The sequence below is a fragment of the Pseudomonas sp. B22(2017) genome (genome assembly GCF_002113105.1).
GTDB classification, from domain to species: Bacteria; Pseudomonadota; Gammaproteobacteria; order Pseudomonadales; family Pseudomonadaceae; genus Aquipseudomonas; species Aquipseudomonas asiatica.
The window spans coordinates 1-115,343 of record NZ_NEJN01000004.1; the positions used below are offsets into that span (position 1 = coordinate 1).

Here is a 115,343-nt window from a genome sequence, read left to right on the forward strand (position 1 = left end):
GGCGGGAGGGGTGGATCTTGGCATTAGTGCTCCGGTACCCCGAGCGGCTGCTCGGAGGGCTTGTCAGTGGGGGCAGGCAGCGGTTTCTGTGGCACTTTCGGGCCCACGGTAACCATCACCAGTTTATCCGCTGACAGGTGTTTGTTCATGGCTGCTTTGACCTGCTCGACGGTGAGTGCCTGGGACTGCTGCATGAAGTCCTCCAGCCAGGTCAGCGGCAGATTGTAGAAACCGATGGCGCCCAGTTGGCCGACGATACTCGCATTGCTTGCATTGGACAGTGGGAAACTCCCAGCCAACTCGCGCTTGGCGTCGTCCAGTTCCTGCTGGGTGGGGCCGGTCTTGAGGTAATCAGCGAGAATGCTCTGTACCAGCTTGAGCGTACCTTCGCTGAGCTCGGCACGGGTTTGCAGGTTGATCATGAACGGGCCACGCACCTGCATCGGGCTGAATACCGAGTACACGCCGTAGGTCAGGCCGCGCTTCTCGCGCACCTCGCTCATCAATCGGGTACCGAAGGAACCCCCACCGAGAATCTGGTTGCCCAGCGATAGCGCTGGCCAGTCCGGATCCTGGCGGTCGATACCCAGGGCGGCGAGCATAAGGTGTGTCTGCGTGGACGGAAAATCGATGTGGTTGAGGCTCGGGTAGGTTTCAGCAGGTTGGGCCGGTGCTGCCAGTGCCGGGCCCTTGGGCAGGCCGGCGGATACCTGGGCGGCGATGCTTTCGGCCTCGCTACGGCTGAGGTCGCCGACCAGGGCAATGACTGCGTTGCCGCCGGTGTAGGCCTTGGCATGGAAAGCGCGCAGCTGTGCCAGGCTGATGGCATTGATGCTCTCGGCGGTGCCGTCGCTCGGGTGAGCGTAGGGGTGGTCGCCGTAGAGATTGGCGAACAATGCCTTGCTGGCGACCTTGCCGGGATTTTGCTTCTCGTATTCGAAGCCGGCGAGCATCTGGTTCTTGATGCGCTTGAGGGCGTCTTCAGGGAAGGTCGGCTTGCCAGTCACTTCGGTGAACAGCTTGAGCGCCGGTTCACGCTTGTCCTTGGCGCTGAGGCTGCGCAGCGAAGCCACGGCCATATCGCGGTAGGAGCCGTTGCCAAAGTCGGCGCCCAGGCCCTCGAAGCCTTCGGCGATGGCAGTCACATCCTTGCCGGCCACGCCTTCGTTGAGCATGGCGTTGGTCAGGGCGGCCAGGCCTGGCGTGCCGCCATCCTGGCTGCTGCCGGCGGCGAAGGTGATGCGCAGGTCGAACATCGGCAGTTCGCGGGCCTCGACGAACAGCACGCGGGCGCCTTCTGCAGTGTTCCAGTGCTGTATGTTCAACTGGCGCCGGCTGGGCGCCTTGCCATCCAGTTCGGCCAGTGACTGCAAGGTATTGGCCGGGCGTGCCGCGTTGCTGTCGGCTTTGGCGGCATTGTCAGCCATGGCCGGGGCGGCCAGCACCGCCGCCAGCGCCAGGGCGCGGATGCCCGTGGTCAGCAGGGTTGGGCGTGGTACGCGGCGATTACTCATGAGCGGACTCCTCGGGCAGTACATGGGCAACGCTCAGGCGTTCGCGGGTGAAGTAGGTACGCGCGGCGTTCTGGATATCCTGCGGAGTAACGCGCTTGAGCTCATCCAGCTCGCTGTCGATCAGCTTCCACGACAGGCCGACGGTTTCCAGCTGGCCGATGGTAGTGGCCTGGCTGCTGATGGAGTCGCGGTCGTAGACCAGGCCGGCAATGACCTGGGCGCGTACGCGCTCCAGCTCTTCGGCGCTGGGCGGGGTGGTCTTGAGCTCATCAAGCAGCTGCCAGATGCCTTTCTCGACATCGGCGAGGGTTTTTTGCTTCTGCACGTTCGGCGTGGCCGAGATCAGGAACAGGCTGTCGCCGCGGGTGAAGGCGTTGTAGCTGGACGAAGCGCCGGCCACCAGTTCCTGGCCGCGTTCCAGGCGTGCCGGCATGCGGGCGCTGTAGCCGCCGTCGAGCAATGCCGAGATCAGGCGCAGGGCATGCACCGTACGCGGATCCTTGGCGGTGGGCAGGCCAGGTACGTTGAAACCGTAGATCAGGCTCGGCAACTGGGTGCGCACGTGCAGCGTCAGCTGGCGCTGGCCTGGTTGGACCAGCTCGAGCGGCAACTTGGCCGGTGGCACGGCGCGTTTGGGGATGCTGCCGAAGTACTTCTGCGCCAGGCCCTTGACCTCATCGACGGTGACATCGCCGACCACCACCAGGGTGGCGTTGTTGGGGGCGTACCAGGATTCGTACCAGTGGCGCAGTTCCTCGACCTTCATGCGCTCCAGGTCGGCCATCCAGCCGATGGTCGGGGTATGGTAGCCGCTGGCCGGGTAGGCCATGGCGCGGAACAGCTCGAACGCCTTGGAGTTGGGCTGGTCGTCGGTGCGCAGGCGGCGTTCTTCCTTGATCACCTCGATTTCGCGGCTGAATTCGTCAGCGGGCAGGCGCAGGCTGGCCAGGCGGTCGGCCTCCAGCTCCAGGGCCACCGGCAGGCGGTCGCGGGCCAGCACCTGGTAATAGGCGGTGTAGTCGTCGCTGGTGAAGGCGTTTTCTTCGGCGCCAATGTCACGCAGGATGCGCGAGGCCTCGCCGGGGCCGACCTTGGCGCTGCCCTTGAACATCATGTGTTCCAGCGCGTGTGACAGGCCGGTCTGGCCAGGGGTTTCGTAGCTGGAGCCAACCTTGTACCAGATCTGCGAGACCACCACCGGGGCGCGATGGTCCTCGCGCACGACTACTTTCAGGCCGTTGTCGAGGATGAATTCATGGGTGGGTTGCACATCGGCGGCGAAGGCCGCGAGCGGCAGGCAGAGCGTGCCGAGCAACAGGCCAGCGGCGCGGCGGGCTAGAGCATTCATACGGTGTTTAACCTGTTCGGCGGCCCGCTGGTTTAGCGTCGGCGGGCCAGGAGGTGCTAGGATACTGATCCGGTTGCCTGGCGACCATGCCTGTCGCCGTTCTGGCCCGCAGGACACTAAGACAAAACGTTGCGCATGAACCAGCCGGCTTCAAGATAGTCTGTTCTGCGTAGAGAGAATTCCCGATGCGCCATAGCTGGCCCATCGCTACCCTGAGATAGCCGTCTTCCATGTTTGGTTCCAACGACGACAAAAAAGCGCCAGCCGAGGCTGGTGAGAAGAAAGGCCTGTTCAGCTGGTTTCGCAAGAAGCCGCAGCAACCTGTGGCAACGGGCGTGCCCGCGAATGAACCCCCAGCCGTCGAGCAGCCTGCAGCCGCTCCGGTCGAAGGGGCTACCGCCGAAGCGCCACAGGCCCCTGAACCCGTTCAGGCCCCTGCGGCCCCACAGCTGACAGAACCGCAGCAGGTCGCCGCACCCGTCCAATCCCCAGTGGTCGAGGCCCCTGTCCCCGAACCGGTTGCTTCCCAGCCGTTGCAGGCCCCTGAACCCGAGCCGGTCGCTTCCCAGCCGCTGGTGGCACCTGCACCGCAGCCGGTCGCGTCGATGCCCTTGCAGGCGGCCCCGGTCGTCGAACCGGCCGCGCCGGTCAGCAACCTGGTGCTGCCGGTTGCTGAAGAGCCCGTGGCCCTGGTGCCGGATCTGGAGCCGAAAGCGCCGCCCGCCATCCCGGAACGCCCTGCACCAGAGCCTGCTGCCCCTGTGACTGCAGCCCCGGTCGCCGTGCAGGCCGAACAGGCCAAGCCCGGCTTCTTCGCCCGCCTCAAGCAGGGCCTGTCGAAGACCAGCGCCAGCATCGGCGAGGGCATGGCCAGCCTGTTCCTGGGCAAGAAAGTCATCGATGACGACCTGCTTGACGAAATCGAAACCCGACTGCTGACCGCCGACGTTGGCGTGGAAGCCACTTCCACCATCGTCCAGAACCTGACCCAGAAGGTTGCCCGCAAGCAGCTGGCCGACGCCGATGCTCTGTACAAGTCGCTGCAGGAAGAACTGGCTGCGCTGCTGCGCCCGGTCGAGCAGCCGCTGGTGGTGCAGGCGCAGAACAAGCCCTATGTGATCCTGGTGGTCGGTGTGAACGGCGCCGGCAAGACCACCACCATCGGCAAACTGGCCAAGAAGCTGCAGCTCGAAGGCAAGAAAGTGATGCTGGCTGCTGGCGACACCTTCCGTGCTGCTGCGGTCGAGCAACTGCAGGTGTGGGGCGAGCGTAACCAGATCCCGGTGATCGCCCAGCACACCGGCGCCGACTCCGCTTCGGTGATCTTCGATGCCGTACAGGCCGCCAAGGCCCGTGGCGTCGACGTGCTGATCGCCGACACCGCTGGCCGCCTGCACACCAAAGACAACCTGATGGAAGAGCTGAAGAAGGTCCGCCGGGTCATCGGAAAGCTCGACGCCGAGGCGCCGCACGAGGTGCTGCTGGTACTCGATGCGGGCACCGGCCAGAACGCCATCAGCCAGGCCAAGTACTTCAACCAGAGCGTCGAACTGACCGGCCTGGCCCTGACCAAGCTGGACGGCACTGCCAAGGGCGGGGTGATCTTCGCCCTGGCCAAGCAGTTCAAGCTGCCGATCCGCTTCATCGGTGTCGGTGAAGGCATCGACGACCTGCGTACCTTCGAAGCCGAGCCGTTCGTCAAGGCTCTGTTCGCCGAGCGAGACTGAACATGATCCGATTCGAACAGGTTGCCAAGCGCTATCCCAATGGTCATGTGGGTTTGCATGAGCTGAGTTTCCGGGCGCGCCGGGGCGAATTCCTGTTCGTCACCGGCCACTCGGGCGCGGGCAAGAGCACCTTGCTGCGCCTGCTGCTGGCCATGGAGCGCCCGACCAGCGGCAAGCTGATGCTGGCCGGGCAGGACCTGGGCCAGATCAGCAACTCGCAGATCCCGTTCCTGCGTCGGCAGATCGGCGTGGTGTTCCAGAACCACCAGCTGTTGTTCGACCGCACGGTGTTCAACAACATCGCCTTGCCGCTGCAGATTCTCGGCCTGTCCAAGGCCGAGGTCGCCAAGCGCGTGGACTCGGCGCTGGAGCGAGTGTCGCTGGCCGACAAGGGCGAGCTGTTCCCGGCCGACCTGTCCACCGGGCAGCAGCAACGGGTAGGCATCGCCCGCGCCATTGTTCACCAGCCAGCCCTGCTGCTGGCCGACGAACCCACCGGTAACCTCGACCCGCGCCTGGCCGCGGAGATCATGGGGGTGTTCGAGGACATCAACCGCCTGGGTACCACGGTATTGATCGCCAGCCACGACCTGGCACTGATTGCGCGCATGCGCCACCGCATGCTGACCTTGCAGCGCGGCCGCTTGATCGGCGATGGGGAGGCCGGGCAATGAGCACTACACGTACGCCGAAGGTTTCCGAGCGGGTTGCGCCGAAGCCGGCCGACCCGCAACCGGCGAAGAAAAAGCACGACGACGATGACGGCCCGGATTTCCGCACGCTGCTGCATGCCTGGCTGGAAAGCCACCGTGCCAGCATGGCCGACAGCCTGCGCCGGCTGGGCAAGCAGCCGATCGGCAGCTTCTTCACCTGCCTGGTGATGGCGGTGGCGCTGAGCATGCCCATGGGCCTGTCATTGCTGCTGAAGAACGTCGAGAAGCTTGGCGGCTCGTGGCAGCGCGCCGCACAGATCTCGCTATACCTCAAGCTCGATGCCGGTAGCCGCGAAGGCGAGGCGCTGCGCGACGAGATCAAGGGCATGCCCGGCGTGGCCGACGCTCAGTATGTCAGCCGCGAGCAGGCGCTGGAGGAGTTCCAGCAACAGTCTGGCCTGGGCGAAGCCCTGCGTGAACTGCCTGACAACCCGCTGCCCGGCGTAGTGGTGGTGACCCCGACCGAAGTCGACAAGCCGGCCCTGGAAGCCTTGCGTCAGCGCCTGTCGGAGCTGCCGCGGGTGGAAGTGGCGCAACTCGACCTGGTATGGGTCGAGCGCCTGGCGGCCATCCTCAAGCTGGGTGACCGCTTCGTCTTCGGCCTGGCCGTGATGCTGATTTCTGCCCTGTTGTTAGTAATCGGTAACACAATTCGTCTACATATTGAAAACCGCCGTACCGAGATCGAAGTGATCAAGCTGGTCGGTGGCACGGATGCCTACGTACGCCGGCCTTTCCTGTACATGGGCGCGCTGTATGGCCTGGGTGCAGGGGTGATCGCATGGGGCATCCTGGCGTTTGGCCTGAACTGGCTGAACGAGGCGGTGGTAGGGCTTTCCGGGCTGTACGGCAGCGACTTCGCCCTGGGTGGGGTGCCGGCGTCCGATGGTCTGTCGCTCTTGATCGGAGCGGTGCTGTTGGGGTATATCGGTGCATGGATCGCAGTGGCCCGCCATCTGAACGAGCTGGCGCCGCGATAGTTTTTACGTGCCAGCATTGACAAATTATTCACCATGGAACTTGTACCGTCGTTCCAGGTCAATGTTGGCAGCGCCCACAAGGCGCGAGTTCTGTAAGTCGGAGGTTCTTGAATGACCACATCGTTGCAACCTGCCTATGCCCTGGTACCTGGTGCAAACCTGGAAGCCTACGTGCACACGGTCAACAGCATCCCGCTGCTGACTGTCGAGCAGGAGCGTGATCTGGGCGAGCGTCTCTATTATGAGCAGGATGTCGAGGCCGCTCGTCAAATGGTGATGGCCCACCTGCGTTTCGTCGTACATATCGCCCGTAGCTATGCCGGTTACGGGCTGGCCCAGGCCGACCTGATCCAGGAAGGCAACGTCGGCCTGATGAAAGCCGTCAAGCGCTTCAACCCGGAAATGGGCGTGCGCCTGGTGTCGTTCGCCGTGCACTGGATCAAGGCAGAGATCCACGAGTTCATCCTGCGCAACTGGCGCATCGTCAAGGTGGCCACCACCAAGGCCCAGCGCAAGCTGTTCTTCAACCTGCGCAGCCAGAAGAAGCGTCTGGCCTGGCTGAACAACGACGAAGTGCACCGCGTGGCGGAAAGCCTGGGCGTGGAGCCGCGTGAAGTGCGCGAGATGGAAAGCCGCCTCAGCGGCCAGGACATGGCCTTCGACCCGGCAGCGGAAGCTGACGACGACAGTGCCTTCCAGTCGCCTGCGCATTACCTGGAAGACCACCGTTATGACCCGGCGGTGCAGCTGGAGGATGCCGACTGGAGCGACAACTCCACCAGCAACCTGCACGAAGCATTGCAAGGGCTGGACGAGCGTAGCCGCGACATTCTCTACCAGCGCTGGTTGGCGGAAGAGAAGGCCACGTTGCATGAGCTGGCGGACAAGTACAGCGTTTCGGCTGAGCGGATTCGCCAGTTGGAGAAGAATGCGATGAACAAGGTCAAGGCGCTGATCGCGGCCTGATCGAGCCCTGGCTCCAAGGAAAAGCCGCTGGCCCGCGTAGGGTGAGCGGCTTTTCTATTTGTGCTGGCTTTGCGGGTCTTTTCGCAGCACAAGGCTGCTCCTACAGGTACAGCGCCAGCTCGGAGGGTACTTGTAGGAGCAGCCTTGTGCTGCGAAGAGGCCAGAAGAACCGGCAGCAAATTCAAAGTTTGCGCGAAGTGTCGAGCTGCATCAGGTAGCTGGGCCCACCCAACTGGCTCATCTGCCGGCGAATCCAGCCGGCACGGCTGGCCACATAGGCGCTCGGCCGGCTGGCGCTCCACTTGATCGGGCTCGGCAGCACCGCCGCCAGCTGCGCCGCCTGCTGGCGGCTAAGCCGGCTGGCATCGACGCCAAAGTGGTAGCGCGCTGCCGCCTGGGCGCCAAACACACCTTTGCCCCATTCGGCACTGTTCAGGTAGACCTCGAGAATCCGCTCCTTCGACCAGAACAGCTCGATCAACGCGGTGAACCAGGCCTCCAGGCCTTTGCGGAACCAGCTGCGCCCGGACCACAGGAACAGGTTCTTGGCCACCTGCTGGGTCAGGGTGCTGGCACCGCGAATGCTGCCGCCGCGCTCGTTGTAGGCCAGCGCTGCCTGGATGGCTGGGATGTCGAAGCCCCAGTGGTTGGCGAACTTCTGGTCCTCGCCGGCAATGACCGCAACCTTGAGGTCGTCGGAGATGTTCTCCCACGGCTCCCAGTCGCGCTGCAGGTCGATCGGCTCGCCATTCACCCAGGACTGCACCTTGCGCTCCACCATCAGCGCCGTACCGGGTGGTGGGACCCAGCGGAACACCAGTACCAGCACAATGCTGCCGGCAGCGAACCAGAGCAGGGCGCGAGAGAGGCGGCGGAGAAGGGTTGGCAGCATGGCGATGGCTTGGCCGTACGGGTGGAAGGGGCCATTATACAGACCCGATCCAAGGAGTCGTCCCATGCTTCGCAGCTTCCTGATGCTTGCCGCCTTTTTCGGCTTCACCGGTGTCGCCCTGGGCGCTTTCGCCGCCCACGGCCTGAAAAGCCGGCTGACGGCCGACTACCTGGCTATCTTCCAGACTGGTGTGACCTACCAGTTGATACATACCCTGGCCCTCTTCGCTGTCGCCGTGCTCTCGGTGCACCTGTCAGGGCGCCTGGTCGGCTGGGCTGGCGGCCTGTTTGCCGTGGGGATAGTGCTGTTCTCCGGTAGCCTGTACCTGCTGACCCTCAGCGGCCTGGGCAAGCTCGGCATCATCACCCCGATTGGTGGCCTGTGCTTCCTCGCCGGCTGGCTGTGCCTGGGCCTGGCAGCCTGGCGGCTCGGTTGACCGGGTGGTCCACAATCACGACTAATGGTGTGCAGCGCCCTTGGGTTGCAGGGCGGTTCAGCGCTAGAATGCGGGCCCCCAAAGAACAATGGTGGCCGTGCGCATGCGCATTCAACTGAACGGTGAACCTTACGAATTGCCCGCTGGCGAAAGTGTCGCGGCCCTGCTGGCCCGCCTGGAGCTGACCGGGCGCCGCGTCGCGGTGGAACTGAACCTGGATATCGTGCCGCGTAGCCAGCACGACAGCACGCTGTTGAACGACGGCGATCAGGTCGAAGTGGTCCACGCCATCGGTGGCGGCTGATTCTGGCCGGCGATTCACCTGCAAGCCCAGCAACCTTTTCCCGAGGAACAACCATGAGCAACGTTCGTAGCGACAAGCCCTTCACCCTGGCCGGGCGTACTTTCCAGTCGCGCCTGCTGGTCGGTACCGGCAAGTACCGTGACATGGAAGAAACCCGCCTGGCCATCGAAGCCTCGGGTGCCGAGATCGTCACCGTAGCCGTGCGCCGCACCAACATTGGCCAGAACCCGGGCGAGCCGAACCTGCTCGATGTGCTGCCTCCGGACCGCTATACCATCCTGCCGAACACTGCTGGCTGCTACGACGCGGTCGAAGCCGTGCGCACCTGCCGCCTGGCCCGCGAACTGCTGGATGGCCACAACCTGGTCAAGCTGGAAGTACTGGCCGACCAGAAAACCCTGTTCCCCAATGTGATCGAAACCCTCAAGGCCGCCGAAGTGTTGGTCAAAGACGGTTTCGATGTGATGGTCTACACCAGCGATGATCCGATCATCGCCCGCCAGTTGGCCGAAGTCGGCTGCATTGCGGTCATGCCGCTGGCTGGCCTGATCGGTACCGGCCTGGGTATCTGCAACCCCTACAACCTGCAGATCATCCTGGAAGAGTCCAAGGTGCCGGTGCTGGTGGATGCTGGTGTGGGTACTGCGTCCGACGCCACCATCGCCATGGAAATGGGCTGCGAAGCTGTGCTGATGAACTCGGCCATCGCCCACGCCCAGCAGCCGGTGCTGATGGCCGAGGCCATGAAGCACGCCATCGTCGCCGGTCGCATGGCCTACCTGGCCGGCCGTATGCCGAAGAAACTCTATGCCAGCGCCTCTTCGCCGCTGGATGGTCTGATCAAGTAAGAGCCCCTGATGACTGAATCGCACGATACGCCGATCACCCCCGACGGCGAAGCCCGCCCGCACCGCCGCATCAAGAGTTTCGTGATGCGCGCCGGGCGCATGACCGAAGGCCAGCAACGTGGCCTGGAGCAGGGCGGCCCGCTGTACATCCTGCCGCTGGCCGACAGCCCGGTGGACTACGACCAGGTGTTTGACCGCTCGGCGCCGCGCACTCTGGAGATCGGCTTCGGCATGGGCCATTCCCTGCTGGAAATGGCTGCTGCCGCGCCTGAACAGGACTTCATCGGTGTGGAAGTACACCGCCCGGGTGTTGGTGCGCTGCTCAACGGCGTGCTGACCCAGGGCCTGAAGAACCTGCGGGTATATGACTGCGATGCCATCGAAGTGCTGAACCGCTGCGTGGCGGACAACAGCCTCGACCGCCTGATGCTGTTCTTCCCCGACCCATGGCACAAGGCGCGCCACCACAAGCGCCGCATCGTCCAGCTGGAGTTCGCCGAACTGGTACGGCGCAAGCTCAAGCCAGGTGGCGTGTTCCACATGGCCACCGACTGGGAACCGTATGCGGAGTACATGCTGGAAGTGATGAGCGCTGCCCCGGGCTATCGCAACCGTGCGGCCGACGGTACTTACGTGCCACGCCCGGAAGAACGCCCGATCACCAAGTTCGAACGCCGTGGCGAGCGGCTGGGGCACGGGGTTTGGGATTTGAAGTTCGAGAAGGTGGATTGACCGGCTGATACGGCCTTTCGATATGCCGATGCCTGCAGAAATGCAGGCGAAAAAAAACCGCCTTGAGAAGGGCGGTTTTTTTATGACTGTGCTCAAGACCGTTCGGGACTTTGTGGGAGCGGGCGTGCCCGCGAAACAGGCGACGCGGTGGATGGCACCGGCTTTGCCGGTGTTCGCGGGCATGCCCGCTCCCACAGTGACCGCATGCGCATTTAAATTTTGAGCAAGACAGTTGCTCCTGCAAGGGTTCAGTGCAAGGCCGTGGCTCAGCCCCGTCGATCAGCCACCACCCCGATCAGCACCAGTACCACCAGCAACACCGGCGCCAGCGCGTAGTTGTTGAACTGGCTCAGCCCTTTCACCACCCAAGGCGTGGCATAGATCAGCGCCGCACCGCTGCCGATCATCACCAGCAAGGCCATGAACGGTACGCGCAGGGCGCCCGCCAGGCCGCCCAGGCGTTGTTCCACCCAGCCCTTGATATCGGTGCCGAACAGCACCAGCAGGCAGCCTACCAAGGCCAGTGAAATCTCCGACAGGTTGCTGCGGCTCCAGCGAGAAACCGTCGCGAGCAGATCAAGTACCAGATCCATGGGTCATCCTTAGGTCAAGAAATACTGCAGCAGGTCATTGAGGAACAACTGGCCCCTCGGCGTGGCCACCAGTCGATCCGGTTCGACCTGCAAAAGGCCCTTTTGTTCGGCCGCGCGGCGTGCCTCGCGCAGTTGTGCCAGCGGCAAACCGGTGCGTTGGGTGAACAGTTCGGCTTCCACCCCATCGGTCAGGCGCAGGGCATTCATCAGGAACTCGAACGGCAGCTCGTCGACTGGCAGCAGCTTTTCGCCGGCCTTGAACGGCTTGGCCAGGTTCAGGTAGTCCTTGGGCAGGCGAGTTTTCCAGGTGCGCAGGATGCGCCCGTCGGCGAAGGTCAGCTTGCCGTGGGCACCAGCGCCGATGCCGATGAAGTCGCCAAAGCGCCAGTAGTTGAGGTTGTGCCGGGCAGCGCGCCCCGCTTGGGCATAGGCCGAGACTTCGTACTGGCGGAAGCCGTGTTCGGCCATCAGTGCCTGGCCGGCCTCCTGGATATCCCAGAGGATGTCGTCCTCGGGCAGCTCGGGCGGCTGGTTCCAGAACACCGTGTTCGGCTCCACGGTCAGCTGGTACCACGACAGGTGCGTCGGCCCCAGGTCGATGGCCTGGCGCAGGTCGCCCAGCGCGTCGTCGAGCGACTGGTCGGGCAGGCCGTGCATCAGGTCCATGTTGAAGTTGTCGAAGCCGGCGGCGCGCGCCATGCCGGCGGCGCGGACCGCTTCATCGCCATTGTGGATACGCCCCAGCGCCTGCAGTTTGGCTGGCTGGAAGCTCTGCACACCGATGGACAGACGATTGATACCGGTTTGCCGGTAGGCCTTGAACTTGTCCTGCTCGAACGTGCCCGGGTTGGCCTCCAGGGTGATTTCGATGTCCGGCGCAAACGGGATACGTTGTTCCACGCCACGCAGCAGCCGGCCAAGGGCGTCGGCACTGAACAGGCTGGGGGTACCGCCGCCGAAGAAGATCGAGCTGATCGGCCGGCCTTGCACGGCAGCCAGCTCCTGGTCGAGGTCGGTCAGCAGGGCGGCGACGTAGGCATCTTCCGGCAGTTCAGGCCCGGCAGCGTGGGAGTTGAAGTCGCAGTAAGGGCATTTGCGTACGCACCACGGGATGTGGATGTACAGCGCCAGCGGCGGCAGGCTGGTGAAACCCGCCGCGCCGGGGTTGGACAGCGTTTCGATCATGCCAGGCCCAGACGTTGGCGCAGCAGGGCCATGGCGCGGGCGCGGTGGCTGAGCTGGTTCTTGTCCACAGGGGCCAGGTCGGCGCTGGAGCAGCTGCGCTCCGGTACCCAGAACAGCGGGTCGTAGCCAAAGCCGTGCTCGCCACTGGCCTCGAACATGATGCGCCCGTGCCACAGGCCTTCGCACAGGATCGGCAGCGGGTCGTCAGCATGGCGCACCAGTGCCAGGACGCAGACGAACTGAGCACCGCGCTCGGCTTCAGGCACGTCTTTCAGTGCTTCGAGCAGCTTGGTATTGTTCGCCGCATCACCCTTGCCGTCGGCATAGCGCGCCGAGTAGATGCCCGGCGCGCCGCCGAGGAAGTCCACCGCCAGGCCAGAATCGTCGGCCAGGGCCGGCAGGCCGGAAATGCGTGCGGCGTTGCGCGCCTTGAGGATGGCATTCTCGACGAACGACAGGCCGGTTTCTTCCGGCTCGACCTGGCTGAACTCGCCGATCGAGCGCAGTTGCACGGACGCGCCGAGCATGGCCTGGAGTTCCTTGAGTTTGCCGGCGTTGTGGCTGGCCAATACGAGTTGCTGGAAATTCATCATTCGCCTGGGAACACTTCCTGGTTGAAACTGAGGGAGTTGCTGATACCGCCGGTTTCGATATTCAGGTCGAAGGTGACGGTTTCTGGCTGGTCGATCTTGAACTGGGCGATGTAGTACACCGCGCCCTGTTCGGTGATCTGCTTGAACGACAGCGGGCTGCTGCGCCCGGTCAGGTCCTTGACCGTGCCGCTGACCACCGCCATGGCGGGTTTGTTGGCCTTGAGCACGGCGATGTTGAGTACGCCCTGGTTCTTGCTGCGTACCAGGCCGGTGGCTGCGGCCACCTCCGGTGTCAGCATGCTCGAGGTGAACGCGCTGTAGTGCACCGTCACGTCGCCAAACACTTCCTTGCGCTCGGGACGGGCAGCATCGGCAGCCAGTACCGGCAGGGCCAGGCACAGGCTGATCAGGAACAGGGCTAGGCGACGCATGGGGTGATTCCTCCGGTGGGCGTCAGACCGCGAGCTGATGTTCTTGCAGGCCCGGGCTGCTGACACGGTAGATGCCGATCTCACCTAGAAGATTAGGCCAAAGCCGGCCACCCCACCCGTTGCGGTGCAAGTGGTCGACCGCCAGGCGGTCTAGCACCTTGGCGCGGCGCTCGTGGCACAGCTCTTCGAAGTCGGCAAAGGTGCAGAAGTGGATGTTCGGCGTGTTGTACCAGGTGTACGGCATGAAGTCCGAAACCGGCATGCGGCCTTTGGTCGCCAGGTACCAGCGGCAACGCCAGTGGCCGAAGTTGGGGAAGGTGATGATGCACTGGCGGCCCACGCGCAGCATCTCGTCGAGGATGCGGTCGGGGTACTCCACGGCCTGCAGGGCCTGGGTCATGATCACCACGTCGAAACTGTTGCTGGCGAAGTTGCCCAGGCCCTTGTCCAGGTCCTGCTCGATGACGTTGACGCCCTTGGCCACACAGGCCGCGATGTTGTCGGCGTCGATCTCCAGGCCATAGCCGGTGACCTGCTTGCGGTCGCGCAGCGAGGCCAGCAGTTCGCCGCTGCCGCAACCCAGGTCGAGTACCCGGCTGCCGGCGGGGATCCAGTCGTGGATGATTTCCAGATCGGCTCTCATGCTGTCCTCAGATGGCAATGCGGTTCATGTAGTTCGAGAAACCCTGCATGTAGCGAGGCGTGGGGATCAGGAAGGCATCGTGCCCGTAAGGCGAGTCGATCTCCAGGTAGCAGACATTCTTGCGCGCGGCCATCAGGGCGTCGACGATCTCGCGCGAACGGGCCGGGGAGAAGCGCCAGTCGGTGGTGAACGACATGATGCAGTAATCCGCCTTGACGTGGGCCAGGGTGGCTGCCAGGTCGCCGCCCTGGGCGGCGGCGGGGTCGAAGTAGTCCAGCGCCTTGGTCATCAGCAGGTAGGTGTTGGCGTCGAAGCGCCCGGAAAACTCCTCGCCCTGGTAGCGCAGGTAGCTCTCGACCTGGAATTCGACGCTGTGGAAGTCGTAGTTGAGCTTGTCGCTCTTCAGCTCGCGGCCGAATTTTTCACCCATCGAGTCATCCGACAGGTAGGTGATGTGGCCGACCATGCGCGCCAGCATCAGGCCACGCTTGGGGATCACGCCCTGGTCCTGGAATGAACCGCCGTGGAATTCGGGGTCGGTGAGGATGGCCTGGCGTGCCACTTCATTGAAAGCGATGTTCTGTGCCGACAGCTTGGGAGCCGAGGCGATGTCGACGCAATGGCGCACACGCTCGGGGTAGCTGATGGTCCACTGCAGCGCCTGCATGCCACCCAGGCTGCCACCGACCACGGCGGCCCACTGCTGGATGCCCAGGCGCTCGGCCAGGCGCACCTGGCTGTGTACCCAGTCTTCTACGGTCAGCACCGGGAAGTCGGCGCCGTAGGGCTTGCCGGTGGCCGGGTTGATGCTGCTGGGGCCGGTGCTGCCGTTGCAGCCGCCCAGGTTGTTCAGGCTGACCACGAAGAAGCGGTTGGTGTCGATCGGCTTGCCAGGGCCGATACAGCTGTCCCACCAGCCCGGCTTGCGGTCGGTGGCGGCATGGTAGCCAGCGGCATGGTGGTGGCCGGAGAGGGCATGGCAGATCAGCACGGCGTTGCTTGCGCTGGCGTTCAGGGTGCCATAGGTCTCGTAGACCAGTTCGTAACTGGCCAGGGAGCGACCGCAGGCCAGGGCCAGCGGTTCATCGAACCGGGCGGTTTGCGGTACTACCAGACCGACGGAATCTTCGGGAAAGACAGTGGACATCGACCCTGCTCACGCTTGACGGAGGCGTAAGTCTAAAGAGCGCTACCCCCAGCGGCAAGCAGAGGCTTGTCGCTGGAAGCAACCAGAGTCAGCTGGGGCTCAGATCATCCGCCATAGCTCTTGTGGCATGCCGGCGTAGGCGGCCAGCGGCGGCATGACGAACGACTGGATTACCTGGATCGCGAGGAAGGCGAAGATCGGCGAGATGTCCATGCCGCCCAGGTTGGGCACGATGCGGCGGAACGGTGCCAGCACCGGTTCACTGATCTGGTAGGCCAGCTCAGCCGCCGGGTTGTGGCTGTTGGGAGCAACCCAGGACACGATCACCATGATGATCATCGCGACCCAGAAAATCTTCAGGAACAGCGAGGTGATACCGATGATGGCCCACATCAGCAGGTGCAGGATGTCACCGAAGGTCCCGTAGGTGACCATCAGCACGAAAGCCATCAGCAGCGCCTGGATGACCACCGACAACAGCAGCGACGAGGTATCCAGCCCACCAACGCTGGGGATGACTCGGCGAATCGGCTTGAGCAGCGGCTGTGTGGCGCGCACGGCGAACTGGCACAGCGGGTTGTAGAAGTTGGCCTTGACCAGCTGCAGGACAAAGCGCAGCAGGACGATCACCAGGTACAGGCTGACCAGGGTTTGCACCACGAAGATCGCGGCGCCGGACAGTGCATTCATCTGAAGCTCCTTATTTGCCCAGTTGTTCGGCCAGCTCGGCGGAACGTGTAGCCGCAGCCTGCAGCGCCTGTTCGACGATGGCTTCGAAGCCGCTGGCCTGGAACGACTTGATCGCCGCTTCGGTAGTGCCTGCAGGCGAGGTGACTCGGCGGCGCAGTTCGGCAGCATCGACATCGCTGGCAACCGCCATGCGTGCGGCGCCCAAGGCAGTCTGCAGGGTCAGCTGGGAGGCAGTTTCACGTGGCAGGCCAAGCTTTTCGCCTGCCGCGGTCATGGCTTCGATCAGCAGAAAGAAGTACGCCGGGCCGCTGCCGGAGACTGCCGTCACGGCGTCCAGTTGCTGCTCCTGCTCGAGCCACAGGGCGGTGCCCACGGCCGACAGCAGTTGCTCGGCCTGCTGGCGTTGTTCGCTGGATACTTCCGCGGTGGCGTACAGGCCGCTGACGCCCTGTCGCAGCAGTGCCGGGGTGTTGGGCATGCAGCGAACCACCGGGCGAGCGCCGACCCAGCTTTGCAGGCTGGCGCAGGTGATGCCGGCGGCAATGGAAACGATCAGCTGGCCTTCCTGCAGGTTCGGTTGCAGGGACTGGCATACGGCTTTCATGACCTGCGGCTTGACCGCCAGCACGATGACGTCGGCGCCATCGATGGCCTGGGCGTTGTTCTCGAAGGTTTCGATGCCGTGCTCGGCCTGGATGCGGCTGCGGGTCTCGGCGCCCGGGTCGCTGGCGCGGATCTGCGAGGCGTCCAGGCCCTGGGCACGCAGACCACCGATCAGGCTGGCGGCCATGTTGCCGGCGCCGATAAAGGCAATACGAGTCTTGCTCATGTCAGGTCCTTGTAGGAAAGAGTGAGTAAAGCATGGAATCAGGGCTGCCCGTAATCGCGGGCACCGAACAGGGCGGTACCGATACGCACCCAGGTCGCACCCTGTGCAATGGCCGCCTCCAGATCGTGGCTCATGCCCATGGACAGGGTGTCCAGACCAAGGCCGAGGCCTTCCTGCAACTGGCGCAGGGTGGCGAAGGCGGCTTCCTGGGCGGCGCGGTCATCAGTGGGTTCGGGAATGGCCATCAGTCCGCGCAGGCGAAGGTTGGGCAGTGCGGCTACCGCTTTGGCCAGGGCCGGCAGGTCGGCAGGGGTGCAGCCGGATTTGCTGTCTTCGCCGCTGACGTTCACCTGCAGGCAGATGTTCAGTGGTGGCAGACCGGCCGGGCGCTGCTCCGAGAGGCGTTGGGCGATTTTCAGGCGGTCCACGGAATGTACCCAGTCGAAATGCTCGGCGATGGCTTTGGTCTTGTTCGACTGGATGGGGCCGATGAAGTGCCAGATCAAGGGCAGGTCGCCGAGTGCCTGCTGCTTTGTCAGCGCTTCCTGTAGGTAGTTTTCCCCGAAATCGCATACGCCGGCGGCGTGGATTTCGCGGATGGCGCTGGCTGGCTTGGTCTTGCTCACGGCCAGCAACTGGACGCTGGCCGGATCACGCCCGGCAGCCTGGGCAGCGCTGGCGATACGGGCGGAAATAGCGGAAAGGTTGTCTGCTAGGGTGGACATGGACTGATGCCGGCGGCTGGAGGGTTTGCGGCATTCTACCTACTTGAAGGCCTTTGGGGAGTCTCATGGATGTGACCGACCTGTTGGCCCGGGCCGTGGATGCGGGGGCTTCCGACCTGCACCTGGCGGCGGGCCAGTTACCGATGTTGCGCCTGGATGGCGAGCTGCAGCGCATGGCCCTGCCGACCTTGGGCCCGGCGACCTTGACCAAGGGCATGGCACCCATGCTGGATGAAGACCAGCGCCGACAGTGGGCCCAGGGTGATGAGCTGGACCTGGCGCTGGAATTGCCGGCGCTAGGGCGCTTTCGGCTGAATCTGTTTCGCCAGTTGCACGGCCCTGCGGCCACCTTTCGCCTGATCCCGGGGCATATAGCCACGCTCGATGAACTCGACCTGGTCGATGTGTTTCAAGCTGTTGCGCAGTGCCGAGATGGCTTGATCCTCGTCGGTGGGCCGACCGGCTGTGGCAAGTCCAGCACCTTGGCGGCACTGCTCGACCAGCTGAACCGCGATCGTGCTCTGCATATCATCACCCTTGAGGACCCTGTCGAAGTTATCCACAGCAGCCAGCGCAGCCTGGTCAACCAGCGTGAGGTCGGCCGCCATTGCGGTGGGTTTGCCCAGGGGCTGCGCAGTGCCCTGCGCCAGGACCCGGATGTGATCATGATCGGTGAGCTGCGCGACCTGGAAACCATTCGCCTGGCCTTGCGTGCGGCTGAGACCGGGCACCTGGTACTGGCGACCGTGCATACCCGTTCGGCGGTGAGCAGTGTTGACCGGTTGGTGGAGGTGTTCGCTGCCGAAGAGAAGCCGTTGGTGCGGGCGATGCTGGCCGAGTCGTTGCGCCTGGTGGTAGCGCAGGTGCTGGTCAGGCGCGCGGGCGGAGGGCGGGTTGCTGCGCGGGAAGTGCTGGTGGTGACGCCAGCGGTGCGTAACCTGGTTCGGGAAGGGCGAATGGCGCAGTTGTGTTCGGTGATGCAGGCGGGTGGTGCGGACGGGATGCGGACAATGGAGGGGGCGATGCGAGGACTGAGGGAGCGAGGGCTGATTGAGGACTTGTAGTGGCTGTACCGGCCCCTTCGCGGGCACGCCCGCTCCCACAGGTATGGCGCTGCCCGAGAGAGCGACGCGGTACCTGTGGGAGCGGGCGTGCCCGCGAAGAGGCCGATACAGGAGAGCGCCGATCAGATCAGCGCTTGGCCAGGCTCAGTTGCTGCTGTTCTTTCGGCAGCACTCGCTTGGCCACCACGTAATGCTTCTGCCAGTAAGGCTTGCTCAGGGTGTCGATGCTCACCCGCTTGCCACGGCGTGGAGCATGGATGAAGCGGTCGTTGCCCAGGTAGATGGCAACGTGGTTCACCCGACGGCTCTTGATGTTGAAGAAGATCAGGTCACCTGGCTTCAGGTCACCCTTGGCTACCTTGACGCCGTGGCCCTGGGCCATGGCATTGGAGGTGCGCGGCAGGTCGACGTCGGCGACGTCGTTGAAGGCGTATTTGACCAGCCCGCTGCAGTCGAAGCCTTTCTTCGGGCTGCTGCCGCCCCAGACATAAGGGGTGCCGAGCACATTCACCGCGCGGCTGAGCACATCGCTGCTCTGCTTCGGCGACATGGCGGCGACTGGCGCACCGGGCACGCTGCGGCTGATGGCGGCATTGCTTGGGCGGGTGCGCAGCGCGGTCTGCTTGACTGGTGCGTGTCTTACCGAGGCATTGGTGGTGTAGCCGGTAAAACCATTGGGAAGACGTTGCTCACGATTGGTGGCGTGGGCGGCCAGGGGCAATAATAGGCAGAGGGTCAGCCATGTCTTGAGTAAAGGCGGCATAGATGAAGCTCTTATGAATAGTTATGTGTTGGGCGCGCAACTTTATAACAGCTTTTTGATCAATCTTTGATCCGTTGGTCGATTGTCCAGGTGCCGTACGTCGGCCTGCGACAAGAAAGTCACATTTTTTCTTAGAAAATTTTCGGATAACCCACGGGGGCTATGAATGAACAGTTATCAACAGGGGGCGCCGTTTCACGACACCCACAGCAAGACCATTGGCTACCTGCTATGGATTTTCGGCTTTACCGGGTCGCATCGTTTCTATTACGGCAAGCCGGTAACCGGCACCATCTGGTTCTTCACTCTGGGCCTGCTGGGCATCGGCTGGTTGATCGACCTGTTCCTGATCCCGTCCATGGACCGTGAAGCTGACCTCCGGTTCCAGTCCGGGCGCATTGACTACAACATCGCCTGGATCCTGCTGACCTTCCTCGGGGTGTTTGGGCTGCACCGGCTGTATCAGGGCAAGTGGATCACCGCGATCATCTACTTCTTTACCGGCGGGCTGTTCCTGGTGGGGGTGCTGTATGACTTCTGGACGCTGAACAGCCAGGTTTCCGAGCGGAATGCGGGGCGGGGTTGACGCACAGCCCTTGTGGGAGCGGCCTTGTGTCGCGAAAGGGCTGCAAAGCAGCCCCAGCATGCTCAGCAGCACCGCTGAAATCCTGGGGCCGCTTTGCGGCCCTTTCGCGACACAAGGCCGCTCCCACAGGGCGCAAATGCAGGTTACTGACGGGTCTGCCGCTGTTGCAGCAGCAGGTTGCTGAAACCTGCCCCAGCCAGTTGCTTCTGCGCCCCGGTCAGCTGCTCGCGGTTGCTGAACGGGCCCACCAGTACGCGGTACCAGGTTTCGTCCTTGACCGTGCCCGACTCCACCTTCACCGACTGGCCCAGCAGGATGATCTGCGCACGCACCTTGTCGGCATCGGCCTGCTTGCGGAACGAACCAGCCTGCAGGAAGAACTGGGTGGTTGCCGCCGGCTTGATCACCGGTGGCGCCGGTGGCGGGGTCTGGCCCATCAGCGCCGCCTGGGCTCGCGCCGTGTCGATCTTCGCCGCTTCGGCCGGCGTCACCGGGGTCACCGGCTGGGCCGGGACGGGTGGCGTCTTCTCTGGCACGGCCTCCGGCGGCACGATCACCTCGGACTCCGGCAGCAGCGTGTAGAAGTCGTACTTCGGCTTCACCGGCTGCTGCGGGGTGGCCTGCGCCGGCTTGCCGGCTTCGGCCACTTTCTCCGCCTTCTGCTGCTCGGGCTTGGTGCGCTTGATGTCTTCGCCACCGGGCTCGAGCTTCATCAGGAACACGATGAACGCGCCTACGGTCAGGCCGACCGCCAGCCATACCCAACCGGGAATCGGCTGCTTGGCCGGCGCCGTCTGGCGGCTGGCGCCGCGTTTGGGTGCGGGTTTTTTCTTGGCAGCCAACTTACATGCGCTCCAGGGTTTCCAGGCCGAGCAGTTCCAGACCTTGCTTGAGAGTGCGGCCGGTCAGCGCCGCCAGGCGCAGGCGGCTCTGCTGCTGCTGCGGGGTTTCGGCGGCAAGAATCGGGCAGTTCTCGTAGAAGCTGGAGAACAGGCCGGCCAGGTCGTACAGGTAGCTGCACAGCACGTGCGGCGTGCCCTTGTCGGCGACGTTGTTGAGGATTTCGCCAAACTGCGCCAGGCGCGCGGCCAGGTCCTGTTCGTGGGCAGCCTGCAGCACGATGTTGCCGTCGACTTCATCGAAGCCCTTGCCCAGTTTGCGGAATACGCCGGCCACGCGGGTGTAGGCGTACAGCAGGTAAGGCGCGGTGTTGCCTTCGAAGTTGAGCATCAGCTCGAAGTTGAAGCTGTAGTCGCTGGTGCGGTGCTTGGACAGGTCGGCGTACTTCACAGCGCCGATGCCAACCACTTCACCGATGTGGCGCAGTTCTTCGTCGGCCAGGCTCGGGTTCTTTTCCTTGACCAGCGCGTAGGCGCGTTCCTTGGCCTCGGTGAGCAGGTCGATCAGCTTCACGGTACCGCCGTCACGGGTCTTGAACGGGCGGCCGTCGGCACCGTTCATGGTGCCGAAGCCCATGTGCTCCATCTGCATCGGGTGGCCCACGAAGCCTGCGCGGCGTGCAACTTCGAACACCTGGTTGAAGTGCAGGGCCTGGCGCTGGTCGACGAAGTACAGGGCGCGGTCTGCCTTGAGCACGTTGCTGCGGTAGCGCACGGCAGCCAGGTCGGTGGTGGCGTACAGGTAGCCGCCGTCGGCCTTCTGCACGATCACCGGCAGTGGCTCGCCTTCGCTGTTCTTGAACTCGTCGAGGAACACGCACTGGGCGCCCTGGTCTTCGACCAGCAGCCCCTTGGCCTTGAGGTCGGCGACCACGTTGGCCAGGTCGTCGTTGTAGGCGCTTTCACCCATCACGTCGGCCATGGTCAGCTTGACGTTGAGCAGCTCGTAGGTCTTCTGGCAGTGCGACAGCGAAATGTCCTTGAAACGCGTCCACAGGGCCATGCAGTCCGGGTCGCCGGCCTGCAGCTTGACCACCAGGCCGCGGGCGCGGGTGGCGAATTCTTCGGATTCGTCGAAGCGCTTCTTGGCGGCGCGGTAGAAGTTTTCCAGGTCCGACAGCTCGTCGCTGGTGATCGGGTTTTCTTCCAGGTAGGCCAGCAGCATGCCGAACTGGGTGCCCCAGTCGCCCACATGGTTCTGGCGGATCACGTCATCGCCGAGGAACTCCAGCACGCGCGCCACGCTGTCACCGATGATGGTCGAACGCAGGTGGCCGACGTGCATCTCCTTGGCCAGGTTGGGTGCCGACATGTCGATCACAACCTTTTGCGCAGGGCCGGCCTTGCGCGCGCCCAGGTGGGCGTCGGCCAGTGCGGCATCCAGGCGGTTGGCCAGGGCGTCGGTGTTCTGGAAGAAGTTGAGGAAGCCGGGGCCGGCGATTTCGACCTTGCTGATGTCGGCGCTGGCCGGCAGGGCATTGATCAGTTTCTCGGCCAGGTCGCGCGGCTTCATGCCGGCTGGCTTGGCCAGCATCATGGCGATGTTGCTGGCGAAGTCGCCGTGGGTCTTGTCCCGGGCGTTTTCCACCTGGATCGCCGGCGACAGCCCTTCAGGCAGCACACCGTCGGTGACGAGTTGGGTGAGGGCTTGCTGGATCAGCTGGCGAATGGTGTCTTTCATGGGGATCTCTTTTCGACCGCAAGCGCGGTGGAGCGCTTGGATGCGCAGGTGGAAAAACTGGGCATTATCCGTGGCTGGGGGCGGGTTGCCAACCTTTGGGGTGCAACCATCAAGGGTTCCATGTTGTGTTCGAGGGCCTCATCGTCGGCAAGCCAGTTCCCACAGAAGAGTGCGCGCAACCTGTGGGAGCTGGCTTGCCGGCGATGAGGCCGGTCGATTCAGTACAGGTCTACCGGGTCGACATCCAGCGACCACCGCACCTGGCGCCCGCTCGGCATCTGCTCCAACACTAGCAACCAGGCGCTGATCAGTCGATGCAAAGGCGCCCGCGTATTGGCCTGTATCAACAGTTGTGCGCGGAAGCGCCCGGCGCGGCGCTCCATCGGTGCTGGCACCGGCCCTAGCAGCTCGATGCCGGGCAGGCGCTGTTCGGCCACCAGGCGCTCGGCGGCGGCGCAGGCCTCGTCGAGGAAACCTTCGGCCTGTCCGGGCTTGTGCGCTTCGGCGCGCAGCAGCGCCAGGTGCGAGTAAGGCGGCAGCCCGGCGGCGCGGCGTTCGTCCAGGGCCTGCTCGGCGAAGGCGAAGTAGCCCTGCTCGGTAAGCTGCACCAGCAGTGGATGGTCGGCCAGGTGGGTCTGGATGATGACCTTGCCGGGCTCTTCGGCCCGCCCGGCCCGCCCGGCGACCTGCACGATCAACTGCGCCATGCGTTCGCTGGCACGGAAGTCGCCGGAGAACAGCCCGCCATCGGCATCGAGGATGGCCACCAGGGTCACCCGCGGAAAGTGATGGCCCTTGGCGAGCATCTGGGTGCCGACAAGGATGCTCGGCTGGCCGCGCTGGATGGTGCTGAACAGGTTGTGCATGGCGTCCTTGCGCGCGGTGCTGTCGCGGTCCACACGCAGGATCGGGTAATCCGGGAACAGCACTTTCAGGCGCTCCTCGGCGCGCTCGGTGCCGGCGCCGACCGGGCGCAGGTCAACGTGGTTGCACTGCGGGCACTGCTGCGGCAGGCGCTCGTCATAGCCACAATGGTGGCAACGCAGCACGCCGGAGCGCTGGTGCACGGTCATGCGCGCATCGCAGCGCGGGCATTCGGACAGCCAGCCACAATCGTGGCACAGCAAGGTCGGGGCGAAACCGCGGCGATTGAGAAATACCAGCACTTGCTGGCCTGCCTCCAGGGTTTGGCGGATGGCCTGCTGCAGTGGGCCGCTGATACCGCTGTCCAGCGGCAGGCTCTTCACATCCAGGCGCAGCATGCGTGGCGGGCGGGCACCGCCGGCGCGCTGGTTCATGCGCAGCAGGCGGTAGCGACCGGTCAGGGCGTTGTGCAGGGTTTCCAGCGATGGCGTGGCGGAACCGAGCAGGATCGGGACGTTTTCCTGGTGGGCGCGCACCAGAGCCAGGTCGCGGGCGTGATAGCGCAGGCCTTCCTGCTGTTTATAGGAGCCGTCGTGCTCCTCGTCGATGATGATCAGGCCAGGGTTCTTCATCGGCGTGAACAGTGCCGAGCGGGTGCCGATGATGATGTCGGCCTCGCCGTCCCGGGCTGCCAGCCAGGCATCCAGGCGTTCGCGGTCGTTCACCGCCGAATGCAGCAGGGCGATGCGGGCGTTGAAGCGCTGCTCGAAGCGGGCCAGGGTCTGCGGGCCGAGGTTGATCTCCGGGATCAGCACCAGGGCCTGCTTGCCGGCTTCCAGTGTTTCGCGGATCAGTTGCAGGTACACCTCGGTCTTGCCGCTGCCGGTGACACCGGCCAGCAGGAAGGCGCCAAAGCCGCCAAAGCCTTCGCGCACGGCGTCGAATGCATCGCGTTGCTCTTCGTTGAGCGGCAGTTCCGGCTGTGCCAGCCAGTGTTCGTGGCGCAGTGCCGGCAGATGGCGGCGGACCTCGATCTGCACCAGGTCCTTGGCCAGCAGCAGGTCCAGGCTGTCCTTGTTCAGATTGAGCTTGGCCAGCAGGCTGTGGGCCACGCCATGCGGGTGCTGGGCCAGGGTCTTGAGGGCATCGCGCTGGCGCGGAGCGCGGGCGATGCGCGGGTCTTCCAGGCGGGCGCCGGGGGCGACGTGCCAGAAGCGCTCCTGGCGCATCTCGGCAGGTTCGCCTTGGCGCAGCAGGGTCGGCAAGGCCCAGCTCAGCGTGTCACCCAGGCTGTGCTGGTAATACTGGGCGGTCCACAAGCACAACTTGAACAGCGACGGCGGGATCGGTGATACCGGGTCGAGCAGGGCGCTGGCCGGCTTGAGCTTGTCGGCGGGCACTTCGCTCTGCTCGCACACCTCCACCAGCACGCCGATCATTTCGCGGCGGCCGAATGGCACGCGAATGCGCATGCCCGGAGTCAAGGCCTGGCGTGCCATGCTTGCCGGCGCCTTGTAGTCGAACAGGCGACGCAGCGGGGAGGGCAGGGCAAGGCGCAGGATGACGTCGGACACGCGGAAAGTCTCGGAGGGCGTTTCAAAGACTGGCGAGCCTAGCAGACGACGGTCGGTGCAAGCGACAACTTGCGTTGGCGTGATGCTCTGGTATTATTCGCCGCCTAATTACGTGCGGTATTCAACAATTGGTGTTGGGTGGCGGCACGCAGCTCGAGGAAGTGACCATGAAAGCAGATATTCATCCGAACTACGAAGTAGTTGCAGTCACCTGCAGCTGCGGCAACAAGTTTGAAACCCGTTCGACCCTGGGCAGCACCCTGGCGATCGACGTTTGCAACCTGTGCCACCCGTTCTACACCGGTAAGCAGAAAGTCCTGGACACCGGTGGTCGCGTACAGAAGTTCGCCGATCGCTTCGGTATGTTCGGTACCAAGAAGTAATCATGCGCATGGCGAACCCCTCGGGTTTCGCATTGCTGCAAAAAAAGGCGCCCCTTGTGGGCGCCTTTTTTATGGGCGTCATCTGGCAATTCCCGGCCCTGGCGTTCTGCCCGCTACCAAGCAGCCCTCAGCAGGTGGCGGTGCGCCAGGTGGTCGATGGCGATACCTTGCGCCTGGTCGATGGCCGCAGCGTGCGATTGATCGGCATCAATGCCCCGGAAATCGGCCGTAACGGGCGCACTAGCGAACCCTATGCCGAGGCCGCCAGGCAGCGTTTGCAGGCTTTGGTCAAAGCCAGCGACTGGCGTGTAGGGCTGGAGCCGGGCGTCGAGTCCAAGGACAAATACGGCCGCACGCTGGCGCATATCTACGGGCGCAATGGCGACAATATCGAAGCACAGCTGCTCAGCGAGGGCTTGGGCTATCGCGTCGCGGTTGCCCCCAATGTGCGCCTCAGCGCTTGCCAGCAGCTTGCCGAGCAGGCTGCGCGCAAGGCTGGCTCCGGGCTGTGGCGTCGTTCGCCGGTGGTGCGTGCCGGGGATGTCCGGCAGTCGGGTTTTGCGGTCATTGCGGGCCGCATCGAAGGCGTGGAGCGCAACCGTGGCGGGGTCTGGCTGAACCTGGACGGTGCGGTGGTGCTGCAGGTTCCCGCTCGTCTGCAGCGCAACTTCCCCGCCAGCTTCTTCGATAACCTCAAGGGACGCCAAGTCGAGGCGCGTGGCTGGGTGCTGGATCGTTCCCGCAAGGGCGGCCTCAAGCCCGGGCAGCGACGTTGGCTGTTGCCGTTGACCGATCCGAGCATGTTGGAGCGCATTTCAGGCTAAAAGATGTAGACATTTCGCTATTGGATTGTACACACTGTTAGGCGTATGCCCCGTGGGTTATAGCGTAAAGTCGTAGGCTAAAGGCCTTGACACAAGTGACCGACCAGTCTTGTGGCTCCCCGGCTCTTTGCGTATCCTCGGCGGTCCGTCAGAACAGTAAATAGCGGAATGCCCACCATGTCAGACCTGAAAACCGCCGCTCTCGAATATCACGCTCAACCTCGTCCGGGGAAACTGAGCGTCGAACTCTCCAAGCCCACAGCCACCGCCCGTGACCTCGCCCTGGCCTACAGCCCAGGTGTTGCTGAGCCCGTGCGTGAAATCGGCCGTGATCCAGAGCTGGCTTACAAATACACCGGCAAAGGCAACCTGGTTGCGGTGATTTCCGATGGCACCGCCATCCTCGGTCTGGGTGACCTCGGCCCACTGGCTTCCAAGCCGGTCATGGAAGGCAAGGGTGTTCTGTTCAAGCGTTTCGCCGGTATCGACGTGTTCGACATCGAAGTGGAGTCGGAAAGCCCGCAGGCGTTCATCGACACCGTTCGCCGCATCTCGATCACCTTCGGTGGCATCAACCTCGAAGACATCAAGGCGCCTGAGTGCTTCGAAATCGAGCGCACCCTGATCGAACAGTGCGACATCCCGGTATTCCACGATGACCAGCACGGTACCGCCATCGTGACCGCTGCCGGCATGATCAACGCCCTGGAAATCGCCGGCAAGAAGCTGGAAAACGCCAAGATCGTCTGCCTGGGTGCCGGCGCTGCCGCCATCTCCTGCATGAAGCTGCTGGTAAGCATGGGTGCCAAGGTCGAAAACATTTACATGATCGACCGCAGCGGCGTGATCCACGCTGGCCGTGACGACCTGAACCAGTACAAGGCGCAGTTCGCCCACGCCACCGACAAGCGTACCCTGGCTGACGCCCTCGACGGTGCCGACGTGTTCGTAGGCCTGTCCGGCCCGAACCTGCTGAGCGCCGAAGGCCTGAAGTCGATGGCTGCCAACCCGATCGTGTTCGCCTGCTCGAACCCGGACCCGGAAATCTCGCCAGAGCTGGCGCATGCCACTCGCAGCGACGTGATCATGGCTACCGGTCGTTCCGACTACCCGAACCAGGTCAACAACGTACTGGGCTTCCCATTCATCTTCCGTGGTGCCCTGGACGTTCGCGCCAAGCGCATCAACGAAGAAATGAAAATCGCCGCCGCCATCGCCCTGAAAGATCTGGCAAAGCTGCCAGTGCCGAAGGAAGTGTGCGACGCCTACGGCGTACAGGCTCTGGAATTTGGTCGTGAGTACATCATTCCGAAGCCGTTGGACGCACGCCTGATCACTGTCGTTTCCGACGCTGTGGCCAAGGCCGCCATCGAATCCGGCGTGGCAACCCTGCCGTATCCGAAGCACTACCCGCTGACCAGCGTGGATGACGTGTTCAAAGGCTGATTGCTGCCTGGCGACACAAAAAAGCCCCGGCTCGTATGAGCCGGGGCTTTTTGTTTGCCGTTGTGAAGGATGTGTCAGGGCTGCTGGGTGTTTGCCATGGCAAATTTGTCGCCTATGAGATCGAGCGCCGCCCGCGCGGCGCTCGATTTACGCGCCCACGCAAAAACCTGAGACAAGCACCTGCCGTCAGAACAGGTCCATCGGCGCCGCTTCATCCGCCGGCAGTGGGCTGCCCGGTGCTGCGCCAGTGCCCAGTTCGTCCACCGACGGCGGCGAGTCCTCGGCCTTGAACAGCTCGAAGTAGGCATTCGGCGTGCTCGGCGAAGCGGCACGGCCGCTGACCGGGTCGACGCGCAGGCTGAGGATGCCTTCCGGTTCTGCCGGCGCATGCGCAGGCTTGTCCTTGAGTGCCGCGCCCATGAAGCTCATCCAGATCGGCAGTGCCGCCGTGCCGCCGTACTCGCGGCGTCCAAGGGTTTCGGGCTGATCGAAGCCGACCCACACGGTGGTCACGTAGTCGGCGTTGTAGCCAGAGAACCAGGCGTCCTTGGACTCGTTGGTGGTACCGGTCTTGCCTGCCAGGTCGGTGCGGCCCAGGGCCAGCGCCCGGCGGCCGGTGCCGCGCTTGATCACGTCCTGCAGCATGCTGGTGAGGATGTAGGTGGTGCGACCGTCGATGATCCGCTCGGCCACGGCCGGCGCCTGCGGTGCAGAAGCCACCTGGCTGAAGGCAGCGGGTGCCTCGCCAGGCATGGCGGTTGTGCTGATCGGCTGTTCGGGCGCGGCCACACCCGCCTGGTCCTCGGCACCTTGCGGTACCCGAGCCGGGTTGGCGGTGAACAGCGTCTCGCCGCTGCGGCTTTCGATGCGATCGATCAGGTACGGGGTGATCTTGTACCCGCCGTTGGCAAAAGTACTCCAGCCTGTGGCGATTTCCATAGGGGTCAGGGTGGCGGTGCCCAGTGCCAGCGACAGGTTGCGTGGCAGGTCCTGCTTGTTGAAGCCGAACTTGGCGATGTAGTCGATGGTGCGGTCCACGCCCATGGCCTGCAGCAGGCGGATCGACACCAGGTTGCGCGACTTGTACAGCGCTTCGCGCATGCGGATCGGACCAAGGAAGGTATTGGTGTCGTTCTTCGGTCGCCAGACTTTGTCCAGGTACTCGTCGACGAACACGATTGGTGCATCGTTGACCAGGCTGGATGCGGTGTAGCCACTGTCCAGTGCGGCGCTGTAGATGAACGGCTTGAAGCTCGAGCCCGGCTGACGCTTGGCCTGCATGGCGCGGTTGTAGTTGCTTTGCTCGAACGAGAAACCGCCGACCAGGGCGCGGATGGCGCCGTTGTAAGGGTCGAGGGTGACCAGCGCACTCTGCGCGCCAGGTACCTGGCTGAACTTGAACTTGCCATCCTCAAGGCGCTGCACGCGCACCAGGTCGCCAACCTGGGCCACATCTGCCGGTGACTGCGGCGCACGGCCCTGGGAGTTGCTGTTGATGAACGGGCGCGCCCATTTCATGGTGTCCCAGGCCACCTGCTCTTCCTGGCCGCTGCGGGTCAGCACCTTGAGGCCGGTTTTTTCGACCTGGGTGACGATGACCGGCTCCAGGCCGCCGAGGCTGCGCTGCTTGCCCAGTTCCTGCAGCCAGGCTGCCTGGGTGCGGCCCGGGAAGCGTGCTTCGGGCCCGCGGTAGCCGTGGCGCTCATCGTAGTCGGAGAGACCGTTGAGGATGGCCTTGTTGGCCATTTCCTGCATGTCGCTGGGCACCGTGGTAGTGACGCGGAAGCCTTCGGTGTAGGCGTCGCTGCCGTAGCGACCGACCATTTCGGCGCGGGCCATTTCGGCGATGTAAGGCGCATTCACTTCAGGCGTGGGCACGTGGTAGCTGGCGTTGAGCGGCTCGGCCAGGGCCGCCTGGTAACTGGCTTCGTCGATCTTGCCCAGCTTGTACATGCGGCCGAGGATCCAGTCGCGGCGCTCTTTGGCGCGTACGGGGTTGGCCAGCGGGTTGAAGCGCGAGGGTGCCTTGGGCAGGCCGGCGATCATCGCCATCTGCGCCAGGCTCACGTCGCGGATCGACTTGCCGTAGTACACCTGCGCGGCGGCATCGATACCGTAGGCGCGGTTGCCCAGGTAGATCTTGTTCACGTACAGCTCGAGGATCTCGTCCTTGGTCAGCTCACGCTCGATCTGCAGGGCCAGCAGGATTTCATTGGTCTTGCGCGAGAAGCTGCGCTCGCTGGTGAGGAAGAAGTTCTTCGCCACCTGCATGGTGATGGTACTGCCGCCGGTCTGGATATGGCCGGTTTTCACCAACTGGGTCGCGGCGCGCATCAGGCTGCTGGGGTCGACACCGTAGTGATTGAGGAAGTTGTCGTCCTCGGCCGACAGAAGCGCCTGGATGAATTGTGGGGGAATTTCCTCGAAGCGGATCGGTGAGCGACGCATTTCGCCGAACTCGGCAATCAGCTTGCCGTCGCTGCTGTACACCCTGAGGGGGATCTGCAACTGGATGCTTCTGAGCGACTCGACCGAGGGCAGGTTGGGGCTAAGATACAGAAACGCACCGCTCACACCGAGTACGAGCGCGCAGATGACTGCGACGGAAGACCACCAGAAGAACTTCAGCAGACGTATCAAGGCTTTTCGGTGTCCAGGTTGGGAGTGGATTGCACGCAGGTCCGGCGGACCAAAAAACGCTGGGCATTATAAGCATTTTTTCGCCTCTCCGGGTTACCGGCCAGGCTGCCCGTCGCCTCGATGGGCAGGCGCGGCCTAGTGCTGACGCGGGGTTGGGGCAGGTAGCCGCGAAAGATGGCGGCGACAGACAACAAGGATGCCACGATGCTAGGACGCTTCGGCAAGGATGCCGGTTCACTCGTGGGGGTGGAAATTGCCCCTGACTCCGTTCGGATTGTGCAACTGCAGCGGCGTAACCGGCGCTGCCGGGTGCTTGCCTCGGTACAAGAGCCGTTCGAATCATTGGCTGGCAGTGATTGGGCGGCAGAGCCTGGCGCCGTGGCGGCTGCCTTGAGGCGCGCCTACAGGCGCAGCGGCCTCAGACAGCGCCGGGTCGCGCTGGCACTGCCGGGTAACCAGGTGATCTGCAAGCTATGCCACCTGCCAGTGGAACAGGGCGGTGCAGAAGTGGAGGCGCAGCTGCTGGCTGACGCCGAACGGCTGTTTCCATTTCCGCTGGAAGACCTGGCCCTGGATTTTCAGGTCCTGGGCGGTTCTCGCGTCCAGCCAGGCTGCGCCGAGGTGATGGTGGCGGCATGTCGGCAGAGCGCACTGGCGCCACTTGAAGGCATCGTCGAGGAGGCAGGGCTGCAACTGGAGGCCGTGGAGGTCGACAGCATTGCCTTGGGGCGCATGCTGCCGCAGGGCCGGCACCAAAGCTCGGCGTTGCTGCGTATCGAGGCGCACAGCACCATTCTTTATGGCTGGCATTCGGGGCAGCCTCAGCAACGGCGTGAGCTGAGCCTGGGGCTGTCGACGATAACCGGGGCGCTGCCAGAGCGCCTGCTGGCCTTGCTCGCCGGTGAGCCTTTGCCGGAATGCCTGTTGATTGCCAGCTGTTCTCCGGTCGAAGCGGGCCAGTTGCAAAGCCTCGGCTCCCAGCTGAACCTTCCGTGCCGCCTAGTGCCTGACCTGGCGCGTCTGGAACACGTCGATGGTGCGATGATTCTGGCTTGCGCCCTGGCTCTCGGAGGATTGCGTCGATGATGCGGCTGAACCTTCTGCCCTGGCGCGAACGGCAGCGGCAAGCCGCGTTGCGGTCTTTCCGCAGGCAACTGGTCGCCGGCGCTCTACTGGCCCTGTGTGGCGTGATGTTGGTCGACCAGCTGGCGCGCCAGCGCGGGGAGCAGCAGGCGCTGGCCAATACCCGGCGCCAGGCAGCCCTTGAGGCGTTGGGCGAGCAGTTGCAGCCGCTGGCCGATGTGCATGCGCAGCATGAGGCGCTGCTGGCACGCGTGGTGGCGCTGGAAGCACTGCGCGCCCATCAGGATGTGCTGGTCGGGGTCTTCGCTGACCTCGAGCGGGCGTTGCCGGTGGGTGTGCAACTGCTCGACCTCAGCCTGGAAGATGGCAATCTGCAGATGACCGGGCTGGCCAAGTCAGGTGCCGTGGTCGCACAGTTCATGCGTGACCTGAGTCGCTCGAGTGCGCTGGTCGGTCTGGAACTCAAACGCGTCAGGAGCCTGCCAGGCGGCGATGAATTCCTGCTGGGGGCGCGCGTTTCGGCGTTCTGGTCGTGAATGTTGCGCAGGTGCTCGGCTGGCTGGCCATGGCCGAGAGCTCCAGCCGCTTCAGGCAGCTGGCGCCAGTGCTGGTGGCCTTGGCGTTGTTCGGCCTGGGCTGCGCCATACGTCTGCCTGCAGCGCTGCAACAGCAGGCGCAGGAGGAGGCTCGGCACGCCGAGTTGAACGAACAGCATTCAGCCGGCGCGGTGCAACTGGCCGAGTTGGAGCAACTCCACGCGTCGGTAACCATCGCCGAGCAACGCTTGCGCGAGGCGCACTGGCACCTGGCGGCCGGTGAGGGCATGAGTGACCTTCTTGAGCGTCTGGCGGCTTCGGGGCACGCGCATGGCTTGCTGATCGAGCGCTTCGACGTTCATGAAGACGAACAGCAGGCCGGTTTCCGCCAGGTGCCGCTGGAGCTACAGGTGGTGGGGCGATACGCGGCATTGCGCCAGTGGCTGGGTGACTGGTTGGGCCAGGCGCGTGTTTTGCGTAGTGGTGACCTGCAACTGGCTCCAGCAGATGGCAAGCCTGGGCTGCTGCGCCTGCAGTTGCGGGTTGATGCCTATCAGGCGCTGGCGCCAGTGCCGCAGCCTGCGATGCTAGCGCGCATGCCAGCCAGGGGCGGGACGGCAGCGCCCGCAGTCGACCCGTTTGCGCCTGGAGCGACGCGATTGTCGGCCAGCGGGTTGGCCGGCGTGCCTTTGGCGCAACTGGAGATGGTCGGCAGCCTGTCACGTGGAGCGGAACACGAAGCACTGCTGATGGCGGCGGGCAGGCTCTATCGCGTACGCCCTGGGGACCGGGTCGGGCGTGACCAGGGGGTGGTGGCGAGAGTTGATCAATCCCAGGTCGAAGTACGCGAACGGCTGTTCATGGCAGGGGGGTGGCATGAACGCACGGCGTTCATCACGCTGGCAAAGCACCTGGGCAAGGAGGCCCCGGACGACGATGAAAAGATTGATGAAATGGATGCTGGCAGCCCTGCTGCCGTTCCCGCTGGCGTCGGCAATGCCTTATCAGGGTGAACCACTGTCGCTGAACTTCCAGGATGTGGAAGTGCGCTCGGTGCTGCAGGTGCTGGCTGACTATGCCGGTGTCAACCTGTTTGCCAGCGATGCCGTGCAGGGTAGCGTCACCTTGCGCCTTGAGGATGTTCCATGGGACCAGGCGCTGGATCTGGTGCTGCGCAGCAAGGGCTTGGCCCGGCGACAGGAGGGCAATGTGCTGTTGGTGGCGCCCGCGGCGGAGTTTGCCGCGCAGTCTGTCGATGCCCATGTGGGCCAGGCGCTGGATGTACAGTTGCAGCCGTTGCGTCGGGAGCTGTTGCCCATTCATCACGCCAAGGCCGCCGAGCTGGCAGAGCTGCTGCTGGCGAGCCTGGCGGATGACGGCATCCTCAACGGTCGGGGCAGCCTGAGTGTCGATGAGCGCACCAATACGCTGGTGGTGTACCAGCCGGCGGACCGCCTTGCCGAACTGAGGCAGCTGGTGGCGCAGCTGGATGTGCCGGTGCGTCAGGTGGCGATCGAGGCACGTATCGTCGAGGCCAACGTCGATTACGAGAAAAGCCTGGGGGTGCGCTGGGGTGGGCCGCTGTATGTCGAGAACCCGCGCCCGGGCAAGGATCTGTTCGTCGATCTCGGGGTGGAGCGGGTGGGCGGTAGCATCGGTCTGGGCTTGTTGCGTGGCGATGTGCTGCTCGACCTGGAACTCAGTGCCATGGAAAAGAGCGGCAACGGCGAAATCATCTCGCAGCCCAAGGTGGTCACGGCCGACAAGGAAACGGCCAGGATCCTCAAAGGCACCGAGGTGCCGTACCAGGAAACCAGCAAGAGCGGCGCCACCTCGGTAGCGTTCCGCGAAGCCTCGTTGTCGCTGGAAGTGACCCCGCAGATCACTCCGGACAACAAGGTGATCATGACCGTCAGGGTGACCAAGGACGAGCCGGATTACGTCAATGCCTTGAACAACGTACCGCCGATCCGCAAGAACGAGGTCAATGCGAAGGTTCGCGTGACGGACGGAGAAACGATCGTGATCGGTGGCGTGTACTCGACTTCGCAAAACAATGTGGTCGACAAGGTGCCATTTTTCGGCGATCTGCCGTATGTTGGGCGGCTGTTTCGACGCGATGCATTACAAGAGAAAAAATCCGAGCTGCTGGTCTTCCTGACTCCGCGTATCATGAGTGACCAGGCGATTGCTGTGAGTCGTTGATTCTGTGCGAAATTTGATACTTGTGGGGCCCATGGGTGCTGGTAAAAGCACCATCGGACGCCTATTGGCCAAAGAGCTGCGCCTGCTGTTCAAGGATTCCGACAAGGAAATCGAACTGCGATGCGGCGCCAACATCCCGTGGATTTTCGACAAGGAAGGCGAGCCGGGTTTCCGTGACCGCGAGCAGGCGATGATCGCCGAGCTGTGCGCACTCGATGGCGTGGTCTTGGCGACCGGCGGTGGTGCGGTAATGCGCGAAGCCAACCGCAAGGCCCTGCACCAGGGTGGCCGGGTGATCTATCTGCATGCTTCGGTCGAACAGCAGGTTGGTCGCACCGCGCGTGATCGCAATCGCCCCCTGTTGCGCACCGCCAATCCCGAGGCGACCTTGCGCGCCCTGCTGGAAGCCCGCGACCCGCTCTACCGCGAGATCGCCGACCTGGTGGTAGAAACCGACGAGCGGCCGCCACGCATGGTGGTGATCGATATTCTCGAGCGCTTGCAGCAGTTGCCGCCCCGTTAGCCCGGGACTATTCTCGGCCACCAGCGCCGAGGCGAGGTTCAACGTAACCGCGTAGGTGCCCGAGCGGCGCCGCGCCCAAGTACATTGTGGGGATACATGCAGACACTAAAGGTCGACCTGGGCGAGCGTAGCTACCCGATCTACATTGGCGAAGGCCTGCTGGACCAGCCTGAGCTGCTGGCACCGCACATTGCCGGGCGGCAGGTTGCCATTGTTTCCAACGAGACCGTCGCGCCCCTGTATCTCGAACGCCTGAGCAAGACCCTGGGGGCCTATTCGGTGCTGCCGGTGGTATTGCCCGATGGCGAAGCCCACAAGAACTGGGAAACCCTGCAGCTGATCTTCGATGGCCTGCTGACTGCACGGCACGACCGCCGCACCACCGTGGTTGCCCTGGGCGGCGGCGTGATCGGTGACATGGCCGGCTTCGCTGCCGCCTGCTACCAGCGCGGCGTCGACTTCATCCAGGTGCCGACCACTTTGCTGTCCCAGGTCGACTCCTCGGTCGGCGGCAAGACCGGTATCAACCACCCGCTCGGCAAGAACATGGTCGGTGCCTTCTACCAGCCCAATGCGGTGCTGATAGACACCACCAGCCTCAAGACCCTGCCGGCACGCGAGCTGTCAGCAGGCCTGGCCGAAGTGATCAAGTACGGCCTGATCTGCGACAAACCGTTCCTCGCCTGGCTCGAGGACAATATGCAGGCACTGCGTGCCCTCGACCCGGTGGCGCTGACCGAAGCCATCCGCCGCTCCTGCGCGGCCAAGGCCGCGGTGGTGGGTGCCGACGAGCGCGAGTCTGGCGTGCGCGCCACGCTGAACCTGGGGCATACCTTCGGGCATGCCATCGAGACCCACATGGGTTACGGCGTGTGGCTCCACGGCGAAGCCGTGGCGGCGGGCACGGTGATGGCCCTGGAGATGTCCATGCGCCTTGGCTGGATCGACCAGGCCGAGCGCGATCGCGGAATCCGCCTGTTGCAGGACGCAGGTTTGCCGGTGGTGCCACCACAGGAAATGACCCCGGCGCATTTCATGGAGCACATGGCGGTCGACAAGAAAGTGCTCGACGGCCGCCTGCGTCTGGTGCTGCTGCGCCAGATGGGCGAGGCCGTGGTGACCGACGACTATCCGAAAGAGATTCTACAGGCCACGTTGTCGGCGGATTACCGCGCGATCGTGGCCCAGCTTTGAGGTTGTGACAGCGCAATGACCAGTTTGCATGCCGATGAGGCCTTTCTCGACCATTACCAGTTGAGCCATGATCCGTTCGCGCCCCGCGTGCCCGGCTTCAAGTTCTTCCCGGCCCAGCGCAAGCCCGTGCTCGGCCAGCTGCATCACCTGGCGCGCTACAGCCAGCTGATGCTGGTTGTCACCGGCCCGCTGGGCAGTGGCAAGACCCTGCTGCGCCAGGCCCTGGTGGCCAGTACCAACAAGCAGGCGGTGCAGAGCGTGGTGGTGTCCGCCCGTGGCGCCAGCGATGCCGCCAGCGTACTCGGCCAGGTTGCACAGAACCTGGATGTGGCCGAGGCCGAAATGCAGGCGATCCTGGCCAAGGTGGTGCAACTGGCACTGACCGGCCAGGAAGTGTATTTGCTGGTGGACGATGCGGAACAACTCGACGAGTCGGCACTCCAAGCGTTGCTGGAATTGGCGGCGGGTGTACCGGAAGGGCGCCCGCACGTGTTCCTGTTCGGTGAGCCGTCGCTGATTGCCGGGCTGGACGAGATCAATATCGAGGAAGAACGCTTCCACATCATCGAACTCGCCCCCTACAGTGAAGAAGAAACCCGCGAGTACCTGGAGCAGCGCCTGGAAGGTGCTGGCCGGGGCATCGAGGTGTTCAGCCGTGAACAGATCGTCGATATCCATGAAAACTCCGACGGCTGGCCTGGCAACATCAACCAGGTCGCCCGTGACACTTTGATCGAAGCCATGATCGCCAGCCGCTCGACGGCCAAGCGACCATCCATGGGGTTCAAGATGCCTAAAAAACATGTGCTCGCGCTGTCCGCTGTGGTTGTGGTCGCCGTTGCGGCCGCGGTGTTGATGCCGAAGAAAGGTGACAAGGCACCTGCCGAAGCGCCGGCCGCCCAGGCCCAGCTGCCGCTTGGCGAGGGCCAGGCCAATGGTGGCAATCCCGCCATCGAGTTCTCGGGTTCGTCCCAGCCGATGCCGCTGCCGCTGGTTGGCCAGTCGCAGCCGGTGATGCGCGAGCCACTGGCCCAGGCCGCGGGCATGGGCGAGGGTGAAGAGGGCAGCCCGGCCGGTGATACCGCCCTGCAGCCAGGCAACCCGCCGCCAACCGTGACCACCATCGCGCCGCCGCAAGGTGTGCCAGCGGGCCCGGCACCGGCACCTGCCCAGCCAGTAGCCGCGGCGCCAGCCCAGCCAGTACAGACGCCACCGCAGCCGGTTGCGCCTGCGCCAAAACCTGTCGCAACCCAACCTGCCAAGCCGGTTGCGCCTGCCAAGCCTGCACCAGCACCAACCCAGGTCGCCGTGGCCAAGCCGGCCGCCAAGCCTGTCGAGAAGCCGGCAGCCGGTGGCAGCGGCAACAGCGGTTGGTACGCCGGGCAGAAACCGGGCAATTATGTGGTGCAGATCCTGGGTACCAGCTCCGAGGCTTCGGCTCAGGCGTTCGTGAAGGCTCAAGGTGGCGACTATCGCTACTTCAAGAAAAACCTGCAGGGCAAGCCGCTGTACGTAGTCACTTACGGCAACTTCGCCAACCGCGACGCAGCGGTTGCGGCAATCAAGAACTTGCCAGCGAAGGTCCAGGCTGGTAAACCTTGGCCACGTACCGTCGCCAGCGTCCAACAAGAGCTGGCCTCGGCCCGCTGATACCTTCCGGGCGGCACCACCCCGCCGCCCAGTTGCTGAGCGATTACTGACTTTCGACTAGCCTGCTGCGTTGTCACGCGGCAGGCTTTTCTGTCCCAGGCTGCCGGCCACAAGCCTTACTTGCAGTCATGGCTGAAACGCTTCAGACTCGAGCCAAGCCGCTATCACGGCGCATGGCGCAAAAACATTCAAAATTGCGACATAAATTTTCAATGGTGAGACATGAAAATTTGTGGGCATCGCTGTCGCTGTGCAACAATGGTTTTCCATGGCCACCGCAAAAAAGCTGGCGTTTGATCGGCGTGGATGGTAAGTGGTTGTTAAAAAAGAGATTTACCTCCGTTGAGAGGTGAACCTGGTGAGAATGTGTCTATGAAAACAGGTCTGTACCATCCCGAAGAATTCAAGGACAACTGTGGTTTTGGCCTGATCGCCCATATGACGGGCGAACCGAGCCACCACCTTCTGCAAACCGCCATGCAGGCACTGACCTGCATGACCCACCGCGGCGGTATCAACGCCGACGGCAAGACCGGTGACGGTTGCGGTCTGCTCATGCAGAAGCCCGATCAATTCCTGCGTGCCGTGGCCCAGGAGCACTTCGCCGTCGAGCTGCCCAAGCAGTACGCCGTCGGCATGGTGTTCTTCAACCAGGACCCGGTCAAAGCAGAAGCCGCCCGCGCCAACATGGACCGCGAAATCCTCGCTGCTGGCCTGAAACTGGTCGGCTGGCGCAAGGTGCCGATCGATACCAGCGTGCTCGGCCGCCTGGCCCTTGAGCGCCTGCCACAGATCGAGCAGGTGTTCATCGGCGGTGAAGGCCTGAGCGACCAGGAATTCGCCATCAAGCTGTTCAGTGCCCGTCGCCGTTCGTCCGTGGCCAACGCCCACGACGCCGACCACTACATCTGCAGCTTCTCGCACAAGACCATCATCTACAAAGGCCTGATGATGCCGCGCGATCTCGCGGCCTTCTACCCGGACCTGGGTGACGAGCGCCTGCAAACCGCGATCTGCGTGTTCCACCAGCGCTTCTCCACCAACACCCTGCCGAAATGGCCACTGGCGCAGCCGTTCCGCTTCCTCGCCCACAACGGCGAGATCAACACCATCACCGGCAACCGCAACTGGGCCATGGCCCGTCGCACCAAATTCGCCAACGACCTGATCCCCGACCTCGAAGAGCTCGGCCCGCTGGTCAACCGCGTCGGCTCCGACTCCTCTAGCATGGACAACATGCTGGAGCTGATGGTCACTGGCGGCATCGACCTGTTCCGTGGCGTGCGCATGCTGGTACCGCCAGCTTGGCAAAACGTCGAGACCATGGACGCCGACCTGCGTGCCTTCTACGAATACAACTCCATGCACATGGAGCCGTGGGATGGCCCGGCCGGTATCGTCATGACCGAAGGCCGCCATGCGGTGTGCCTGCTCGACCGTAACGGCCTGCGCCCGGCGCGCTGGGTGACCACCAAGAACGGCTACATCACCCTGGCGTCGGAAATCGGCGTATGGGACTACAAGCCCGAGGACGTCATCGCCAAGGGCCGCGTTGGCCCAGGCCAGATCTTCGCCGTGGACACCGAAACCGGCCAGATCCTCGACACCGACGCCATCGACAACCGCCTGAAGTCGCGCCACCCGTACAAGCGCTGGCTGCGTCAGCACGCCACGCGCATCCAGGCGACGCTGACCGATGACCAGGGCGTGGCCAGCTACGACGCCGACCAGCTCAAGCAGTACATGAAGATGTTCCAGGTCACCTTCGAAGAGCGTGACCAGGTGCTGCGCCCGCTCGGCGAGCAGGGCCAGGAAGCGGTCGGCTCGATGGGTGACGACACGCCGATGGCCGTTCTGTCGCAGCGCGTACGTTCGCCGTACGACTTCTTCCGCCAGCAGTTTGCCCAGGTGACCAACCCGCCGATCGACCCGCTGCGCGAAGCGATCGTCATGTCCCTGGAAATCTGCCTGGGCGCCGAACGCAACATCTTCCAGGAATCCCCCGAGCACGCTTCGCGGGTAATCCTAAGCTCGCCGGTCATCTCGCCCGCCAAGTGGCGTTCGCTGATGAATCTGGAGCGCGAAGGTTTCGACCGCCAGCTGATCGACCTCAACTATGAAGAGAGCGTCGGCCTGGAAGCGGCCATCCGCAACATCGCCGACCAGGCTGAAGAAGCCGTGCGCGCTGGCAAGACCCAGCTGGTGCTGAGCGACCGCTACATTGCCCCTGGCAAACTGCCGGTGCACGCCTCGCTGGCCGTGGGTGCGGTACACCACCGCCTGACCGAACAGGGCCTGCGTTGCGACAGCAACATCCTGGTGGAAACCGCCACCGCCCGCGACCCGCACCACTTCGCCGTGCTGCTGGGCTTCGGTGCCTCGGCCGTTTACCCGTACCTGGCCTATGAAGTGCTGGCTGACCTGATTCGTACCGGCGAAGTGCTGGGCGACCTGGACGAAGTCTTCAAGTACTACCGCAAGGGCATCTCCAAGGGCCTGCTGAAGATCCTGTCGAAGATGGGTATCTCCACCATTGCCTCGTACCGTGGTGCGCAGTTGTTCGAAGCCATCGGCCTGTCCGAGGAAGTGGTCGGCCTGAGCTTCAAGGGCGTTTCCAGCCGCATCAAGGGTGCGCGTTTCGCAGACCTGGAAAGCGACCAGAAGCTGCTGGCAGCCGAAGCCTGGAGCGCGCGCAAGCCGATCCAGCAAGGCGGCCTGTTGAAGTTCGTTCACGGTGGCGAGTACCACGCCTACAACCCGGATGTGGTCAACACCCTGCAGGCTGCCGTGCAGCAGGGCGACTATGCCAAGTTCAAGGAATACACCACGCTGGTCGACCAGCGCCCGGTGTCGATGATCCGCGACCTGCTGAAGGTGAAAGTGGCTGACCAGCCGCTGCCGCTGGAGCAGATCGAGCCGCTGGAGGCGATCCTCAAACGCTTCGACTCCGCCGGTATTTCGCTGGGTGCACTGTCGCCGGAGGCTCACGAAGCGCTGGCCGAGGCGATGAACCGCCTGGGCGCGCGTTCCAACTCTGGCGAGGGCGGTGAAGACCCTGCGCGCTACGGCACCATCAAGAGCTCGAAGATCAAACAGGTGGCCACCGGCCGCTTTGGCGTGACCCCGGAGTACCTGGTCAACGCCGAAGTGCTGCAGATCAAGGTTGCCCAGGGCGCCAAGCCCGGTGAAGGCGGCCAGCTGCCAGGCGGTAAGGTCAACGGCCTGATCGCCAAGCTGCGTTACGCGGTACCGGGCGTAACCCTGATCTCGCCACCGCCGCACCACGACATCTACTCGATCGAAGACCTGGCCCAGCTGATCTACGACCTCAAGCAGGTCAACCCGCAGGCCCTGGTTTCGGTCAAGCTGGTGGCAGAAGCCGGCGTCGGCACCATCGCCGCCGGTGTGGCCAAGGCCTATGCCGACCTGATCACCATCTCCGGCTACGACGGTGGTACCGGTGCTTCGCCGCTGACCTCGATCAAGTACGCCGGCGCCCCATGGGAGCTGGGCCTGGCCGAGACCCACCAGACCCTGCGCGGCAACGACCTGCGCGGCAAGGTACGGGTACAGACCGACGGCGGCCTGAAGACTGGCCTGGACGTGATCAAGGCAGCCATCCTCGGCGCCGAAAGCTTCGGCTTCGGTACCGCGCCGATGATCGCCCTGGGCTGCAAGTACCTGCGCATCTGCCACCTGAACAACTGCGCTACCGGCGTGGCCACCCAGAACGATAAGCTGCGCAAGGACCATTACATCGGCACCGTCGACATGGTGATCAACTTCTTCACCTTCGTCGCCGAAGAAACCCGTGAGTGGCTGGCCAAGCTGGGCGTACGCAGCCTCGGCGAGCTGATCGGCCGTACCGACCTGCTCGACGTGCTGCCAGGCGACACCGAGCGCCAGCAGTACCTGGACCTGACGCCGCTGCTGGGCAGCTCGCACATCCCGGCTGACAAGCCGCAGTTCTGCGAAGTCGACAAGAACCCACCATTCGACCAGGGCGAGCTGGCCGAGAAGATGGTGGAAATGGCCATGCCGGCCATCCGCGACCAGGCCGGTGGCGAGTTCAGCCTCGACATCTGCAACTGCGACCGCTCGATCGGTGCGCGGGTCTCGGGTGAAATCGCCCGCCTGCACGGCAACCAGGGCATGGCCGCGGCACCGATCACCTTCCGCTTCAAGGGCACTGCGGGCCAGAGCTTCGGCGTGTGGAACGCTGGTGGCCTGAACCTGCACCTGGAAGGCGATGCCAACGACTACGTCGGCAAGGGCATGACCGGTGGCAAGGTCACCATCGTGCCGCCAGCCGGCAGCCCGTTCGAAACCCAGCACAGCGCCATCGTCGGCAACACCTGCCTGTACGGCGCCACTGGCGGCAAGCTGTTCGCCGCCGGTACTGCTGGCGAGCGCTTCGCTGTACGTAACTCCGGCGCCCACGCTGTTGTCGAGGGCACTGGCGATCACTGCTGTGAGTACATGACCGGCGGCTTTGTCTGTGTGCTGGGCAAGACCGGTTACAACTTCGGTTCTGGCATGACTGGCGGCTTCGCCTACGTGCTCGACATGGACAATACCTTCGTTGACAAGCTCAACCATGAGCTGGTGGAAATCCAGCGTATCAGTGGTGAAGCGATGGAGGCCTACCGCAGCCACCTGGCGCGGGTCCTTGCCGAGTACGTGGAAGAGACCGGCAGCGAGTGGGGGCGTGAGCTCTCGGAGAACCTGGACGACTACGTGCGGCGCTTCTGGCTGGTCAAGCCGAAGGCAGCCAACCTGAAGCAACTGCTGTCCAGCACCCGTGCCAACCCGCAGTAACAACAGCTGCAAGTGACGGCCCCGTGCGCGGGGCCCGTCGTGCTCAAGTGATCGTCTTGCAGCTTGCAGCCTGAGGCTGGCAACTGCGGTAAAGAGGTTTTGAAAAATGGCTGAACGTCTGAACAACGACTTCCAGTTCATCGAAGTGGGCCGCAAGGACCCGAAGAAAAAGCTGCTGCGCCAGCGCAAGAAGGAGTTCGTGGAAATCTACGAGCCGTTCAAGCCGCAGCAGTCCGTGGAGCAGGCGCACCGCTGCCTGGGCTGCGGTAACCCGTATTGCGAATGGAAGTGCCCGGTACACAACTTCATCCCCAACTGGCTGAAGCTGGTTTCCGAAGGCAACATCCTGGCTGCGGCGGAACTGTCGCATCAGACCAATACCCTGCCGGAAGTGTGCGGCCGCGTATGCCCGCAGGACCGCCTGTGCGAGGGTGCCTGCACCCTGAACGACGGCTTCGGTGCGGTGACCATCGGCTCGGTGGAGAAGTACATCACCGACACCGCCTTCGCCATGGGCTGGCGCCCGGACATGTCCAAGGTCAAGCCAACCGGCAAGCGCGTTGCCATCATCGGTGCCGGCCCGGCCGGCCTGGGCTGTGCCGACGTATTGGTACGTGCCGGCGTGACCCCGGTAGTGTTCGACCGCAACCCGGAAATCGGCGGCCTGCTGACCTTCGGTATTCCCGAGTTCAAACTGGAAAAGACCGTGCTCAGCAACCGCCGTGAAGTGTTCACCGGCATGGGCATCGAGTTCCGCCTGAACACCGAGGTGGGCAAGGACGTGACCATGGAGCAGCTGCTCGCCGAGTACGACGCGGTGTTCATGGGCATGGGTACCTACACCTACATGAAGGGCGGCTTCCCGGGCGAGGACTTGCCGGGCGTGCATGACGCGCTGGACTTCCTGATCGCCAACGTCAACCGCAACCTGGGCTTCGAGAAGTCGCCGGAAGACTTCGTCGACATGCAGGGCAAGAAGGTGGTGGTATTGGGCGGTGGTGACACCGCGATGGATTGCAACCGCACCTCGATCCGCCATGGCGCCAAGTCGGTGACCTGCGCCTATCGCCGTGACGAGGCCAACATGCCGGGTTCGCGTCGTGAGGTGAAGAACGCCAAGGAAGAGGGCGTGAAGTTCCTCTACAACCGCCAGCCTATCGCCATTGTCGGCGAGGACAAGGTCGAAGGCGTGAAGGTGGTCGAGACCCGTCTCGGCGAGCCGGATGCCCGTGGCCGCCGCAGCCCGGAGCCGATCCCGGGGTCTGAAGAGATTCTGCCGGCCGATGCCGTGGTCATCGCCTTCGGCTTCCGCCCAAGCCCGGCGCCTTGGTTTGAGCAGCATGGCATCCAACTGGACAGCCAGGGCCGCGTGGTTGCGCCGGAGAAAGGCAAGTTCAAGCACCAGACCAGCAACCCGAAAGTGTTTGCCGGCGGCGACATGGTGCGTGGGTCGGACCTGGTGGTGACGGCTATCTTCGAAGGGCGTACTGCTGCTGAAGGCATTCTGGACTACCTGGAAGTCTGATTGATTGTCGGGGCTGCAAAGCAGCCCCAAAGGCATTTTTGTATACAAAAATCCTTGATCCATGGCATCCAATAGACAAAACGCATGGCCTTGACCGTGCCTTTTGCGCTGGCGTCTGAGAAAATGCCCGCACTATTTTTCCGGATGCCGACATGACTGCCCTGAAGAACGATCGTTTCCTGCGTGCACTGCTCAAGCAACCCGTAGACGTCACCCCGGTGTGGATGATGCGCCAGGCCGGCCGCTACCTGCCGGAGTACCGCGCCAGCCGCGCCAAGGCCGGTGACTTCATGAGCCTGTGCATGAACCCGCAGTTCGCCTGCGAGGTCACCCTGCAGCCGCTGGACCGCTACCCGCTGGACGCGGCGATCCTGTTCTCGGACATCCTCACCATCCCCGATGCCATGGGCCTGGGCCTGTACTTCGAAAGCGGCGAAGGCCCGCGCTTCAAGAAGGTCATCAGCACCCCGGCCGACATCGAAGCGCTGCCAATCCCCGACCCGCAGAAAGACCTCGGCTACGTGATGGACGCGGTCAGCACCATCCGCCGCGAGCTCAACGGCCGCGTGCCGCTTATCGGCTTCTCCGGCAGCCCGTGGACCCTGGCCACCTACATGGTCGAAGGCGGTTCGTCGAAGGATTTCCGCAAGACCAAGGCCATGGCCTACGACAACCCGCAGGCCCTGCACCTGCTGCTGGACAAGCTGGCCCAGTCGGTCACCAGCTACCTCAACGGCCAGATCCTCGCTGGTGCCCAGGCCGTGCAGATTTTCGACACCTGGGGCGGCAACCTGTCGGCGGCGGCTTACCAGGAGTTCTCCCTGGCCTACATGCGCAAAATCGTCAGCGGCCTGATCCGCGAGCACGAGGGGCGCAAGGTGCCGGTGATCCTGTTCACCAAGAACGGCGGCCTGTGGCTGGAAAGCATCGCCGAAGCCGGTGCCGACGCGCTGGGCCTGGACTGGACCTGCGAGATCGGCGATGCTCGCCGCCGCGTGGGTGACAAGGTGGCGCTGCAGGGCAACATGGACCCGACCGTGCTGTACGCCAAGCCCGAGGCCATCCGCAAGGAAGTGGCGCGTATCCTGGCCAGCTATGGCCACGGCACGGGCCATGTGTTCAACCTGGGCCACGGCATCACACCGGAAGTCGACCCGGAGCACGCTGGCGTGTTCATCAACGCCGTTCATGAGCTGTCGGCGCAATACCATCAGTGAGTCGATCGCTGAACACGAAGCCCGGCCATGTGTCGGGCTTTTTGTTCATTAAGTTTTAATTCAGCGATCGTCGTTAATCTGGTCCCATCGAAACCGAAACAGGACCTGATCCTCATGAAAGCACGTTACCTTGCGATGATTCTTGCCCCCTTGTTCAGCACTGCCGCCCTGGCTGCCGGCTACACCGGCCCCGGCGCCCAGTCGGTCACCACCGTAGCTGCGGCCAATGATGCTGCCGACGACACCCCAGTGGTGCTGCAAGGCTTCGTGACCAAGAAGATCAACAACGACGACAAGTACGAGTTCAAGGACAACACCGGCACCATCACCGTGGAAATCGATGATGAAGACCTGCCGCCGACGCCGTTCAACGACAAGACAAAGGTAAAGCTGACCGGTGAGGTGGAGAAGCACCTGATGAGCCGGGAGGTGGATGTGGATATGGTCGAGATCATCAACTGATCCGAGATTTTGGGGCTGCTTTGCAGCCCATCGCGACACAAGGCCGCTCCTACAGGGAATCGCGTTCCGCTGTAGGAGCGGCCTTTTGTCGCGATGGGGTTCAGCCCGATTTCGGTGGCAACTTGCTCAGGTGCAGCGCCACCAGCAACGCCACCGCCAGCAGGCTGCCAATGAACAGCCCGATGCCATTCCACCCCCACTGGTGCCAGAACACCCCGCCCGCCGTACCGGCCACGCTCGACCCGGCGTAATAGCTGAACAGGTACAACGACGACGCCTGTCCCTTGGCCTTCAAAGCCCTGCGGCCGATCCAGCTGCTGGCCACCGAGTGCGCGCCAAAAAAGCCGAAGGTGAACACCAGCATACCGAGGATCACCATCACCAGCGGGCTGGCCAGGGTCATCAGCAAACCGCCCGCCATCACTACGATACTGGCCCAGAACACCTTGCGCCGGCCCAGTTTGTCAGCCAGTGCGCCGACCTGCGCCGAGCTGTAGATGCCCGACAGATAAACCACCGACAGCAAGCCGACCAGCGCCTGGTTCATGTGATAGGGCTCGGCCAGCAGGCGGTAGCCGATGTAGTTGAACAGGGTGACGAAGGCGCCCATCAGCAGGAAGGCCTCGAGGAACAACCAGGGTAGTCCGGCATCCTTGAAGTGCATGACGAAGCCATCCAGCAGGCTGCGTGGGTTCATCGCCTGCGGGTGGAAATTGCGCGATTCGGGCAGCACCCTCCAGAACACCAGCGCCGCAACCAAGGCCAGGCCGCCGATGGTCAGCATCGCCGTGTGCCAGCTGACGAAGTCGATCAGCACGCCGGTGATCAGGCGCCCGCTCATGCCGCCAATGGCGTTGCCGCCGATGTACAGGCCCATGGCCAGGCCGATGTGCTGCGGGTGGATCTCTTCGCTCAGGTAGGTCATCGCCACCGCCGCGAGGCCGCTCAGCGACAGGCCGACCAGAGCGCGGGTGGCCAGTACCAGCTCCCAGCTCGGCATCGCCGCGCTGGCCAGGGTGGAAAGGGCGGCGCAGGCCAGGGCAAACACCATCACCGGCTTGCGCCCGATGCGGTCGGAGATAGGGCCGGTGATCAGCAGGCCGAACGCTAGCATGGCTGTGGAGACCGACAGCACCAGGCTGCTCTGCGCCGCATTGATGGCAAATTCCTTCGACAGCAACGGCATCATCGGCTGCACGCAGTACAGCAGGGCGAAGGTGGCGAAGCCGCCGCTGAATAGCGCCAGCACGGTCTTCATGAAGGCGGGGGTGCCTTTTTCGATCCACATTTCGTTCAGCGGTGCAGTTTCTGGCTCGGCGGGAAGGGCAGCTGCAGCAGTTTTCACGGGCGGGTACCTCTGGCGCAATGAAAAAAAGCATATAGCTGGCTAATGATTAGATCCAATATATTGTTCGACCTATTTGAGATGTTTTGCGACCTGTTCGGAGCTGATCATGGAACTGCGCCATTTGCGTTACTTCATCGCCGTGGCCGAAGAGCTGCATTTTGGCCGCGCTGCCCAGCAACTGGGTATTTCGCAGCCGCCCTTGAGCCAGCAGATCCAGGCGCTGGAGCAGGAACTGGGTGCCCGGCTGTTCGAGCGCACCAACCGTCGGGTGGAGCTGAGCGAGGCGGGTCGATTGTTCCTCGAGGAGGCCCGTCAGGTGTTGGCGCAGGTGGAAAAGGCTGCCGATGTCGCCCGGCGTGCGCAGTTGGGGGAGCTGGGGGAGATGAAGATCGGCTTTACCTCCTCGGCACCGTTCACCTCGAAGATCCCCAAGGCCATCCACGCGTTTCGCCAGCGCTTCCCGGCGGTGCACCTGAACCTCAGGGAAATGAGCAGCCGCGATGTGGCGGAAGGGGTGTTCGACGAGTCCATCGAGGTCGGGCTGATGCGGCCGATGCCGCTGCCGGAAGGGCTGATGGCCACCGAACTGTTTCGCGAGCCGCTGGTGGCAGTGATCAACGCCTCGCATCCACTTGCCGAAGGTACGGAGCATGGCGTGCACATGGCCGCCCTGGCCAATGAGCCGTTCGTGTTCTTCCCGCGCAGCTATGGCAGCGGGTTGCATGCACAGTTGCTGAGCCTGGCGCGCCAGGCGGGTTTCAGCCCGCATTTTGCCCAGGAGGCGGGGGAAGCGATGACCATCATCGGGTTGGTTTCGGCAGGGCTTGGGGTGTCGGTTCTGCCGGCGTCGTTCCAGCGCATGCGCATCGAGGGGGTGGTTTATCGCACGCTGCTGGATGAAGGGGCGATGTCGGCGGTGTGGCTGGTGCAGCGCGAGCATGGTGGGTCGGCGATGGCACGGGCATTTGCCGAGTTGCTCACGGGGCAGGTGGTTGGCCGGGGCAGTGTAGTTGCCTGATCGGGCCCCATCGCCGGCAAGCTAGCTCCCACAAGGGACGCCGGCTTGGCGGCGATAGGGCCAGGGCAGGCAGCACAAGGCTGTTGTTCCGGGCAAATGGCACTGGTCATTGCCGCAGCGGCGCCACATACTCGGGCATTCGTTGATACACGGAGGTCAATCATGCGGCGCGTGGTGTTCAATCAGAAAGGTGGTGTGGGCAAGTCGAGCATCGCTTGCAACCTGGCGGCTGTGAGCGCCAGCGAAGGTTATCGGACCCTGCTGATCGACCTGGATGCCCAGGCCAACTCGACCCAGTACCTGACTGGCCTGACCGGCGACGATATCCCCATGGGCATCGCCGACTTCTTCAAGCAAAGCCTGTCCAGCGGGCCGTTCAGCAAGAAGAACCAGGTCGATATCTACGAAACCCCGTTCGACAACCTGCATGTGGTCACCGCCACGGCCGAGCTGGCCGATCTGCAGCCGAAGCTTGAGGCGAAGCACAAGATCAACAAGCTGCGTAAGTTGCTCGACGAACTGGACGAGGACTACGAGCGCATTTACATCGATACCCCGCCAGCGCTGAACTTCTATGCGGTTTCCGCACTGATCGCCGCCGATCGCGTGCTGATTCCTTTCGACTGCGACAGCTTCTCGCGCCAGGCACTGTATGGCCTGCTGGCTGAGATCGAAGAGCTCAAGGACGACCACAACGAAGACCTGGTGGTCGAAGGCATCGTGGTCAACCAGTTCCAGTCCCGTGCCAGCCTGCCACAGCAGATGCTCGACGAGCTGCTGGCCGAAGGGCTCCCGGTGCTACCGGTGTACCTGGGCAGCTCGGTGAAGATGCGTGAGTCGCACCATGCCAGCCTTCCGCTGATTCACCTGGAGCCCAGGCACAAGCTGACCCAGCAGTTTGTCGAGTTGCATTCGCTACTAGAAGAGAACGCTTAAACCCCCTGGCTACGCAACCACTCCAGCAACGACTGGAGTGGAAACGCCCCGGCCTGACGGCTAACTTCACGGCCATTCTTGAACAGCAGCAGGCTGGGGATAGAGCGGATGCCCAGTTGCCCGGCCAGGTTGCGGTTGGCTTCGCTGTCGAGCTTGGCCAGGCGGCAGCGGCCGGCCAGTTGGCGGGCGGCCTGTTCGAAGGTGGGGGCGAAGGATTTGCACGGGCCGCACCAGTCGGCCCAGATGTCGACCAGCAGTGGCAGGTCGCCTTTGATCTGGTTGGCGTAGCTGGCTTCGGTGAGTTCGAAGGGAGTGCTCAGCAGCACGTCCTGTTTGCAGCGGCCGCATTTCGGCGCGTCGCCCAGGCGCTCGGCGGGCAGGCGGTTGAGGCCGTTGCAGTGGGGGCAGGGGATTACCAGTGGTTCGGACATATCAATTCCTTGTGTTGTTTGTTCGGGCCCTATCGCCGGCAAGCCAGCTCCCACAGGGTTCGGAGTTGGTCAGGAGGAGCAGCTGATTTCCAGGTGCTTGCCCCATTCCGGCGGGCGTTCGGCATAGCCCTGCATCCCGGCCTGCTCCTCGAACGGTTTGCTCAACACCTGATGCAGCCGTCGCACTTCACTGTAATCCCCCGCTTCGGCCGCTTCGATGGCTTTCTGTGCCAGGTAGTTGCGCAGCACATACAGCGGGTTCACCGCATGCATGCGCTCACGCCGCCCTTCGGCATTATCCGCTTCGCGCTCGCAGCGGGCCAGGTAGTCCGCCCCCCAGGCATCGAAACCGGCCAGGTCGATGAAATCGTCACGCACCATCTTCAGCGCCTCGGCCACGGGCTGATCGCCCAACTTGCGGAAGAAAAGGCTGTAGTCCACACCACCGCTCTGCATGCGCTGCAGCAGGCGCTCGACCAACGCCATGTCGTCTTCTTCAGCGGTGGTCAGGCCCAGGCGGCGGCGCATCAGGTCCAGGTAGTGTGCCTGGTACAGCGGCAGGAACAGGCCCAGCGCCTCCTTGAGCGGTTCGACTTCGATCACCGTGGTCAGCGCCTGGGCCAGCGCACTGAGGTTCCAGTGAGCGATCGGTACCTGGTTGGCGTAGCTGTAGCGGCCACGGTCGTCGGAGTGGTTGCAGATGAAGTTGGCGTCGAAGTCGTCGAGGAAGGCGTACGGGCCGAAGTCGAAGGTGATGCCGAGGATCGACATGTTGTCGGTGTTCATCACCCCGTGACAGAAACCATAGGCCTGCCAACGGGCGATCAGCTCGGCATTGCGCTCGACGATGGTGCGGAACATGGCCAGGTAGGGCTGTTCGGCGTCGCGGCATTCCGGATAGTGCTGCTCCAGCACATGGTCGATCAGCACCCGCTGCTGTTCTGGTTGCCTGGTGTAGTAGAAGTATTCGAAATGCCCGAAGCGCACATGGCTTTGCGCCAGGCGGGTGAGCATGGCCGCGCTTTCGCGAGTTTCGCGCCAAACCGGGGTGCTCGAGCCGATCACGCACAGTGCCCGGCTGCTGGGAATGCCCAGGGCGTGCAGAGCCTCGGAGGCGAGGAACTCGCGGATCGAGGAACGCAGCACGGCGCGGCCGTCGCCCATGCGCGAGTAGGGCGTCTGGCCGGCGCCCTTGAGGTGCAGGTCCCAGTGCTCGCCCTGGTCATTCAGCACTTCGGCCAGCAGCAGGCCGCGGCCATCACCCAGGCGTGGGTTGTAGGAGCCGAACTGATGGCCGGAATAGACCATCGCCCGCGGGTCGGCCTCTTCCCATAGCTTGTGGCCGCTGAACAGCTCGGCGAAAACCGGCAGCTCTGCCTGGGCTGGGTCGAGGTCGAGCAGCGCCATGGCCGACTCGCTCGCTACCACCAGGCGTGGGTCTGCGATGGGTTCGGGCAGGACCTGGGTGGAGAACGCGTCGCCCAGGCGGGCGAAGCGATTGTCGAAGGTGAGTTGGTCGAGGGCTTTCACGGGCTGCTCCTGGAAGTCGGTACCTAGGGGGCCGCTTTGCGGCCCATCGCCGGCAAGCCAGCTCCCACAGGGGATGTGCAGGGCTTGGGTGCGGCACGGTCACTGTGGGAGCTGGCTTGCCGGCGATCGAGGGCGAAGCCCTCGCAGGCATTCTGGGCGTTCATGCTCTATGGAGTCCACTCACACAGGGTGAGTGCCATCCGGTTTCGGCTGCTCCACCGGAATCAGCTGCTGTTTGCCGCCCTTCGGATCCATCAGAAACACCTCGACCTGGCGCACCGAGATCTTGATGTTGTGCGCCTTGAACTCGCGGTTGATGTAGCGGTTGATCTCGTCCAGCGTTGGGTTGCGGTCGCCCAGGTCGCGTACGTGCATGCGCAGCTCGTGGTCCAGTGAGCTCTCGCCGAAGTTGAGGAAGTACACGATCGGCTCCGGGTCCTTGAGCACGCGTGGGTTTTCGTGAGCACCCTTGAGCAGCAGGTCGCGCACCAGGTCCAGGTCGGAGCCATAGTCGATGCCAAGCTTCAGCGTTACCCGGGTGACCGTGTCGGTCAGCGACCAGTTGATCAGCTGGCCGGTGATGAAGGTCTTGTTGGGGACGATGATGTCCTTGCGGTCGAAGTCGGTGATGGTGGTGGCGCGGATGCGGATCTTGCTCACCGTGCCCGACAGGTTGCCGATGGTGATGGTGTCGCCAATCCGCACCGGGCGCTCGAACAGGATCATGATGCCGGAGATGAAGTTGGCGAAGATTTCCTGCATGCCGAAGCCCAGGCCCACCGACAGCGCGGCCACCAGCCATTGCAGCTTGTCCCAGCTGACACCCAGGGTCGACAGGGTGCTGACGATACCGATACCGACGATGGTGTACGACAACAGCGTGGTGGTGGCGTAGGCACTGCCCTGGGCCAGGTTCAGGCGTGACAGCACCAGCACTTCCAGCAGGCCCGGCAAGTTGCCGGCCAGGGCAAAGGTGATGCCGACGATTACCAGTGCGCCCAGCAGGTCGCCGAGGCTGATCGGCACCATGCTGGCGGCGGCGCCGGTGCCGCTGGTGTATTCGTAGAGGACGAAGTTGTTGAGGTAGGCGAACACCGAGATCAGGTCCGACCACACCCAGTACAGGCCCGCGATGAAGCCGCCAAGCAGGGCCAGGCGGATCAGGCGCAGCGACTGCTGGTTGACCTGTTCGATGTCCAGCGCTGGTTCTTCGGTGATGACTTCGCCATCCAGCCCTTCCTTGGCCGCCGCCCGCTTGCTCAGCGCGCGCTGGTAGGCCAGGCGCCGTGCCGCCACCGACAGGCCACGTACGAACGCGGCTTCGATCACCAGCCAGAACAGCAGCAGGTACAGGGTATAGATCAGCCGGTCGGTAAGTTTCAGCGCGGTGTAGTAGTAGCCGAAGCACACGGCCACGAACAGAGCGATGGGCAGGGCGGTGAAGGCCACACCCACGGCCTTGCGGAACAGCGAGGTATCGCGGTGCGCCGGGCTGCTGAGCAGCAGGCGGCTGAGCAGCCAGGCCATCAGTGCGTAGCAGGTCAGTACCACGCCGATACCCAACACATCATCGGCCAGCGCCGAAGGCTGATGCTCGGCCACCGCCACCACACCGACCAGTGCCAGCACCACGGTGCCCAGGCGGCGCACCCAGCCGCGCAGGAACTCGACCTGCGGCTTGTGCCAGCGGAAGTGGATTTCCGCCACTCCGCCCGGGGCGAGGATGCGGTAGGCGGTGTAGAACACCAGCCAGGCCTGGGCCAGTTGCCAGAGGGCTGCACCAAGGTTGGCGTTCTGCCCGCGGGCGTCGATCTGCAGGGCGTAGCTGCACAGGGCCAGGCCCAGGCTGACAGGCATCGCCAGCAGGATGTTGATGAGGATCGCCTGGGGCGTGTGCCACTGGCTGTCACGGCGGAAGTGGCCGATGTCCTGGTGCACCTTGCCCAGCCGTTGGTACAGGTATTTGCGCCGCCACAGCAGGGCGCCGATCACCAGCAGCAGCGGCAGGAACAGCAACGGGCGCTGGCTCAGGCCGTCGCCCAGCTCCTTCAGGCCCGAGCCCCACGGCAGGTTGGCCACCTGGTCGGCCAGGCGTTCCGGCACATAGCGCAGCCAGTCCCAGTCCAGCGGCTTGTTGCTGGGGATCCAGAACATTTGCTCGTCGAGGGTGGTGCGCAGGCTCTGGGCGGTGCCCAGCAGCTGCTTCTGGTTGAGCTGCAGGGTGATCGATTCGTTGAGCAGTGCCGACAACTCGCGGTTCAGCCGCTCCAGCAGGTCGCTGCGGGTAATCGCCACTTCCAGCAGGGCCTTGCGCAGCTGTGGTGTCACATCTTCCTGTGGTTGGGCAGCCAGCAGCTTGTCGACGTAGGTGACCGGGCTGCTCATCTGCTCGCGTTGCTGGTTGACCTCGAACTGGTACAGGCGGGTGTCAGCGATCTGGTCGGCCAGGTCGCGATCGACCTTCAGGTGCGGCAGGGTCTGCTTCTGCTTGTAGAGGATCTTCGACAGCAGCAGGCTGCCCTTGAGCACGTTGATCTGCTCGTCCAGCGCCTGGTCGGCCTGGGTCAGGCTGTCCAGTTGCTGCTTGGTGCGCAGGTTCTGCTGGGTCAGTTCGTTGAGGCGGTCGGTACTTTTCAGCAGGTAGTCGGAAAGCTTGAGGTTGACCGCACTTTCGGTGGCCAGCAGGCTGCTGCCGCCGGCTTTCTGGGCCTCGATCGATTGCTGGGTGACCGCTTCCTGGGACTGGGCCAGGCGCTTGTCGTTGATCAGGGTCTGCAGGTCCTGAATTTCCTGCTCCAGGCGCGCGGCCCGTTCGATCAGCAGGTCGTGGCGGGCGTTGCCCAGATCTTGCAGCAGGCTGTTGCCGGCCAGCTCCTGGCGGCGCAGCAGGGTCAGCGCGTTGAGCGAGGCCAGTTCGGCATTCAACTGGTTGCGCTGGTCGGTGTTGATCGGTTTGCCGGCGTCCTTGCCGGTCTTGAGGATGCTGTTGATCTGCTGGGTGCGCGCCTGGCTGTTGCTGATTTCGGCCTGGGCGCGTTCCGGGCGGGTCTGTGAGTTGATGATCAGGCTGTTGGCTTCGGACAACGCCTTCTGCAGCTCGCCCTGCAGGGTGCTGCGCTCGCTGAGCATCTGCTCCAGTTGCGGCACGGAAAGGGCGGCATAACGCTGGGCTACCGGCTGTGGCTTGGTTTCCTTGAGCCTGGCCAGTTCGCGCTGGCTGTCGCTGGTTTCTTTCGGCGCGCCGGCCAGCTCCTGCTTCAGCGCGGCGAGTTTCTTCTCATTGTCTTCCTTGCTGGCGAGCAGGCTGAGGGTTTGCTCCAGCACCTGCTGCAGGGCTTTCTGCTCGGCCTCGGGCAGCTTGCGCTCGGCGATCTTGTCGAGGCTGTTCTGGATGCTGGCGGTGGTCGGGGCTTCTGCTGCCGTGGCTGCAAAAGAGAGAGACAGGCACAGCCCGAACAGGGCTGTGCGGAGGTACACGCGCAGGGACATAGGCAGACTACTTGTGGATCCGGCAGAAACGAAGTTTAGAGGAACAATCCTGGTCCGGGTCGCGTTCCTTCGGGGAATCTGACGCCTACTTTCTGAATCTTGTTCCCGTCCATGGTGGCCACGGTCCAGATCGTGCCATGCCATTCGACCTGGTCACCTACTACTGGAGCGCCTCCGACCTTCTGTCGGATGAACTGGGCCAGTGGCATTTTCGCGTCCAGGCCGTCGAGTTTCAGACCGTACAACGCTGCCACCGCACCCAGTTCGGCATCGCCTTCGAGCACGAAGTCGCCGAAGAAACGCAGGTCGAGGCCACGTTGTGGCGCCTGGCTGAACAGCTTGCCCAGGGCCGGCAGGTTGTGCTCGTGGCCGATCACACAGAGCATGTCGCCTACTTCCAGTACCGTACTGCCGGACGGGTGCAGCAGTTGCTCGCCCCGGAACAGCGCGGCGATTCGCGTGCCTTCGGGCATCTTCAGCTCGCGCAGGGCGGCGCCGATGCACCATTTTTCGGCACCCAGGCGGTAGACGAACATTTCCCACTCGCTGGTGATGTGCACTTCCAGCGCCGAACGGGAGATCGGCGCCGGGTCTGGCGGTACCGTCACTTTCAGCAGCTTGGCCATCCACGGCAGGCTGGTGCCTTGCACCAGCAGTGACACCAGCACGATGAAGAAGGCCAGGTTGAAGAACAGCTGGGCGTCCGGCAGGCCGGCCATCAGCGGGAACACCGCGAGGATGATCGGTACCGCACCGCGCAGGCCGACCCAGGAAATGAAAGCCTTTTCACGGCCGTGGAAGGCCTTGAACGGCAATAGGCTGGTGACCACCGACAGTGGGCGCGCTACCAGGATCATCCACAGCGCCAGTCCCAGCGCCGGCAGGGCGATGGGCAGCAGGTCGTGGGGCGTGACCAGCAGCCCCAGCACAAGGAACATGCCGATCTGCGCCAGCCACGCCATGCCGTCGAGCATGTGCAGGATGCCGTGGCGGCTGCGGATGGGCTTGTTGCCCAGCACCAGGCCGCACAGGTACACGGCAAGGAAGCCGCTGCCGTGCAGGGCGTTGGTCAGCGAGAACACCACCAGGCCGCCGGCGATCACCAGGATGGGGTACAGGCCGCCAGCCAGTTTGATGCGGTTGACCAGTTGCAGCATCAGCCAGCCGCCGCCCAGACCCACCAGCCCGCCGATGCCGAATTCGCGCAGCAGGTGGGTGAGCAGGCTCCAGTGCAGGCCGGTCTGGCCGCTGGCGATCATGTCGATCAGGGTGACGGTGAGGAAAACCGCCATCGGGTCGTTGCTACCCGACTCGATCTCCAGGGTGGCGGTGACCCGTTCGTTCAGGCCTTTGCCGCCGAGCAGCGAGAACACCGCCGCAGCGTCGGTGGAACCGACGATGGCGCCGATCAGCAGGCCCTGGATCAGGCTCAGGTCGAACAGCCAGGCGGTGACCAGGCCCGTGAGGGCGGTGGTGATCATTACGCCGATGGTGGCCAGCGACAGCGCCGGCCACAGTGCCACGCGGAAGCTCGCCACCCGTGTGCGCAGGCCACCGTCGAGCAGGATCACGGCCAGAGCCAGGTTGCCCACCAGGTAGGCGGTCGGATAGTTGTTGAAGATGATGCCGCCACCATCGACGCCGGCGATCATGCCGACCGCAAGGATGATGACCAGGATAGGGATGCCCAGGCGCGACGACAGCGAACTGACCAGGATACTTGCGCCCACCAGCAATGCGCCGATCAGGAACAGGCTGTTGATGGTGCTTGCATCCAAAGGCAGGTACTCCGGGGACCGCGGGGGAGGGGACTTGATAGCATGACGCTAGCAGGTCGCGTGCCAAATGATTCTAACCTGATGAATTGGCAGGCTGTAAAGCGTTTCTGCAGATGAAAAAAAGGCACCGTGGTGGGTGCCTTTTCGGGGGTTGCTGGGCGGGCCCTTTCGCGGGTGAACCCGCTCCCACAGGTACTGCACAGTTTTCAAAACCTGTGTGAGCCCTGTGGGAGCGGCTTTAGCCGCGAAGAGGCCGGTGCAGGCTTACGCCTGCTTGACCTCGCGCATCGGCTTACCCTTCACCGGTGCATCGCCCGCCACGTAGTACTTGGCAGTGCTGCGCGGCAGCGGCTTGCGGCCACGGATCTTGTCCGAGATTTTCTCGGCGATCATGATCGTGGTGGCGTTGAGGTTACCGGTGATGATCAGAGGCATGATCGACGCATCGACCACACGCAGGCCCTTCATTCCATGCACGCGGCCTTCGCCGTCGACCACCGCCATGTCGTCGGTGCCCATCTTGCACGAGCAGGACGGGTGGAAGGCGGTTTCGGCGTGCTCGCGGATGAACTTGTCCAGCTCTTCATCGGTTTGCACGTGCGCGCCGGGGCTGATCTCACGGCCACGGTACGGGTCCAGTGCCGGCTGGGCCATGATTTCACGGGTCAGGCGGATGCCGTCACGGAATTCCTGCCAGTCCTGCTCGGTGGACATGTAGTTGAACAGAATGCTCGGGTGTTGGCGCGGGTCCTTCGACTTGGCCTGGATGCGGCCGCGGGCAGGCGAGCGCATGGAACCCATGTGTGCCTGGAAGCCGTGTTCCTTCACGCCGTTGGAGCCGTTGTAGTTGATGGCCACCGGCAGGAAGTGGTACTGGATGTTCGGCCACTTGAATTCAGGGCGGGTACGAATGAAACCACCGGCCTCGAACTGGTTGCTGGCGCCGATGCCGGTGCCGTTGAACATCCACTCCGCACCGATCGCCGGCTGGTTCCACCACAGCAACGACGGGTACAGCGACACCGGTTGGGTGCAGGCGTACTGCAGGTACAGCTCCAGGTGGTCCTGCAGGTTTTCGCCAACGCCTGGCAGATCATGCACCACCGGGATGTCGAGGCTTTCCAGCAGGGCGCGCGGGCCAACGCCGGAGCGCTGCAGCAGCTGCGGCGAAGCGATGGCGCCGGAGCTGACGATGACTTCCTTGCGGGCACGGGCTTCAACGCGCTCTTCGCTGTCACCGACCAGGTAGGTCACGCCGATGGCGCGCTTGCCGTCGAACAGCACGCGGTCAGTCAGGGCGTGGGTGACGATGGTCAGGTTCGGGCGCTTCTTGGCCTGGTCCAGATAGCCGCGGGCGGTGCTGGAGCGGCGGCCGTTCTTGGTCACCGTACGGTCCATCGGGCCGAAGCCTTCCTGCTGGTAGCCATTCAGGTCTTCGGTGCGCGGGTAACCGGCCTGCACGCCGGCTTCGACCATGGCGTGGAACAGCGGGTTGTTGCCGGCTTTCGGCGTGGTCACGCTGACCGGGCCTTCGCCACCGTGGTAGTCGTTCGGGCCGATGTCGCGGGTTTCGGCCTTGCGGAAGTACGGCAGGCAGTCCAGATAGGTCCAGTCTTCCAGGCCTGGCAGTTCTGCCCAGCCATCGAAGTCCAGGGCATTACCGCGGATGTAGCACATGCCGTTGATCAGCGACGAGCCACCCAGGCCTTTGCCGCGACCGCATTCCATGCGGCGGCCGTCCATGTACGGCTCCGGATCGGTCTCGTAGGCCCAGTTGTAGCGGCGACCCTGCAGCGGGAAGGCCAGGGCCGCTGGCATCTGGGTGCGGAAGTCGAAGCGGTAGTCGGGGCCACCGGCTTCCAGCAGCAATACGGTGACGCCTGCGTCTTCGGTCAGGCGGGTCGCCAGGGTGTTACCGGCCGAACCGGCACCGACGATGATGTAATCGAATTCTTGGGACATGAAAGTACCCTCGTGTTGGCGGTGTTCAGGGAGCAGGAACGCCCGTGCGCTGAGGCACGGGCGTGGCTGGACAGGGCCTTAGAAGACCGAGTTGTAGCCGCCCAGCTCGACCTGGACCGACTTGATGCGAGTGTATTGAGCCAGCGAGCTGACGCCGTTCTCACGGCCGACGCCCGACTGCTTGTAGCCACCGACCGGCATTTCGGCCGGCGATTCGCCCCAGGCGTTGATCCAGCAGATACCGGCTTCCAGCTTGTGGATGATGCGGTGAGCGCGGGTGATGTCGTTGGTGCAGACACCGGCGGCCAGGCCGTACTCGGTGTCGTTGGCGCGACGGATGACTTCTTCTTCGGTTTCGTAGGTGAGGATGCTCATCACCGGGCCGAAGATCTCTTCCTTGACGATGGTCATGTCGTCGGTGCAGTCGGTGAACACGGTCGGGGCCACGAATGCACCCTTGGCGAAATCACCGGCGGTCAGACGCTCGCCACCGCACAGCACGCGTGCGCCTTCTTCCTTGCCCTTGGCGATGTAGCCAAGCACGCTTTCCATGTGCTGGAAGCTGACCAGCGGGCCGAAGTTGGTGTTTTCGTCTTCCGGGTTGCCAGCGCGGATGCGGGCAACGCGCTCGACGATCTTGGCCTCGAAGGCAGCTTTCATATCAGCCGGGATGAACACGCGGGTGCCGTTGGTGCAAACCTGGCCCGAGCTGTAGAAGTTGGCCATCATGGCGATGTCGGCGGCCTTGTCCAGGTCGGCGTCGGCGCAGATGATCAGTGGCGACTTGCCGCCCAGCTCCATGGTGACTTCCTTGAGCGACGAGCTCGAGGCGCTGGCCATAACCTTCTTGCCGGTGGTGGTGCCGCCGGTGAAGGAGACTTTTTCGATGCGTGGGTGTTCGGTCAGCCAGGTGCCGACTTCACGGCCGCTGCCGGTCAGGACGTTGAACACGCCGTTCGGCAAGCCGGCTTCGGTGTAGATCTCGGCCAGTTTCAGGGTGGTCAGCGAGGTGACTTCCGACGGCTTGAAGATCATCGCGTTGCCGGCGGCCAGGGCCGGGGCGGATTTCCACAGGGCGATCTGGATCGGGTAGTTCCAGGCACCGATACCGGCGGTCACGCCCAGCGGCTCGCGGCGGGTGTAGACGAAGGACGATTCACGCAGCGGGATCTGCTCGCCTTCGATGGCCGGAACCAGGCCAGCGTAATACTCCAGCACGTCGGCGCCGGTGACGATGTCGACGTAGCGGGTTTCCGAGTACGACTTGCCGGTGTCCAGAGTTTCCAGCATGGCCAGCTCGTCGTTGCGCTCGCGCAGGATCTCGACGGCGCGGCGCAGGATGCGCGAACGCTGCATGGCGGTCATCGCGGCCCAGACCTTCTGGCCTCGCTCGGCGCTTTCGACGGCCTTCTCGACGTCAGCCTCGGTGGCACGTTGCACGTGGGCGAGGACTTCGCCGGTAGCCGGGTTGATGGCTTCGAAGGTGGCATCGCTGCCAGCGTCGACGTAAGCGCCATCAATGTAGAGTTTTTGCGTTCCGAAACGGGCCATAGTGTCCTCGCAAGTGCAGTGTGTGGTTTGGCTTGCGCGTCACGCTCCTGCTGGGTTGGCAAGGGCCGTGCGCGGTTGTTCAGCGGCCTGGTCGTTTGTACCCAGGGTGTGCTGCTTAGCCAGTTGTAGATCCATGTATTCGTAAGCAATCCGTATCGCCTGGTCGGTGTCGAATGCATCACCCGACAGGGCGCCACGCAGCCACAAGCCGTCGATCAAAGCTGCCAGGCCGCGGGCTGCCTTGCGCGCATGGTAGAGCGGCAGGGCGCGGCGGAACTGGCAGCACAGGTTGGAATACAAGCGGTGGTCGTTGATCCGCTGCAACCTGTGCAAATCGGGCTGGTGCATGCTGGAAGCCCAGAAGGCCAACCAGGTTTTCATCGCCGGGCCGTTTACCTGGCTGGCATCGAAGTTGCCCTCGATGATCACTTTCAGGTGGGCGCGCGGGCTGTCGTCCGTCAGGGCCTGGCGACGTGCTCTGACACCTTCGTTGAGCATGTTCATGATGTAACCCATCGTCGCTGCTATCAGGCCGTTCTTGTCCCGAAAGTAGTGACTGATGATGCCGTTCGACACACCGGCCAAACGGGCAATCAGCGCAATGCTGGCGTCACCCAGTCCGACCTGATCGACCGCCTGTAACGTGGCTTCGATCAACTGCTGGCGGCGGATGGGTTGCATACCGACCTTGGGCATCTTGCGTTCTCCTCAGGCCTGCGAGCAGACGACGGGCGGCTGACTCGGCGAAGGCCAGTCTATTTTGTTTTGATTGAACGTTCAATCAATAAAGAATAAGCTCTGCGACAATTTGTGCCATTGACAGTTTTTAAGGCGGTCGAGAAGGCACGGATTGACACCCCAGGAAATCGCGTAACCCCCTGAATACAAGGCGTTGACGGGCATGAGCGATGCGAAATGCAGATTCTGCCGTGCGGTCATGGACCCTGCGGCGGGCCCTTGGAGCGGGCGGGGTGATCTGTGACGAATGCGCGCACCTCAGCTGAGGCGTGGCATTTGCAGCGGGCCACCTGTCTGTTTTTTGCAACGTATCGATTCGGGATCACGGTTTCCAAGGGTGCTTTTATAACACCTGATGCAGTGGGGATATTCCACCAATTGCTCGGGAAAGACTGATTAGCCTCCACAGCCGCACTGCCCGGAGCATTCGTGCAATGAGTTCTGCCTCACTTACCAACCCTCCGGCCGAGAGGGTACGGGTCAACCGCGTGGTGTTCTTCACCTCCGCGCTGATGATTCTCGTTTTGACTGCCTTGCTTATCGCTGTACCCGAAACCGCCGGCCAAGTGCTGGGCGTAGCCCAGAAATGGCTGACGCGCACCTTCGGCTGGTATTACATGCTGGTAATCGGCGGTTACCTGCTGTTCGTCATCTACCTGGCCTTCTCCGACTACGGCAAGCTCAAGCTTGGCGGCAAGGATGACCAGCCCGACTTCAGCTATGGCGCCTGGGCCGGCATGCTGTTCTCCTCCGGTATCGGCATTTCGCTGTTGTACTTCGGCGCCTCCGAGCCGCTGGACCACTACTTCAACCCACCGGAAGGCACTTCTGCCAGCCTCGACGCAGCGCGTCAGGGCCTGCAGCTGACCTTCCTGCACTGGGGTTTGCACGGCTGGGCGATCTACGCCCTGGTCGGCCTGGCCGTGGGTTACTTCGCCTACCGCCACAATCAGCCACTGGCCCTGCGCTCGGCGCTGTACCCGCTGGTCGGTGAGCGTTGGGTCAAGGGTGCTGCGGGCAATGCCGTGGACATCTTCGGCATGTTCGTAACCCTGCTGGGCCTGGTGACCAACCTGGGCATCGGCTCGATGCAGGTGGCCTCCGGGCTGGAATACCTGTTCGGCATGGACCACAGCAAGACCAACCTGCTGGTGGTTATCCTGGTCATGGCCGGCGTCGCCACCGTGGCGGCGGTCTCGGGTGTGGAAAACGGCATTCGCCGCCTGTCCAACCTCAACATCGTGCTGTTCAGCGGCCTGCTGATCTTCGTCCTGCTGGGCGGCGAAACCCTGCACTTGCTTAACGGCTTCGTGCAGAACATCGGTGACTACCTCAACGGCATCGTGCTGAAAACCTTCGACCTCTACGTATATGAAGGCGAAGCTGGCAAGTCCGAACGCTGGCTGGGCCTGTGGACCGTGTTCTACTGGGCCTGGTGGATTTCCTGGGGCCCGTTCGTCGGCATGTTCATTGCCCGTATCTCCAAGGGTCGCACCGTGCGCCAGCTGGTCAGCGGCGTGTTGCTGATCCCGCTGGGCTTCACCCTGGCCTGGCTGTCGATCTTCGGCAACACCGCGCTGGACCTGGTGATCAACCAAGGCGCCGTGGAACTGGGCAAGACCGCCCTTGAACAGCCGTCGATGTCGATCTACCAGCTGCTGGAATACTTCCCGGCGGCCAAGATCGTGATCGGTGTAGCGGTGTTCGTCGGCTTCGTGCTGTTCCTCACCCCGGCCGACTCCGGCGCGGTGATGATGGCCAACCTGTCGTGCAAAGGTGGCAAGGTCGACGAAGACGCCCCGCACTGGATGGTGGTGTTCTGGTCGGTGGTCATCACCCTGGTCACCATCGGCCTACTGTTCGCCGGTAACTTCGAAGCCATGCAGACCATGGTGGTGCTGGCGGGTCTGCCGTTCTCGGTGGTGCTGGTGCTGTTCATGTTCGGCCTGTACAAGGCCATGAAGCAGGACGTGGCGGTGGAGCAGGAGCGTGCCGAGCTGGCCGCACGTGGCCGTCGTGGCTTCAGCGAGCGCCTGACCCAGCTGGAGCTGCAGCCGACCCAGGCCGTTGTACAGCGCTTCATGGACAAGCAGGTCAGCCCGGCGCTGAAAGAGGCTGCCGCGCAGTTGCAGACCCTGGGCTTCGAGGTGGAAACCCGGGTTGGCCAGTCGCGCAACATGATGGGCCTGCGGGTGATGATGGAAGAGGGCAACCCGTTCGTCTATGAAGTGAGCCTGGATGGCTACCTGGCCGCGCCGAGCGAAGCGCCGGTGGAAGGTGAGCCGGAGGTGCGCCAGCGCTTCTACCGCGCCGAGGTATACCTGCACGATGGCAGCCAGGAGTACGACCTGATGGGCTTTGCGCCGGAGCAGATCGTGCGTGATGTGCTGGACCAGTTCGAAAGCCACCGCCAGTTGCTGGGGCGTGTGTACAGCTGATTCTTGAGCGGTGAGGAGGCCCTGCAGGACGCAGGGCCTTTTTCATGGGCAAGCAATAATTAGCCCGGGTAACGGACAAGTTTGCTTCAGCCTGCCGGTTTTCTTCCGGAGGCATGCTTCATGAAACGTTCCGTTATTCCCACATTCGATTTTCAGTACGCTGCAGCCAGTCAGTTCAGTGATCGGCCAACATTGCGGCAGGTGACCAGCGAGCAGCTGTGGACCGTGCTGCAGGAAAAGCTGTCCTGGCTTGCCTTTGTGAAGCCGGCGTTGTCCAACGCCGACCCTCTCATGCTGGATAGTCCCGACCCCAGCACGCCTTACTGGACCACGCAACCGCTGGTCGACCGTGTGCTCCAGGCATTGCTCGAAGCACAGCCGCTGGACATCGAGCCTGTCGGTGAGCGGCATCACAATCTTGCATTGACCTCCTCATACCGTTTTCCTGGCTCGGACAGCGCGTTCGACACCCGTCAACTGAGCGGCCTGTCCGATGCACTCGACGAACTGGTGCAACGGTTGCCACGGCTGTTCTGCGAGGCACAGCTCAAGTACTGGAGTGACAAGGGCAGTGCGGGAGTGAGCCGTGACCAGTGGCTGCAATTACTGCTCAAGACTACGCTTTTGCGCGGCCTGCCACTGCAAGGGCTGGATGTTCAGGAGCAGGCCTGCATCCGCGGGTTGATCCGCGGTGGCGCTGCCCAGCCCTCGGTCTATTTCGTCAAAGCCAGCCTGACTTGTGGGTCGATTCAATACGACCAGATGCTCAGTCACCTGCTGGTCACTGGCGATTACGATGAGCGGCAAGTGGTGCTCTGGTGCGCCCCGTCCGGTATCACGCGCAGCTTCGCCTCGTTGATCGATTTCGGTAACGCGCTGCGCAACGAACTGGCGCGGCACTACAGCTTCCAAAGCCTGTCGTGGACGCGTCAGCCGGTCGAGGGCAACGTCTTTGCCCAACAGGTTTCGCTGTTGCTTGAGTCCATGTTCCTGGCTTTCTACCAGATGCGCTTCAGTGGCTTGGCGGATGTGGCTTCGCTGGAGCAACGTTTTGCCGAGCTGAGCGACCCGGCGGCCTGGTTCGTGCGCTACGAAGACGACACGCCAGCCACCGTAGCCCCGCCGGGGCTCAGGGCCAGCGCCCCGCAGGACAGCTTTGCCTGTCGCGCCGCGTTGTTGCAACTCACCCTCGACCAACTGGATGCCGGAGGTGTTTCGGTGCTGGACGGCATCCAGTCATTGACGGCGTATACCGCGCAGCAACTGACCGAGCAGATAAAAAGCGAGCACGGGGACGAAATTTCTCCAGATCAGGTGCTTCTTGACCTGTACATCGCCCGGGGTGTGCCTGGTGGCGCTGCGACTGGAGCCGGCGGTGGCGAGCCACTGGCGTTCGTGGGCACCAAGTCGCTTACCGAATTCGCCATTGGTAACCTTGCTTCGCTCAAGGGCGCGTACATCAAGCAGGTCCGCCATCAGAAGAGCATCAAGCTTCCGAAGTGGCTGAATGCCGATGCAGCGAAGCGATTGGTCACCCAGGTAGACATTGGTGGCCGCTACCCGGCCTATGTTGCCGGACAGTTGGATGATCAGGCCATGCGTGCCGAGCGCGTCGAGCTTTTGGGCAGGGAGTGGCGAAGCGCGTTTCTTTCCAGCGCCATTTCGGCCAGGCTCGACGCTAAAGTCTCCGAGGTGGGTTTACAGTGCGTGGTCGATTTTTGCGCAGGTCATCAGGACCCCTTGGTTCCGCGCATGTCACTGATCCCCTTGGCTTTCAGGCGCAGCCGCCATTCGCGCAAGAAAGACACTGTGCGCGGCATGTACTTGCTGTTCTGCGCCGAGCCGGCAAAGGTTCTGGTGTACCGCCCGCTATATCGACAGGACACGGTTCGCGAGTACGCAAGCCTTGAGGCCTTGCTTGCACATATTCGTGAGTCGGCTCTCTTCCAAGAGAGCATTCTTGACTGGATCGACCCGACCGCGCGCGACGTATATGCAGAGGGTGGTTTCAGCGAGCCGCACATTGTGAGTATTGGTATCGACCCTTATACGCTCCCGGCCAAGCCGGAGCCGGCGATGCTCGACCTGAAGCTGTGGCGCAACAAGGTTGACGAGAAAATCTACCAGGCCAATCGAGATCTGCTGGTCGAGCTGGCAGGGCTGGAATCGGTATCTGACGCCGAGAGCCGCTGGCAGCTCCTGTGCGAAGGCGCCTGGCTGTTGTTCGATGTGGTGACTCAGGCGATACGCGGTCCGGTCGCGTCTGTGGCCTGGTTGGTACAGTTTCTGGCTTCGCTGCAAAACGACTTGACCGCGTTGGAGCAGGGTGGTGAGTTCGATCGGTCTGCTGCAGTGGCCGACTTGTTGCTCAACCTCGGGATGACGCTGCTGCATGCCCATCAACCGAAGCAGGAGACAGTTCCCACAAGGCGGCTGCCTGATGTTTCACTGTTCGAAGGACCTGACCGGCAAAATGGCGCGTTTGCCGAACTAGCTATCGAGGCGCGTGAAGAACCGGAAGGCACGCTGGGCGAACTGGGCAGCCAGGTGCTGGACTTTTCCTGGCGCGGCCAGCATGGGTTCAACTGGCTGCCCGCGCAACAGCGGCAAAGGTTGCAAGCCATGCGCTCCAGCGTCTCTGTCAATGGGTTGAAGCCTTTGACAGCGGGCGATGGTGAAGGCCTGTACCAGATCGATAAGAACTACTACGCGGCCATGGCTGGTGACCTCTATAGCGTGGAGTTGCTGGCTGAGGGAGTTCGGGTAGTCGATGCGACTGGCGGTTACGGGCCCTGGCTGGCATTTGTCGACGGGGCTTGGCGGGTGGATACGAAATTGCGCCTTGCAGGAGGGGCTCCCAGCCCCAGAACTTCGGTATCGGTCCGATTCAAGAAACTTTACGACCGCGTCGTCCAGTTGGATGCGGAAATCCCGAAGTTGAAGTCGACGGTTCAGGCAGCGAGTCAGCAGATGATGGCTTTGCACCAGAGCCTCGTCAAAATGGACGCGTTGAAGGCAAAGGCGCAGGAGGATGTGAATTCGGCCTCGGCAGGTACCGATACGACAGCTCTCCGGTCACTGACCGCGCAGTATGAACAACGAGCGATGGATGCGCGGGAAAGTATCGCCCAGCAGCGTGAGCAAATCGTTTCGCTGCTTGAAGAGGCCATTGGCAAGGAAGACGAACAGCTAAAGCTGTTGATCACGATGGCGGAACCCAAATATGCCGGGCAACGCCAAAAAGATGGGTTGGATAAGCCTGTTGCCAAGCATGAAGAGAATGCTCGCACAGAGCTGATTCGCGATTGTGTCTTCGTTTACAACGAGCTCTGGAGCCTGACGGACTATCCGCAACTTGCCGCGCTGCAACGGGCTATTGATGGTAAGCCATTGGCTGAAGTCGGCGAACAATATGCTGCGTTTCGTATCAAGCTGGAGCATGTGGCTGAGTATCAGGACCGCATGCTCGCCATACGAGTGCACCTGGACAATTTGCTGGCCGAGTCGCCGGTTGAGCTTGTCATACCTTCCAACCCTCCTGGTGACCATCGCACAGTGGGGCATCTGATCGACGAAAGACCGTTTTCGACCGTGCAGATGCGCTTCCATCAGGTGCAGAACCTGGCAGACCTGGCCTTGCACCTCAATGCTCCCGGCGGCCTCCAGACAGTCGCCCGCTACCGGGACGAACTGGTCAGCATGGCCTTGCGCAATGCCGCAGAGACTCATGGGGAGCTTGACTTCGCCAATCTGTCGGCAGACGACCGCATCGTGATCCTGCAAGAGGCATGGGATGAGTACTCTGCCGCATTACTCAACAGTGCCCGCATTCTCCGTGAAGGTGGCGAACTGATCGAACCCGTGATGCTCGAGCGGTATCGCAACCATGTAAAGCAACTGAAGGAAGATGCAGGACAGCGGCTGGTTGCCGCGATCTCGGAGCAGGAGGGTGGAACGGTCGCGCAAAAGCGCAGACCCTACAAGGTGTCTACCGAAGAGCAGCGAGTGGTGCGCAACCTTGCTGGGCAGTTGATGATCGGGGTGGAAAGGACGATAGACGAAAGCCAGATCGTTGAAGTGCGGGAGACGTTCAGTGAAGAAGTACTGGCAACCTTCGACCTGGTGGATGGGGAATGGCGACAGCGTGAAAGCAAGCGCCCTTCATTGGCGGACGAAGCTGCTCCAACTGACCTGCCCATGTGGGTACAGGCGCTTCTGGACGAGAGCGATGCAGTCAGGGAGCAGGCCAAGGACTATGTCAAGCACGACATCAAAGGGGCGTTGCTCAAGCAGTTGTTCGATCAGCATCTGGAAAAGCTGAATCAGGCACTCAGTGTGGTGCGTGATGCCGGAGGAAACGACAAGCTGATCAGGACGCTGGAAGTGGATCTGGACAAGTTGGAGGCGGATAAAACATTTCAGATGACCAGGCTCTATACCGACACCAAGTATCCGTCGGCCGAAGGTTTGCAGTATCTCCACGGAAAGCACCTGATACAGGTCGAATATGTGGAACGGCGCACCATGCAGGATGGCAGCGCTTTTGACGAATACCGGATCGTTCGTCTACCGAGCAAGCGGAACCTCTGGGCTGCGCACTTTCATTTCAGCTCGCCAGATGCGTTTGCAGAGGATTTCACGGTGGGTCACCTCAAGACCTGGAGCCAGCGTCGTTTGAGTAGCAAGGCCGCTGCAGACTCGAAACAGCGATTGCACAGGGGAGCCCTTACTCTGGCACAGGCCCGAGGAATCATTCCTTTCCATTGAGTCGGCCAACGGGGGCGGTGGGATGGTGCTTGGCATGCGCTGGCATCGTCTGATTGCCCCGCTCGGCAATCATCTGTTCCAGGCCGATCAGCTCTACGCCCTGGCGCTTCAGCCGGGGCAGTTCGCGTTCGAGCACTTCGAGGGTTTGCGGATAAGGGTGGCCGATCAGCACGGCTGAGCCTTGTTTGCGAGCCAGTTCGACCCCGAGCTGCAATTCGCTGCCGATGGCCTCGACCGTACGTACGTTGTCCAGAAAGACATCGCGGGATACCTGTGCCAGGCCCTGGGCCTGAGCCTGGAATGCAGCCACCGTGGCAGCGCTAGTGCGGCTGTCGACAAAAAACAGGTGTCGGCGTTGCAGGTCGGCCATCAGCATGGCCATCGCTTCGGGTTGGGCGGTCATGCGGCTGCCCATGTGGTTGTTGATACCGACTGCGTAAGGCACCTGCGCCAGGGCGGTGTCCAGGCGGTGGGCAAGCTCCGGCAGGGGCGTGCCCGGGTGCCAGGCGTAAGGGCCGGTGGCCGGGTCCATGGGCATGTGCAGGATAACTGTCTTGCCGGCCTTGTGCGCCTGCCGGGCAAGCGTGGTGGCATGCGGAGTGTCCGGCATGATCGCCAGGGTTACCGGGCCGGGCAGGGCCAAGGTGCGGCTGTCGCGTTCGCTGCTCTGGCCGAGGTCGTCGATGATGATGCTCATGTAGGCCTTGCCGGCCGGCGCCGCTTGCGCGACCCCTGCCATCAGGCAGAACAGCAGACACAGCAGATAACGCATGGAGTGGATCAGTCGCCCTTGGTGATGTTCAGGCCTTTGAGCAGGCTCAGAGCCTGGCTCAGCTGGAAGTCGTCATCCTGCGGGCGCTCCTTGCGCTTGCCGCTGCCGGTCGGGCGGTCGGCACCGCCGTTGCCGTTGCCCAGGTGGCCCTGCAGGTCGGCTTCCTTGAAGTTGTCGGTGTCGGCTTCGGCGGTGAGCTTGGCCGGGCGCACTTCGATGTCGGGGACGATGCCCTGGGCCTGGATCGAGCGGCCGTTGGGGGTGAAGTACAGCGCGGTGGTGAGCTTCAGGGCACGGTCGTTGGCCAGTGGCAGCACGGTCTGCACCGAGCCTTTGCCGAAGCTGTCGGTGCCCATCAGCACGGCGCGTTTCTGGTCTTGCAGGGCGCCGGCGACAATTTCCGAGGCCGAGGCACTGCCGCCGTTGATCAGCACCACCAGTGGCACGCCGTCGCTGGCGTCGGCCGGGTCGGCCGAGAAGCGCAGCTCGGAGTTGGCGATGCGGCCCTTGGTGTAGACGATCAGGCCCTTGGTCAGGAAGTGGTCGGCCACTTCCACCGCCGACTGCAGCACGCCGCCCGGGTTGTTGCGCAGGTCCAGCACCACGCCGCGCAGCTTTTTGCCGTTGTCCTTGCGCAGTTTGGCCAGGGCCTTGCCTACTTCGTCGCCGGTCTTGACCTGGAACTGGGTGATGCGGATGTAGCCGTAATCGTTCTCCAGCAGCTGGCTCTTCACGCTCTTGACCTGGATGACCGCGCGGGCCAGGGTCACGTCGAAGGGGGTGCCGCCGTCACGCACCAAGGTCAGGGTGATTTTCTCGCCCACCTTGCCACGCATCTTGTCGACCGCTTCGGTCATGGTCTGGCCACGGGTCGGGGCGCCGTTGATCTTGACGATCAGGTCGCCGGCCTGCACGCCGGCACGCGAGGCCGGGGTGTCGTCGATCGGCGAGACGACCTTGATGAAGCCGTCTTCCTGGCCTACTTCGATGCCCAGCCCACCGAACTCGCCGCTGGTGCTTTCCTGCAGTTCCTGGAAGTCCTCGGGGCCGAGGTAAGCCGAGTGCGGGTCGAGGTTGCTGAGCATGCCCTTGATGGCATTTTCCAGCAGGGTCTTGTCGTCCACCGGTTCCACATAGGCCGCCTTGATGCGGTCCATGACCTCGGCGAAGGTGCGCAGCTCTTCAAGCGGCAGTGGCGCCTTGGCGGTCACCTCGGTGGCCGGTACTGCAGCCGGCTTGGCCGGTTCCGCGGCAGTGGCCAGGGGCGCGCCGACCGCCAGGGCGATGGACAGGGCCAGCTGGGTGAGACGAGGCGAGTGCAGCATGTCGAACGAACTCCTGATCCTGTAAGCGCTCCCTGGGGAGCATCGGCGCAGCCCGTGGGCTACCCCGTAGAAATTTGACTAGCCCCGGCACCACTGCGAAGGGTCGGTAGGCCGGCCCTGCTGGCGGATGGCGAAGTACAAGCCGGCAGCGTCCTGGCCGCCGCTGTCGCCAACGGTGGAAATGGCCTCGCCGGCCTTGACGATATCACCGGCGCTCTTGAGCAGGCTCTGGTTATGGCCGTACAGGCTCAGGTAACCGTTGCCATGGTCGAGAATGACCAGAAGCCCGGCACCGCGCAACCAGTCGGCGAACACCACGCGCCCGCCGTGCACGGCACGTACCTGAGTGCCCGGGTTGGCGCTGATCATCACCCCGTCCCACTTGGCACGGGCATCGCTGCCGCGGGCATCACCGAAACGTGCCAGCAATCGACCATTGACTGGCCAGGGAAGTTTTCCCCGTGCGGCAGAAAATGCGCCGCCGTAGTTCGCGCCGTCGCTGGAAACCAGCGGGCCCAGGGTGGTGCGGGCCTTTTTCGGTGGCTCCACCGGTTCGCGGGCCTGTTCGCGAGCGGCAGCGGCAGCGAGGGCTTCCTGCTGGCGGCGCTTTTCCGCTTCCTGCTGGGCCAGCAAGGCCTTCTTGCGCGCTTCTTCGGCCTCGCGGGCCTGGCGGGCGAGGGTTTCCTCGATGGTCTTGAGTACCTTGGACAGGTCGGCCTGATCCTGCTCGCGCGATTGCAGCTTCTGGTCGCGGTCCTTCATGTCGCTGTTGAGCTTGGCCAGCACCTGCTGGCGCTTGCCACGCTCGGTTTCCAGGGCCTGGCGGCGGCTGTCGAGGTCGGCGCGCTGGGCCAGCAGCTGTTGCTGCTGGGTAGCGATTTCCTGTTCGACGTTGGCCAGCTGGCGCAGGGTCTCGTTGAAGGTGCGCAGTTGCTCCAGGCGCGCCTTGCTCAGGTAGTCGTAGTAGGTGAGGGTGCGGGCAAACTTCTCGGGGTTCTGCTGGTTGAGCAGCAGCTTGAGGTATTCCTCGCGGCCGTTCTGGTAGGCCGAACGGGCCTGGATGGCGATCAGTCGCTGTTGTTCAACGCGGGCGCTCTGGAGTTTTTTTTTCTCGGTATCAAGGCGCTCCAGCTCGCCCTCGGTCTTTTTTAGTTCTTGCTGCAGGGCCTCCACCTGCTTTTCGAGGTTGCCGATATCGGTCTCGGTGGCTTTGAGGTCCTTTTGCACACCGGCCTTTTCTTCCTGGAGCTTGCCCAGCGTCTTCTTGAGCTCGGCAATGTCCTGGCGGGTGGCGTCCAGTTGCTGCTGGGTCTGCGCACGCTCATCGGCAAAGGCCGGGCTGAGCAGGCAAGACAGGGCTAGGAGGATCAGGGCGCGAAGCATGGGGTTTGGCGTACCAAGGATGGAGACTGGCCTAGTATGCCCGCGCGGGCGGGCAAAAAAAACGCCTCGCTGCGGGTGCAGAGGGGCGTTTGTCTGGAATTCATGTGTTATTGGGGCTGCTGTGCAGCCCATTCGCAGCACAAGGCTGCTCCTACAGGCATTGCATGAGCCCTTTGTAGGAGCAGCCTTGTGCTGCGAATGGGCCGCAAAGCGGCCCCCTTTGGCACCGAATCAGGCGTCGACCAGAATCGAGGTGCCGGTCATTTCCACCGGCTTTTCCAGCCCCAGCAGCTTCAGCATGGTCGGCGCCACATCGGCCAGCACACCGCCGTCACGCACCTTGACGTTGCGCTTGCCCACATAGATGAACGGCACCGGCTCGGTGGTGTGCGCGGTGTGCGCCTGGCCGGTGCACTCGTCTTCCATTTGCTCGACGTTGCCATGGTCGGCGGTGATCAGCGCTTCGCCGCCGACCTTGTCCAGTGCTTCGACGATACGCCCGACGCAGCCATCCAAGGCCTCGACGGCCTTCACCGCAGCCTCGAACACGCCGGTATGGCCGACCATGTCGCCGTTGGCGTAGTTGACCACGATCACGTCATAACGCTGTTGCTCGATAGCCTCGACGATGCGGTCGGTAACTTCCGGTGCGCTCATTTCCGGCTGCAGGTCGTAGGTGGCGACCTTCGGCGACGGGATCAGAATGCGCTCTTCGCCTTCGAAAGGCTCTTCACGGCCGCCGGAGAAGAAGAAGGTGACATGGGCATACTTCTCGGTCTCGGCGATGCGCAGCTGGGTCTTGCCGTTTTTCGCCAGGTACTCGCCCAGCACGTTGTTCAGGCTGGCCGGGGCGAAGGCGGCGGGGGCCGGGATTTTTGCCGAGTACTGGGTCAGGCCGATGTAGGCGGCCAGTTTTGGCAGGCGGGCACGCGGAAATTCGTTGAAGTCGGCTTCGACGAACACGCGCGACAGTTCGCGGGCGCGGTCGGCGCGGAAGTTCATGAAGATCACCGCGTCGCCGTCTTCGACCTTGACTGCTTCACCAATGCGCGTGGCCTTGACGAACTCGTCGCTCTCGTCGCGGGCGTAGGCCGCTTCCAGGCCGGCCAAGGCGGTGTCGGCGGTGTATTCGGCAGCGCTGTCGACGATCAGGTTGTAGGCGGCGCTGACACGGTCCCAGCGGTTGTCACGGTCCATGGCGTAATAGCGGCCGATCAGGCTGGCGATGCGGCCCTTGCCCAGCTTGGCGAAGGTGGCGTCGAGCAATTCGATGGACGACTGCGCGCTGCGTGGCGGCGTGTCGCGGCCATCGAGGAAGGCGTGCAGGTAGATCTTCTGCGCGCCGCGCTGCGCGGCCAGTTCGGCCATGGCTACCAGGTGGTCCTGGTGGCTGTGTACGCCGCCATCGGACAGCAGGCCGAGAATGTGCACAGCCTTGCCGGCACTGGCTGCCTTGTCCACGGCGCCGGTCAGTACCGGGTTCTCGAAGAACTCGCCGTCGCGGATGGCTTTGGTCACCCGGGTGAAATCCTGATACACCACGCGGCCGGCACCGAGGTTCATGTGACCGACTTCAGAGTTGCCCATCTGCCCGTCCGGCAGGCCGACATCCATGCCTGAGCCGGAAATGAGGCCATGCGGCTGGCTGGCGCGCAGGCGGTCATAGACCGGTGTGTTGGCGGCATAGATGGCGTTGTATTCGGGGCTTTCGCTGTGGCCGAAGCCATCCAGGATGATCAGGACCAGGGGTTTGGGCGTACTCGTCATCAATCAAACTCACGGTTGTTCAAAGATGATAAAGACACGCATTTTAGGGCAAATGCGCCACCGGCGGCGAATATTCGTCCTGTTCCCTGACCAGCGTGGCCAATGTGGCAACATGAAGGTACCTTTCCGGCCGGCCCGTCGGGCTTTGGTGGCAATAAGGGCCTGTGTATACTGGCCGGCATTTTCAATCGCGTGGAACACCCCAGATGGTTGCTAACCTGATTCAATTTGCGACAAACCACTACATCCTGGTGGCGATCTTCGTTGTTTTGCTGGTCGCGCTGCTGGTCAACGAAATCCGTCGCGGCGGCCAGAGCCTGAGCAACGGCCAGCTGACTGCCCTGGTCAATGCCGAGAAAGCCCTGGTCATCGACATTCGCCCGACCAAGGAATACTCCGCCGGTCACATCGTCGGTGCGGTGAACATCCCGCAGGACAAGCTGGTCAACCGCATGAGCGAGCTGGACAAGCACAAAGAGAAGACCCTGATCGTCGTCGACTCGATGGGCCAGCAGTCCGGCACCATCTGCCGCGAGCTGCTCAAGGCTGGTTACAACGCCGCCAAACTGAGCGGTGGCGTTTCCAGCTGGAAAGCCGATAACCTGCCCCTGGTGAAGTGATATGAAGCCCGTCATCGTCTATTCCAGCGACTACTGCCCCTACTGCATGCGCGCCAAGTACCTGCTCGAGAGCAAGGGCGTGGCCTTCGAGGAAATCAAGGTCGACGGTAAGCCACAGGTTCGTGCCGAGATGAGCCAGAAGGCCGGCCGTACATCTGTGCCGCAGATCTGGATCGGCAGCACCCACGTCGGTGGATGCGATGACCTTTATGCCCTGGAGCGCGCTGGCAAGCTCGACGCGCTGCTGGCGGCCTGATTTGCACTGCATTCAAAAACATTAGGATAAGGATCTGCCATGACTGACCAACAGACCAACGGCGCTGCTGCAGAAGACAACAGCCCTCAGTTCTCCATGCAGCGCATCTATGTGCGCGACCTGTCGTTCGAAGCCCCGAAAAGCCCGCAGATCTTCCGCCAGACCTGGGAGCCGAGCGTTGCCCTGGACCTGAACACCAAGCAGAAAGCCCTGGAAGGCGACTTCCACGAGGTGGTGCTGACCCTGTCGGTTACCGTCAAGAACGGTGACGAAGTGGCCTTCATCGCTGAAGTGCAGCAGGCCGGTATCTTCCTGATCAAGAATCTGGACGCGGCTTCGATGAGCCACACCCTGGGTGCGTTCTGCCCGAACATCCTGTTCCCGTACGCCCGCGAGACCCTGGACAGCCTGGTGACCCGCGGTTCGTTCCCGGCCCTGATGCTGTCGCCGGTCAACTTCGACGCCCTGTACGCGCAAGAAATGCAGCGCATGCAGGAAGCCGGCGAAGCGACGACTGTGCAGTAATAGCTGCGTTTGAAAAAGGGCGACTTCGGTCGCCTTTTTTGTTGGCCTGTTCCGGCCCTATCGCCGGCAAGCCAGCTCCCACAGGTACTGCACAGGTTTCAAGGGTGGTGCGGTCCCTGCGGGAGCTGCCTTGCCGGCGATAGAGTCAGTGCAGGCAGCGCATCAACTGCCGGCAAACCCATTCTGCCGCCACGCCTCATACACCGTCACAGCCACGGTATTGGACAGATTCAGGCTGCGGCACCCGGGCCGCATGGGCAGGCGCAGGCGTTGTTCGGCCGGCAGGCTGTCCAGTACTTCGGCCGGCAGGCCGCGGCTTTCTGGCCCGAACAGGAAGGCATCACCCGGCTGGTAAGCCACTTCGTGGAACGGGTGCGAGCCCTTGGTGGTGAAGGCGAACAGCCGTGGGTTGCCCAGGCTTTCCAGGCATCCGGCCAGGCTTTCGTGGCGCTTGAGCGTGGCATACTCGTGGTAATCCAGCCCCGCGCGCCGCAGGCGCTTGTCGTCCAGCTCGAAGCTGATGGGCTCGATCAGGTGCAGGTCGCAGCCGCTGTTGGCGCAGAGGCGAATGATGTTGCCGGTATTCGGCGGAATTTCTGGTTGAAAAAGGATGACGTGAAACATGCACGGCTCCAAGCGTGAAGATGACGGGCATTCTACCCCCGAACCGGACGTGCGTTCGAAGGCGTTCCCGCGGGTGATGCTGTCGCTGGCGATCGTCGGCTTGATGGTAGGGCTGATGATCGGCCGCCTGACTACACCCGACGAGCGCGAGTTGCAGCAGGTGGAGGTGGTGCAGGATGGCCTGGAGCTGTGGTTCAACGAAGAGCCTCAGCTGCATGGCGAGAATGTGGACGGTACGGTAGCACTGTTGTTCCAGGCCCAAGGCAAGGCCCGGCAAGGGCAACTGAGCCTGCAGGGCAAGCCTGTGAGTTGGCGGGTGCAGAATAGCAAGGAAGGGCTGTTGCTGACGGTGGTGGCTGCGCGCCCCCTGCACGGCGAGTGGGCCGGTGCAGAGGACGCTGGGCGCTGGCGGTTGCAGGTGAAACTGCACGAATAAAAGAGGGGATATCCCGGCCTGCCTGTACCAGGGTCCCCGAAAGGGGTACTGCGTATAAAGGGGGGGATGGCCCGGCCTGCCTGTACCGAGGTCCCCAAAACTGGCGATGTTGCGAATAAAAGAGGGGTTCACCCGGCCTGCCTGTACCAGGGCCCCCGAAACTGGATATGTATTGTTTATTGCAGGGGGCGTGCCAGTTTTGAAAAGCCCGTGAATCTGGGCTTTCAGGGTGAATTGGCCGTTTTTTGAGGGGATTTGTGCCTTAGTGAGGTGCATCGGGCACAGGATCGGTGCATCGAAGGGCTGAAATGTTTGGGGCCGCTTTGCGGCCCATCGCGACACAAGGCCGCTCCTACAGGGGATCGCATTCTCCTGTAGGAGCGGCCTTGTGTCGCGATGGGCTGCGCAGCAGCCCCAGAGAACTATGGGTTTACCTGGAACTCAGTGCTCGTCACCTTCCTCATCATCGCCCCCCGCCACATTCATCCCCAGTTCCTTGATCTTGCGCGTCAGGGTGTTGCGTCCCCAACCCAGCAACAGTGCCGCATCGCGCCGACGGCCAGCCGTGTGCTTGAGGGCTGTCTCGATCATGATCCGCTCGAAGCTCGGCACTGCGCTGTCCAGCAGGCTGGTCTGCCCACGCGCCAACGCCTGGTCGGCCCACTGGCGCAGGGCCTGCTCCCAGTTGGTTACCGGTGCGGCGTCCTGTGGCAGGTTCAGCAGCTCCGGCGGCAGGTCGCCGATCAGCACTTCGCGGCTGGAGGCCATCACGGTGATCCAGCGGCAGGTGTTCTCCATCTGCCGTACGTTGCCCGGCCACGGCAGATTGCGAATGAATTCCTCGGTTTCCGGCTTGAGGATCTTCGGCTCGACCGCCAGTTCCTGGGCGGCGCGGGCGAGGAAGTGGCGGGCGAGGGCAGGGATATCTTCGCGGCGGTCGGCCAGCCGCGGAATGTGGATGCGGATCACGTTCAGGCGGTGGAACAAGTCCTCGCGGAACTTGCCGGCCTGCACCAGCGACTCCAGGTTCTGGTGAGTGGCGGCGATGATGCGCACATCGACCTTGACCGGTACGTGGCCGCCCACGCGATAGAACTCGCCATCGGCCAGCACTCGCAGCAGGCGGGTCTGTGTGTCGGCGGGCATGTCGCCGATCTCGTCGAGGAACAGGGTGCCGCCGTCGGCCTGCTCGAAGCGCCCTCGGCGCAGGTTGGCGGCGCCGGTGAAGGCGCCCTTTTCATGGCCGAACAGCTCGGACTCCATCAGGTCCTTGGGGATGGCTGCCATGTTCAGGGCGATGAACGGTGAGGCCGCACGCGGGCTGTGGCGGTGCAGGGCGTGGGCCACCAGCTCCTTGCCGGTACCGGACTCACCGTTGATCAGCACGGTGATGTTGGAGTGGCTGAGGCGGCCGATGGCGCGGAACACCTCCTGCATTGCCGGTGCTTCACCGATGATTTCCGGGGTGCGCGCCAGACTCTGCGGCACATCCAGCCCTTGTTGCTCCTGGGCGTGCTGGTTGGCGCGCTTGACCAGCGAGACCGCCTCGTCCACATCGAATGGCTTGGGCAGGTACTCGAATGCACCGCCCTGGTACGACGCAACGGCGCTGTCCAGGTCGGAGTGGGCGGTCATGATGATGACCGGCAGGCGCGGGTGCTGCTCACGGATCTGTGCCAGCAGGTCGAGGCCGCTGGTGCCCGGCATGCGGATGTCGGAAATGATCACGTCCGGTTGCTGGCGTGCCAGGCGGCCCATGACGCCATCGGCGCTATCGAAGCTCTGGGTGGTCATGCCTTCCTGTTGCAGGGCTTTTTCCAGGACCCAGCGGATGGAGCGATCATCGTCGACGATCCATACGGTTTCACTTCGGCTCATGAGGCGGTGGCTCCTTGTTCCAGGGGCAGGTAGATCGAGAATGCGGTGTGGCCTGCATGGCTTTCACACTCGATCAGGCCCTGGTGCTGGCTGATGATGTTCTGGGTAATGGCCAGGCCCAGCCCGGTACCGTCCGGGCGACCGCTGACCATGGGATAGAAAAGGGTGTCCTGCAGTTCCGGCGGGATGCCCGGGCCGTTGTCGATGATCTCCACCCTCGCCACAAGGCGATGGCGCACATGGCCGATGGTGAACTGGCGCAGGGCACGGCTGCGCAGGGTGATGCGGCCCAGGCGCAGTTCGTTCTGCGAACTGATCGCCTGCATGGCATTGCGCACGATGTTGAGCACGGCCTGGATCATCTGCTCGCGGTCGACCAATACGTCAGGCAGGCTGGGGTCATAATCGCGCACCAAAGTGATGCAACCCTGGCTTTCGGCCTCGACCAGGCTGCAGACCCGCTCAAGCACTTCGTGGATGTTGGTCATGGCCAGCGACGGCAGCTTGTTCGAGCCGAGCATGCGGTCGACCAGGTTACGCAGGCGATCGGCTTCCTCGATGATCACGTTGGTGTAGTCGCGCAGGCCTTCTTCAGGCAGCTCGCGAGCCAGCAGCTGAGCTGCGCCGCGAATGCCGCCGAGGGGGTTCTTGATTTCATGGGCCAGGCCGCGTACCAGCATCTTTGTGGTTTCCTGCTTGCTCAGCTGGGCCTCTTCCTTGGTGATGCGCAGCAGCCGGTCGCGCGGGTGCACCTCGAGCAGCAGCAGGGTCTGGCCCTGGTGCAGGATCGGCGTAACCGCGTAGTCGACGGTGATGGTCTGCCCGGTCAGCGAGGTGAGCTGCGCTTCGCGCTTGGTGAACGGATGCGCCTGCTCGACCGCCTGGCGCAGCGAGCTGAGCGCTTCGGTCGACTCGGTGAACAGCTCGCTGATGAACTGCCCATGGCTGCGCTGGCCACTCACTGCCAGAAGCATTTCCGCGGCCGGGTTCATGTACTCCAGGCGCAGCTCGGCGTTGAGCAGCAGCGTGGCGGTGGTCAGGTTGTCCAGAAGTAGACGGTGCTGGGCATCGCTGATGGTCATAGGGCGTCGTCGACCTCTTTTGGCGCGTGTCGGGCATGGGCGCGGCCATGGTCGGGCGCGCGGTGGATCCGCTGATTCCAGTCTTTGGGCAAAAAATGCAAGAACCAAACCAAGGCTCCGAAAAGAAGCGGAATTTGCCGATAAAGCCCTGGAAACGGGAAAATTCGCACCAGAATGAACTGATTAAACGGTTCATGTGATCGCTTTTGGGGTGCATTCGGGGGCGTTAGTCCACAGCGCGCACCAATATGGAGCATAGGTGGTTTCAGGGTTTATCGCACAGTTGGCGGGCATTCGGCTTCTGGCGTTGAAAACGCAAGGTCTTCATTGCTTGCGTGGAACACCATGACAGTGGCGGGCTGCCCAGTGGTGTGCCCGCGGTGCACTTCCCCTTGAAGTTCGGCCAGCGTCTGGCCTGCAACCAGGCTTGTCCGCTTGCCGTCGCGGGTTTCCACCTCGAGTCGTCCCTCGGTCAGATAGCCTAGATTGAGCGCCTGGTGACAGTGCCAGCCAAGGGTGGTGTGGGCGGGAATGCTGACTTTCACAAGCGACAGCACTGGTCGTCCTTCGGGGTAATCGAGATAGGGAGTACCGTCCCAACTGCCGGTGGCGCGGTGAAGCACCTGTGACGTTGCCTGGCCTGGCGCGGTGCCATTGCTGGCGCAGCCGGTGAGGAGGGCGGATACGGTAATCATTGCAGGTAGAAGTTTGCGCATGGCGTGATGTCCTTTGACTGAAGGGACGCCTACCCTGCGTGCTGAGGGGGGCGGCGAAATGTCAGCGGCATCTGCCGGTTCTGTATGAAATCGAGGACGCAGCCACGGAAACGAAAACGGCCTCCCGAAGGAGGCCGTTCGTGATCATGTCATCGGCGCGAGGCGCCGATCAGATCAGCAGCTGTAGTACAGCTCGTATTCCAGCGGGTGAACGAAGGTGCGGACCTTGATTTCTTCTTCGCTCTTCAGCTCGATGAAGGCATCGATGAAGTCGTCGGAGAACACGCCGCCCTTGGTCAGGAACGCACGGCCCTTGTCCAGCTCTTCCAGAGCTTCCTTCAGGCTGCCGCAAACCTGCGGAATGTCCTTGGCCTCTTCAGGCGGCAGGTCGTACAGGTTCTTGTCGGCAGCATCGCCTGGGTGGATCTTGTTCTGGATACCGTCCAGGCCGGCCATCAGCAGGGCCGCGAAGGCCAGGTATGGGTTGGCCGATGGGTCCGGGAAGCGAGCTTCGATACGGCGGGCTTTCGGGCTGCCGACGTAAGGAATACGGATCGAGGCGGAACGGTTGCGAGCCGAGTAGGCCAGCATTACCGGGGCTTCGAAGCCTGGGACCAGACGCTTGTAGGAGTTGGTCGACGGGTTGGTGAAGCCGTTCAGGGCCTTACCGTGCTTGATGATACCGCCGATGAAGTACAGGGCGGTGTCGGACAGGCCGGCATAGCCTTCACCCGAGAAGGTGTTCTTGCCGTCTTTCCAGATCGACATGTGCACGTGCATGCCCGAGCCGTTGTCGCCGTACAGTGGCTTCGGCATGAAGGTAGCGGTGCGGCCGTAGGCGTCGGCAACGTTGTGCACGACGTACTTCAGCGCCTGTACTTCGTCAGCCTTCTTCACCAGGGTGTTGAACTTGACGCCGATTTCGTTCTGGCCGGCAGTCGCCACTTCGTGGTGGTGAACTTCGACGGTCTGGCCCATTTCTTCCAGTGCGTTGCACATGGCAGTACGAATTTCGTGGTCGTGGTCGAACGGCGGAACCGGGAAGTAGCCGCCCTTCACGCCTGGACGGTGGCCTTTGTTGCCGCCTTCCACGTCAGCGCCGGTCATCCACGAGCCTTGCTCGGAGAAGATCTTGAACATCGAGCCGGAGATGTCCGACTGGAACTTCACTTCGTCGAAGATGAAGAACTCTGGCTCCGGGCCTGCGAATACGGTGTCACCGATGCCGGTGCTCTTCAGGTACTCTTCGGCGCGCTTGGCAATGGCGCGAGGGTCACGATCGTAGCCCTGCATGCTCGACGGGTCGACGATGTCGCAGGTGATGATCAGGGTCGGCTCTTCGGTGAACGGGTCCAGTACGGCAGTTTCGTCGACCGGCATCAGGATCATGTCGGAGGCTTCGATGCCTTTCCAGCCAGCGATGGAGGAACCGTCGAACATCTTGCCGACTTCGAAGAAGTCGTCTTCCAGTGCATCACGCGCCGGCATGGTCACGTGGTGCTGAGTGCCTTTGGTGTCCGTGAAACGCAGATCAATCCACTTGACGTCATGATCTTTGATGAGTTGAACCGACTTCGACATGTTGTCCTCCGGATGGTCTAGAGCGCGGTGGGCCGCTGCCCTGGAAAAAGGGTGTTGCCGGGCGCGGATAGTCGGCCAAGCTTACCTGCCTCACAAGGGAGCAAATTGCATGCCAGTGCCCGAAAATGGCGAGGGCGGGATAAAAGGGGGCGTTTGCGGGCATCTGGGGGTGGGTTGCCGGGGAAAAGTGCACTCTTAAGATGCGAATTTTGGTAGCAGTGCACCAATAGTGTGCATTGCTTGAGTTGTGTGCTTTCTTTGAGGGCCTCATCGCCGGCAACCAGCTCCCACAGGTAGGGCGCAGGTCTTGAGAACTGTGGATAGCCTGTGGGAGCTGGCTTGCCGGCGATGAGGCCGGTGCAGGCAATATAAATCCGACCTTCTGTACAAAAGTTGGTCAAATCCTGAGCAATTTCCGCTATAATTCGCGCCCCTCATTTTCGGCAGGCCCTGCGCGCGCTGTTAACCAATGAAACTTATCGTCAAAGTCTTCCCAGAAATCACCATCAAGAGCCGGCCGGTGCGCAAGCGCTTCATCCGCCAGCTCGGCAAGAACATCCGCAACGTGCTCAAGGACCTCGATCCTGAGCTCGTGGTCGATGGTGTCTGGGACAATCTCGAAGTGGTCACCCGCGTCGAAGACGAAAAGGTCCAGCGCGAGATGATCGAGCGCCTCACCTGCACCCCGGGTATCACCCACTTCCTGCAGGTAGAGGAATACCCGCTCGGCGACTTCGATGACATCGTCGCCAAGTGCAAGCAGCACTTCGGCCACCTGCTGGCCGGCAAGCACTTCGCCGTGCGCTGCAAGCGCGGTGGTCACCACGACTTCACCTCGATGGACGTCGACCGTTACGTCGGCAGCCAGCTGCGCCAGCAGTGCGGCGCCGCCGGCATCGAGCTGAAGAACCCGGAAGTGCTGGTGCGCATCGAAATCCGCGACCAGCGCCTGTACGTGATCCATAACCAGCACCAGGGCATCGGCGGCTACCCGCTGGGCGCCCTGGAGCAGACACTGGTACTGATGTCCGGTGGCTTCGACTCCACCGTGGCGGCTTATCAGATGATGCGCCGCGGCCTGATGACCCACTTCTGCTTCTTCAACCTCGGTGGCCGTGCCCACGAGCTGGGCGTGATGGAAGTGGCTCACTACCTGTGGAAGAAGTTCGGCAGCAGCCAGCGCGTGCTGTTCATCAGCGTGCCGTTCGAGGAAGTGGTCGGCGAGATTCTGAACAAGGTCGACAACAGCTACATGGGCGTGACCCTCAAACGCATGATGCTGCGTGGTGCCGCGCACATGGCCGACCGCCTGGAGATCGATGCCCTGGTCACCGGCGAAGCGATTTCCCAGGTGTCCAGCCAGACCTTGCCGAACCTGTCGATCATCGACTCGGCCACCGACAAGCTGGTGCTGCGCCCCCTGCTGGCCAGCCACAAGCAGGACATCATCGACCAGGCCTACGCGATCGGCACTGCCGACTTCGCCAAGCACATGCCAGAATACTGCGGCGTGATCTCGGTAAACCCGACCACCCACGCCAAGCGCCACCGCATGGAGCATGAAGAGAAGCAGTTCGACATGGCCGTGCTGGAGCGCGCCCTGGAACGCGCCCGGTTGATCTCCATCGACCATGTGATCGACGAACTGGGCAAGGACATCGAAATCGAGGAAGTGACCGAGGCGCTGCCCGGCCAGATCGTCATCGACATTCGTCACCCCGATGCCCAGGAAGACGAACCTCTGGTGCTGGACGGTATCGAAGTCCAGGCCATGCCGTTCTATGCCTTCAACAGCAAGTTCAAGCAGCTGGATGCCAACCGCCAGTACTTGCTGTATTGCGACAAAGGTGTGATGAGCCGTCTGCACGCACACCACCTGCTCAGTGAGGGACATGCCAATGTGCGTGTTTATCGTCCGGCATAAGACGCCAGGGCTGTATGGCGGCAGCATCCGCCATCGCCCTCCCGACCACCGGGCCCGCTGAGCCTCAAACCGTACATATTCGCCGCCTACACTGGCGGCAACCGAATCCTCTGATCGAGATACAGTTGTGATCGAAAATCTGCGTAACATCGCCATCATCGCCCACGTTGACCATGGTAAAACCACCCTGGTCGACAAACTCCTGCGCCAGTCCGGCACCCTGGAGCGTAACGAGCTCAACGACGAGCGCGTGATGGACTCCAACGACCAGGAAAAAGAGCGCGGCATTACCATCCTGGCGAAAAACACCGCCATCAACTGGAACGGCTACCACATCAACATCGTCGACACCCCTGGCCACGCCGACTTCGGTGGCGAGGTTGAGCGTGTAATGTCGATGGTCGACTCCGTGCTGCTGCTGGTCGATGCCCAGGACGGCCCGATGCCGCAAACCCGCTTCGTGACCAAGAAGGCTTTCGAAGCTGGCCTGAAGCCGATCGTCGTGATCAACAAGGTTGACCGCCCGGGTGCGCGTCCTGACTGGGTTCTGGACCAGATCTTCGACCTGTTCGACAACCTCGGTGCCACCGATGATCAGCTGGACTTCCAGGTTGTCTACGCCTCGGCCCTGAACGGCATCGCCGGTCTGGACCACACCGACATGGCCGAAGACATGACCCCGCTGTACCAGTCGATCGTCGACAACGTACCGGCGCCGAACGTTGACGTCGATGGCCCGTTCCAGATGCAGATCTCCGCTCTGGACTACAACAGCTTCCTCGGTGTTATCGGCGTTGGCCGTATCGCCCGTGGTCGTATCAAGCCGAACACCCCGGTTGTTGCCATCGACACCGAAGGCAAGAAGCGTAACGGCCGTATCCTCAAGCTGATGGGCCACCACGGCCTGCACCGCGTCGACGTTGAAGAAGCCCAGGCTGGCGACATCGTCTGCATCAGCGGTTTCGACGAGCTGTTCATCTCCGACACTCTGTGCGACATGAACAACGTCGAGGCGATGAAGCCACTGACCGTTGACGAGCCGACCGTTTCGATGACCTTCCAGGTCAACGACTCGCCGTTCTGCGGCAAGGAAGGCAAGTTCGTCACCAGCCGTAACATCAAGGAACGTCTGGACAAAGAGCTGCTGTACAACGTTGCACTGCGCGTTGAAGAAGGCGACTCGGCTGACAAGTTCAAGGTTTCCGGCCGTGGTGAGCTGCACCTGTCGGTTCTGATCGAAACCATGCGTCGTGAAGGCTTCGAGATGGCTGTGGGCCGCCCTGAAGTGATCATCCGCGAAGTCAACGGCGTGAAGCAGGAGCCGTTCGAGAACGTCACCATCGATATCCCTGAAGAATCCCAGGGCAAGGTCATGGAAGAAATGGGCCTGCGTAAGGGCGACCTGACCAACATGGCGCCGGATGGCAAAGGCCGTGTACGTCTGGAGTACAACGTACCTGCTCGTGGTCTGATCGGTTTCCGTAACCAGTTCCTGACCCTGACCAACGGTGCCGGCATCCTGACCTCGATCTTCGATCGCTACGACACCATGAAAGCCGGCCAGATGTCCGGTCGTCTGAACGGTGTACTGGTTTCGATCGAGACCGGCAAGGCGCTGACCTACTCGCTGGAAACCCTGCAGGCTCGCGGCAAGCTGTTCATCGAGCACGGCCAGGACATCTACAACGGTCAGATCATCGGCCTGAACAGCCGTGACAACGACCTGGGCGTGAACCCGACCAAAGGCAAGAAGCTCGACAACATGCGTGCTTCGGGCAAAGACGAAGTCATCGCCCTGGTACCGCCGGTTCGCCACACCCTGGAACAGGCCCTGGAATTCATCCAGGACGATGAGCTGTGCGAAGTGACTCCGAAGTCGATCCGCCTGCGCAAGAAGATCCTGGACGAAGGCGAGCGTACCCGCGCGGCCAAGAAAGCCAAGGCTTGATCGTCTAGCTTGAGCTGAAACGAAAACGCCCCCGGTCGAAATGCCGGGGGCGTTTTTTTATGTCCAATTCTGAGTGAAGCCAAGGGCAGTGGCTGCCTGCGGTCTCTCACGCACACGTGCTTTTATCATGGTAAATGCTTGGGGGCTGGTAAAGCTTCAGGTTGGTGTCAGTCTGAAAAAAGTTTTTTTGAGGTAAAGAAAATTGGAACTCGTTATGGCGACTAAATCTGTTATCACGTCAAGGCTATGGTAAAGGTCACCGGCTGAGCGGCTGTTTCCCTGTGTGAGAATATCTAAAGGTGTTTTAACTTTCAGTCTCCAATCGCTATGTTGAGATCAGGAGATTGAAGTAATGGTAGGTTTGACTGCTTGTAAAAATATCTGTGTGATTGATGATGGAATAACGGACGAAGAGCACACGAAAATATTGAGGCTCCTAACTGGCTCGCTCTGGCGTTATGGCTGGCCCTATCCTTATGCTCCCCTTGATCGTCCATGTTGGCACAGTTTTATCGCCGGTACTCGCAGAAATGAATTGGAAGACTGTGAGCAAGAACTACGAGAGCGACCGGACTGGGCTTTTCTGGCGAATATCTGGGCACGTATCAAGGCTGCGCATATGCCTTCGGCGACCCTGTTAGGGGTATACGCCAATGGTCAAACAAGCAGCCAGGATGGTCCTATTCATCGTGACAATACAGCCGAGGCGCCAGGGAAAACTGTAATGCTGTTTTGCAGCGAGTACTGGGCCACCTGCTGGGGTGGTGAGCTTGTATTCTACGACGCTGACAAAGAAAGTATTGTGCTGTCGGTACAGCCTAAGCCGAGGCGGGTTGTAATCTTCAATGGGGAAGTGCCGCATGGTGCTCGGGCGCCTGGTGTGAGTTGTAATCGGCTGCGTATGAGCATCGCCTTCAAGACATTGATCAGGGAGTAGCGAAAGATGATCAAAACACTTGAGATTATCTTGGGCTACGTTGAAAAACCGGTAGCGGTGGGTGCGGCAGCTACTTCCCTGACGGATCAGTACAATAGCGACAAGTCAGGGTTCGTTCTAGTGAATCAGAGTGCCCAAACCGGAGCTGCAGTCGCCGGGATCACGTCAATAGTAAAGCTGACTGCGGGTTTTACACCCTTCCTCAATATCAAGGTGAATACGCTTGCTGCGACTACAGTATTTCTAAAAATTACTGCTCAGTACAAGACCGACCAGAAATTTGAAAAAGGTGACGTCCTGAGCCTGGTTGGAAATGTTGCGGGGATTGTCGGCAGTATAAGCTTGCTTGCTGGGGCTGGCACTCCCGCAGTTATTTTCACTGCTGTGGGCGTTGGGGCTAATGCCTTGGGGATACTCAATTCCGATGCGGCAACAAATTTGTATCATTCTTTTATCGCACCTGTAGTGCAAAAACATTTCGTTGCAAATACAAATGCCACCTACCCTGATTACTGGGTAGCGCCGGACTTGGCCCTTGCATCGCTCGCCCAAATCAGCGCAATCTATGCGGGCCGAGTTGCGGTAACCCAGTGGAACCCGGATACGCAAGGCGTGCTGCTTGGAAGCGACCTTTCTCACCTGTACGGAATATCTGGCGGCGGCGGGGGTGGCTATATTGAGCCGGACTTCGGTGGCGGGCCTATGGTATTCCCATTGCCGGAACTCCCCAGGTGGAATATTGATATAGGTCCTATAGAGATCATCCCGCCTGGCGGGGGCGTAGGTGGAGTTGATAGGTATCATTAAAGATTTTTAGGTGATTTTCCTATTTAAAATAGCAGGAGGGGCGTGTGCAGTCATTTTCTGGATTCATAAAGTTGCTCAGAGTGTCCCCTCCTTTAAAGCGAGCTCAATTGCTTGCGATTGTCGTGATTACGATGCTTGCAGGTGTTGCGCTTTATTTCAGTCAGCTGGAAGTATATAAGGCCCCTGATTTGTCTAGGCTACTAGTTATCGAGGGGCGAGTATCCGGTTATCCAGACGTTTGGGAGCATAACCGTTCGCTAGTACATTTTGGCGTAGCATATAAGCTTGATGGAAGGCGGGAGGGTAAACGTGTTTATACTTACCGGAAGTTGTATGAGGCATCGGGGCTTCGTATCAATGCGAAGGTTATTCTTACAGTGGAACGTGGGGATGATGGTAGCACCGTGCGTGAACTCGCCACGTTGGACGGGCAAATACTCTACGACGATCGTCTCAATCAACAGGTCGTGGTTTGGAACAATGAATCGATAATGTCCACGGTCGTGTTGGGTACCTTGGCATCAATAGTGACCGCCATAGCCGCGATCGTTATGGTTGTACTTCATCTGCGCGACCTTGCTCGGCAGGGTTGATATAGAAATAGAGCTATTCCCATTTTGCTCGTTCGAGTCAAAACGCCCTCGCACGCATCGCCGGGGGCGTTTTTGTTTGTATGACGCAGGTTTTTTGTAGGTGATATCTCAAGCTGATGTAGGTTGCATCCTTCACGGCCTTTTGCGACTTGTGCGCGCTTGTTGTGATGCCTAGCGTGAAGTGCTTTCTCGAAGCCGGAAGCATGCACATGAATTACCGTTTAGCGCTGGCCATCCCCTGCCTGATGGCAGGCTTGCAGGCTTGCACCATGCAGGATTGTGCCAGCCTGCGTCCGCAGGATGTTGTCCAGTGCCATATTGGCAAGGTGCGTCAGGCACCCTTGGAAGCCGTATTGCTCGAGCAAGCCTCCGAGCCTGGGTATGCGTTCCGTCGCTTGCAGATGGTTTCGCAGGTTTGGGAACCAGCGCCGGTGGTTGAGCCGCGCCGCTGGGAGCATGATGTCGAGCTGCATATCCCGCACAATGCCGTGCCCGGCAAAGCCTTGCTGGTGGTGAACAACGGTGTACGGTTCGGACCGGCGCAAACCCCGGACTATACCCGCGAGGCATTGCGCGAGGTCGCCCTCAAGGCACGGATGGCCGTGGTCATGATCAGCGATGTGCCCAATCAGTACGTGACCTTCAACGATAACGAGAAGCCCTTGCGCGAGGATGACGCCGTGGCCCATACCTGGGCTCATGCGCTTCGCGGCGCCGCGCCGGAATTGCCACTGCACGTGCCGATGGCCGCGGCGGCAAGCCGGGCGATGGATCTGGCCGAGCAAGAGCTGGCAGGGCAAGGGCTCACGGTGGACCGCTTCATTATCACGGGTGCCTCCAAGCGCGGCTGGAGCGCATGGCTCACGGCATTGGCCGATGAGCGGGTGGTGGCCATCGTGCCCAGTGTGATCGACGTCGCGGATACTTCGGACATGCTGGCCGGATTGCGCAAGCGTTATGGTGGTCACTGGCCCTTGGCGCTGGGTTCCTACCAGCAGGCTGGTGTCCTGCAGCAGCTGGGCACCCCGGCATTCGAGCGGCTGATGGCGATGATGGACCCGATGCAGTACCTGAACGAGAAAAGGCAGCGTCTGGCCATTCCCAAGTACCTGGTGTCCGCCAGTGGTGACGATTTCTTCGTCCCTGACCCGGTCACCGATTATCAGCAGCGCCTGCCGGGCCAGACCAGCCTCAGGGTATTGCCGAACTCCGACCATGGCGGGGTGCGTCAAGCGGTAGTCAGTACCTTGGTACCTGCGGTGTCGCGCTTGCGCGATGGGGCCCCTCTGCCAAGCGTGCAGGTGTCGCCGAACGGGCAAGGCGGGCAGATGACCGTCGAATTCTCCGAGCCGCCAGTGGCGGTTAAGGTCTGGACGGCGAGCAACAGCCAGGACCGTGACTTCCGCTATGCCTGTGGGGTGCGCTACCAGGCCGAGACACTCGCGCCTGTGCAGCAGTTTACCCTGCAACGCACGGCACCGGCGGCAGGCTGGCAGGCGCAGTTCGTCGAGGCGAAATTTGCTGACGGCTTCATCGCAACCAGCTCGGTCAGTGTGCTGCCGCGCACCTATCCTGAACATCCGCCGATGGACCAGGGTGGTTCGTGCAGAAGCTTCCCTGCAGGTGGGAGATGAAAGGTTGACCTAGCGCGAGGCCACCTTTGGCTTGTAAGCACAATAACCTGGCCGCGGCCCGACCTTGGGGTGGTTGCGGCAGGTATCCGGCCGCTTGTCATAAATGGTGCACAGCCGGCTTTTACGATCCAGATACAGGCAGTCATCATTGCTCATCCGGGTCAGGGTGAAGATCCCCGACTTCTGGTTGAAGCGTTCGATGATGCCGTCCTTCTGCAGGCGCTTGGCGATGTTCTTCGGCGGTTCGTCTTTCTCGAACTCGTCGACCACGCCGATACGGATCAGATCCTTGATCTTCACCTCCACCGGCAGGGTGCAGCAGGTCGAATGGCAGCCATGGCACATGTTGCTGGTGTAGCGCTGCCAGGTCTCCAGGCGGTCGACTTCGGCTGCGGCGATCAGGGTCGTTTTCATCTTTATGGGGTGTATCACGGTCTTGGGGCGCGCGATCATACCGGAATTGTTCAATTTATGAACAACCTTTTGCCGGAATCGCAAAGTGGGCATGAAAACTGCGAACGCTAACTGTCACTCCCTGTCGAAGGGTCTAGGCTCAACAGTCTCCCTCCGTTTTCGTCAACTTGCCCGAGGATGCCGCATGTCCCAGGAACCCAAAGCTCGTGACGCCGAGGTGGCCGAATTTCGCGCCGCTGTACTGGACAAGCTGACCTACGCGGTTGGCAAGGACCCAGAGCACGCCTTCGACCACGACTGGTTCGAGGCCATCGCCCTGGCCGCGCGCGATCACATGGTCGATCACTGGATGGACCACACCCGCCAAGCGTATCGCCGCAGCCAGAAGCGGGTCTATTACCTTTCTCTCGAATTCCTCATCGGCCGGCTGCTGTACGACAGCCTGAGCAACCTGGGCCTGCTCGACATTGCCCGCGACGCATTGGAAGGGCTGAACGTGGACCTGGAGCGCATTCGCCTGCTCGAGCCCGATGCTGCGCTAGGCAACGGTGGCCTGGGCCGCCTGGCGGCATGCTTCATGGAAAGCATGTCGACCCTGGGCATTGCCGCCCACGGCTATGGCATCCGCTATGAGCACGGGCTGTTCCGTCAGGCCATGGTCGATGGCTGGCAGCAGGAGCAGACCGAGAACTGGCTCGACTTCGGCAACCCTTGGGAGTTCGAGCGCGCCGAGGTGATCTACCCCATCAGCTTTGGCGGCAGCGTCGAAACGGTGCACGACACCCACGGCCAGCAGCGTCAGGTGTGGTGGCCGGGCGAGACCGTGCGGGCGGTGGCCTACGATACCCCGGTGGTCGGTTGGCGCGGGGCCAGCGTCAATACCCTGCGCCTGTGGCGTGCGCGGGCGCTGGAAGAGCTGCACCTGGAACGCTTCAATGCCGGCGACCACCTGGGCGCGGTGGCCGAGGTGGCGCGGGCCGAAAGCATTTCGCGGGTGCTGTACCCGGCCGACAGCACCGAGGCGGGCCAGGAACTGCGCCTGCGGCAGGAATACTTCTTCGTCTCGGCTTCGTTGCAGGACCTGCTGCGCCGCCATCTGAACATGCACGACAACCTGCTCAACCTGCCGGATGCGGCGGCCATCCAGCTCAACGACACCCACCCGTCGATCGCCGTGGCCGAGCTGATGCGCCTGCTGGTCGACCAGCATGAGATCCCTTGGGATACCGCCTGGGAGCTGACCGTCGGCACCCTGGCCTACACCAACCACACCTTGCTGCCCGAAGCCCTGGAAACCTGGCCCGTTGCGCTGATGGAACGCATGCTGCCGCGGCACATGCAGATCATCTACCTGATCAACGCCTACCACATCGACGCGCTGCGGGCGAAAGGCCTGCACGACTTCGACGTGTTGCGGGCTGTGTCGTTGATCGAGGAAGACAATGGCCGCCGGGTGCGCATGGGCAACCTGGCGTTCCTCGGCTCGCACAGCGTCAACGGTGTGTCGGCGCTGCACAGCAAGCTGATGAAAAGCACGGTGTTCGCCGAGCTGCACAAGCTCTACCCGCAACGGATCAACAACAAGACCAACGGCATTACCTTCCGCCGCTGGCTGTACCAGTCCAACCCGCAGCTGACCGCGATGTTGATCGAGGCGCTGGGCCCTGAGCTGCTGGACGACCCCGAAGGACGCCTGGCCAATCTGGTACCGTTCGCCGACAAGAGCGGTTTCCGCAAGCAGTTCGCCGCGCAGCGCCTGCACAGCAAGCGTGCCCTGGCCAGCATCATCCAGGACCGCCTGGGCGTTACGGTGAACCCCGAGGCGTTGTTCGACGTGCAGGTCAAGCGCATCCACGAATACAAGCGCCAGTTGCTCAACCTGCTGCACACCGTGGCGTTGTACCAGGCCATGCGCAACGACCCCGGTACCGACTGGGTGCCGCGGGTGAAGATCTTCGCCGGCAAGGCCGCGGCCAGCTATCACCAGGCCAAGCTGATCATCAAGCTGGCCAACGACATCGCCCGGGTGGTGAACAACGACCCCACCGTGCGCGGCCTGCTGAAGGTGGTGTTCCTGCCCAACTACAACGTCAGTCTGGCTGAAAGCATCATCCCGGCGGCGGACCTTTCCGAGCAGATCTCCACCGCCGGTTACGAAGCGTCCGGCACCAGCAACATGAAGTTCGGCCTGAACGGTGCCCTGACCATCGGCACCCTGGATGGTGCCAACGTCGAGATGAGCGAGCAGGTGGGTACCGAAAACATGTTCATATTCGGCCTTACTGCGCAGCAGGTGGAGGCCAGGCGGCGCGACGGTGACTTTGGCGCCAGTGCGGCGATTGCCACGTCCAGCCGCCTGAACGATGTGTTGCAGGCTGTTCGCAGCGGGGTGTTCTCACCGGACGACCCGTCGCGCTACAGCGCGCTGATCGACGGGCTGGTAGCTCATGACCGTTTCCTGGTGTGTGCCGATTTCGATGCCTACTGGGATGCCCAGCGACGGGTCGAGGAGCTGTGGCACACGCCGCAGGAATGGTGGCGCATGGCGGTGCTGAATACCGCGCGGATGGGCTGGTTCTCCTCGGACCGGACCATTCGGGAATATGCCAGCGAGATCTGGAAGGCTCTGGATTAAGGTAAGCCTGTGCCGGCCTCTTCGCGGGCGTACCCGCGAATGGGCCCACAACCAGACCACCGGCCTGGCGCGCGCTGAACTACCAACCTATTGTGCCGTCTGAGAGCCGTGGCGAGTCTCATCACTCGCTAGCCCGCAACTCTCCCTGTAAACTGCGGGGGTTTTTATCCCCAATCCTTTCGGAGCCATACATGTCCCGCGTTACCCTTAGTCGCTATCTGATTGAGCAGACCCGCAGCAACAATACCCCTGCCGATCTGCGCTTCCTGATCGAAGTGGTGGCGCGTGCGTGCAAGGAAATCAGCCATCACGTTTCCAAAGGCGCCCTCGGTGGCGTGCTGGGCAGCATGGGCACTGAAAACGTGCAGGGCGAAGTCCAGAAGAAACTGGACGTGATTTCCAACGATATCCTGCTGGAAGCCAACGAGTGGGGCGGCCACCTGGCCGGCATGGCTTCCGAAGAAATGGACAACGCCTACCAGATCCCGGGCAAGTACCCGAAAGGCGCCTACCTGCTGGTATTCGACCCGCTGGACGGCTCGTCCAACATCGACGTCAACGTTTCGGTCGGCACTATCTTCTCGGTACTGCGTTGCCCTAACGAATACCTGAGCCAGAACGAAACCCTGAACGAAAAAGCCTTCCTGCAACCAGGCACCCAGCAGGTTGCCGCCGGTTACGCCATCTACGGCCCGCAGACCATGCTGATCCTGACCCTGGGCAACGGCGTCAAGGGCTTCACCCTGGACCGCGAACTGGGCAGCTTCGTCCTCACCCACGAAAACATCCGCGTGCCGGAAACTACCGCAGAATTCGCCATCAACATGTCCAACCAGCGCCACTGGGAAGCCCCGGTTCAGCGTTACGTGGGGGAACTGCTGGCAGGCGAGACCGGCCCGCTGAAGAAAAACTACAACATGCGCTGGATCGCCTCGATGGTGGCCGACGTACACCGCATCCTGACCCGTGGCGGCCTGTTCATGTACCCACGTGACGCCCGCGAACCGAGCAAGCCGGGCAAGCTGCGCCTGATGTACGAAGCCAACCCGATGTCCTTCATCATCGAACAGGCCGGCGGCGCCTCCACCAACGGTTACGATCGCATCCTCGATATCCAGCCAGAAAGCCTGCACCAGCGTGTGTCGGTAATCCTCGGCTCGAAGGAAGAGGTCGAGCGCGTCACCGCCTACCACAAGGAGTAAGTCATGCTCGCACCTTGGCAGCCGTTGCTGGAGTGGTGGTTCGGTTGGGGCACCAGTCCCCAGGCCGTGGCTGACGAGAAGAGCACGCTGTGGTTCGGCAAGCATCATGACGCCGACGCCCATGCGCTGTTTGGTGATCTGGTCGAGCATGCCCTGGCGGGTGGGCTCGACGAGTGGCAGCAAAGCCCGCAGGGCTGGCTGGGCCTGCTGATCCTGCTGGACCAGCTGCCGCGCATGATCTACCGCGACACGCCGCGTGCCTTCGAGGGCGACCGGCGTGCTCAGGTGGTGGCGATGCAGGGTTTGCAGAAGAACTGGGATTACCAGCTGCTGCCGATACAGCGGGTGTTCGTGCTGCTGGTACTGGAACATGCCGAAGTGCTGGACTGGCAGAACCTGTGCGTCGAGCGCTACCAGGTGCTGCTGGACGAGCAGCCCGAAGCCAACCGCCGGTTGTTCGAAGGCTTCCTCGACTATGCCGAGCAGCACCAGCGGGTAATTGCCCGTTTCGGGCGCTTCCCGCACCGCAACCTGGTGCTGGAGCGGCCGAGTACCAGCGAAGAGATGGACTTTTTGCTGGAGCCTGGGTCCAGGTTCTGATTCCAGGGTTGGCGGGATCCTTGTAGGAGCAGCCTTGTGCTGCGAAGTGTCCCTCGCTGCCCATGCATCCCTGTTGGCCTCACCGGCCCTTTCGCAGCACAAGGCTGCTCCTACAGTACGTAGGGGCGGCCTTTTTGTTTGTGCGGGGTAATTCTTTGTGATTAATCGCACAGTAGTGGCCATCCGACCAATGGTGTAGGGGTAGAGGAGGGGGAGCAGGGAACCTGGGAGGGTTTTTACCGTCGAAGGTCACTGCAGGCCACTCGCCTGTATCCCCTCTCCAGGAGTGTCCTTCATGTCGTTGCGTTCCCTCGCCCTGTTGTCGCTGTGCGTCGTTCTGACTGCCTGCAGCAAGATCAATCAGGAAAACTATTCCAAGATCAAGGCCGGTATGAACAAGGCCGAGGTCGAGCAGCTGCTCGGCACGCCGACCGAGTGCTCTGGCGCGCTGGGCATGAGCAGCTGCACCTGGGGGGACGAGAAGAGCTTCATCAGTGTGCAGTACGCGGCTGACAAGGTGCTCATGTATTCAGGGCAGGGTCTCAAATGAGGCGCGTTTATCTGCTGATGGGGGTATGCCTGGCGTTGCTGCTGGGCGGTTGTGCCGGCTCCGTGCACGACCCGCTGGCGCCGAAAACCGCGGGCAACATCGACCTCAAGCGCTACCAGGGCAAGTGGTACGAACTGGCGCGCCTGCCAATGCGCTACCAGACCGGCTGTGAGCAGTCCGAAGCGCACTACAACCTCAGGCTCGATGGTAGCCTCGGCGTGCTCAACCGCTGCCGCACCATGGGTGACGAATGGCTGCGCGCCGAGGGGCATGCGAACATCCAGGAGCCAGGGCACACCGACAAGTTGTGGGTCGAGTTCGACAACTGGTTCACCAAGCTGGTGCCAGGGGTGGCGAGGGGCGAGTACTGGATCCTGTATGTGGATGATCGCTATCGCACGGCGGTGGTCGGCAGCCCGGACCGCAAGCACTTGTGGCTACTGTCGCGTACGCCGACGCTACCAGCCTGGGAGCGCGAGAACCTGATGTCCAAGGCCCGGCAGCAGGGTTATGACACCAGTCGGCTGATCTGGCGCGCGTCGGACCAGCAGATCGTCAAGATGCACTGAATTTCTGGGGGCTGCTTTGCAGCCCATCGCGACACAAGGCCGCTCCTACAGGGGAACGCACATTCCTGTAGGAGCGGCCTTGTGTCGCGATGGGCCGCAAAGCGGCCCCAATAAACTCACCCCAACAGCTGTCGCAACACCTCGGCAAACGCCAGCGCGCTTTGCTCTTCCTGCGCATGCCGCCCCTGGCGCACCACCCACAGCCCATTCACCATCACATCCCGCACCTGGCGATCGCCGCCTGCAAACAGCCAGCGGTTGAGAATCGCATCCCCATCGGCCATGGCGATGTAAGGGTCCTGCCCATCGAGCACCAGCCAGTCGGCGCGCTTGCCCACTGCCAGTTCCCCGACCGCCTGCCCCAGCGCCTGCGCACCGCCCGCCAGGGCAGCGTCATACAACGTCCGCCCGACCATCGGCTGGTCGCCGCGATACAGGCGGTTACGCCGCTGGTCGCGCAGTCGCTGGCCATATTCCAGCCAGCGCAGTTCCTCCACCACGCTCAGCGACACATGGCTGTCCGAACCAATGCCCATGCGCCCACCCTGCGCCAGGTAGTCCACTGCCGGGAAAATCCCGTCGCCCAGGTTGGCCTCGGTGGTCAGGCAAAGCCCGGCTACCGCGCCGCTGCGGGCCATGGCGGTGACTTCACCCGGCTCTGCGTGGGTGGCGTGCACCAGGCACCAGCGTGGGTTCACGTCCACGTGCTCGTACAGCCACTGCAGCGGGCGCAGGCCGCTCCAGGCCAGGCAGTCGTCGACTTCCTTCTGCTGCTCGGCGATATGGATATGCACCGGGCACTGTTTGTCGCTGGCTGCCAGCACTTCGGCGATCTGCCCAGGCGTCACCGCGCGCAGCGAATGGAAGCACAGACCCAGTTGCTGCGCGGGTTGCGCGGCCAGCAGCGGGGCCAGCTGCGCTTGCAGTTGCAGGTACTGTTCAGTGGAATTTATGAAGCGCCGTTGCCCGTCATTCGGGGCTTGGCCGCCGAAGCCTGCATGGCTGTACAGCACCGGCAGCAAGGTCAGGCCAATGCCGCTGTCGGCTGCCGCCGCGCTGATGCGGTGGGACAGTTCGGCCGGGTCGGCGTAGGCCCTGCCGGCCTGGTCATGGTGCACGTAGTGGAACTCGGCGACCGAGGTATAGCCGGCCTTGAGCATTTCGATATACAGCTGGCGGGCGATGACCTGCAGCTGCTCCGGACTGATCTGGCCGACCAGGCGGTACATCAGGTCGCGCCAGGTCCAGAAACTGTCGTTGGGGTTGCCGGCGACTTCCGCCAGCCCTGCCATGGCGCGCTGGAAGGCATGCGAGTGCAGGTTGGGCATGCCGGGCAGCAGCGGGCCGGCCAGCCGCTCGGCGCCTTCGGCCGAGGCACCCGGTTCGATGCGGGCCACATGGCCATCACTGGTGACCTCGATGCGGACATGGCTGGCCCAACCCGTGGGTAGCAGGGCGCGTTCGGCGAAGTAGGCGGACATCGGTGAAAATCCTGTTATTGTTAACTTGTATATACATATACAGGCGTTTGCCTGCCGGGTAAACTGCGGCAAGCTACCGCTCATTCCATTTGCACAAGGATCCAACGCCGTGCCGACACCTCCTGTCTCCGCGCTGGTTGCCCAGATGGGCGAGGGCCCGGCTCCGCTTTACGCCCGGGTCAAACAGATGATCATCCAGCAGATCGACAACGGCAGCTGGCCACCGCATCACCGGGTACCCTCGGAGAGCGAACTGGTCAGTGAGCTGGGCTTCAGCCGCATGACCATCAACCGCGCCCTGCGCGAGCTCACTGCCGAAGGCCTGCTGGTGCGCATGCAAGGGGTCGGTACCTTCGTGGCCGAGCCCAAGGGGCGTTCGGCGCTGTTCGAGGTCAACAACATTGCCGACGAAATTGCCGCGCGTGGCCACCAGCATAGCTGCCAGGTGATCACCCTCACCGAGGAAACGGCCGGTTCCGAGCGGGCCCTGGCCCTGGATATGCGCGAAGGCCAGCGAGTGTTCCACTCGCTGATCGTGCATTTCGAGAACGGCGTGCCGGTGCAGATCGAGGACCGCTACGTCAATGCGGCGATTGCCCCCGACTACCTCAAGCAGGACTTCACCCGGCAGACGCCATACGCCTACCTGTCGCAGGTGGCGCCGCTGACCGAGGGTGAGCACGTGGTAGAGGCAATCCTGGCCGAGCCGGAAGAATGCCGCCTGTTGCAGATCGAGCGGGGCGAGCCCTGCCTGCTGATCCGCCGTCGCACCTGGTCCGGCCGCCAGCCGGTGACTGCCGCGCGGCTGATCCACCCCGGTTCCCGTCATCGCCTGGAAGGACGTTTCAGTAAATGAGTCAGCTGCAGTTGTTGCGTGCGCAGGGCTACCCGCGCATGCCGTGGAAGAACGGTGGCGGTTTCACCGAAGAGATTACCCGCGACAGTGGCGAAGGCCTGGACGGCTTTGGCTGGCGCTTGTCGATTGCCGATATCGAGGAGTCCGGTGGCTTTTCCACCTTCGCCGGCTACCAGCGGATCATCACCGTGCTGCAGGGTGACGGCATGCGCTTGCTGGTGGACGGCCAGGCCAGCCGGCCGTTGCTGCCGTTCGATGCCTTTGCCTTCAGCGGCGAGAGCCAGGTCAGCTGCAAGCTGCTGGGCGGGGCGATCCGTGATTTCAACCTGATATATGCACCGCAGCGCTACCGGGCGCGGTTGCAGTGGTTCGATGGCACCAGCCGTTTGTACAGTTCGGCGTCGACGGTGTTGCTGTTCGCCGCCAGCAGCCAGGTCGAGGTTGGCATTGCCGGGCGCGAGACTCAGCGGTTGGGGTTGTATGACTGCCTGCGGCTGGAGGGCAATGACCAGTTGTTGGGGTTGAATGTGCAGGGGCGGTTCTGCCTGATCGAGTTGGTGGGGCGCTGAGGGGTTCGCCTGTAGTTTTTTGTCGCCTGTAAGATCGAGCGCCGCCCGCGCGGCGCTTCGCGGGGCAAGCCCGCTCCCACATTTGTTGCAACGTGGCCATGTCTGTCAGGCCATAGTTGTCAGCCTTGTTGGTCTGACTCAATTTCTCGGCTGGCGCTGCGGCCGCCTCACCCGTCTCAAGACATGCACCAAGGCAGGCAACCATGGCCTGACAGGTTCGGCACGTTGCAACAAATGTGGGAGCGGGCTTGTCCCGCGAAGCGCCGCGCGGGCGGCGCTCGATCTCACTGGCGCAGAAAGAATCAACGCATGCACCAAGCCATTCAGCGGAAAAGTCCAATTATTTTGGTTGTCCGTGCTTGTACATACAAGTAAAGGTGTGTTTGTATATCTACCACGACATACCCGCCCGCGGACGACCGCAGAGGACCTTTCCCGTGACCGACAACAACAAATACCGTGACGTTGAAATCCGTGCCCCACGTGGCAACAAGCTGACTGCCAAAAGCTGGCTGACCGAAGCGCCACTGCGCATGCTGATGAACAACCTCGATCCACAGGTCGCGGAAAACCCGAAGGAACTGGTGGTGTACGGCGGTATCGGCCGCGCTGCCCGTAACTGGGCGTGCTACGACAAGATCGTCGAGACCCTGACCCGCCTGGAAGACGACGAAACCCTGCTGGTGCAGTCGGGCAAGCCGGTCGGCGTGTTCAAGACCCACAGCAACGCCCCGCGCGTACTGATTGCCAACTCCAACCTGGTGCCGCACTGGGCCAACTGGGAACACTTCAACGAACTGGACGCCAAGGGCCTGGCCATGTACGGCCAGATGACCGCCGGCAGCTGGATCTACATCGGCAGCCAGGGCATCGTCCAGGGCACCTACGAAACCTTCGTCGAAGCCGGTCGCCAGCATTACGGCGGCAGCCTGAAAGGCAAGTGGGTACTGACCGCTGGCCTGGGCGGCATGGGCGGCGCCCAGCCACTGGCCGCCACCCTGGCCGGTGCATGCTCGCTGAACATCGAGTGCCAGCAGAGCCGTATCGACTTCCGCCTGGAAACCCGTTACGTCGACGAGCAGGCCACTGACCTCGACGACGCCCTGGCACGCATTGCCAAGTACACCGCCGAAGGCAAGGCCATCTCCATCGCCCTGCACGGCAACGCTGCCGAAATCCTGCCAGAGCTGGTCAAGCGTGGCGTGCGCCCGGACATGGTCACCGACCAGACCAGCGCCCACGACCCGCTGAACGGTTACCTGCCAGCCGGCTGGACCTGGGAACAGTACCGCGACCGCGCACAGACCGAACCGGCTGCAGTGGTCAAGGCCGCCAAGCAGTCGATGGCCGTGCACGTACAAGCCATGCTCGATTTCCAGAAGCAGGGTGTTCCGACCTTCGACTATGGCAACAACATCCGCCAGATGGCCAAGGAAGAAGGCGTGGCCAATGCCTTCGACTTCCCTGGCTTCGTGCCGGCCTACATCCGCCCGCTGTTCTGCCGTGGCATCGGCCCGTTCCGCTGGGCGGCGCTGTCCGGTGATGCCGAAGACATCTACAAGACCGACGCCAAGGTCAAGGAACTGATCCCCGACGACGCCCACCTGCACCGCTGGCTGGACATGGCTCGCGAGCGCATCAGCTTCCAGGGCCTGCCGGCACGTATCTGCTGGGTTGGCCTGGGCCTGCGCGCCAAGCTGGGCCTGGCGTTCAACGAAATGGTACGCAGCGGCGAGCTGTCGGCACCGATCGTGATCGGCCGTGACCACCTGGACTCCGGTTCGGTGTCCAGCCCCAACCGTGAAACCGAAGCCATGCGCGACGGTTCCGACGCTGTCTCCGACTGGCCGCTGCTCAACGCCTTGCTGAACACCGCCGGCGGTGCTACCTGGGTTTCGCTGCACCACGGTGGTGGCGTGGGCATGGGCTTCTCCCAGCACTCTGGCATGGTCATCGTCTGCGACGGTACCGATGAAGCCGCCGAGCGTATCGCTCGCGTGCTGACCAACGACCCAGGGACCGGTGTGATGCGTCATGCCGATGCCGGTTACGACATCGCCATCGACTGCGCCAAGGAGCAGGGCCTGGACCTGCCGATGATCACTGGCTGATCGCCACGCTTTGGATCGCACCCCACGAGGGGTGATACTGAACAACAAGAAGGAGCACGCAGGCACTCACAAACGGGCCTGCGGCTCCACGCGATTGGAGTAGTGAAGTGACCGAATTGACCCTCAAGCCCGGCACCCTGACCCTGGCCCAGCTGCGCGCCATCCATGCCGCGCCCGTGCGCTTGCAACTGGACGCCAGCGCCGCGCCGGCCATCGACGCCAGCGTTGCCTGCGTCGAGCAGATCATTGCCGAAGACCGTACCGCCTACGGCATCAACACCGGTTTCGGCCTGCTGGCCTCGACCCGCATCGCCAGCCACGACCTGGAAAACCTGCAGCGCTCGCTGGTGCTGTCCCACGCCGCCGGTGTCGGCGCGCCGCTGGATGACGACCTGGTGCGGCTGATCATGGTGCTGAAGATCAACAGCCTCAGCCGTGGCTTCTCCGGCATCCGTCGCAAAGTCATCGACGCGCTGATCGCCCTGGTCAACGCCGAAGTCTATCCGCACATCCCGCTGAAGGGTTCGGTGGGCGCTTCCGGCGACCTCGCCCCGCTGGCGCACATGTCGCTGGTGCTGCTGGGTGAAGGCAAGGCCCGCTACAAGGGCCAGTGGCTGCCAGCAACCGAAGCCCTGGCCGTGGCCGGCCTCGAGCCGCTGACCCTGGCCGCCAAGGAGGGTTTGGCCCTGCTCAACGGCACCCAGGCGTCCACCGCCTATGCCCTGCGTGGCCTGTTCCAGGGCGAAGACCTGTACGCCGCTGCCATCGCCTGCGGCGGCCTGAGCGTCGAAGCCGCACTGGGCTCGCGCTCGCCGTTCGATGCGCGCATTCACGAAGTGCGTGGCCAGCGCGGCCAGATCGACACTGCTGCCTGCTTCCGTGACCTGCTGGGCGACTCCAGCGAAGTGTCGCTGTCGCACAAGAACTGCGACAAAGTCCAGGACCCGTACTCGCTGCGCTGCCAGCCTCAGGTCATGGGCGCCTGCCTGACCCAGCTGCGCCAGGCCGCCGAGGTACTGGGCATCGAAGCCAACGCCGTGTCGGACAACCCGCTGGTGTTCGCTGCCGAAGGTGACGTGATTTCCGGCGGTAACTTCCACGCCGAGCCGGTGGCCATGGCCGCCGACAACATCGCCCTGGCCATCGCTGAAATCGGTTCGCTCAGCGAGCGCCGTATCTCGCTGATGATGGACAAGCACATGTCCCAGCTGCCGCCGTTCCTGGTGGAAAACGGTGGGGTCAACTCGGGCTTCATGATCGCCCAGGTCACCGCTGCTGCCCTGGCCAGCGAAAACAAGGCCCTGTCGCACCCGCACAGCGTCGACAGCCTGCCGACCTCGGCCAACCAGGAAGACCACGTGTCGATGGCCCCGGCTGCCGGCAAGCGCCTGTGGGAAATGGCTGAAAACACCCGCGGCGTGCTGGCCATCGAATGGCTGGGCGCCTGCCAGGGCCTGGACCTGCGCAAGGGCCTGAAGACCTCGGCCAAGCTGGAGCAGGCGCGCCAGGCGCTGCGCAGCGAAGTGCCGCACTACGACCGTGACCGCTTCTTCGCGCCCGACATCGAGAAGGCCGTGGAACTGTTGGCCAAGGGTCGCCTGACCGGCCTGCTGCCGGCTGGTGTGCTGCCAAGCCTGTAATGCCCCCAGGGGCCGCTGTGCGGCCCATTCACAGCGCAAGGCTGCTCCTGCAATGGCGACGCGCTCCCCTTGTAGGAGCAGCCTTGTGCTGCGAAAGGGCTGCAAGGCAGCCCCCCTCGATCTCACGACCACAAAAACAATTTAAGGACGTGACATGCAACAAGCTCAAGGTCTAAAACGCGGGCTAAGTGCCCGCCACATCCGCTTCATGGCCCTCGGTTCCGCCATCGGCACCGGCCTGTTCTACGGCTCCGCCTCGGCCATCCAGATGGCCGGCCCGGCTGTGCTGCTGGCCTACCTGATCGGCGGCGCCGCCGTGTTCATGGTCATGCGCGCCCTCGGCGAAATGGCTGTGCACAACCCGGTCGCCGGCTCGTTCGGCCACTACGCCAGCACCTACCTCGGCCCCATGGCCGGCTTCATCCTCGGCTGGACCTACGCCTTCGAGATGGTCATCGTCGCCATCGCCGACGTCACCGCCTTCGGTATCTACATGGGCTTCTGGTTCCCGGAAGTGGCCCGCTGGATCTGGGTGCTGGGCATCGTCTTCCTGATCGGCGGCCTCAACCTGTGCAACGTCAAGGTCTTCGGCGAAATGGAATTCTGGCTGTCGCTGCTCAAGGTCGGCGCCATCGTGGCGATGATCCTGGCCGGCCTCGGCATCATGGCCTTCGGCTTCAGCCAGGTAGGCACCGGGCAGGCCGTGGGTGTCAGCAACCTGTTCGACCACGGCGGCTTCATGCCCAATGGCGTGGGTGGCCTGATCGCTTCCTTTGCCGTGGTGATGTTCGCGTTCGGCGGCATCGAGATCATCGGCGTGACCGCCGGTGAGGCCAAGGACCCGCAGCGGGTCATCCCCAAGGCGATCAACGCCGTGCCGCTGCGCATCCTGCTGTTCTACGTGCTCACCCTGTTCGTGCTGATGTGCCTGTTCCCATGGCCGCAGATTGGCAGCCAGGGCAGCCCGTTCGTGCAAATCTTCAGTAACCTGGGCATCGGCTCTGCCGCCGCGGTGCTGAACATCGTGGTGATTTCTGCAGCGATCTCGGCCATCAACAGCGACATCTTCGGCGCCGGCCGCATGATGTACGGCCTGGCCCAGCAAGGCCACGCGCCGCGCGGCTTCAGCAAGCTGTCGAAGCACGGCGTGCCGTGGATGACCGTTGTAGTGATGGGTGCTGCGCTGCTGATCGGCGTGCTGCTCAACTACCTGATCCCGGAGAACGTGTTCCTGCTGATCGCCTCGATCGCCACCTTCGCTACCGTCTGGGTGTGGCTGATGATCCTGCTCACCCAGGTGGCCATGCGCCGCAGCATGAGCCGTGAACAAGTGGCCCAGCTGCAGTTCCCGGTACCATTCTGGCCATACGGCCCAGCCATGGCCATTGCGTTCATGGTGTTCATCTTTGGCGTGCTCGGTTACTTCCCGGATACCCAGGCGGCACTGCTCGTCGGCGTGGTCTGGGTGGTGTTCCTGGTGGCGTCCTACCTGCTGTGGTGCAAGCCGCGCGCAGGGCAGGGCAAGCCAGTAGCGGAACCGGCCGAGCTGCACCGCTAAGTAAAGGAGTCGATGTATGAGAACCGTCTGGCAGCACTGCCATGTGGCAACCATGGCCGAGGGCCGTTACTCGGCCATCGAGGACGCGGCCATTGTCACCAACGCCGGGCTGATCGAGTGGATCGGCCCGCGCGTCGAGCTGGCGTCGGTCGGGGCCGAACGTACGGTGGACCTGGGCGGCGCCTGGGTTACCCCCGGGCTGATCGACTGCCACACCCACGCGGTGTTCGGTGGCAACCGCAGCGGCGAGTTCGAGCAGCGCCTGCAGGGCGTGAGCTATGCCGAAATCGCCGCACAGGGCGGTGGCATCGCCAGCACCGTGCGGGCCACCCGCGCGGCCAGCGAGGACGAGCTGTTCACAAGTGCCCGCCAACGGGTCCAGGCGCTGATGCGCGATGGCGTGACCACCATCGAGATCAAGTCCGGCTACGGCCTGGACCTGGCCAACGAGCGCAAGATGCTGCGTGTGGCCCGGCGCCTGGCCGACGAGTTGCCTCTGGCGGTGCGCGCCACCTGTCTGGCAGCCCATGCCTTGCCGCCGGAATACGTCGGCCGGGCTGATGACTACATCGCGCACATCTGCGATGAAATGCTGCCGGCCCTGGCCGCCGAAGGCCTGGTGGACGCAGTGGATGCCTTCTGCGAACACCTGGCGTTCTCCCCGGCCCAGGTCGAGCGGCTGTTCATCAAGGCGCGCGAACTGGGCCTGCCGGTCAAGCTGCACGCCGAACAGTTGTCGTCGCTGCACGGTTCCAGCCTGGCGGCGCGCTACCAGGCGCTGTCGGCCGACCACCTGGAGTTCATGACCGAGGAAGACGCCATTGCCATGGCAAAAGCCGGCACGGTCGCCGTGCTGCTGCCGGGCGCGTTCTACTTCCTGCGCGAAACCCAGCTGCCGCCGATGGACGCCCTGCGCCGCCACGGTGTGAAGATCGCCCTGGCCAGCGACCTCAATCCCGGCACCTCGCCAGGGTTGTCGCTTCGGCTGATGCTGAACATGGGCTGCACATGTTTCCGTATGACGCCGGAAGAGGCCCTGGCCGGTGTCACCGTGCACGCTGCAACGGCGCTGGGCCTGGGCGACAGCCATGGCTCGCTGGAAGTGGGCAAGGTTGCCGACTTCGTCGCCTGGCAGATCGAACGCCCCGCCGACCTGGCCTACTGGCTGGGCGGCGACCTGCCCAAGCGCGTAGTGCGCAAGGGCCACGAAATTTCCAATTGAGTGAGGCACGATGGACAAGGTACTGAGTTTTCACCAGGGGCGCCTGCCGCTGCTGATCAGCATGCCCCACGCCGGCCTGAAACTGTCGCCGGCTGTTCGAGACGGCCTGGTCGAGCAGGCGCGCAGCCTGCCGGACACCGACTGGCATATTCCGCGGCTGTATGACTTTGCCCGCGAGATGGGAGCCAGTGTCGTAGCCGCGGAGTATTCGCGTTTCGTCATCGACCTGAACCGGCCGGATGACGACAAACCACTTTACGTCGGCGCCACTACTGGCCTGTACCCGGCCACACTCTTCGATGGCGAGCCATTGTTCAAGGACGGGCTGGTGCCGACAGGCGAGGAGCGCAAGCAGTATCTGGAGCAGATCTGGCGCCCCTACCACGACACGATTCGTCGTGAGCTGGCACGGCTGCGCGAGGAATTCGGCTACGCCCTGCTGTGGGACGCCCATTCGATCCGTTCGCTGATCCCGCACCTGTTCGACGGCAAGCTGCCGGATTTCAACCTGGGTACCTTCAACGGCGCCAGTTGCGACCCGGCTCTGGCCGAACAGCTGAAAGAGGTCTGTGCCCAGGCCCAAGGCTACAGCCACGTGCTCAATGGCCGCTTCAAGGGCGGGCATATCACCCGGTATTACGGTGATCCGGCCAACCACATCCATGCGGTGCAGCTGGAACTGGCGCAGAGCACCTATATGGAAGAAGCCGAGCCGTTCGATTACCGCGAAAACCTGGCACGACCGACACAGGAGGTGTTGAAGCAGCTTCTGCAGGCGCTGCTGGACTGGGGCCAGGCGCGTTACGGGCGGTGAAGTTCACCGGTGAGAATGGCGACGCGATGCAGGTTGTTCGCGTCGCCAGTCACTACTGCTCAGTTGTTGTTGATTTGCTTGATGGTGAGTTCGCGCAGTAGCTCCCTCTCTTCCTGATCCTTGTCATCTTGCAGGCCTTGCTGCAAGTTCAACTCGTCCTGAAGCGAGTGGTCCTTGCTTGCCAGCTCAAGCACCCGCAGGCGGAAACGTGCTTCTATTTCGGCGAATCGGTCGGCAAATTCGGCTCGCAGACGCGTGGTCCAATCCGTATTCGCCAGCATGTAATCGACCAGTGCATCGCTCAGTTCACTTTTCCGGACCTTCTCCAGCACGCTGGATAGCTCATCGCGCGCCAGGTTTGCAGCACCTCGAAAACGCATGCTGTCGGCGATCGGCAGGTCCAGTTCCTTGGCCAGTTCCCGTCGGTAGGCCAGGCGTACCGATACCCGGTCACCCGTGCCAGTCCGTTGGTTGGCCATCAGCTCCAGCTGTTCGACCCGGAAAAGTTGCAACAGGCGACGACGCAGTGCTTGGAGGGAGTCGCCGGCGTCGATCAACAGGCGTTGGCTCATCAGATACAGTTCAATATTGTTGAACTCCTGCAGCGCTCCATCGTGGCAGGTCTGCGAGCCGGTTGCCGGGTCGGGCAATGCCGCAGCGGCGATGCTCTCCATGATCGGGCGTTCGGTTTCGTTGCTTGCAGCCACCACCAGCATGATGCGTACCCGTTCGCAGAAGGTGGTTCGCGTATTCGGGTCAACGTACGGAGCGGCATTGTGCAGACGGCCTGTCAGACGCAACAGATCGCTGCCTTCAAGCTGCTCCCAACACTCCCGCAATGCTGCATTCTGTGCCTCGTTACCCAGCATCCAGTCCTCCAGCCTGGGCGTATCATCGCCGAGCAGTGGGAAGTGAGGGTGGTCGAGAGATCCTTCGCTGGAAGTATCGAAGAACATCAGGTCGTCGGGGATATCCAGGGCAAAGGAATAGCTGTGCTGGCTGTCCGAGAACGTGCGTACCCGCAGGATGGTTTCAAGAGGCAACGGGTTGTCGAACAAGGCGATCGACGAGATCGGCATGGGATTGTTCAGGTTCGACAGGATGTGCTCGGGCAACTGGGTGATGTTGTTCGAGCTCAGGTCGAGAAGTTCCAGTGGCAGCAAACTGTCACACCAGCTGGGCCAGGCTTGCAGGTTCATGTTGGTCAATGCGAGTGACTGCAGGTTGCTGGCCAGCGATGCGGGCACCCGGTCGATGCTGCCCATGCGGTTGCCCGACAGGTCCAGCGACGTCAGGTTTCGCAGCCCTGCGAAAATGTCGAGCATGGCCTGATCGACCTCAAGGCCCATGTTGCGAAACTCCAGGAAGGTGAGCTGGGGAAGGCGAGCCAGAGCGGATGCCAGCGAGGGCATGGCGGCCTGGTGCTCATCGATGGTCAACCGGCTGATGTTAGGGAACCGGCTGAGTAGTTCATCGAGCTGTGAGGCGCTGCCTCGCAACCGCGTCAGGCTGAGTGCGCGTACACGGGCGCCGAAGAACGCTGGAAGCCGCCTGGGGAAATGTTCGATGGCCACGTCCTCGAGTTGCAGGCGCAGGTAGGACTGGCCCTGCTCTTGTTGTTCCCAGAATTGACCGATCGCTGACGCGATACGTTGCCTGTCTGCTAGCGCGGCTTGGGTCAATGGGTTGCTCGAACTGGATGCCTGGGCCCAGCCATCGATCGCATCGCGCATCTGTCGTCGCTCATCGCGAATGCGTGCGAGTTGTTCGGATAGTGCTTCTGGCTGGTCCGTGGTGATGCCCGAGGTGTCGACGCGCTCGTTCAGCAACAATCGCTGCAGGTGAGATTCATTGATGCTGTTGCCTTCCAGCGAGATCACCGGTGGGGTGGTCAGCATGTCCGCTTCATGAAGCAGGAACGAGGGCAACGACCTGAGATTGTTGTGGCGCAACGACAGATGGGAAATGCGCGCCAGGGCGTCGCTGCCAATCCCGATCGGCCATTGGGCCAGCTGCATCTGGTCCAGGCCCAGGTAGTCCAGGGTCAACTCATGGAAACTTGGCCTGTTGCTCTGCGCCAGCCGGTTACCACTCAGGTCCAGATATCTCAATTGGCGAAGCCCTGACAGCAGGTTCAGGTCGCTTTCGGAGAGCGTCATGTTCTGGTTGGTGAGCACCAGTCGTTGCAACGCTGGCAGGCACTCGGTGATGGTGGGCACGCTGAACAGGAAGGGCGAGGGCGTTGCCCTGGGGTCAAACGCACGGCTGATTTCCAGCGACTCGATCTGCGGCATCTGCCTGAGCAGGCGCTGCAGCAGGCGCTCGTTTTGCGCCCAGCCCGCCAGCGATCCTGACGGTAGGTCGATCAGGCTCAGGCTGCGCACGCGTGTGTTGAAAAAAGCGGGCAAGGTGAGGGGTACGTCGGCAAGTGGGACGCGGGCGATACGCAGTTCGGTCGTGGGCTCTGCACTCTCCTCCAGCGCAGTCTCGTACCAATGTTGCATGATCGAGTCACGCAGGCTGTCGTAGTCGTGGGCTGCCTGGTCGCTTGCCGGCGAAATGGCTTCGCTCCAATCGTCCAGGCTGCTTTGCAGCTCGTTGCGTTGCTCCACCAGCGTCTGCAAATGCTCGAATATCTGCAGCTGTGTACGGCCGCGGCTGGCAAGTGCCAGCAGAATCTGATCTGCCGAGCGGCCGGTGCGTGTGGCGAGCCCTGTGGCTTCGATAGCTTCGAGCAGGCGCTGACGGGTGATGCCGTGGGTGGCCGGGCCTCCGCCACTGAGTGGGTAGCCCAGGCGGCCATCGGCCAGACGCATGGGAGAACGGTAGCCGGGGCGTACGGGCTGCATGCCCAGCAGCGCCCTCAGGGCTGGGCGGGGTAGTAACGGGCTTTCCTGTACAAGGCGCTGCAGCGCTTGCTGATCGGTGACGTCCATGCTCGCCATCGCCGCGGGCAGTGCCTCGTACAATGCAGCGTAAAGGCTTGGGTACACCTTGACCGCCGCACTGGGCAGGCTTTCGTCGTGGACGATGTACCCTGCCGGGGCATGGGTGATGGTCGTGTATGGGCGGGTGCCCGGAGTGCCAATGGCATGATGTTGGGTTGGCCAGGACATGCGCTGGAGCAGCCGGAGCCTGGTCTGTGCAGGCCAGCCTGGCAAGCGTTCGAGCGTATGCATGATCAACAGGTCGCTATCCCAGCTCGGCACGCTGGACAGGTACAGCCCTTCGCAGGTGCGGGCAAGGCGAATTTGTTGCTGGTAGACGCGGGCCTCCTCGCCAAGGCGCAGTGGTACCTTGCCACTGTCGAGCATCTGCAGTTCGAGGGCACTGGCCTCGCGTGCCAGCTCATTGGCGACTGCTGATGGCAATTTCGGATACGCCCTCTGGATGGCCTCGGCACCCGGCGCCAGGTCGTGCGAAAGGCCGGCGTAGGACCTGGCAAACTCAGCGGGCCGAGTGCTCTCGTCCGCCAGCTGGCGGACCGTTTCGTCCAGCTTGAAGCGTTGCAGGGTGTCTTCCAGCAAGGCCGGCAGCCGCTGGCTTTCGGCCAGGGCCCGGCGCAGCTCGTCTTCGTGTACGCCGCTGACGGCGATAATCCGTTGCAGCGTCGGCTCGTCGAAGTGCCCACTCAAGTGGCCGATGCGGCGCAGGAGTGTCATGCCCGACCAACTCAGTGGCTTATCCGTAACGTGCAACCATGCTCCGGCACCGTTGTGCCGCACTGGCGGCTGGTAACGGCGAGGACTTGCAGGGTGTTGCAAACGATATTCGCCAGTCGTTGGCGTTTGGCTGACGATGTACTGATTGCCCTGCAGTACCAGCCAGCGTTTGCCTTGGTGATGCCGTAGGCCCAGTTCGTCCGGTACCAGGTCATGGGGCAGTGTCTCGTGACTCTGGTAGGGTGTGAGGTCGGGTTTCCACAACCGCATCTGACCATCGGATGTTTCCACGACTTCCAGTTCTTCGATAAAAGAAGGCGTTTCTACAGGAATGCGGGGTATCCCTGGCTCCTCATCCTCTGGATCTTCTATTTCCGGCCCTTCCGGCGCCGTGCCAGTTTCGCTGCCCTGCGAGCCTCTCAATGCTTTGGCTACTGCGCTGAGGGCGGCCATGACGGCCACGTTTTCGATCACATCGACCAGATAGCCATAGGCAGTATCACGCTCGTCGTTTTCCCAGGCGTCGATCCCTTCATACACCTCTTGGGCCAGCTGGGCCAGGCAAACGGCAAGCATTGCCTCGCCAAGCCCCGGCACGAAGAAGCCGGCGATGTTCAAGGCCGTAAGCACACGGCCGGCGATTAGTTCCCGGTGAGCTTGCGTGGTGCGCCGGTCGACGATTTCGGTTGGCGTGGCGTGGAACAGCACATCCTTTTCATGACGCTGGACCTTCTGGAAAGCCATCACGCCTTGGAAGGCGTGGCTGAAAGGCTTCATGACCGGATACAGGGTGGCGTGCGGGTCCGGAACACGTTCATGCAAGCCGCGGACACTCCAGGCGAGGGGCATGAGCCGGTCCTTCAGGCGGGTGGTTATCGGCGCCTTGTCGCGGTCGGCGAGGTGCTTGTCCAGGTAGCCGATATCGGCCTGGAGCCTGTCGCGCAACTCTTCGTTCATGGCTTCCTGGCTGGCGAATTCCTTGAGGGGCGTTGTGCTGTCTTCGGGGATGTACAGCGCCACTGCCTGATGCTCTTCAGCTTGCAGGGTGATGAGCACAACGCCGGTCAGCTCGGCTTCCCACAAGTTGAGCAGGCTGAACGTCACCGGCGAAGAGGGCGATGGCGCCTGGTCAAGTGGCGTGGCAAGAGCGGCGGAATATAGCGCCTCGCTGATATCCCCCTTGAGGCGGGCGAAATGCAGGGATTGCCGGAATGCCGAGACCTCCGCACGCCCCAGTGTTTCATAAACGGCCAGTGCGGCTTCATCCGCGCCGAGTGGCGGCGTGGCCGCTGGATAGTAGATGGCATGTACCTGTTGATGGTATTTGCCGCCGATATCCAGCGTACGACACAAATCGGCGAAATCTTCGGCGGCGATATCCAGTGCATTGTTGATCGGCACGGTGCCCATGAAGCGCCGGTGATCGACTATGACCGACCTCTTGAGCAGGGAGGCGGGCGCGTCCATGCCATGCTCGGCAGCGGCATCCTGGTCGAAGTTGTGCAAGGCGCAGTGCAGCAGCGAGCGTGTAGCCCGGTCGACGGCCTGGCGGCTGTCGATGGCATTGGTCGTTTCGATCTGGCGGGCATCGACGAGGTAGGTGTTGCGCACGTCCAGGTCAAGCCTGAATCGCTGCTTGATGGCTTCGGTGAGTGTCTTGGTGGCATACGCTTCCAGGGTTGGAAGCTTTTCGAACAGCTTGTGCACCTGCACCTGGTGCTCGCGGTGACGTGCGTGCTCTTCCTGCCATGCCTTGGCGACTTCCGGTTGTTGCTGGATTGCCGTCGCCAGCCAGGCAGGGGCTTGATGCCAGTTGCGCATCGCGCTCTGGGTTTCTGGCGGAGCCTGCTTGAGCCAGGTGGGGATTCTGCGCTCGATGGTGGCGTAATGAACACTAGGTACGGCAGTGACTGCAGTTGGCATGGCGAAGCCCTTGCTTGATTTGGGGCGAGGGACTATCGCGGGCCTGTCTGAGCTGCTGGAGGTAGATATATGTGCCCTCGAGGTGCGGCGGCATCAGCGCGGGCAGTGCTCAAAGCGCAATTCAGGTTTATGATGGCCCACGGCCGAATAATCCTCACACGGAGTGCGCAATGCAGACCCTGTACCCGCAGATCAAACCCTACGCCCGGCACGATCTGGCCGTGGAAGCGCCGCATGTGCTGTATGTCGACGAAAGCGGCTCGCCAGAAGGTCTGCCGGTGGTATTCATCCACGGCGGCCCGGGCGCCGGTTGCGACGCCCAGAGCCGCTGCTACTTCGACCCGACCCTGTACCGCATCATCACCTTCGACCAGCGCGGCTGTGGCCGCTCCACGCCGCACGCAAGCCTGGAGAACAACACCACCTGGCACCTGGTCGAGGACCTTGAGCGCATCCGCGAGCACCTTGGCATCGACAAGTGGGTGCTGTTCGGCGGCTCGTGGGGCTCCACCCTGGCCCTGGCCTACGCCCAGACCCACCCCGAGCGGGTGCATGGCCTGATCCTGCGCGGCATATTCCTGTGCAGGCCCCAGGAGATCCAGTGGTTCTACCAGGAAGGCGCCAGCCGCCTGTTCCCCGATTACTGGCAGGACTACATCGCGCCAATCCCGCCGGAGGAGCGCGGTGACCTGGTCACGGCCTTCCACAAGCGCCTGACCGGCAACGACCAGATCGCCCAGATGCACGCAGCCAAGGCGTGGTCCACCTGGGAAGGCCGTACCGCCACCTTGCGTCCCAACCCGCTGGTGGTCGACCGCTTCTCCGAGCCGCAGCGTGCACTGTCGATCGCCCGTATCGAATGCCACTACTTCATGAACAACGCCTTCCTCGAGCCGGACCAGCTGATCCGCGATCTGCCGAAGATCGCCCACCTGCCGGCCGTGATCGTGCATGGCCGCTATGATGTGATCTGCCCGCTGGACAACGCCTGGGCGCTGCACCAGGCCTGGCCCAACAGCGAGCTCAAGGTGATCCGTGACGCTGGCCACGCGGCTTCCGAGCCGGGTATCACCGATGCCCTGGTGCGTGCCGCCGACCAGATGGCCCGGCGCCTGCTCGACCTGCCCCTGGAAGAAGCATGAGGGGCCTGCTGCAGCGCGTGCGCGGTGCACGGGTGGAGGTAGCAGGGGAGGTGGTCGGTGCCATCGACCAGGGTTTGCTGGTGCTGGTGGCCGTCGAGCCTGAAGATTCCCGTGAGCAGGCCGACAAGCTGTTGCACAAGCTGTTGAACTACCGGGTGTTCAGCGACGAGCAGGGCAAGATGAACCTGTCGCTCAAGGATGTCGGGGGAGGTTTGTTGCTGGTGTCGCAGTTCACCCTGGCGGCAGACACCCGCAACGGCATGCGCCCGAGCTTCTCGACGGCAGCGCCACCGGCCCTCGGCGCCGAGTTGTTCGACTATCTTTTGCAGCAGGCGAAGGCCCGGCACGCCGATGTGGCAAGCGGGCAATTCGGCGCAGACATGCAGGTGCACCTGGTCAATGATGGCCCCGTAACATTTATGTTACAAATATGAGGTTAAAAAACCCCTTGTTCACAGGAAAACAAGGGGTTTTGTACGATAAATAGTTGTTCCAGCCTGATGCGTTGTCACGCGACCTGCTGGATAATCGCGCGCTGCATGGACCTGCGTTCGCAGGTTCGTTTCACTCTGACTCGAGTATTGTCTGGATCCGTTTGGGGAATCATTACGCCCTCACGGGGTCCGAACAGTGCTCGCCAACCCGGCATTTGTCGCTGGCCGTTGGTTTCATGATCTGTTTTCGGCGAGGGTTGCTCGTGATTGTTAGTCCCCAAAAAGCATCAAGAATCCCCGGTACCGGGCTGCGCAAGGCCCTGATGGCCAGTGTTGCACTGGTCGGCCTGATGAGCGCGGGCCAGCTGTGGGCATTCAATCTTGACGATGTTGCAGCCAAGGCAAAGGATCTGGCCGGCCAGAAGTACGAAGCACCGAAAAGCAACCTGCCTGCCGTATTCCGCGACATGAAGTTCGCGGACTACCAGAAGATTCATTTCCTGCAGGAAAAGGCCGAGTGGGCCAAGGACAAGACCCCGTTCAAGCTGTCGTTCTATCACCAGGGCATGCACTTCGACACCCCGGTGAAGATCAACCAGGTCACCGCCACCAAGGTCGAGGAAATCAAGTACGACCCGAGCCGTTTCGAGTTCGGTGACGTGCCGCACGACCCGGAAACCACCAAGAACCTGGGTTACGCCGGCTTCCGCGTGTTGTACCCGATCAACAAGGCCGACAAGCAGGACGAGATCATGACCCTGCTTGGCGCCAGCTACTTCCGCGTGGTCGGCAAGGGCCACGTGTACGGCCTGTCGGCCCGTGGCCTGGCCATCGACACCGCACTGCCGTCGGGCGAGGAGTTCCCGCGCTTCACCGAGTTCTGGGTCGAGAAGCCCAAGCCGGCCGACAAGCACCTGGTGATCTACGCCCTGCTGGACTCGCCACGCTCCACCGGTGCCTACAAGCTGATCCTGCGCCCAGGCAACGACACCGTGGTCGACGTGCAGTCCCGCGTGTTCCTGCGTGACCATGTCAGCCGCCTGGGCATTGCCCCGCTGACCAGCATGTATTTGTTCGGCCCCAACCAGCCGTCCAAGGTCCTCAACTACCGTCCGGCCCTGCACGACTCCGAAGGCCTGTCGATCCATGCCGGCAACGGCGAATGGCTGTGGCGCCCGCTGAACAACCCGAAACACCTGGCCGTGAGCAACTTCAGCGTCGAGAACCCGCGTGGTTTCGGCCTGATGCAGCGCCAGCGCGCCTTCAGCGACTACGAAGACCTCGACGACAACTACCAGAAGCGCCCGAGCGCCTGGATCGAGCCGAAGGGGGACTGGGGCAAGGGCACCGTCGACCTGGTCGAAATCCCGACTGCCGACGAGACCAATGACAACATCGTGGCCTTCTGGAGCCCGGAAAAGCTGCCTGAGCCGGGCAAGCCATTCGAGTACGCGTACCGCCTGCACTGGACCATCGACGAGCCGAAGTTCCAGGCTCCCGAGCTGGGCTGGGTCAAGCAGACCCTGCGTTCCACCGGCGACGTCAAGCAGTCCAACCTGATCCGCCAGCCAGACGGCAGCGTGGCCTTCCTGGTCGACTTCGCCGGCCCGGCGCTGGCCGCCCTGCCGGAAGACACCGCCGTGCGCAGCCAGATCAGCGTGGGCGACAACGCCGAGGTGGTCGAGAACAACCTGCGCTATAACCCTGAGACCAAGGGCTGGCGCCTGACCCTGCGTCTGAAGGTCAAGGAAGCCAACAAATCGACCGAAATGCGTGCCGCGCTTGTGCGTGATGTGCCGGTCGAAGCCGCCAAGCCTGCCAAGGACGCCAAGCAGGACAAGGCTGCAGCCAAGCAAGCCAAGGCCGAGAAAGCCGCCAAGGCCGAACAACCTGCCGCCGATGCGGCGCCCACCAACGGGACCCCGGCCACCACCGAGAAGGTGCTGACCGAGACCTGGAGCTATCAGTTGCCTGCCGATGAGTAACTCAAGCGCAAGGCCGGAATCGCTTCGCGAGTACCTGGCCCACCTACCACTGAGCGACGAGCAACGGGCGGAACTCGCCAGCTGCACGTCATTCAGTGAGCTGCACCAACGCCTGGCGGCCAACCCGGCCGCCAGCTCTACCGAGGCCGTGCAGGCCTCGGTGGGCCCGCGCCTGACCGTAGGCAGCGCCGCCGAGCTGGAAGACGCCGAAATGCTTGGTGTCGACGGCAGCGGCCGCCTGTGCCTGAAGATCGCCCCGCCGATCAAGCGCACCAAGGTCGTGCCCGAGCCATGGCGTACCAACGTGCTGATCCGCATGTGGCGGCGCATGACCGGCCGCACCAACGCCCCGCAGCCGCCCAAGCGCGAGTTGCCGCCAGCCCGCTGGCGTACGGTCGGCTCGATCCGCCGTTACATCCTGCTGGCGCTGATGATCGGCCAGACCATCGTTGCCGGCTGGTACATGAAGGGCATCCTGCCGTACCAGGGCTGGTCGTTCGTGGACTTTGACGAAGTCGTCAACCAACCGCTGTGGGACACCGTGGTGCAGGTTTGGCCGTATGCCTTGCAGACGTCCATCCTGGTTCTCTTCGGCATCCTGTTCTGCTGGGTATCGGCGGGTTTCTGGACTGCGCTGATGGGCTTCCTCGAGCTGCTCACCGGACGTGACAAGTACAAGATTTCGGGTAGCAGTGCAGGCAACGAGCCGATCGCGCCCGAGGCGCGTACAGCGCTGGTGATGCCGATCTGCAACGAAGACGTGCCGCGCGTGTTCGCCGGCCTGCGCGCAACGTTCGAGTCGGTGGCCGCCAGCGGCAACCTCGATCGCTTCGACTTCTTCGTGCTCAGCGACACCAACGACACCGACATCGCCGTGGCCGAGCAACAGGCCTGGCTGGACGTGTGCCGCGAAACCAAAGGCTTCGGCCGCATCTTCTACCGCCGCCGTCGGCGCCGGGTGAAGCGCAAGAGTGGCAACCTCGACGACTTCTGCCGTCGTTGGGGCGGCGAATACAAGTACATGGTCGTACTCGACGCCGACAGCGTCATGAGCGGCGAGTGCCTGAGCAGCCTGGTGCGCCTGATGGAGGCCAACCCGGACGCCGGTATCATCCAGACCGGGCCGAAGGCCTCGGGCATGGACACCCTGTATGCGCGCCTGCAGCAGTTCGCCACCCGCGTGTACGGCCCGCTGTTCACCGCCGGCCTGCACTTCTGGCAGCTGGGCGAGTCGCACTACTGGGGCCACAACGCGATCATCCGCATGAAGCCGTTCATCGAGCACTGCGCCCTGGCGCCGTTGCCGGGCAAGGGTGCTTTCGCCGGTGCAATCCTCTCCCACGACTTCGTCGAAGCCGCGCTGATGCGCCGTGCCGGCTGGGGCGTGTGGATTGCCTACGACCTGCCGGGCAGCTACGAAGAACTGCCGCCGAACCTGCTCGATGAGCTCAAGCGCGACCGCCGCTGGTGCCACGGCAACCTGATGAACTTCCGCCTGTTCCTGGTCAAGGGCATGCACCCGGTGCACCGTGCGGTGTTCCTCACCGGTGTGATGTCGTACCTGTCGGCACCGCTGTGGTTCCTGTTCCTGGTGCTGTCGACCGCGCTGCTGGCGACCAACACGCTGATGGAGCCGCAGTACTTCATCGAGCCGTACCAGCTCTACCCGCTGTGGCCGCAGTGGCACCCGGAGAAGGCCGTGGCGCTGTTCTCCACTACCATCGTGCTGCTGTTCCTGCCCAAGCTGCTCAGCGTCATTCTAATCTGGGCCAAGGGCGCGACCGAGTTTGGCGGGCGCATCAAGGTCACCCTGTCGATGCTGATGGAGATGCTGTTCTCCATGCTGCTGGCACCGGTGCGCATGATCTTCCACACCCGCTTCGTGCTGGCCGCGTTCCTCGGCTGGGCCGCGACCTGGAACTCGCCGCAGCGTGACGACGACTCCACGC

At 62.8% G+C, this 115,343-nt stretch carries 91 protein-coding genes (1 of these 91 running past the window's edge); 54 read left to right on the forward strand and 37 right to left on the reverse strand.

The annotated features are described in order from the left end of the window. Positions 1 to 23 precede the first annotated feature (23 nt). Positions 24 to 1,514: a pitrilysin family protein gene (locus tag CAG18_RS10430; protein ID WP_085720858.1), complete on the reverse strand. Its 1,491-nt coding sequence runs from the start codon at positions 1,512 to 1,514 to the stop codon at positions 24 to 26. Continuing rightward, positions 1,507 to 2,862 carry a pitrilysin family protein gene (locus CAG18_RS10435; RefSeq protein ID WP_015272157.1) on the reverse strand — a complete coding sequence of 452 codons (1,356 nt, stop codon included), beginning with the start codon at positions 2,860 to 2,862 and terminating at the stop codon, positions 1,507 to 1,509. The genes CAG18_RS10430 and CAG18_RS10435 overlap by 8 nt, the downstream gene beginning before the upstream one ends. A 230-nt stretch (positions 2,863 to 3,092) precedes the next feature. On the opposite strand from CAG18_RS10435, the gene ftsY reads away from it, so the two are divergent. The 4 genes from ftsY to rpoH all read left to right on the forward strand — a co-directional run bounded on the left by ftsY (position 3,093) and on the right by rpoH (position 7,248). Beyond that, complete coding sequence (gene ftsY / locus CAG18_RS10445; RefSeq protein ID WP_085720859.1) at positions 3,093 to 4,589, forward strand: signal recognition particle-docking protein FtsY; 1,497 nt, start codon at positions 3,093 to 3,095, stop codon at positions 4,587 to 4,589. Between the two features lie 2 nt (positions 4,590 to 4,591). After that, complete coding sequence (gene ftsE, locus CAG18_RS10450; protein ID WP_013974630.1) at positions 4,592 to 5,263, forward strand: cell division ATP-binding protein FtsE; 672 nt, start codon at positions 4,592 to 4,594, stop codon at positions 5,261 to 5,263. Further along, complete coding sequence (gene ftsX / locus CAG18_RS10455; RefSeq protein WP_013974629.1) at positions 5,260 to 6,282, forward strand: permease-like cell division protein FtsX; 1,023 nt, start codon at positions 5,260 to 5,262, stop codon at positions 6,280 to 6,282. Before ftsE ends, ftsX begins: the two co-directional genes overlap by 4 nt. Positions 6,283 to 6,393: 111 nt before the next feature. Then, on the forward strand, positions 6,394 to 7,248 hold the full coding sequence (rpoH, locus tag CAG18_RS10460; RefSeq protein WP_003249083.1) for an RNA polymerase sigma factor RpoH: 855 nt from the start codon (positions 6,394 to 6,396) through the stop codon (positions 7,246 to 7,248). Positions 7,249 to 7,429: 181 nt separating this feature from the next. Here the strand turns inward: rpoH and mtgA are convergent, their stop codons facing one another. Beyond that, positions 7,430 to 8,140 (reverse strand): monofunctional biosynthetic peptidoglycan transglycosylase, encoded by a 711-nt coding sequence (gene mtgA, locus CAG18_RS10465; RefSeq protein ID WP_015272154.1) that lies wholly within the window; start codon positions 8,138 to 8,140, stop codon positions 7,430 to 7,432. Between the two features lie 64 nt (positions 8,141 to 8,204). On the opposite strand from mtgA, the gene CAG18_RS10470 reads away from it, so the two are divergent. From CAG18_RS10470 to trmB, 4 genes are all read left to right on the forward strand, one after another. Then, positions 8,205 to 8,576 carry a DUF423 domain-containing protein gene (locus CAG18_RS10470; RefSeq protein ID WP_085720860.1) on the forward strand — a complete coding sequence of 124 codons (372 nt, stop codon included), beginning with the start codon at positions 8,205 to 8,207 and terminating at the stop codon, positions 8,574 to 8,576. A gap of 103 nt (positions 8,577 to 8,679) precedes the next feature. Further along, complete coding sequence (thiS, locus tag CAG18_RS10475; protein WP_003257817.1) at positions 8,680 to 8,880, forward strand: sulfur carrier protein ThiS; 201 nt, start codon at positions 8,680 to 8,682, stop codon at positions 8,878 to 8,880. Between the two features lie 53 nt (positions 8,881 to 8,933). Beyond that, entirely contained in the window at positions 8,934 to 9,728 is a 795-nt protein-coding gene (locus CAG18_RS10480) for a thiazole synthase (RefSeq protein WP_015272152.1), read from the forward strand. Positions 9,729 to 9,737: 9 nt separating this feature from the next. Continuing rightward, entirely contained in the window at positions 9,738 to 10,460 is a 723-nt protein-coding gene (trmB, locus tag CAG18_RS10485; RefSeq protein ID WP_085720861.1) for a tRNA (guanosine(46)-N7)-methyltransferase TrmB, read from the forward strand. 266 nt (positions 10,461 to 10,726) lie between these two features. Here trmB and CAG18_RS10495 read toward each other — a convergent pair whose 3' ends face one another. The 9 genes from CAG18_RS10495 to CAG18_RS10535 form a co-directional block, all read right to left on the reverse strand. Continuing rightward, on the reverse strand, positions 10,727 to 11,053 hold the full coding sequence (locus tag CAG18_RS10495) for a DUF3392 domain-containing protein (RefSeq protein ID WP_003257821.1): 327 nt from the start codon (positions 11,051 to 11,053) through the stop codon (positions 10,727 to 10,729). A gap of 9 nt (positions 11,054 to 11,062) precedes the next feature. Then, complete coding sequence (gene hemW, locus CAG18_RS10500) at positions 11,063 to 12,238, reverse strand: radical SAM family heme chaperone HemW (protein ID WP_085587715.1); 1,176 nt, start codon at positions 12,236 to 12,238, stop codon at positions 11,063 to 11,065. Next, positions 12,235 to 12,831 (reverse strand): RdgB/HAM1 family non-canonical purine NTP pyrophosphatase, encoded by a 597-nt coding sequence (gene rdgB, locus CAG18_RS10505; RefSeq protein ID WP_015272150.1) that lies wholly within the window; start codon positions 12,829 to 12,831, stop codon positions 12,235 to 12,237. The genes hemW and rdgB overlap by 4 nt, the downstream gene beginning before the upstream one ends. After that, on the reverse strand, positions 12,828 to 13,262 hold the full coding sequence (locus tag CAG18_RS10510) for a DUF4426 domain-containing protein (protein WP_013974622.1): 435 nt from the start codon (positions 13,260 to 13,262) through the stop codon (positions 12,828 to 12,830). The genes rdgB and CAG18_RS10510 overlap by 4 nt, the downstream gene beginning before the upstream one ends. 22 nt (positions 13,263 to 13,284) lie before the next feature. Then, positions 13,285 to 13,905, reverse strand: a complete 621-nt coding sequence (gene metW, locus CAG18_RS10515; protein WP_015272149.1) for a methionine biosynthesis protein MetW — start codon at positions 13,903 to 13,905, stop codon at positions 13,285 to 13,287. Between the two features lie 7 nt (positions 13,906 to 13,912). After that, positions 13,913 to 15,052: a homoserine O-acetyltransferase gene (locus CAG18_RS10520; protein ID WP_013974620.1), complete on the reverse strand. Its 1,140-nt coding sequence runs from the start codon at positions 15,050 to 15,052 to the stop codon at positions 13,913 to 13,915. A 99-nt stretch (positions 15,053 to 15,151) separates the two neighbouring features. Beyond that, positions 15,152 to 15,742, reverse strand: coding sequence for a YggT family protein (locus CAG18_RS10525; protein WP_085720862.1), 591 nt, complete (start codon positions 15,740 to 15,742; stop codon positions 15,152 to 15,154). A gap of 10 nt (positions 15,743 to 15,752) precedes the next feature. Then, the gene (gene proC, locus CAG18_RS10530; RefSeq protein ID WP_015272148.1) at positions 15,753 to 16,571 is read right to left on the reverse strand and encodes a pyrroline-5-carboxylate reductase; all 819 of its coding nucleotides are present in this window, start codon (positions 16,569 to 16,571) and stop codon (positions 15,753 to 15,755) included. A 38-nt stretch (positions 16,572 to 16,609) separates the two neighbouring features. Further along, positions 16,610 to 17,296, reverse strand: a complete 687-nt coding sequence (locus tag CAG18_RS10535) for a YggS family pyridoxal phosphate-dependent enzyme (protein ID WP_013974617.1) — start codon at positions 17,294 to 17,296, stop codon at positions 16,610 to 16,612. Positions 17,297 to 17,361: 65 nt separating this feature from the next. On the opposite strand from CAG18_RS10535, the gene CAG18_RS10540 reads away from it, so the two are divergent. Beyond that, positions 17,362 to 18,360: a type IV pilus twitching motility protein PilT gene (locus CAG18_RS10540; RefSeq protein ID WP_085720863.1), complete on the forward strand. Its 999-nt coding sequence runs from the start codon at positions 17,362 to 17,364 to the stop codon at positions 18,358 to 18,360. Between the two features lie 127 nt (positions 18,361 to 18,487). On the opposite strand, the gene CAG18_RS10545 is transcribed toward CAG18_RS10540, so the two are convergent. Further along, positions 18,488 to 19,123, reverse strand: coding sequence for a C40 family peptidase (locus tag CAG18_RS10545; protein ID WP_085720864.1), 636 nt, complete (start codon positions 19,121 to 19,123; stop codon positions 18,488 to 18,490). 166 nt (positions 19,124 to 19,289) lie between these two features. Between CAG18_RS10545 and CAG18_RS10550 the strand changes: the two genes are divergently transcribed. Beyond that, complete coding sequence (locus CAG18_RS10550; RefSeq protein ID WP_013974614.1) at positions 19,290 to 19,709, forward strand: TM2 domain-containing protein; 420 nt, start codon at positions 19,290 to 19,292, stop codon at positions 19,707 to 19,709. A 143-nt stretch (positions 19,710 to 19,852) separates the two neighbouring features. On the opposite strand, the gene CAG18_RS10555 is transcribed toward CAG18_RS10550, so the two are convergent. The 3 genes from CAG18_RS10555 to CAG18_RS10565 all read right to left on the reverse strand — a co-directional run bounded on the left by CAG18_RS10555 (position 19,853) and on the right by CAG18_RS10565 (position 24,727). After that, entirely contained in the window at positions 19,853 to 20,551 is a 699-nt protein-coding gene (locus CAG18_RS10555) for an SPOR domain-containing protein (RefSeq protein WP_025340965.1), read from the reverse strand. Between the two features lies 1 nt (position 20,552). Continuing rightward, the gene (gene argS / locus CAG18_RS10560; protein ID WP_013974613.1) at positions 20,553 to 22,289 is read right to left on the reverse strand and encodes an arginine--tRNA ligase; all 1,737 of its coding nucleotides are present in this window, start codon (positions 22,287 to 22,289) and stop codon (positions 20,553 to 20,555) included. Positions 22,290 to 22,507: 218 nt separating this feature from the next. After that, a complete protein-coding gene (locus CAG18_RS10565) occupies positions 22,508 to 24,727 on the reverse strand; it encodes a primosomal protein N' (RefSeq protein ID WP_039612529.1) in 2,220 nt (739 codons plus the stop codon). Positions 24,728 to 24,894: 167 nt separating this feature from the next. Between CAG18_RS10565 and rpmE the strand changes: the two genes are divergently transcribed. The 3 genes from rpmE to CAG18_RS10580 all read left to right on the forward strand — a co-directional run bounded on the left by rpmE (position 24,895) and on the right by CAG18_RS10580 (position 27,380). Continuing rightward, on the forward strand, positions 24,895 to 25,110 hold the full coding sequence (gene rpmE, locus CAG18_RS10570) for a 50S ribosomal protein L31 (RefSeq protein WP_003257833.1): 216 nt from the start codon (positions 24,895 to 24,897) through the stop codon (positions 25,108 to 25,110). A gap of 2 nt (positions 25,111 to 25,112) precedes the next feature. After that, positions 25,113 to 25,934 (forward strand): thermonuclease family protein, encoded by an 822-nt coding sequence (locus CAG18_RS10575; protein ID WP_085720865.1) that lies wholly within the window; start codon positions 25,113 to 25,115, stop codon positions 25,932 to 25,934. Positions 25,935 to 26,111: 177 nt separating this feature from the next. After that, positions 26,112 to 27,380: a malic enzyme-like NAD(P)-binding protein gene (locus CAG18_RS10580; RefSeq protein ID WP_015272142.1), complete on the forward strand. Its 1,269-nt coding sequence runs from the start codon at positions 26,112 to 26,114 to the stop codon at positions 27,378 to 27,380. Between the two features lie 186 nt (positions 27,381 to 27,566). Here the strand turns inward: CAG18_RS10580 and CAG18_RS10585 are convergent, their stop codons facing one another. After that, on the reverse strand, positions 27,567 to 30,017 hold the full coding sequence (locus CAG18_RS10585) for a penicillin-binding protein 1A (protein ID WP_371035194.1): 2,451 nt from the start codon (positions 30,015 to 30,017) through the stop codon (positions 27,567 to 27,569). A gap of 207 nt (positions 30,018 to 30,224) precedes the next feature. Between CAG18_RS10585 and pilM the strand changes: the two genes are divergently transcribed. The 11 genes from pilM to CAG18_RS10645 all read left to right on the forward strand — a co-directional run bounded on the left by pilM (position 30,225) and on the right by CAG18_RS10645 (position 45,233). Further along, positions 30,225 to 31,106, forward strand: a complete 882-nt coding sequence (gene pilM, locus CAG18_RS10590) for a type IV pilus biogenesis protein PilM (protein ID WP_054572203.1) — start codon at positions 30,225 to 30,227, stop codon at positions 31,104 to 31,106. Continuing rightward, positions 31,103 to 31,639 (forward strand): PilN domain-containing protein, encoded by a 537-nt coding sequence (locus CAG18_RS10595; protein ID WP_085720866.1) that lies wholly within the window; start codon positions 31,103 to 31,105, stop codon positions 31,637 to 31,639. The genes pilM and CAG18_RS10595 overlap by 4 nt, the downstream gene beginning before the upstream one ends. Positions 31,640 to 31,650: 11 nt before the next feature. Next, on the forward strand, positions 31,651 to 32,652 hold the full coding sequence (locus CAG18_RS10600; RefSeq protein WP_043936291.1) for a pilus assembly protein PilP: 1,002 nt from the start codon (positions 31,651 to 31,653) through the stop codon (positions 32,650 to 32,652). Next, a complete protein-coding gene (locus CAG18_RS10605; RefSeq protein WP_085720867.1) occupies positions 32,576 to 33,844 on the forward strand; it encodes a type IV pilus secretin PilQ in 1,269 nt (422 codons plus the stop codon). The genes CAG18_RS10600 and CAG18_RS10605 overlap by 77 nt, the downstream gene beginning before the upstream one ends. A 4-nt stretch (positions 33,845 to 33,848) precedes the next feature. Beyond that, positions 33,849 to 34,367, forward strand: coding sequence for a shikimate kinase AroK (gene aroK / locus CAG18_RS10610; RefSeq protein WP_015272136.1), 519 nt, complete (start codon positions 33,849 to 33,851; stop codon positions 34,365 to 34,367). A 96-nt stretch (positions 34,368 to 34,463) separates the two neighbouring features. Further along, on the forward strand, positions 34,464 to 35,561 hold the full coding sequence (gene aroB, locus CAG18_RS10615; protein WP_015272135.1) for a 3-dehydroquinate synthase: 1,098 nt from the start codon (positions 34,464 to 34,466) through the stop codon (positions 35,559 to 35,561). A gap of 15 nt (positions 35,562 to 35,576) precedes the next feature. Then, complete coding sequence (locus CAG18_RS10620) at positions 35,577 to 37,211, forward strand: SPOR domain-containing protein (RefSeq protein WP_054572202.1); 1,635 nt, start codon at positions 35,577 to 35,579, stop codon at positions 37,209 to 37,211. Positions 37,212 to 37,583: 372 nt separating this feature from the next. Then, positions 37,584 to 42,029: a glutamate synthase large subunit gene (gltB, locus tag CAG18_RS10630; RefSeq protein WP_013974600.1), complete on the forward strand. Its 4,446-nt coding sequence runs from the start codon at positions 37,584 to 37,586 to the stop codon at positions 42,027 to 42,029. Between the two features lie 106 nt (positions 42,030 to 42,135). After that, the gene (locus CAG18_RS10635; protein WP_015272133.1) at positions 42,136 to 43,554 is read left to right on the forward strand and encodes an FAD-dependent oxidoreductase; all 1,419 of its coding nucleotides are present in this window, start codon (positions 42,136 to 42,138) and stop codon (positions 43,552 to 43,554) included. A gap of 152 nt (positions 43,555 to 43,706) precedes the next feature. Continuing rightward, complete coding sequence (gene hemE / locus CAG18_RS10640; protein WP_025340953.1) at positions 43,707 to 44,771, forward strand: uroporphyrinogen decarboxylase; 1,065 nt, start codon at positions 43,707 to 43,709, stop codon at positions 44,769 to 44,771. A 114-nt stretch (positions 44,772 to 44,885) separates the two neighbouring features. Continuing rightward, on the forward strand, positions 44,886 to 45,233 hold the full coding sequence (locus tag CAG18_RS10645) for a YgiW/YdeI family stress tolerance OB fold protein (protein WP_015272131.1): 348 nt from the start codon (positions 44,886 to 44,888) through the stop codon (positions 45,231 to 45,233). A gap of 100 nt (positions 45,234 to 45,333) precedes the next feature. On the opposite strand, the gene CAG18_RS10650 is transcribed toward CAG18_RS10645, so the two are convergent. After that, entirely contained in the window at positions 45,334 to 46,521 is a 1,188-nt protein-coding gene (locus CAG18_RS10650; RefSeq protein WP_223998157.1) for an MFS transporter, read from the reverse strand. 166 nt (positions 46,522 to 46,687) lie between these two features. Here CAG18_RS10650 and CAG18_RS10655 point away from each other — a divergent pair, with 166 nt between their 5' ends. Further along, the gene (locus tag CAG18_RS10655; protein ID WP_085720869.1) at positions 46,688 to 47,599 is read left to right on the forward strand and encodes a LysR family transcriptional regulator; all 912 of its coding nucleotides are present in this window, start codon (positions 46,688 to 46,690) and stop codon (positions 47,597 to 47,599) included. A 162-nt stretch (positions 47,600 to 47,761) separates the two neighbouring features. Beyond that, positions 47,762 to 48,535: a ParA family protein gene (locus tag CAG18_RS10660; RefSeq protein WP_013974594.1), complete on the forward strand. Its 774-nt coding sequence runs from the start codon at positions 47,762 to 47,764 to the stop codon at positions 48,533 to 48,535. Here CAG18_RS10660 and trxC read toward each other — a convergent pair. The 7 genes from trxC to betI form a co-directional block, all read right to left on the reverse strand. Beyond that, positions 48,532 to 48,966 carry a thioredoxin TrxC gene (gene trxC / locus CAG18_RS10665; RefSeq protein WP_015272128.1) on the reverse strand — a complete coding sequence of 145 codons (435 nt, stop codon included), beginning with the start codon at positions 48,964 to 48,966 and terminating at the stop codon, positions 48,532 to 48,534. The genes CAG18_RS10660 and trxC overlap by 4 nt on opposite strands. A 69-nt stretch (positions 48,967 to 49,035) precedes the next feature. Then, on the reverse strand, positions 49,036 to 50,496 hold the full coding sequence (selO, locus tag CAG18_RS10670; protein ID WP_054572200.1) for a protein adenylyltransferase SelO: 1,461 nt from the start codon (positions 50,494 to 50,496) through the stop codon (positions 49,036 to 49,038). Positions 50,497 to 50,676: 180 nt separating this feature from the next. After that, a complete protein-coding gene (mscK, locus tag CAG18_RS10675) occupies positions 50,677 to 53,985 on the reverse strand; it encodes a mechanosensitive channel MscK (RefSeq protein ID WP_085720870.1) in 3,309 nt (1,102 codons plus the stop codon). Between the two features lie 35 nt (positions 53,986 to 54,020). Then, positions 54,021 to 55,763 (reverse strand): potassium/proton antiporter, encoded by a 1,743-nt coding sequence (locus tag CAG18_RS10680; protein WP_085720871.1) that lies wholly within the window; start codon positions 55,761 to 55,763, stop codon positions 54,021 to 54,023. A gap of 264 nt (positions 55,764 to 56,027) precedes the next feature. Next, positions 56,028 to 57,725, reverse strand: a complete 1,698-nt coding sequence (betA, locus tag CAG18_RS10685; RefSeq protein ID WP_013974589.1) for a choline dehydrogenase — start codon at positions 57,723 to 57,725, stop codon at positions 56,028 to 56,030. A gap of 78 nt (positions 57,726 to 57,803) precedes the next feature. After that, the gene (betB, locus tag CAG18_RS10690; RefSeq protein WP_015272124.1) at positions 57,804 to 59,276 is read right to left on the reverse strand and encodes a betaine-aldehyde dehydrogenase; all 1,473 of its coding nucleotides are present in this window, start codon (positions 59,274 to 59,276) and stop codon (positions 57,804 to 57,806) included. A gap of 39 nt (positions 59,277 to 59,315) precedes the next feature. Then, entirely contained in the window at positions 59,316 to 59,972 is a 657-nt protein-coding gene (gene betI, locus CAG18_RS10695; RefSeq protein WP_003259891.1) for a transcriptional regulator BetI, read from the reverse strand. Positions 59,973 to 60,505: 533 nt separating this feature from the next. Here betI and CAG18_RS10700 point away from each other — a divergent pair. Further along, positions 60,506 to 62,452 carry a BCCT family transporter gene (locus CAG18_RS10700; protein ID WP_223998156.1) on the forward strand — a complete coding sequence of 649 codons (1,947 nt, stop codon included), beginning with the start codon at positions 60,506 to 60,508 and terminating at the stop codon, positions 62,450 to 62,452. 120 nt (positions 62,453 to 62,572) lie between these two features. Further along, positions 62,573 to 67,219, forward strand: a complete 4,647-nt coding sequence (locus tag CAG18_RS10705) for a dermonecrotic toxin domain-containing protein (RefSeq protein ID WP_085720872.1) — start codon at positions 62,573 to 62,575, stop codon at positions 67,217 to 67,219. Here CAG18_RS10705 and CAG18_RS10710 read toward each other — a convergent pair. From CAG18_RS10710 to gpmI, 4 genes are all read right to left on the reverse strand, one after another. After that, positions 67,203 to 67,991, reverse strand: coding sequence for a divergent polysaccharide deacetylase family protein (locus CAG18_RS10710; RefSeq protein WP_085720873.1), 789 nt, complete (start codon positions 67,989 to 67,991; stop codon positions 67,203 to 67,205). The genes CAG18_RS10705 and CAG18_RS10710 overlap by 17 nt on opposite strands. Positions 67,992 to 67,999: 8 nt before the next feature. Then, on the reverse strand, positions 68,000 to 69,316 hold the full coding sequence (locus CAG18_RS10715) for a S41 family peptidase (protein ID WP_015272120.1): 1,317 nt from the start codon (positions 69,314 to 69,316) through the stop codon (positions 68,000 to 68,002). A gap of 78 nt (positions 69,317 to 69,394) precedes the next feature. After that, entirely contained in the window at positions 69,395 to 70,699 is a 1,305-nt protein-coding gene (locus CAG18_RS10720) for a murein hydrolase activator EnvC (RefSeq protein ID WP_015272119.1), read from the reverse strand. A gap of 231 nt (positions 70,700 to 70,930) precedes the next feature. Then, a complete protein-coding gene (gpmI, locus tag CAG18_RS10725; RefSeq protein ID WP_054572194.1) occupies positions 70,931 to 72,466 on the reverse strand; it encodes a 2,3-bisphosphoglycerate-independent phosphoglycerate mutase in 1,536 nt (511 codons plus the stop codon). Positions 72,467 to 72,672: 206 nt separating this feature from the next. Between gpmI and CAG18_RS10730 the strand changes: the two genes are divergently transcribed. Genes CAG18_RS10730 through secB form a run of 3 tightly spaced genes read left to right on the forward strand, consistent with a single transcriptional unit; the run spans position 72,673 to position 73,867 of the window. Beyond that, complete coding sequence (locus CAG18_RS10730; protein WP_003259887.1) at positions 72,673 to 73,086, forward strand: rhodanese-like domain-containing protein; 414 nt, start codon at positions 72,673 to 72,675, stop codon at positions 73,084 to 73,086. Between the two features lies 1 nt (position 73,087). Further along, positions 73,088 to 73,342: a glutaredoxin 3 gene (grxC, locus tag CAG18_RS10735; protein WP_003249204.1), complete on the forward strand. Its 255-nt coding sequence runs from the start codon at positions 73,088 to 73,090 to the stop codon at positions 73,340 to 73,342. A 39-nt stretch (positions 73,343 to 73,381) separates the two neighbouring features. After that, complete coding sequence (gene secB / locus CAG18_RS10740; RefSeq protein ID WP_085720874.1) at positions 73,382 to 73,867, forward strand: protein-export chaperone SecB; 486 nt, start codon at positions 73,382 to 73,384, stop codon at positions 73,865 to 73,867. 162 nt (positions 73,868 to 74,029) lie between these two features. Here secB and trmL read toward each other — a convergent pair whose 3' ends face one another. Next, positions 74,030 to 74,491 (reverse strand): tRNA (uridine(34)/cytosine(34)/5-carboxymethylaminomethyluridine(34)-2'-O)-methyltransferase TrmL, encoded by a 462-nt coding sequence (gene trmL / locus CAG18_RS10745; protein WP_013974580.1) that lies wholly within the window; start codon positions 74,489 to 74,491, stop codon positions 74,030 to 74,032. Here trmL and CAG18_RS10750 point away from each other — a divergent pair. Then, positions 74,490 to 74,927 (forward strand): hypothetical protein, encoded by a 438-nt coding sequence (locus CAG18_RS10750; protein WP_015272117.1) that lies wholly within the window; start codon positions 74,490 to 74,492, stop codon positions 74,925 to 74,927. The two genes, trmL and CAG18_RS10750, sit on opposite strands and share 2 nt — an antisense overlap. A gap of 441 nt (positions 74,928 to 75,368) precedes the next feature. Here the strand turns inward: CAG18_RS10750 and ntrC are convergent, their stop codons facing one another. The 4 genes from ntrC to glnA form a co-directional block, all read right to left on the reverse strand. Beyond that, positions 75,369 to 76,805, reverse strand: coding sequence for a nitrogen regulation protein NR(I) (gene ntrC / locus CAG18_RS10755; RefSeq protein ID WP_013974578.1), 1,437 nt, complete (start codon positions 76,803 to 76,805; stop codon positions 75,369 to 75,371). After that, positions 76,802 to 77,887, reverse strand: a complete 1,086-nt coding sequence (glnL, locus tag CAG18_RS10760; protein ID WP_013974577.1) for a nitrogen regulation protein NR(II) — start codon at positions 77,885 to 77,887, stop codon at positions 76,802 to 76,804. Before glnL ends, ntrC begins: the two co-directional genes overlap by 4 nt. A 272-nt stretch (positions 77,888 to 78,159) precedes the next feature. Then, positions 78,160 to 78,603, reverse strand: a complete 444-nt coding sequence (locus CAG18_RS10765; RefSeq protein ID WP_015272116.1) for a cupin domain-containing protein — start codon at positions 78,601 to 78,603, stop codon at positions 78,160 to 78,162. A gap of 174 nt (positions 78,604 to 78,777) precedes the next feature. Beyond that, positions 78,778 to 80,184 carry a type I glutamate--ammonia ligase gene (gene glnA / locus CAG18_RS10770; RefSeq protein WP_015272115.1) on the reverse strand — a complete coding sequence of 469 codons (1,407 nt, stop codon included), beginning with the start codon at positions 80,182 to 80,184 and terminating at the stop codon, positions 78,778 to 78,780. A 469-nt stretch (positions 80,185 to 80,653) separates the two neighbouring features. Between glnA and thiI the strand changes: the two genes are divergently transcribed. From thiI to CAG18_RS10800, 6 genes are all read left to right on the forward strand, one after another. After that, on the forward strand, positions 80,654 to 82,108 hold the full coding sequence (thiI, locus tag CAG18_RS10775; protein ID WP_085720875.1) for a tRNA uracil 4-sulfurtransferase ThiI: 1,455 nt from the start codon (positions 80,654 to 80,656) through the stop codon (positions 82,106 to 82,108). A 127-nt stretch (positions 82,109 to 82,235) separates the two neighbouring features. Beyond that, positions 82,236 to 84,056 (forward strand): translational GTPase TypA, encoded by a 1,821-nt coding sequence (gene typA, locus CAG18_RS10780; protein ID WP_003259874.1) that lies wholly within the window; start codon positions 82,236 to 82,238, stop codon positions 84,054 to 84,056. Between the two features lie 352 nt (positions 84,057 to 84,408). Beyond that, positions 84,409 to 84,993, forward strand: coding sequence for a 2OG-Fe(II) oxygenase (locus CAG18_RS10785; protein WP_080604908.1), 585 nt, complete (start codon positions 84,409 to 84,411; stop codon positions 84,991 to 84,993). 6 nt (positions 84,994 to 84,999) lie between these two features. Next, positions 85,000 to 85,800 carry a hypothetical protein gene (locus tag CAG18_RS10790; protein ID WP_015272113.1) on the forward strand — a complete coding sequence of 267 codons (801 nt, stop codon included), beginning with the start codon at positions 85,000 to 85,002 and terminating at the stop codon, positions 85,798 to 85,800. 44 nt (positions 85,801 to 85,844) lie between these two features. Continuing rightward, complete coding sequence (locus CAG18_RS10795; protein WP_015272112.1) at positions 85,845 to 86,393, forward strand: hypothetical protein; 549 nt, start codon at positions 85,845 to 85,847, stop codon at positions 86,391 to 86,393. A 209-nt stretch (positions 86,394 to 86,602) separates the two neighbouring features. After that, on the forward strand, positions 86,603 to 88,027 hold the full coding sequence (locus tag CAG18_RS10800; protein WP_085720876.1) for a PhoPQ-activated pathogenicity-related family protein: 1,425 nt from the start codon (positions 86,603 to 86,605) through the stop codon (positions 88,025 to 88,027). A gap of 9 nt (positions 88,028 to 88,036) precedes the next feature. Here CAG18_RS10800 and CAG18_RS10805 read toward each other — a convergent pair whose 3' ends face one another. Further along, positions 88,037 to 88,441, reverse strand: coding sequence for a YkgJ family cysteine cluster protein (locus tag CAG18_RS10805; protein WP_046613485.1), 405 nt, complete (start codon positions 88,439 to 88,441; stop codon positions 88,037 to 88,039). 184 nt (positions 88,442 to 88,625) lie between these two features. Between CAG18_RS10805 and CAG18_RS10810 the strand changes: the two genes are divergently transcribed. The 5 genes from CAG18_RS10810 to CAG18_RS10830 all read left to right on the forward strand — a co-directional run bounded on the left by CAG18_RS10810 (position 88,626) and on the right by CAG18_RS10830 (position 93,997). Continuing rightward, positions 88,626 to 91,076 carry a glycogen/starch/alpha-glucan phosphorylase gene (locus tag CAG18_RS10810; protein WP_085720877.1) on the forward strand — a complete coding sequence of 817 codons (2,451 nt, stop codon included), beginning with the start codon at positions 88,626 to 88,628 and terminating at the stop codon, positions 91,074 to 91,076. A 191-nt stretch (positions 91,077 to 91,267) separates the two neighbouring features. Further along, positions 91,268 to 92,278, forward strand: coding sequence for a class 1 fructose-bisphosphatase (locus tag CAG18_RS10815; protein WP_013974568.1), 1,011 nt, complete (start codon positions 91,268 to 91,270; stop codon positions 92,276 to 92,278). Positions 92,279 to 92,281: 3 nt separating this feature from the next. Next, positions 92,282 to 92,878, forward strand: a complete 597-nt coding sequence (locus tag CAG18_RS10820) for a DUF924 family protein (RefSeq protein ID WP_013974567.1) — start codon at positions 92,282 to 92,284, stop codon at positions 92,876 to 92,878. 295 nt (positions 92,879 to 93,173) lie between these two features. Continuing rightward, a complete protein-coding gene (gene bamE, locus CAG18_RS10825) occupies positions 93,174 to 93,428 on the forward strand; it encodes an outer membrane protein assembly factor BamE (RefSeq protein WP_003249234.1) in 255 nt (84 codons plus the stop codon). After that, a complete protein-coding gene (locus tag CAG18_RS10830) occupies positions 93,425 to 93,997 on the forward strand; it encodes a lipocalin family protein (protein WP_003259870.1) in 573 nt (190 codons plus the stop codon). The genes bamE and CAG18_RS10830 overlap by 4 nt, the downstream gene beginning before the upstream one ends. Positions 93,998 to 94,113: 116 nt before the next feature. On the opposite strand, the gene CAG18_RS10835 is transcribed toward CAG18_RS10830, so the two are convergent. Then, a complete protein-coding gene (locus CAG18_RS10835; protein ID WP_085720878.1) occupies positions 94,114 to 95,478 on the reverse strand; it encodes a formimidoylglutamate deiminase in 1,365 nt (454 codons plus the stop codon). Positions 95,479 to 95,623: 145 nt separating this feature from the next. Here CAG18_RS10835 and hutC point away from each other — a divergent pair, with 145 nt between their 5' ends. From hutC to hutG, 7 genes are all read left to right on the forward strand, one after another. Next, complete coding sequence (gene hutC / locus CAG18_RS10840) at positions 95,624 to 96,334, forward strand: histidine utilization repressor (RefSeq protein ID WP_013974563.1); 711 nt, start codon at positions 95,624 to 95,626, stop codon at positions 96,332 to 96,334. After that, positions 96,331 to 96,903: a HutD family protein gene (locus tag CAG18_RS10845; RefSeq protein WP_085720879.1), complete on the forward strand. Its 573-nt coding sequence runs from the start codon at positions 96,331 to 96,333 to the stop codon at positions 96,901 to 96,903. Before hutC ends, CAG18_RS10845 begins: the two co-directional genes overlap by 4 nt. A 437-nt stretch (positions 96,904 to 97,340) precedes the next feature. After that, complete coding sequence (hutU, locus tag CAG18_RS10850) at positions 97,341 to 99,014, forward strand: urocanate hydratase (RefSeq protein ID WP_015272106.1); 1,674 nt, start codon at positions 97,341 to 97,343, stop codon at positions 99,012 to 99,014. A 107-nt stretch (positions 99,015 to 99,121) separates the two neighbouring features. Next, positions 99,122 to 100,654, forward strand: coding sequence for a histidine ammonia-lyase (hutH, locus tag CAG18_RS10855; protein WP_003259868.1), 1,533 nt, complete (start codon positions 99,122 to 99,124; stop codon positions 100,652 to 100,654). Positions 100,655 to 100,808: 154 nt separating this feature from the next. After that, the gene (locus tag CAG18_RS10860) at positions 100,809 to 102,212 is read left to right on the forward strand and encodes an amino acid permease (protein ID WP_023663049.1); all 1,404 of its coding nucleotides are present in this window, start codon (positions 100,809 to 100,811) and stop codon (positions 102,210 to 102,212) included. 16 nt (positions 102,213 to 102,228) lie between these two features. Then, positions 102,229 to 103,434: an imidazolonepropionase gene (gene hutI, locus CAG18_RS10865; protein ID WP_085720880.1), complete on the forward strand. Its 1,206-nt coding sequence runs from the start codon at positions 102,229 to 102,231 to the stop codon at positions 103,432 to 103,434. A 10-nt stretch (positions 103,435 to 103,444) separates the two neighbouring features. Further along, positions 103,445 to 104,248, forward strand: a complete 804-nt coding sequence (gene hutG, locus CAG18_RS10870) for an N-formylglutamate deformylase (RefSeq protein ID WP_085720881.1) — start codon at positions 103,445 to 103,447, stop codon at positions 104,246 to 104,248. A gap of 59 nt (positions 104,249 to 104,307) precedes the next feature. On the opposite strand, the gene CAG18_RS10875 is transcribed toward hutG, so the two are convergent. Beyond that, positions 104,308 to 109,833, reverse strand: a complete 5,526-nt coding sequence (locus CAG18_RS10875; RefSeq protein ID WP_256573347.1) for a dermonecrotic toxin domain-containing protein — start codon at positions 109,831 to 109,833, stop codon at positions 104,308 to 104,310. A 170-nt stretch (positions 109,834 to 110,003) separates the two neighbouring features. Between CAG18_RS10875 and pip the strand changes: the two genes are divergently transcribed. The 4 genes from pip to mdoH all read left to right on the forward strand — a co-directional run. After that, complete coding sequence (gene pip, locus CAG18_RS10880) at positions 110,004 to 110,975, forward strand: prolyl aminopeptidase (RefSeq protein ID WP_013974556.1); 972 nt, start codon at positions 110,004 to 110,006, stop codon at positions 110,973 to 110,975. Further along, the gene (gene dtd, locus CAG18_RS10885; RefSeq protein WP_013974555.1) at positions 110,972 to 111,409 is read left to right on the forward strand and encodes a D-aminoacyl-tRNA deacylase; all 438 of its coding nucleotides are present in this window, start codon (positions 110,972 to 110,974) and stop codon (positions 111,407 to 111,409) included. The genes pip and dtd overlap by 4 nt, the downstream gene beginning before the upstream one ends. 263 nt (positions 111,410 to 111,672) lie before the next feature. Beyond that, positions 111,673 to 113,394, forward strand: a complete 1,722-nt coding sequence (locus tag CAG18_RS10890) for a glucan biosynthesis protein G (RefSeq protein ID WP_218191471.1) — start codon at positions 111,673 to 111,675, stop codon at positions 113,392 to 113,394. After that, positions 113,387 to 115,343, forward strand: partial view of a glucans biosynthesis glucosyltransferase MdoH gene (gene mdoH / locus CAG18_RS10895; protein WP_085720884.1) — the 5' portion only. 617 nt of this gene lie beyond the right edge of the window; the window shows 1,957 of its 2,574 coding nt (coding positions 1-1,957); the start codon lies at positions 113,387 to 113,389; its stop codon lies off the right edge, out of view. Before CAG18_RS10890 ends, mdoH begins: the two co-directional genes overlap by 8 nt.

Excerpts from the sequence above, each read along its gene's own strand:
- metW (WP_015272149.1), bottom strand. The coding sequence starts at position 13,905 with ATGAGAGCCGATCTGGAAATCATCCACGACTGGATCCCCGCCGGCAGC.
- CAG18_RS10435 (WP_015272157.1), bottom strand. The coding sequence starts at position 2,862 with ATGAATGCTCTAGCCCGCCGCGCCGCTGGCCTGTTGCTCGGCACGCTC.
- secB (WP_085720874.1), top strand. The coding sequence starts at position 73,382 with ATGACTGACCAACAGACCAACGGCGCTGCTGCAGAAGACAACAGCCCT.
- CAG18_RS10715 (WP_015272120.1), bottom strand. The coding sequence starts at position 69,316 with ATGCTGCACTCGCCTCGTCTCACCCAGCTGGCCCTGTCCATCGCCCTG.
- thiI (WP_085720875.1), top strand. The coding sequence starts at position 80,654 with ATGAAACTTATCGTCAAAGTCTTCCCAGAAATCACCATCAAGAGCCGG.
- pilM (WP_054572203.1), top strand. The coding sequence starts at position 30,225 with ATGCTAGGACGCTTCGGCAAGGATGCCGGTTCACTCGTGGGGGTGGAA.
- grxC (WP_003249204.1), top strand. The coding sequence starts at position 73,088 with ATGAAGCCCGTCATCGTCTATTCCAGCGACTACTGCCCCTACTGCATG.
- CAG18_RS10705 (WP_085720872.1), top strand. The coding sequence starts at position 62,573 with ATGAAACGTTCCGTTATTCCCACATTCGATTTTCAGTACGCTGCAGCC.
- CAG18_RS10430 (WP_085720858.1), bottom strand. The coding sequence starts at position 1,514 with ATGAGTAATCGCCGCGTACCACGCCCAACCCTGCTGACCACGGGCATC.
- mscK (WP_085720870.1), bottom strand. The coding sequence starts at position 53,985 with ATGTCCCTGCGCGTGTACCTCCGCACAGCCCTGTTCGGGCTGTGCCTG.
- CAG18_RS10835 (WP_085720878.1), bottom strand. The coding sequence starts at position 95,478 with ATGTCCGCCTACTTCGCCGAACGCGCCCTGCTACCCACGGGTTGGGCC.
- CAG18_RS10595 (WP_085720866.1), top strand. The coding sequence starts at position 31,103 with ATGATGCGGCTGAACCTTCTGCCCTGGCGCGAACGGCAGCGGCAAGCC.
- betA (WP_013974589.1), bottom strand. The coding sequence starts at position 57,725 with ATGTCCCAAGAATTCGATTACATCATCGTCGGTGCCGGTTCGGCCGGT.
- hemW (WP_085587715.1), bottom strand. The coding sequence starts at position 12,238 with ATGATCGAAACGCTGTCCAACCCCGGCGCGGCGGGTTTCACCAGCCTG.
- CAG18_RS10820 (WP_013974567.1), top strand. The coding sequence starts at position 92,282 with ATGCTCGCACCTTGGCAGCCGTTGCTGGAGTGGTGGTTCGGTTGGGGC.
- rpmE (WP_003257833.1), top strand. The coding sequence starts at position 24,895 with ATGAAAGCAGATATTCATCCGAACTACGAAGTAGTTGCAGTCACCTGC.
- CAG18_RS10635 (WP_015272133.1), top strand. The coding sequence starts at position 42,136 with ATGGCTGAACGTCTGAACAACGACTTCCAGTTCATCGAAGTGGGCCGC.
- CAG18_RS10845 (WP_085720879.1), top strand. The coding sequence starts at position 96,331 with ATGAGTCAGCTGCAGTTGTTGCGTGCGCAGGGCTACCCGCGCATGCCG.
- CAG18_RS10830 (WP_003259870.1), top strand. The coding sequence starts at position 93,425 with ATGAGGCGCGTTTATCTGCTGATGGGGGTATGCCTGGCGTTGCTGCTG.
- gpmI (WP_054572194.1), bottom strand. The coding sequence starts at position 72,466 with ATGACGAGTACGCCCAAACCCCTGGTCCTGATCATCCTGGATGGCTTC.
- hutC (WP_013974563.1), top strand. The coding sequence starts at position 95,624 with ATGGGCGAGGGCCCGGCTCCGCTTTACGCCCGGGTCAAACAGATGATC.
- hutG (WP_085720881.1), top strand. The coding sequence starts at position 103,445 with ATGGACAAGGTACTGAGTTTTCACCAGGGGCGCCTGCCGCTGCTGATC.
- CAG18_RS10810 (WP_085720877.1), top strand. The coding sequence starts at position 88,626 with ATGTCCCAGGAACCCAAAGCTCGTGACGCCGAGGTGGCCGAATTTCGC.
- dtd (WP_013974555.1), top strand. The coding sequence starts at position 110,972 with ATGAGGGGCCTGCTGCAGCGCGTGCGCGGTGCACGGGTGGAGGTAGCA.
- CAG18_RS10550 (WP_013974614.1), top strand. The coding sequence starts at position 19,290 with ATGAACAGTTATCAACAGGGGGCGCCGTTTCACGACACCCACAGCAAG.
- CAG18_RS10605 (WP_085720867.1), top strand. The coding sequence starts at position 32,576 with ATGAAAAGATTGATGAAATGGATGCTGGCAGCCCTGCTGCCGTTCCCG.
- CAG18_RS10800 (WP_085720876.1), top strand. The coding sequence starts at position 86,603 with ATGAATTACCGTTTAGCGCTGGCCATCCCCTGCCTGATGGCAGGCTTG.
- aroB (WP_015272135.1), top strand. The coding sequence starts at position 34,464 with ATGCAGACACTAAAGGTCGACCTGGGCGAGCGTAGCTACCCGATCTAC.
- CAG18_RS10510 (WP_013974622.1), bottom strand. The coding sequence starts at position 13,262 with ATGCGTCGCCTAGCCCTGTTCCTGATCAGCCTGTGCCTGGCCCTGCCG.
- ftsX (WP_013974629.1), top strand. The coding sequence starts at position 5,260 with ATGAGCACTACACGTACGCCGAAGGTTTCCGAGCGGGTTGCGCCGAAG.
- CAG18_RS10580 (WP_015272142.1), top strand. The coding sequence starts at position 26,112 with ATGTCAGACCTGAAAACCGCCGCTCTCGAATATCACGCTCAACCTCGT.
- CAG18_RS10815 (WP_013974568.1), top strand. The coding sequence starts at position 91,268 with ATGTCCCGCGTTACCCTTAGTCGCTATCTGATTGAGCAGACCCGCAGC.
- CAG18_RS10805 (WP_046613485.1), bottom strand. The coding sequence starts at position 88,441 with ATGAAAACGACCCTGATCGCCGCAGCCGAAGTCGACCGCCTGGAGACC.
- CAG18_RS10540 (WP_085720863.1), top strand. The coding sequence starts at position 17,362 with ATGGATGTGACCGACCTGTTGGCCCGGGCCGTGGATGCGGGGGCTTCC.
- CAG18_RS10750 (WP_015272117.1), top strand. The coding sequence starts at position 74,490 with ATGCACGGCTCCAAGCGTGAAGATGACGGGCATTCTACCCCCGAACCG.
- CAG18_RS10790 (WP_015272113.1), top strand. The coding sequence starts at position 85,000 with ATGATCAAAACACTTGAGATTATCTTGGGCTACGTTGAAAAACCGGTA.
- CAG18_RS10660 (WP_013974594.1), top strand. The coding sequence starts at position 47,762 with ATGCGGCGCGTGGTGTTCAATCAGAAAGGTGGTGTGGGCAAGTCGAGC.
- argS (WP_013974613.1), bottom strand. The coding sequence starts at position 22,289 with ATGAAAGACACCATTCGCCAGCTGATCCAGCAAGCCCTCACCCAACTC.
- rpoH (WP_003249083.1), top strand. The coding sequence starts at position 6,394 with ATGACCACATCGTTGCAACCTGCCTATGCCCTGGTACCTGGTGCAAAC.
- bamE (WP_003249234.1), top strand. The coding sequence starts at position 93,174 with ATGTCGTTGCGTTCCCTCGCCCTGTTGTCGCTGTGCGTCGTTCTGACT.
- CAG18_RS10875 (WP_256573347.1), bottom strand. The coding sequence starts at position 109,833 with ATGCCAACTGCAGTCACTGCCGTACCTAGTGTTCATTACGCCACCATC.
- CAG18_RS10575 (WP_085720865.1), top strand. The coding sequence starts at position 25,113 with ATGCGCATGGCGAACCCCTCGGGTTTCGCATTGCTGCAAAAAAAGGCG.
- CAG18_RS10730 (WP_003259887.1), top strand. The coding sequence starts at position 72,673 with ATGGTTGCTAACCTGATTCAATTTGCGACAAACCACTACATCCTGGTG.
- CAG18_RS10765 (WP_015272116.1), bottom strand. The coding sequence starts at position 78,603 with ATGCGCAAACTTCTACCTGCAATGATTACCGTATCCGCCCTCCTCACC.
- CAG18_RS10620 (WP_054572202.1), top strand. The coding sequence starts at position 35,577 with ATGACCAGTTTGCATGCCGATGAGGCCTTTCTCGACCATTACCAGTTG.
- glnA (WP_015272115.1), bottom strand. The coding sequence starts at position 80,184 with ATGTCGAAGTCGGTTCAACTCATCAAAGATCATGACGTCAAGTGGATT.
- mtgA (WP_015272154.1), bottom strand. The coding sequence starts at position 8,140 with ATGCTGCCAACCCTTCTCCGCCGCCTCTCTCGCGCCCTGCTCTGGTTC.
- thiS (WP_003257817.1), top strand. The coding sequence starts at position 8,680 with ATGCGCATTCAACTGAACGGTGAACCTTACGAATTGCCCGCTGGCGAA.
- CAG18_RS10470 (WP_085720860.1), top strand. The coding sequence starts at position 8,205 with ATGCTTCGCAGCTTCCTGATGCTTGCCGCCTTTTTCGGCTTCACCGGT.
- CAG18_RS10650 (WP_223998157.1), bottom strand. The coding sequence starts at position 46,521 with ATGTGGATCGAAAAAGGCACCCCCGCCTTCATGAAGACCGTGCTGGCG.
- CAG18_RS10520 (WP_013974620.1), bottom strand. The coding sequence starts at position 15,052 with ATGTCCACTGTCTTTCCCGAAGATTCCGTCGGTCTGGTAGTACCGCAA.
- ftsY (WP_085720859.1), top strand. The coding sequence starts at position 3,093 with ATGTTTGGTTCCAACGACGACAAAAAAGCGCCAGCCGAGGCTGGTGAG.
- betB (WP_015272124.1), bottom strand. The coding sequence starts at position 59,276 with ATGGCCCGTTTCGGAACGCAAAAACTCTACATTGATGGCGCTTACGTC.
- hutI (WP_085720880.1), top strand. The coding sequence starts at position 102,229 with ATGAGAACCGTCTGGCAGCACTGCCATGTGGCAACCATGGCCGAGGGC.
- CAG18_RS10710 (WP_085720873.1), bottom strand. The coding sequence starts at position 67,991 with ATGCGTTATCTGCTGTGTCTGCTGTTCTGCCTGATGGCAGGGGTCGCG.
- CAG18_RS10645 (WP_015272131.1), top strand. The coding sequence starts at position 44,886 with ATGAAAGCACGTTACCTTGCGATGATTCTTGCCCCCTTGTTCAGCACT.
- CAG18_RS10655 (WP_085720869.1), top strand. The coding sequence starts at position 46,688 with ATGGAACTGCGCCATTTGCGTTACTTCATCGCCGTGGCCGAAGAGCTG.
- CAG18_RS10860 (WP_023663049.1), top strand. The coding sequence starts at position 100,809 with ATGCAACAAGCTCAAGGTCTAAAACGCGGGCTAAGTGCCCGCCACATC.
- ntrC (WP_013974578.1), bottom strand. The coding sequence starts at position 76,805 with ATGAGCCGAAGTGAAACCGTATGGATCGTCGACGATGATCGCTCCATC.
- CAG18_RS10545 (WP_085720864.1), bottom strand. The coding sequence starts at position 19,123 with ATGCCGCCTTTACTCAAGACATGGCTGACCCTCTGCCTATTATTGCCC.
- CAG18_RS10495 (WP_003257821.1), bottom strand. The coding sequence starts at position 11,053 with ATGGATCTGGTACTTGATCTGCTCGCGACGGTTTCTCGCTGGAGCCGC.
- betI (WP_003259891.1), bottom strand. The coding sequence starts at position 59,972 with ATGCCCAAGGTCGGTATGCAACCCATCCGCCGCCAGCAGTTGATCGAA.
- hemE (WP_025340953.1), top strand. The coding sequence starts at position 43,707 with ATGACTGCCCTGAAGAACGATCGTTTCCTGCGTGCACTGCTCAAGCAA.
- trmB (WP_085720861.1), top strand. The coding sequence starts at position 9,738 with ATGACTGAATCGCACGATACGCCGATCACCCCCGACGGCGAAGCCCGC.
- proC (WP_015272148.1), bottom strand. The coding sequence starts at position 16,571 with ATGAGCAAGACTCGTATTGCCTTTATCGGCGCCGGCAACATGGCCGCC.
- CAG18_RS10525 (WP_085720862.1), bottom strand. The coding sequence starts at position 15,742 with ATGAATGCACTGTCCGGCGCCGCGATCTTCGTGGTGCAAACCCTGGTC.
- CAG18_RS10720 (WP_015272119.1), bottom strand. The coding sequence starts at position 70,699 with ATGCTTCGCGCCCTGATCCTCCTAGCCCTGTCTTGCCTGCTCAGCCCG.
- CAG18_RS10480 (WP_015272152.1), top strand. The coding sequence starts at position 8,934 with ATGAGCAACGTTCGTAGCGACAAGCCCTTCACCCTGGCCGGGCGTACT.
- trmL (WP_013974580.1), bottom strand. The coding sequence starts at position 74,491 with ATGTTTCACGTCATCCTTTTTCAACCAGAAATTCCGCCGAATACCGGC.
- rdgB (WP_015272150.1), bottom strand. The coding sequence starts at position 12,831 with ATGATGAATTTCCAGCAACTCGTATTGGCCAGCCACAACGCCGGCAAA.
- CAG18_RS10785 (WP_080604908.1), top strand. The coding sequence starts at position 84,409 with ATGGTAGGTTTGACTGCTTGTAAAAATATCTGTGTGATTGATGATGGA.
- ftsE (WP_013974630.1), top strand. The coding sequence starts at position 4,592 with ATGATCCGATTCGAACAGGTTGCCAAGCGCTATCCCAATGGTCATGTG.
- glnL (WP_013974577.1), bottom strand. The coding sequence starts at position 77,887 with ATGACCATCAGCGATGCCCAGCACCGTCTACTTCTGGACAACCTGACC.
- trxC (WP_015272128.1), bottom strand. The coding sequence starts at position 48,966 with ATGTCCGAACCACTGGTAATCCCCTGCCCCCACTGCAACGGCCTCAAC.
- gltB (WP_013974600.1), top strand. The coding sequence starts at position 37,584 with ATGAAAACAGGTCTGTACCATCCCGAAGAATTCAAGGACAACTGTGGT.
- pip (WP_013974556.1), top strand. The coding sequence starts at position 110,004 with ATGCAGACCCTGTACCCGCAGATCAAACCCTACGCCCGGCACGATCTG.
- CAG18_RS10535 (WP_013974617.1), bottom strand. The coding sequence starts at position 17,296 with ATGTCCACCCTAGCAGACAACCTTTCCGCTATTTCCGCCCGTATCGCC.